The following is a 111,919-nucleotide window of genomic DNA, read 5'->3' as shown; positions in this document are numbered from 1 at the left end:
GGCGGGTGCGGCGTTGGCGCGGCTGATCCGGCTGGATGCGGCTTCGCGCCTGCGCTTGTTGCTGGTGGCGCTGTTGCTTGCCGCATTGTCGCCCTCGCTGGTGGAGATGAGCCGCGAAGTCCGGCCCTATCCATATCTGATCTTCGTCTATGCCTGTAGCATTGCCTGTATGTTCCATATCGCGGATGGGCGCGAACGGGGCAGGCGGATCGGCTGGCGCGTGCTGCTGCCCTATCTCGCCAGCCTGTTGGCATTATTGTGGCTCCATAATCTCGGTGTGATTTATGCGGTTACGCTGACATTGAGCGGGATTGTTTTGTTGTCGCCTTGGCGTTGGTCGCGTGCCGAATGGACCAAAGTGTTTCTGGGCCATGCGCTGGTGGCGATATTTTGGTTGCCGGGCCTGTTGATCCTTGCGCAGCAAAGCCATGGCTGGATCGCCAAGACATGGCTGACCTTCGACCCGACCCGCATCGGCAATACGATCCTTTCGCTCTGGTCGATGCAAGGCATGGCGGCGCTGGCGATCATGCTGTTGTTGATGGTCGCGGGCTTTGTGCAGAACTGGTTGCGGCGCAGATCGATCCGCGCCGCATCCGCCTTGTTGCTGTGCGCCTTGTTGCCGCCGTTGATCGCCGCCTTGATCTCCTATCTCGTCGCGCCGATCTTTCTGCCGCGCACATTGACGCCGGTGGTGGTCCCGGCGATCCTGTTGATGGCGTTGGGCGCAGTCGGGCCATGGCGGCGGGACGGGGCGATGATGCGCCGGTTGTTATTGCTCGCGGCTTTGGTGCTGGCGGTCAATATGGCGCAGGTAAATTACAAGAACCGCCACAGCCCTTATTGGGAAAATTGGTATGAGGTCGCCGATCTGCTGCGCGCCCGTATCCGGCCCGGCGATGAAATCTGGACCTATCCGAACGAGGCGGCGCTGCCGCTGGGCCGCGCCTTGCGTGATCGCGGGCTGGACTATGTCGTGCGGCCCTTGCCGGTCCCGGTCCCGGCCTTGGGCGTGGCGGGGCAGCATCCGACCGGCAGCGCGGCCACGGTCCTGATCACCCGGGCGGAATTGCGCGCCATTGCATCGACACCCACGGCTCGTCAGATCCCGACGATCTGGACGATCCGTGCCGGGTCCAATGCCTATGACCCGGAAGATGACCTGCCTGCCGTGATGAAGGAGCAGCGCGATGAGATCTGGCATTGGTATCGCAGGCCGATCGAGATCACGGGCTATCGCCGCAAGGGCTAGTTTGTGTCGCATGATGCGCTGAGCCGGTCAGCAGTCGCTAAAGGGTTTCTCGGCACAGGGCTTGGCCACGGAATCGCTGTCCAGCTCGGCCAGAAATTCCTGATGGCTCATGCCGATCAATTTGAGCATGTGGCGCAGGCGGGGCGCGATATAATCCGAGGCGAAGGCGCGTTCTTCCCGGCGCAATTTCTCGATGGCGCCCTTGGCGATGAACATGCCGACGCCGCGTCGCGCCACGATATGGCCGAGATCCTGAAAATGTTGATAGGCCTTGGCGACCGTCAGCGGGTTGATATTATGGGAGGCGGCAAAGGCGCGGACCGACGGCAATTGATCGCCTTCTTGCAACGAGCCGTCCAGCAGCATCGTCACAATAAGGCCGCGCAAGCGCAGGTGCATCGGGCCGGGATCTTGGTCAACCACTGACATGGTGACTTAATACACCAATACGCCTGTCAGGTCACGACACATCTGATGCGGCCTGATCGGCTGTGTATCAGTTCAGCGCGGCGATGGCCTGTTCCGCTGCCGCCGCCGCCAGCCGCGCCGCGCGCAACAAATTGGTCTGGAAATCGCCCGCGCTTGCGCCATTGGCATCATCGGTCGTCGCCTTGATCGCTGCCCAGGGCAGGCCAAGCCTGATTGCCACCTGAGCCAGCGCGCCCGTTTCCATATCGACCAGATCGCCGCCCAGCCCTTCGCGCAACCTCAGGCTATGGTCCGGGCATTCGACAAAGCTATCCCCCGTCACGATCCGCACCTTGGGCAGGTCAAGTCCCGGCAAGGGCATGGCGTGAAAGGCTTCAATGCTGGCGGGGCCGATGGGCCAGCTGCCGGCAGTATAATGGGTAAAGCCATCGGGCCGTTGCGCGCCGAAATCGCCCTGCACGGCCTGATGGATGACGAAGCAATCGCCCGCGATCTGACTGAGCTTGCCCGCCGTGCCGATGATCATCAGCAGATCTGCCTGATAGCGCATCGCCAGCATCGTCGCGACCAGCGCGGCATTGACCTTGCCAATCCCGGCGCAGCAGATCGAGATGTCATGGCCGCCATGCGTCAGGCGGCGGATATTGAACGCGCCATGCTGGTCGATGCTGTCATGCTGGCCGGTAAGAAAGGCATCCGCCTCTTCCTGCACGCCGGTAATAATGCCGATTCTGCGCCCCATGTCAGTCTCCGGCAAAGCTGGTGAGGGCGTGGGCCTTGACGCCGCTGGCCAACAGTCGCTCGGTCCCGCCAAGGTCCGGCAGGTCCACAAGGAAGCGTGCCTGATCGATGACCGCGCCTTCGCCGCGCAATAGTCGCACGGCGGCGAGCGCGGTGCCACCGGTGGCGATCAGATCGTCGACCAGCAATACCCGTTGCCCGGGCTGGACCGCGCCGATGTGGAGTTCGATCCGGTCCATGCCATATTCCAGCGCATAATCCATGCCGACCCGTTCGCCCGGCAGCTTGCCCGGCTTGCGCAGGATCAGCTTGCCCTTGGACAGGGCATAGGACAGGGCGGCGGCCACGATAAAGCCGCGTGCCTCGATCCCGGCGATGAGGTCGATCTGATCGGGGTCGAACGTCGCGGCCAGCCTGTCGATAGCCGTGCGAAAGGCGGGGCCGTCGAGCAGCAACGTCGATACATCGCGAAATTGAATGCCCGGTTTGGGATAGTCTGGAATGGTGCGGATCAGCGCCGCCAGATCATGATTGTTACTCGACATACTATTACCCCGGTTCCGCGTTGCTCAGCCCTCCAGCTGGCGAATCAGCAAGCGGACTTCCTGATCGATATCAGCATCGGCTGCGCGGAGCTTCTCAATCTGACGCACGGCATGAATAACCGTGGTGTGATCGCGCCCGCCAAAGCGACGACCAATTTCCGGCAGCGAACGCGGGGTCAATTGCTTGGCGAGATACATCGCGATCTGGCGCGGGCGGGCGACATCGCGCGACCGGCGGGCAGAGGTCATTTCCGCCTGACGAATCCGGAAATGCTCCGATACGCGGCGCTGGATCTCATCGATTGAAATGCGGCGTTGATTGGCGCGCAGCACATCGGCCAGGGTGTCCTGTGCAAACTCAAGGTCGATCTCGCGGCTTTGCAGCATGGCATAGGCCGCGACGCGATTCACCGCGCCTTCCAGTTCGCGAATATTGCTGGTGATGCGGCGTGCCAGAAACTCGACCACCGGCAACGGCATCTGCGTTTGCGGCATGGTTTCAAGCTTGCGAATGATGATGTTGAGCCGCAGCTCGAAATCCGCCGGATTGACGTCCGCGACCAGACCGCCCGACAGGCGCGACAGGATGCGGCTTTCGATCCGCTCCAGATCCTGTGGTGAACGGTCGGCGGTAATCACCAGCCGTTTCCCGGCGGCGATGATCTCATTCATCGTGTGGAAGAATTCTTCCTGTGTCGAATCCTTGCCCGCGATGAACTGGACATCATCGATCATCAGTACATCGGCAGATCGAAGCCGTTCCTTGAAGCTGAACGTATCGCGCGCCCGCATCGAAGCGACGAATTCGTACATGAATTTTTCCGCCGACATGTAGATCACGCGGGCATCCGGGCGATGGGTCCGCCACGCATGGCCGATAGCGTGCATCAGATGCGTTTTGCCAAGGCCGGTGCCGCCATGCAGGAACAACGGGTTGAAACCGGGCGCGCCCGGCGCAGCGAACATGCGCGCAGCGTTGAAGGCGAGTTCATTCGCCTTGCCGCACACGAAATTGTCGAAGGTGAAGCGCGGGTCGAGCGGAGAGCCTGCAATAGGCCCTGCGTTGGGGATGGCTCCGCCTGCAGCCGCATCGTCGGTTGCTACGTCCGCTACCACATCGCGTGCAGTGGCGCTGTCGGCGGCAAGGCCATCGGACATGACAGTTTCATTGGACATTTCGCCCGCAATGAAGCGCACATCGCGGACTTCGGGCATGATTGACCGCCAGGCCAGCTTTAACCGGTCGCCGAAATTATTGGCGACCCAATCCGCCATGAAGCGTGAGGTCAGCCCCAGCACCACGGCTTGGTCGTCCGGGTCATAATCGACAAGCTGCACCGGCTTTAGCCAATGATCATAGGTACGCGCACCGACATCTCGGCGCAGGCCCAGACGAATAGCCTCCCACGCATCCACCAATGGGTCGACCGCCGGTATAAACGGCGCGTTGCCCAAAGCGGACATAGATGGTTGGCTATCGGTCAAAAAATTCCCCCGTCACTCGTTGCACAGATAAATAACTCAACCCCGATAGCGCAGCATCGCCCCCTTGATGCCGATAACCAAAAGCCATCGGCAACGCGCCACGCCAGAGCTTGCAGCTATAATGATTCATGTCGTTCCATCTCTTGGTACAGAGGACAGGAACGGATCATTCGGGTTGAGAGACAGGGTTCACCAACGGGGTCCACAACTGAAAACAGTTGGTTATCCATTGGTTTGGCTAATCTTTTGGTCGATTAACCGGCTGAATTATGTCCCCGCAACCACAGAATCGTCTTGCTTGCATCTGTGTTGATAAAGACCCTTGAGGACTGGGATCAAGACCCCAAATTGTCTCTGAATTGAAATATATAGACTTGACAACGGTGCGTCGCGGAAGTGCGCCTATATGTTTCAACTTATTGATTATATTGATAAAAACCAAAATGGATTGATTCCCGATTCGGGTTGATTCTCCCATCCTATCCGTCACTTGCCCCCGGTTAGTCATGGGTTTCATAGGGTTTGCGAGGGACATAATTTTCCTTATATTTCTCGTATCTTCTCAATATGGTAGGATCGATCGGCCAGACATTGTCCGACCAAGGCATCGCAGCGATGAGCAGCGGTTGAATCAGCCCCGCCGATCGGCTAGGGGCGTTGGATCGCGCATCAGCAGAAACAGCCTAATGGCCCGTGTTGATGACGTGATGGACCTGAATGCCGTGATGGAGACGTGTTTAATATGATGACTTTCCTGCTCGTCGTGCATGCGATCATTGCCACGGCACTGGTCATTGTCATCTTGATGCAGCGCTCCGAAGGCGGCGGGCTTGGCGTTGGGGGTTCGTCCTCTGGCCTGATGACCGCGCGTGGCGCAGCCGACTTCCTCACCCGCTCCACTTCGATTCTCGCGACGATGTTCGTTACCATGTCGATCATTATCGCCGCTGTGGCCTCGCTCAGCCGTGAAAGCGGCAAGGTCGATGTCGAGGCGGTTAAGGCCGCGAGTTCGGCTGTGCCGACAGCTCCTGCCGCGCCTCAGGGTGCAGCTAAGGGAATGGAAGGCCTGACGGTCGCACCGACAGCGGAAAAGGCACCGGCAGCCCCGGCCAAGGATAATGGCGGCGTACCGCTCGCCCGCTGACCGGCGTTAGGGGGCGTTGAACGCCCCCATTAATGGAATAGCAGATGTTAAGCGGCTGGCTTTCCGGATTGGGGGTCAGCTTTTGGCGTTGTTGATGTGCCGCACGCGTCGTCAGCGACGATAGGCCTTCACCGACCGCATTGGCCCCGATGCAGCATCATCTGATCGGCCAGTACCAGCGCCATCATCGCTTCGACCACCGGCACGCCGCGAATCCCCACACAGGGGTCGTGGCGGCCCTTGGTCAGAATATCGGCGGCCTCACCCGCGCGGTTGATCGTTTCGACCGGAATGAGGATTGAACTGGTCGGCTTGAACGCGATCCGAATCACCACAGGCTGACCGGTTGAAATGCCGCCCGCGATGCCGCCTGCGTGATTCGCCAGAAAATCCGGCTTGCCATCTGCGCCGGGGCGCATCGGATCGGCATTGGCCTCGCCGCGCAATCGCGCCGCCGCAAAGCCGTCGCCGATTTCCACGCCCTTGACCGCGTTGATGCTCATCATCGCCGCTGCCAACTCGCTATCGAGCTTGGCATAAAGCGGTGCGCCCCAACCGGCGGGGATGCCGGTTGCGACACATTCGACGATAGCGCCGACCGAAGATCCGGATTTACGTGCCTCATCGACAATCTCTTCCCAGCGGCCTGCTGCAGCAGCATCGGGACAGAAAAACGGGTTAGCGTCGATCTGCGCATCGTCAAACTGTGCGCGATCAATCGCGTCGCCGCCGATTTCGGTGACATAGGCGCGAATCTGGACACCGGACAAAATCTGCCGCGCCACCGCGCCTGCCGCCACCCGCGCCGCCGTTTCGCGCGCCGAGGAACGTCCACCGCCGCGATAATCGCGAAAGCCGTATTTGGCATCATAGGCATAATCGGCATGGCCGGGGCGATAGGCCTTGGCGACGTCCGAATAATCCTTGGAACGCTGGTCGACATTCTCGATCATCAAACTGATCGGGGTGCCGGTGGTCTTGCCTTCAAACACGCCGGACAGGATTTTCACCTGATCCGGCTCTTGCCGCTGGGTCGTGAAGCGGGAGGTGCCGGGCCGCCGTTTGTCCAGCCAGGGCTGAATATCGCTTTCCGACAAGGCCAGCCCCGGCGGGCAGCCATCCAGCACCGCGCCAAGGGCTGGCCCGTGGCTTTCACCCCAAGTGGTAAAGCGCAGCAAGCGCCCGAAGGTGTTGAAGCTCATCCCTGTCCGTTCAGCTGAGGCCGATATCCGGCGCGTCTTCCGCCTTCATGCCGACGACATTGTAACCGGCATCGACATGGTGAATTTCGCCGGTGACGCCCGACGCGAGATCCGACAACAGATACAGCCCCGCGCCGCCGACATCTTCGATCGTGACATTGCGGCGTAGCGGGCTGTTGAGTTCGTTCCACTTGAGAATATAGCGGAAATCGCCGATGCCGGAGGCCGCTAGCGTCTTGATCGGGCCAGCCGAGATCGCATTGACGCGGATATTGTCCGGTCCCAGATCCATCGCGAGATATTTCACGCTGGTTTCCAATGCCGCCTTGGCCACGCCCATCACATTATAATGGGGAATGACCTTTTCCGCGCCATAATAGCTCAGCGTCAAGATCGATCCGCCGTTCGGCATCATCGCGGCGGCGCGCTTGGTGACGGCGACCATCGAATAGGCCGAGATGTTCATCGTCATCAGGAAGTTATCGAGGCTGGTATCGACATATTTGCCGCGCAGCTCGTTCTTGTCGGAAAAGCCGATGGCATGGACGATGAAGTCGATCGTCGGCCAGCGCGCAGCGAGCGTATCAAATGCCGTGTCGAGCGCGGCCATGTCCGATACGTCGCATTCGACGAGGAAATCGCTGCCCAATTGATCCGCCAGCGGACGGACACGCTTTTCCAGCGCTTCACCTTGATAGGAGAACGCCAGCTCTGCCCCTTGCGCGTGCAATTGCTGAGCAATACCCCAAGCCAGCGACTTCTCGTTGGCGAGGCCCATGATCAGCCCGCGCTTCCCTGCCATCAATCCGGACACGATTCCTCCTTGGTGATGTTACCCCGTATCGCCGCGTCCTTTAGCCCGGAACGTATAGAGATTGCCAGTGCTGCGTTCAATTCCGCGCCAATAACAAGTCCGAAACCGGCAAGATAAAAGAAGATGAGCGCGATCATCACCCCGGCAAGGCTGCCATAAGTCTTGTCATAGCCGCCGGTCAGGCCCAGCATCCATGGCAATAAGGCAGTTGCGCCCACCCACCAGATCGTGGTCGCCAATGCGCCCGGCCATTGGGGGTAATGCGTCCCGCGATAGACTCGGGGCGCAAGCGTATAAAACAATATCCAGATCGTTCCATAGAGGACGACCGCCGGCACGATCTTGGTCGTCGCGAGCCATTCGCTGATGTGCTGCATCGCGACCGGCCAGAACCGGCTGACCGCTTCCTCCACACCAACCGCCAAGAATTGCAGCGAAAAAGCCATCATCATCAGCAATACCGATGCAATCGTCATGCCGATGGAGCGCAGACGATAGCTCCAGAACGGCGTCTCGCCACGGGTGTGATAGGCGCGATGCATGATGTCGCGGATGGTTTCGATAAAGCTGCCGGTCGTCCACAGCCCGACCACCGCACCGAGCCAGAGCAAATTGCCCGAACGCGCGGCCAGCACATCATAGATAGGTTCCCGCAAGACGCTGCCCACGCCCGGCGGCATGGTGCGAATCACCGTTTCCACCGCATGGCGGCCTTCTTCTGTTTGCCCCAGCACGCTCGCGATCGCGGCGGCGAAGATGAAAAAGGGGAACAATGTCACCAAGGCGAGATAGGCAAGATTGCCCGCATGGATGAAGCCATCGCTATAGACCCCGATCATGACTTTGCGCGTGATGCGAAACGCACGCACTGCCGTATCCCGCATGTGATGCGGGATACGGTGCAGGATCAGGTCTGGCAGATCAGACATAAATGGTGCGGGCGATCTTAATAATCTGCGCGGGGGTTATGGGCCTCTGCGGTCGCCCAGGTTTCGACAAAGCCTTGCAACGCCTTATCATCGGTGGGCAAATCGACCATCAACCGCACGAGTTGATCGCCCCGTTCGCCCGATTTGCGATGAAATCCCTTGCCTTTCAGCCGGAGCGTGCGCCCGGAAGTTGACCCCGCCGGGATCGACATCATCACCGCGCCGCCTGCCGTCGGCACCTTGATCTTGGCGCCTAGCACCGCCTCTTTCAGCGTCACCGGCAGATCGAGCAGCACATCATCGCCCTCGCGTCGGAAACGACGGTCGGGGCGGATGGTGACGGTGATGATCGCATCGCCCGCGCCACCCGGCCCGTGTTCGCCCTGACCGGCAAGGCGGATCTTGGTGCCTTCTTCCAGCCCATTGGGCAATTTCACATCCATGGTCTTGCCATTGCGGAGCGTCAGCCGTTGATGATGGAGCAGCACCGCGTCCACAAAAGCGACGGCCAGCCGATAGGCCATGTCATCGCCCTTGGGCATGCGGCGTTGCTGTTGCTGGCCAAAGCCGCCGCCCGCCCGGCCACCGAACAGCCCTTCGAAAATATCGCCAAAGCCGCCGCCATCGCCCTGAAAGCCGCCACCCTGAAAACCGCCGCCAAAGCCGCCACCATGGCGTCCACCGCCAAAGCCTTGCGGCGCGCGCGGATTGCCCTGATCATCGATTTCGCCACGATCATATTGGCCACGCTTGTCTGCATCGCCCAAGACATCATAGGCCGCCGTCACCTCGGAAAAACGAGCCGCAGCCTTCGGATTGTCTTGATTGCGGTCGGGGTGCAATTCTTTCGCCAGCTTGCGATAGGCCTTTTTAATTTCGGCCTCGCTTGCGCCCTTTGTCAGTCCCAGTCTTGCGTACAAATCTGCCATGGTTCAATGCGTCATCACATAAAAGTTGATCCCGATCAGGGAATTCGGGTGAAGAATGGGCCTAATGGGCTCGACTTTCAATGATGGGCAAAGGTAAATTATCATCATGGCTGCAGATCCCTTCCTTTGGTTCGATACATGGTACGCCGATGCACGGGCAGCAGAAGTAAATGATTCCAATGCGATGGCCCTTGCTACCGTGGGCGCGGATGGCCGTCCATCGCTGCGCATGGTGCTGTTAAAAGGTCATGGGCCGGACGGATTTATCTTTTACACCAATCAAGAAGGCCGAAAAGCCCGGCAAATTGCGGAGAATCCGGTCGTCGCCTTGCTGTTTCACTGGAAATCGCTGCGTCGCCAGATCAGGGTCGAAGGGCCGGTCGCCACGGTCGATGAGGCGACCGCCGATGCCTATTTCGCCAGCCGCAGTCGTGATTCGCAATTGGGCGCATGGGCATCGGACCAGTCGCGCCCGCTCGATAGCCGCGAGACGTTCGAAGCGCGGTTCGAGGCGATGCGCCTGAAATTCGAGGGGCAAGACGTGCCGCGCCCGCCGCATTGGTCGGGCTATCGCGTCACCCCGGAACGCATTGAATTCTGGCAGGATCGCGAACATCGGCTACATGAGCGCCATCTGTTCGTCCGCAATGGCGAGGGCTGGACCGAAGGACTGTTATACCCATGAGCAATAATCATGCGCATTTTGCGGAACGCGAACGGCTGACGACGCTGGCGGCAAGCGCCAGCATTGCCATGGCGATCTTGCTGGCCATCTTGAAGTCATGGGCCGCATGGCAGACCGGATCGGTGGCGATGCTGGGGTCGTTGGCCGATTCGACGCTCGATATTCTCGCGTCCGGCGTCACCTTATATGCGGTGCGCCTGTCGGCAGCGCCTGCCGATCTTAAGCACGGCTTTGGCCATGGCAAGGCCGAGGCGCTGGCCGCCTTATTTCAGGCGGGGATTGTCACGGCCTCTGCCTTTGCCATTGGCGTGCGCGCCATCATGAATTTCAGCAGCGCGGCCCAGCCCACCCATCCGGAACTGGGGATCGGCGTGTCGGTCATCGCCCTGGCGGGGACGATCATGCTCGTGTTGTACCAGCGCTATATCGTCAAGCGGACTGGATCGATTGCCATTCAGGCTGATCATATCCATTATTCCAGCGATATTCTGTTGAATGCATCGGTGATTATCGCCTTGGTGCTTGATAGCTGGCTTGGCCTGCGCGGGGCAGATCCCATTTTTGGCGTCGGCATTGCATTTTGGCTGATCTGGCATGCGCGCGATGTCGCGGGCCATGCCATCGGGCAGTTGATGGATCAGGAATGGCCGCTGGAAAAGCGCGAACGTTTCGTGGCCATTGCCAGCACGCATCCGGAATTGAAGGGCATTCACGACATGCGGACCCGCACCAGCGGTTCGCGCGATTTCGTGCAATTTCACGTATGGGTGAATCCGAACCTGACCGTATATCAGGCGCATCGCGTCATGGATGAAATTGAAGCGGCGCTAATGGCCGAATTTCCGGGGACGGAAGTGTTGATCCATCCCGATCCCGAAGGCCATACCGATCAGGAAATGGGCTATGTCCCCTCTTTGGACATCGAACACCGGGCGTGAAGTGGGATCAACGCCCCGTTGCGCATGAAGGCAACGGGGCGAATTTGTATCAGTCGCTACCGATCCGCTCGATATCCGCGCCGACCGCCTGAAGCTTTTCTTCCAGCCGTTCATAGCCGCGATCAAGGTGATAAATCCGGCTGACCTGCGTTTCGCCATCGGCGACGAGGCCTGCCAGAATCAGGCTCATCGAGGCGCGCAGATCGGTGGCCATCACCGGCGCGCCGACAAGCTTGTCCACGCCGCGCACGACCGCCGAACGGCCCGTCACCTGAATGTCCGCACCCATGCGGGCCAGTTCCGGCACGTGCATATAGCGGTTTTCAAAGATCGTTTCGGTCAGCACGCTGACGCCATCGGCCAGTGCCAGCATCGCCATGAATTGCGCCTGCATATCGGTCGGGAAGCCGGGATAGGGCGCGGTCGAAATGTTGACGGGCTTCAACCGGCCCGTGGCCGATACATGGATCACATCCTTGCGGACTTCGACCGTGGCGCCTGCCTGCATCAGCACATCGAGAATGGCGGTCATGTCATCTGCATTTGCGCCAACGAGATCGACCGACCCACCGGTAATGGCGGCGGCGCAGGCATAGCTGCCCGCTTCGATCCGATCCGGCATCACGCGATAGGTCGCGCCATGCAGCCGGTCGCGGCCATGGACGATCAGCTTTTCACTGCCAATGCCTTCGATATGCGCGCCCATCGCGACGAGGCAGCGACACAGATCGACGATTTCCGGCTCGCGCGCGGCATTGTCGATCACGGTTTCGCCCTTGGCGAGGACCGATGCCATCAAGGCGTTTTCGGTCGCGCCGACAGACACGACCGGGAAATGGATATGACCGCCACGCAGGCCACCTTGCGGTGCAATCGCGCGGACATATCCTGCGGTCAGTTCGATTTCCGCACCCAAGGCTTCCAATGCCTTCAAATGCAGATCGATGGGGCGGTTGCCAATGGCGCAGCCGCCAGGCAGCGACACCGTGGCCTCACCCGCACGCGCGAGCAGCGGGCCGAGCACGAGGATCGAGGCCCGCATCTTGCGTACCATGTCATAAGGCGCGACATTCGAGGTCAGGCGGCTGGCCCGCAAGGTCATCACCCGGCCAAAATCTTCGGGTCGTGCGCCCTCGATCATCGTCGAAACGCCTAGCTGGTTGAGCAAATGCCCAAAGCCGTCGACATCCGCGAGGCGCGGCAGATTGCGCAGCGTCAGCGGCTCATCCGTCAGCAGCGCGCACGGCAGCAATGTGAGTGCGGAATTCTTGGCACCGGAGATGGGAATGCGACCCTCTAACCGACGGCCACCCTTGATGATGATCTTGTCCATTGCGATGCTTTAAGGCCGAAATATCGACAGGACAAGCAGCAGCATCATTACGGGTCAAACATGGCATGGCAATTTTGTGATGAGGCTGCTAATCGGCCATATTATGGATGCGAGCCAACTCCGTATCGCCCTGTTCACGGGCAATTACAATTATGTGCGCGACGGTGCCAATCAGGCGTTGAACCGTCTTGTCGGCCATTGTCTGCGACAGGGGGCCGCTGTGCGGATTTACTCCCCGGTCGTGGATATGCCTGCATTTCCGCCGACCGGCGATCTGGTGGGCATTCCCAGCCTGCCCGTGCCGGGCCGTGGCGAATATCGCGCGCCGATGATGATTCCGCCCTCGGTGAAGAAGGATATCGCGGCATTCCGCCCCAATATCTTCCATATCGGCAGCCCGGAAATTCTCGGCCATCGCGCGGTGACGCTGGCGCGCAAATGGGATGTGCCGGTGGTGGCATCAGTCCACACGCGGTTTGAAACCTATTTCCGTTATTATCGCCTCGGCTTTATCGAACCATTGATCGAAGCCACGTTGCGCCGCCTGTATCAGCGCTGCGATGCGATTTTCGCGCCCTCCGAATCAATGGCGGAACTGTTGCGCGCACAGCAGATGAACCCGGATGTCGGCATCTGGACGCGCGGCGTGGAGCGCGGGATTTTCAACCCGGATCGGCGGTCTGTCGAGTTGCGGCGCGGCTATGGGATTGCGGATGACGAGCCGGTGATCGGTTTTGTCGGTCGATTGGTCGTGGAAAAGGGCCTCGACGTCTTTTGCGATGCGATTGATGCGCTCAATGCGCGGCAGGTGCGGCATAAGGTGTTGATTGTCGGTGATGGGCCTGCGCGGACATGGTTCCAGCAACGCCTGCCTGATGCGATCTTTGCCGGGTTCCAACAGGGTGAAGCGCTTGGCCATGCGGTCGCATCGATGGATATGTTGTTCAACCCGTCGATCACCGAAACCTTTGGCAATGTCACGCTGGAGGCAATGGCAGCCGCGTTGCCGGTAGTGGCGGCCATCGCGACCGGTAGCCAAAGTCTGGTGCGGCACGAGGTGAACGGCCATCTCGTCACGCCGGGCGATATTAAGGGCTTTGCCGATGCGCTGGAGCATTATTGCGTCAATCTGGAGGCGCGCCAGCGGGCGGGCGCGGCAGGACTGGAAGCGAGCACGCGTTTCGGCTGGGATGAGGTCAATCAGGCGTTGGTCGATTCCTATATCCGGGTGATTGAGCAGCGCCAAAGATAAGCAGAGGCCAGCCTCAAAGTACCTTCTTGCCGTCGTGCTTCAGCTTTTCCAGCGTGTGCCATAATTTTTCCACCGCCCGCGCGGTCGGGCTGCGCGGGGCATAGGCCCCCAAGGGCAATTGGCGAATGCCCATTTGCTCTACCGTCGCGGCCATCGGAATGGCGGGGCAGCCGGGGTCGGCATCCGTCGTTTCGCGATGTTCCTTGCGGCGGCGATCGACCATGTTGAACACCGGATAGACCGGCGGACCGCCCTTGTGATGACGATCGAGAAATTCCCGCAGCGCATGGAAAGACCGACGCGCCAAGGTTGAAGGGATGATCGGGGCCAAAATCAGATCGGCGGCGCGCGCGACCTGATCGGCGGTGGAGCCAAGGCCGGGCGGGCAATCGAGGATGATCAGATCATATTGTTGCGCGAATCCGGCGATCAGTTTTTTCAGCCGGTTTTCCTTGTCGATCTCGGAAAAAATCGCATCCAACGACCGGATCGAGGCATCGGCAGGGAGAAGATCGATCCGTGGCACATTGGTATGCTGGATCAGGACTTCCGGTTCGACATCACGATAGATGACTGCGCCTGCGGCATCATGCCTTTTGCCCTTGCCGCCAAGGATAAAGGTCGATGCGCCCTGCGCGTCGAGATCCCATAACAATACGCGGCGTTTGGACAAAGTGGCGGCGGCCCATGCAAGGTTGACCGATAGCATCGTCTTGCCCACCCCGCCCTTGGGGTTGAAGATGGCAATGGTCGACATCGGTGGCGGGTCTCCCTGACCTAAGGCTTGGCCATGAAAACTGGCAGAATTCCTTGTGAATGACAAATGCTATGTTGCAGCGCACATAATCGGGGCGTGTCGCGATCTTGCCAATCGGCCATAGCGGGCGCAAAGCGCGACACGATGATTCGCGCGTTGATCCATAATCGGCAGAAGATGGCGCTGGCCCTGATGGGACCTGTGCTGCTGCTTGTGCTGGCGATGCGCGTGCTGGTCCCGGCGGGCTATATGCCGATGGCATCGGCGCACGGCCTGACCATCACGCTTTGCACCCCCAAGGGCGCGGTGGATGTCACGGTGAATGTCGATAAAAAGGCCCCGGCCTCATCGCATCAGGCGGCAGGCGATCATTGCATCTTTGCCTCTGCCTTGGGCAGTGCCGCCCTGTTGGCGGTGCAGCCCTTGCTCGCGCTGGCCATGCCGCCATTGGCCGGATTGGCCGGGGGCATGGCGATTGCCGATCTCACCCCGCATCGTCTGGCCGCGCCGCCGCCGCCTGCCATCGGACCGCCTGCCTTCATTCAAGCCTGATTTTTAAGCGCGCCAGCCTGTTTGGCCAGCTCTGTTGAGCTGTGCGCGCCTATCTGCTTGAATGAGAGAGATTTATGCAAATTGAACAATGCGCGCGGCTGGCGATGGGCCTGCTTGTCGCCTCTGTGACGCCCGCTTTTGCCGAGGCGGAAAACGCCGCCGCCGACATCATCGTGATCGGCCAGAATGAAGCCCCGATCACGGTCGTCCCGCGCGGTCTGTCCGTGTCGTTGGGCGATAAAGAGTTTGAAGCGATCAACGCCGTCAATGTCGAAGACTTGATGAAATACGCCCCCAATTTCTTCGTCCGCAAACGCTTTGCCGGGGATGATAATGCGGTCGTCGCCCTGCGCGGGGCGAATACGATCCAGAGCGCGCGGACGATCGTGCTGGTCGATGGGTTCGTCGTGTCCAATTTCCTCGGCAATCGTTGGGATTATCCACCGAAATGGAATGTCGTCGGGCCATCGGAAGTGCGCCAGTTCGATCTTGTCTATGGCCCTTATGCCGCGCGTTATGGCGGGAATTCGATGGGTGGCGTGATTTCGGTGACGACGAAATCACCGGAAGGCACCTCGGCCTATGCCACCACCCAGACCATGATCATGCCGTTCAAGGAATATGGCTATGATGAGGTGTTTCAGGGATATAGCGTAGAGGCTGGTGCATCGTATAAACAGGCCGATGGGCCGTGGCGGGTGCGCGGCGGCTATCGTCATTTCCACAATATCGGCCAGTCGATGACCTATCATCTGCTGACCCCCAGCAGCGGGACCGGCGTGGCCGTGAGCGGGGCTTTTGTCGATCCCCGCTTGGCGGCCCCGGTATTTGGCGGTGCATCGCCGGTGGATGTGACGCAGGATCAGGGCCGGTTGCGGATCGGTTATGCGGCGGAAAATGGCTGGGATATCGAGGCGCTCGGCTTTGTCTGGAAAACCCGGCAGATATTGGAGGACAGCCGCAGTTTCTTGCGCGATGGCGCGGGCAGTCCGGTCTATCAGGGCAAGGTCAGCCTTGCGGGCCGGACATGGAATGCGACCGGGCTGAATATGTCGACGACCGAGCGTCTGGAATATCTGGCGGGGCTGAAACTCAACGGGCCGCTACTTGGTTGGGATGTTGCGACCAATCTGTCGCATTATTGGATCCCGACACAGGATGCGCGCACCTCCAATGATTATCTGACCGGGGCATCGCAGGGCAAAGGCACGCAGACGGTGCAGAAGAATACAGGATGGTGGACCGGCGATGTGACGTTGGACCGCCAATCGGGTCGTCATAAATGGGGGGTCGGGCTGAACGCCAATGTGTATGAAATGGCGCAGGACAATTTCAATACGAGCAATTGGCGGCGAGCCACCGCGCCGGTCTTTACCAGCGCGACCTATGGCAAGACCAGCCTATGGGGCCTGTGGGTCGAGGACGCTTATGATCTTGGCGGGCATTTCACCCTGACGGGCGGCGTGCGTTATGATCGCTGGCGCGCCTTTGGCGGGGGGATCGACAAGGCCGTCAGCGGCGCGCGCCTGTCCAGCCGATATGCCCATCGCCATGATGAGGCGATCAGCCCCAAGCTCAGCCTGCAAGGCCGGATTTTGGGCGATGTTGATGTGCAGATCAGCCTTGGTAGCGCGGTGCGCTTTCCCACGGTCGGGGAATTGTTCCAAGGCCGGTTCGATGATGTGTCTCGGCAGATCGACCCGCAAAGCCATGATCCGAACCTGCGCCCTGAAAAGTCCAAGGATGCAAATCTGATCGTCCGGCGGCGTTTCGGCCAGATGCAGGTGACGGCGAGCCTGTTTTATCAGGGCATCAACGACGCGATCTTCAGCTTTAGCGGGCTGAATCAGTTCGGTACGGTCATCACCTCCTACAAGAATATCGACAAGGTCCGGCAATATGGGGTCGAGTTAATCGGTGAGGCGCGCAATGTCCTGATCACGGGGCTTGATGCGGATGCCAATATTGCTTGGATCGATGCCAGAACCGTCCGCAATCTCGTCAATCGGTCGGCAGAGGGCGTCAAATTCCCGCGCATCCCGACATGGCGGGCCAATGGCAATATTCGCTATCAAATTGCCGAACCGGTGAAATTATCGCTCGGCTGGCGTTATGCCTCAACGCCCAATTCCGATCTGTTCGGGCTGGTCCGGGGCGATGGCTATGGCTTTCAGTCGGCATATTTCACCGTGGATGCACGGGCATCGATCGACCTCAATCGCAACCTCCAGTTGAATATCGGCGTCGATAATATCTTCAATGACAAGGCCTATGTGGCGCATCCATTGCCGCAGCGCAGCTTCGTCGTCGATCTGAAAGCGAAAATCTGACATGACCACGACATCTCACCGCAAGGCTGCATTTTATCGCATGATTTGGCGCTGGCATTTTTATGCCGGGCTGTTCGTGATCCCGTTCATCCTCATGCTCTCGCTTTCGGGTGCGCTGTATCTGTTCAAGCCGCAGGTCGAACGATGGGAAGAACGCGCTTATCAGCAATTGCCGACGACCCATGAAGTATCGCCCAATGTCCAGCTTGATGCCGCGCTTGCGGCCTTTCCGCACAGCCAGTTTCATAGCTACCGCCTGCCGGAACGGGTGGGCGATGCGGCGATGATCCATCTGGCCTTGGCGGATGGCATTGCGATGCGCGATGTCTTTGTCTCGCCACAGGGCCGGGTGTTGGGCAGCATCGATCCCGAAAGCCGGATCATGGCCTTTGATCATCGGCTGCATGGGCAATTGCTGATCGGCCAGCGGGGGAGTTGGCTGGTCGAACTGGCGGCGAGTTGGGCCATCGTGATGGTGGTGACGGGCCTCTATCTCTGGTGGCCGCGTGGGCGCGGCTTGGCGGGGGTATTGTGGCCGCGCCTGTCCAAAGGATCGGGCATTATCTGGCGCGATTTGCATGCCGTCACCGGTTTCTGGGTCGCGGGGCTGGCTTTGGTGTTGCTGCTGACGGGTCTGCCTTGGGCCGATGTCTGGGGCAGCGCTTTCAAAAGCGTGCGCGCCGAAATGGGCTGGGTCAAAGGGCGCCAAGACTGGACGATTGGCGGCAAGCCGCCCGCTGATGACAATGGCGGCGGCGCACATGCCGAACATGATCATCAGGCGATGATGCGGATGGCGGCGGCGGGCATGAAGATGGCGGGGCTGGCCGATATTGTTGCTAAAGCCAAGGCGGCACATCTCGCCTTTCCGGTGCTGATCAGCCCGCCCGGCGCAGCCGCCAACATGGCATGGACGGTCAAATCGGATAGCCAGAACCGGCCACAGCGCATCAGCATCACTTACGACATGGCGACCGGCAATTTATTGTCGCGCGAAGGCTTTGCCGATAAGCATGTGATCGACCGGGTGATCGGCTATGGCGTCGCATGGCATGAGGGGCAGTTGTTTGGTCCCATCAACCAGTTGATCGGCGTGTTGACGGCGGCCGGGTTGGTCTTGCTGTCGATCAGCGGTTTCGTCATGTGGCGGCGGCGTAAGCCCGCGCAGCAATTGGGCGCGCCCCCCTTGCCGCATATGCCCCCGCGCATGGGCGGGGTGATGGCGATCATCTTCGGCCTTGCGGCATTGCTGCCGTTGCTGGCCGCATCTTTGCTGTTGATGCTGTTGTTCGATCTGTTGATCTTGCCGCGCCTGCCCGGTGTGGCCCGCTGGCTGGGGATGAAGCGGGCTTAGGCGCGGATCGCCGTCACCAGATAATTGAGGTCCAGCCGGTCGGAGAGGTGAAAGCCCTTGGCCGGGGACCATGCGATACCGTGGCGGTCGATCACCTGCATCTGATGCGTGGCGAGCAATTGTCCGAGTTCATCCGGGGCAATAAACTGGTCCCAATGATGGGTGCCTTTGGGGATTTGGCCAAGGCCCTCGCCAATGTCGATCATCATCAGCCGGGATAATGCCGTCCGGTTCGGGGTGGAGAGGATCATCAGGCCATGGGGGGCCAAGCGGGCGGCAAGCGCCGTGATGAACGCGTCCGGATCGGTGACATGCTCGATCACCTCCATCGAGGTGACAAGATCGAACTGGCCGTCCAGCGCCGCCACTTCGCCGCAGCGATAATCGATGGCGAGGCTTTGCGGCGCGGCATGGGCTTTGGCCACCGCGATATTTTCGGGCGCGGCATCAAGGCCGGTGACATTGCCGCCCAATCGCGCCAGTGGTTCGCACAACAGGCCCGCCCCGCACCCTGCATCCAATACCGTCTTGCCGGATAAGGGCGTGCGGTTGGCAAGGCTGGTGCCGAAATGCCGGTCGATCTGCTGGCGGATATAGGCAAGGCGCACCGGGTTCAATTGGTGCAACGGCTTGGAACTACCGTGCGGATTCCACCAATCCGCCGCCATGGCGCCAAAATGAGCCGCCTCGTCCGGGGCAATGGTCGTCGTCATTGGTGGTTGTTCCGTCCTGAAAGATTTAGTCGCGCTTTTTCAGCTCGCCGAGAATTTCGCGCAACAATAGCACATCCGCCGGATCACCGGCAGGGGCGACTTCGGCAGGCTTGATGAGCTTGCTGGCGGTGCGTACGATCATGAACACGACAAAGGCGAGGATCATGAAGTTGATCGCCTCACCGATAAAGCTGCCATAGGCCAGCACTGGTACGCCCGCAGCCTTGAGCGCGGCCAGATCATTGGCCCCGTCCGGTGCATGGCCCAAGACGATATAGAGATTGGAAAAGTCGATCCCGCCGATAATGGCGGAGATGACCGGCATGATCAGATTATCAGTGAGCGAAGACACGATCTTGCCAAAGGCCGCGCCGATGATGACACCGACCGCCAGATCAAGCACATTGCCACGATTGATAAATGCTTTGAATTCGCTGAATAATGCCATGATTTTCCGACCTCCCGGGTGGTTATCTATTTGCGGACTTGTCAGGCTGAATAGCGGGATAGTCAAGCTACGGGATTTGCCGATAGACGGGGGCTGATCAGGCCGCCGCGCGGTTTTCCGCGAGGGCGTCCAACAGGCTGGTGCCGTCGAGGATGCGGGCGGTATCGTCGCGCACGACCATCATCGCGCGGCGAATGGCGCAGCTCGCCTCATCCTTGCAGTCCTTGCAGCGCTTATAGGCAGTGTGGCTGACGCATGGCACGAGCGCGAGTGGCCCCTCCATCTTGCGAATAATGTCGCCAAGGCTGATGAGATGTGGCGGCTTGGCAAGGGTAAAGCCGCCGAGCTTGCCACGATGGCTGGCGACCATGCCCGCCTCGCGCAATTCGGTCAGGATGATTTCGAGAAATTTGCGCGGGACTTGCGCCTCTTTGGCGATCACGCTCATCGGTAGCGGGCCGGATTCCGCCGATTGCTTCGCCAGCAACAACATGGCGCGCATCGCGTATCTGGATCGCTGGGTAAGCATTCATTGAACATAGCTGTTTTATGTGGATTTTCAAGGGTGAGAGCCCCAAATCTGCGGAATATCGACGGTTATGCAGATGGGGACAGTTAAACTCCCCTAAATCAGGGGTGATTGGCCGCGCCCGTTTGGGGGGCGCGTGGTTGAATTTGTCGGTTGTCTGCCGCATAGGCTAGGGTGAAAAGCACCGAAATAGGGGCCGTTTGATCAATCCGGCCCTGTTAATATCAGGATCATTGCCTTGACCGATCTGCCTTTGGTGGCCGCACCCCTCACGACCCATTTTTTTACCGCAGAAGATGGGGCGCGATTGGCGTGGCATGAAATGGGTGTTGGTAGGCCCTTGGTCCTGATCCACGGCCTTTTTTCCTCGGCGCATATCAATTGGATCAAATATGGCCATGCGCGTGTGTTGGCGGAGGCCGGTTTCCGGGTGATCATGCCGGATTTGCGCGCGCATGGCGAAAGTGCCGCGCCGCATGATCCGGCGGCCTATCCGCTTGATGTGCTGGCCGATGACGCGGTGGCACTGATCCGCCATCTGGGGCTGACCGATTATGATCTGGGCGGCTATTCCTTGGGCGGGCGGACGGTGTTGCGGATGATGATCCGGGGGACGGTATCGCCGCGCCGCGCGATGGTGCTGGGCATGGGGCTGGCGGGGATGCTCGATACCGGCCATCGCGCCGCGTTTTTCCGGGAGGTTCTCTCGCACCTCGGGACGCATCCGCAAGGGTCTGAGGCATGGCGGGCCGAAGCATTTTTCAAAACAACGGGCGGTGATGCGACGGCGTTGATCGGGCTGTTGGGCAGTTTTGTCGATAGCCATGAAGCGGAACTCAAGGCCATTCCCTATCCGACGGCAGTCATCTGCGGGACGGAGGATCAGGATAATGGCTCTGCCGAGGCCTTGGCGCGATTGCTGCCGCAAGGGCGATATATGTCGATGCCGGGCAATCATATGAATGCGGTGGCCAAGCCGGAAATGGGGCGGGCGATGCGGGATTTTCTGCTCGCTTGACCTCGGGCGATAAACCCGCGACCATGATGGGGTTGGAGAGAATCCAGCCATGGTCTGTGGAGTAAGCCTATATGAAGACTGTTTTTTCTCATGGCGGCATAAAGCTGGCGCTGATGTGCGCCGCCTTGGCCTATTCGCCGGTGCTGGCACGCAGCAATGCCGTTGCCAACGGCCCCAGCATCGCTGAGGCAGACAGTTTTGTCGCGCAGGCCGAGAAGGAACAGGCCGATTTCATGGTCATTGCGTCTCAGGCGCAATGGGTGAACAGCACCTATATTACCGACGATAGTGATGCGCTCGCCGCCTATTTCGGGACGATCGGCACCGATATGGGGGTGCGGCTTGCCAAGGGTGCGGCCCGGTTTGATAAGGTGGCGGGCCTGTCGTTCGATACAAGGCGCAAGCTTGATATGATGAAGCAGGGGCTGGTCCTGCCCGCGCCATCGACCGAGGGCGCGGCGCTGGAGCTGAACACCATCGCGACGCGGCTCCAGTCCACTTATGGCAAGGGCAAGGGTACGCTGGATGGCCAGCCGATCAACGGCTCCGACATCGAACAGAAAATGGCCGAAGTGCGTGATCCGGCTAAATTGCGCGAAATGTGGACAAGCTGGCATGATAATGTCGGCACACCGATGAAGGGCGATTATGCCCGGATGGTCGAGATCGCCAATCAGGGCGCGCGCGAACTGGGCTATCGGGATGTTGGCGCGATGTGGCGGTCCGGCTATGATATGCCCGCCGATGATTTCGCGAGACTGATGGACAAGCTCTGGCTGCAAGTGAAGCCATTATATGATGAATTGCATTGCTATACCCGGGGCAAGCTCAACGCCAAATATGGCAATGCGGTGCAGGCCAAAACCGGGCCGATCCGCGCCGATTTGCTGGGCAATATGTGGGCGCAGGAATGGGGCGACATTTATGACATCGTCGCGCCAGCCGGGGCGGGCGACATTGGCTATGACCTGACGGCCTTGTTGAACGACAAGGGCTATGACCCGCAAAAAATGTTCAAGGCGGGCGAGGGGTTTTTCTCCTCATTGGGGTTTGAACCCTTGCCGCAAAGTTTCTGGGTGCGCAGCCAATTGGTCAAGCCGCAGGATCGCGAAGTGGTGTGCCACGCATCGGCATGGGATGTGGACGGCAAGGATGATCTGCGGGTCAAGATGTGCACCAAGGTCAATGGCAATGACTTTGTCACCATCCATCATGAACTCGGTCATAATTATTACCAAAGGGCGTATAATAAACAGCCCTTCACCTATTTGAACGGCGCGAATGACGGCTTTCACGAGGCGATTGGCGATACGGTCGCGTTGTCGATGACGCCCGCCTATCTGGTGCAGATTGGCCTGCTCGATCCTGCCAAAGTGCCGTCCGAAGATAAGGATATTGGCCTGTTGCTGCGTCAGGCGATGGACAAGGTGGCGTTTCTGCCCTTCGGCCTGATGGTCGATAAATGGCGCTGGGGCGTGTTTGGCGGCAATATTCCCCCTGCTTATTATACCAAGGCTTGGAATGATCTGCGCCTGCAATATCAAGGCGTGGTCCCGCCCTCCGATCGGCCCGATAGCGCGTTTGATCCCGGCGCGAAATTCCATATTCCGGGCAACACGCCTTATGCGCGCTATTTCCTCGCCCGCATCTTGCAGTTCCAATTTTACAAGGCGGCCTGCGACATTGCCGGGTGGCAGGGGCCGCTGCATCGCTGCTCCTTTTACGGCAATAAAGAGGTCGGCAAAAAGTTGAACGCGATGCTGGCCATGGGCGCGAGCAAGCCATGGCCGGACGCGCTACAGGCTTTTACCGGCAGCCGCGAGATGGATGGCACGGCGATGATCGCCTATTTCGCGCCGTTGATGACGTGGTTGAAAGACCAGAATAAGGGCCAGATATGCGGCTGGTGATCGGCTTCATCTGAACCTGTTTTTGTAGGGGTAGCGTACATCATGGCGGCACAGGCCGAAACTCTCGCCTTTCTTGGGCTGGAGGCCCGCGCCATCGAGGTGCAGGTCCAGTTGCTCTCTGGCGTCCCCGCCTTCATCATTGTCGGCCTGCCCGATAAGGCGGTGGGGGAAAGCCGCGAACGGGTGCGGGCGGCGCTGGCATCCATTGGCCTGTCGCTCCCGCCACGCCGGATCACCGTCAATCTGTCGCCCGCCGATTTGCCCAAGGAAGGCTCGCATTACGATTTGCCGATTGCGCTCGCGTTGCTGGCGGCGATGGGGGTGATTGATGCGGAGATGCTGTCCGGCTTTGTCGCCTTGGGGGAATTGAGCCTTGATGGCCGCATTTCTGGCGCGCCGGGTGTATTGCTGGCGGCGCTGTTTGCGGCGGAGCGGGACAAGGGCCTGATCTGCCCGGCATCGCAGGGGTCGGAGGCGGTGTGGGCGGGATCGATTGAGGTGCTGGCCGCGCCGGATTTGCTGACGCTCATCAATCATTTCAAGGGGGTTGCCTTATTGGCCGCGCCTGTGCCTGGCGAGATAGATCCGCCTGTGCGGGGACCGGATCTGCGTCAGGTCAAAGGGCAGGAAACCGCCAAGCGCGCGCTGGAAATCGCGGCGGCGGGCGGGCATAATCTCGTGATGATCGGGCCGCCGGGCGCGGGCAAATCGCTGATGGCGGCATGCCTGCCCGGCATTTTGCCCGATCTGACCCCGGCAGAGGCGCTTGAGGTGTCGATGGTCGCCTCGGTGGCCGGGGAATTGGCGGGCGGGCGATTGATCCGTCAGCGCCCCTATCGCGCCCCGCATCATAGCGCATCGATGCCCGCATTGGTCGGCGGTGGACTGCGGGTGAAGCCGGGGGAGATCAGCCTTGCCCATTTGGGGGTGCTGTTCCTCGATGAATTGCCGGAGTTCCAGCGGACAGTGCTCGATTCCCTGCGCCAGCCGCTCGAAACCGGGAAAATCATGGTCGCGCGGGCCAATGCCCATGTCACTTTCCCTGCGCGGGTGCAGTTGATTGCGGCGATGAATCCCTGTCGCTGCGGCCATTTGGCGGATGCGGCCTTGGCCTGTGCGCGCGCGCCGAAATGCGCGGCGGATTATCAGGCGCGGGTGTCGGGACCATTGCTGGATCGGATCGATCTCCATGTTGAGGTGCAGGGTGTGAGCGCCGCCGATCTTGTCCTGCCCCCGCCTGCGGAAGGGTCGGCAGAAGTCGCGGCTCGGGTTGCGGCGGCGCGGGCGATACAAACGGCGCGTTATGCGGATTATCCGGTCCGCACCAATGCCGAGGCGCTGAGTTATCGCCGACACGCACCGCGCAACTAATTCTCAGCACTATATCCCATGAATATCCTTGCCATTCTGCAATGGACACTCTCCAATCCAATGGCTATTCAAAGCGGGCATAAATAGGGCATCGGGGAAAAACATCGTGAAATCAGAGGCGAAGATGGAGCCTGATGCAGAAAATGGCGAAGAAAATCGCGCGCGCACCCGTGTGTTCGTATTCATTTTTCTTGGCCTGCTTGTGTTGGGCGGGGTTTACGGCCTGTTTCATTATCTGACCTATGGTCGTTATGTTGAATCCACCAATGATGCCTATTTGCGCGCCGATATTATCGAGGTCGCGCCGAAATTGCCCGGCTATGTCGAACAGGTGCTGGTCGCCGATAATCAGGCGGTGAAGGCGGGCGATCCGCTGGTTCGTATTTCCGGCATTGATACCGCGTCACAGGCCGCACAATTGACGGCGGAGCTGGCGGCGGCGCAGGCCATGGTCGCGCAGTCGATCAGCCGGGTCTATAGTCAGGATGCCGCCATTCTCGCGGCGCGCGCCGATGAAATGGACGCGCGGTCGCGGGTGGATTATCTTCAGGGTGAAGTGAAACGCTACGAACCGCTCACCCGGTCTGGCGCGGAAAGCGGGGAAAAGCTCGCGCAATTGCGTCAGCAACGCGATGGCGCACAGGCGGGGCTGGCCCGTGCCGGGGCGCAGGCGGTGCTGGCGGCCCAGCAACGCGACGCGGCTGCGGCGGAGGTCGATGGCGCACATGCGCGGGTGGCGGCGATCCGCGCCCAGCAACAACGCGCCAATAGCGATGTGGCCCTGTCCGTCTTGCGGAGCAGCATCAATGGCCGCATCGGCGATAGCGGCGTGCGCGTTGGCCAATATGTGCGCCCCGGCCAAAGGCTGATGTCGGTCGTGCCGGTCGAACACATCTATGTCGTTGCCAATTTCAAGGAAACGCAGGTACGGCGGATGCGGATTGGCCAGAAGGTGGATATTGTGCTCGATGCACTGGCGGACGAACCGTTAAAAGGCCGGGTGGAGAGCTTTTCACCGGGGACAGGATCGGTGTTTGCCTTGTTGCCGCCGCAAAATGCGACCGGCAATTTCACCAAGATCGTGCAGCGCGTGCCGGTGCGGATCAAGCTCGATGGGGCAATGCCCGCAGGCCGGGTGATCGTTCCCGGCATGTCGGTGGTGGCGAGCGTCGATACCAGGGACAATAAGAACTGAGCGCGGCCCTGCTGCCTGTTGCCGACCCCTCATATGTTCATCTTGTTTCGTCAGCCAGAAGGGCCGATCATCGCATGACCCGGATTGCCAATTTCCGCCTGATGGCGCTGCTGACGCCCCTGCTGGCCACCGCTTGTGCCGCAGGGCCGGATTATCAAGGCCCTGCCGTAGTCGACCCTATATCAGTGGCGCGTGGCCATTTCGCACAGGCGCAAGCGCTGGATATGGCCGCCCATGATCCGGTCCAACGCTGGTGGGATCAAGTCGGCGATGCGACATTGGCAGCATTGGTGGATGAGGCGCTGGCCAATAGCCCGTCCATCGCCATCGCCGAGGCCCGGATCGCCAAGGCGCGGGCGATGCTGGCCGAGCGTCGTGCCGACCGCATGCCCAATATCGGCGTGATTGCGGGCGCGGCGATGGGCCGGATCGAGAGCGCGGACGGCGCGATCAACCAGAATATCGCGTTTGCGGCTGGCGGCATGGATGCGAGTTGGGAGCTTGACCTCGCCGGACGGCTGGCACGAGGGGTCGAGGCCGGACGCGCGCGCGCGGACATGGCCGAGGCCGGGCGAGATGACGCGCGGGTGCAGCTCGCGGCGGAAGTGGGGCAGGCTTATACATCCCTGCGCGCGGCCCAGCAGCGCCATGCGCTGGGAGTGCGCGGCGTGCAGTTGCAACAGGATGGGCTGGCATTGGTCCAGCAACGGCATCAGGCAGGCGCAGCCAATCAGGCTGCGGTCGATGAACGCGAGGGGGCGTTGTTGACGGCGGAGGGCGAGGCCGATGGCGGACGCGTGGCGGCGGCGCTGGCGCGTGATCGGTTGGCCTATCTCCTTGGGTTGGAACCGGGCGGTCTTGATGCGCGTTTGGCGGATGTCGGCAATGTGCCGCTGCCGCCCGCCGACATTGCGGTGGCCGATCCGGCATCGCTGTTGCGCCGTCGGCCCGATATTCGGATGGCGGAACGCCGCCTTGCGGCCAGCAATGCCGTGGTGGGGCAGGCGATGGCCGCACGATTCCCGCAGGTCAGCCTGACCGGGCTATTGGGTTTTTCATTGCTGGATCTGAGCGGCACGGCGGTACGCAATGGTCTTTCTGGGGCGGCATTGCCGTTGTTGCGGTGGAGCCTGATGGATTTCGGGCGCACCCGCGCGCGGATCAATGGGGCCAAGGCGGATATGAACGAAGCCGAAGCCGCCTATCGCGACACCGTGTTGGCGGCGTTGAACGATGCGGCGGGTGCGCTTACCCGTTACGGACTTGCGCGTCAGCAATTGATCCGCGCAAGTCATCAGCATCAATTGCTACGTTCAACCGCCGCGCTGGCCCATGAACGGGCGCAGGTGGGCGCGATCAGCCGGATCGAGGCTATCGCCGCCGAGACGAATGTGCTGGCATCTGAACAACGGGTACATGTGATGGAGGCGGGGTTGATGACCGCCTATGTCGGATTGCAGAAATCGCTTGGCCTTGGTTGGGCTGTGCCAAAATAGATTACGGGCTTATGATGTCGTGGCCGTCCCTCATCCCTCGTCATTCCCGCGAAGGCGGGAATCCATAAAGCACGAACAGATCGAAGGGCGCGCATCCCTGTCGCTCCACCCTGTCTGGATTCCCGCCTTCGCGGGAATGACGATAGGGGGCCGGGAGTAACGAGGGACGATATGGGGTGACATCCCGCTTATGCGTAAATGGCGGCCCTGATTATTGGAATCTGCGCTATGATAACAAGCTGCAAATCCACGGGGTCGCGCCAATTGGCCCGACCCCGTAAGCAGATATAAAAAAGCTTAGTGCTTTTTCAAAAATTCGGTCCGCAGCACCAGACCCTTGATGCCATCGGTGCGGCAATCGACTTCTTCCGGGTTGGCGGTCAGGCGGATGTTCTTGACGACAAGGCCGCGCTTCAGCGTCTGGCCTGCGCCCTTGACCTTCAAATCCTTGATCAGCGTCACGCTGTCACCATCTTGCAGTGGCGTGCCATTGCTATCGACGACATTGGTCGCGGTATCGGCTGTCGCGGCGCGGTCGCGGGCTTCCGAAGCGGACATCCATTCGCCGCTGGCTTCGTCATAGACATAGTCTTCTTCTTGGTCGCTCATGCTGCGTTCCTTGTCAGCGTGTGAATATGAAACAGGCGGCGCCGCGCGTTATAGCACAGCCCCGCCCGTTTTTCAGATCGGCAATATGCGCTTATTTACCGCGCAGCATATTGATGATGTTGGAAAAGTCCTTGCCACCTTCACCTGCCGAGGTGAGGATCTGGTAGAAGGATTCAGCCGCAGCCCCCATCGGCACGGCGGCATTCGCGCCTTGCGCTGCTTCCATCGCCAGCTTGAGGTCCTTCAGCATCAACGCCGAGGCGAAGCCGCCTTCATAGCCGCGATCAGCGGGCGAAGACGGGCCAACGCCCGGCACCGGGCAATAGCTGGTCATCGACCAATTCTGACCCGACGACACGCTGGAGATGTCATAGAAGGTCTGGAGATCAAGGCCGAGCTTTTCCGCCAGCGCAAAGGCTTCGCAGGTTGCGACCATCGAGGCACCCAACAGCATGTTGTTGCAGATCTTGACGGCTTGTCCTGCCCCTGCGGCACCGGCATGGATCACGGCCTTGCCCATTTTGGCGAGGATCGGTTCGGCGGCCTTGAACGCATCGTCCGGGCCACCGACCATGAAGGTCAGCGTGCCACCATTGGCAGCGGCGATCCCGCCCGAAACCGGCGCATCGACCATCGGATAGCCCTTGGCGGTTGCGGCGGCTGCCACAGCGCGCGCTGTCGCGACGTCGATGGTCGAACAATCGAGCAGCAATGCGCCCGCCGGGGCATGGCCGATCACGTCATTTTCATACACGGCCTGCACGATCTTGCCATTGGGCAGCATCGACACCACCGCATCGACGCCCGCAACCGCTTCCTTCACCGTGGTGAACGGCTTGCAGCCTGCTTCAGCCGCCTTGGCGAGCGCGGCTTCCGCGAGATCGAATGCGTGGACAATGTGGCCGCCCTTGACGAGGTTGGCCGCCATGCCGCCGCCCATATTGCCAAGACCGATAAATGCGATGGTGCTCATATGTGATCCTTTAAATGATGCAGAACGGCGCGGCTTATTTGCCGGTCCAGTTGCCGGGGCGCTTTTCGACAAAAGCGGTCATGCCTTCGGCCTTGTCGTCGGTGGCGCACAGCCCGTTGAACAAACGGCGTTCGAACAACATGCCCATGTTGAGATTGGTTTCAAACGCGGCGTTGACCATTTCCTTGTTGGCGATGGCGGCAAGCGGGGGCATGGCGGCGATGGAAGCGGCGGTTTTCAACGCCTCCGTCAACAGGTCCGCCACCGGCACGATGCGCGAAACGAGGCTGGCGCGTTCAGCTTCGGCAGCGTCCATCATACGGCCGGTCAGGCACATATCCATGGCCTTGGACTTGCCGACGGCGCGGGTCAGGCGTTGCGAGCCGCCCATGCCGGGGGCCACGCCGAGCTTGATTTCTGGCTGGCCGAACTTGGCATTGTCGCCCGCGATGATGAGATCGGCCATCATTGCCAATTCGCAACCGCCGCCAAGCGCAAAGCCCGCCACGGCGGCGATCCACGGCTTGCGCGTGCCGGTCACGCGTTCAAAACCCGCGAAGAAGTTTTCGCTATACATGGCCGAGAAGGCCTTGGGCTGCATTTCCTTGATGTCGGCACCAGCGGCAAAGGCCTTTTCCGAACCGGTCAGCACGAGGCAGCGCTGGCTTGGGTCGGCGTCATAAGCGGCAAAGGCGACGATCAAATCGGCCAGCACCTGACTGTTCAACGCGTTCAGCGCCTGCGGGCGGTTGAGCGTGACAAGGGTAACGGCGTCGCGTTGTTCGACGAGGATGGTTTCATAGCTCATAGCGGTTTCCATTCTTCATTGGCGGGAAGGGGCGCGAAAATCGCGTCCAGAAAGTCTTCGGAAACATCGGCAGGCGTCGCCGGATTCCATTTCGGGGCATTGTCTTTTTCAACGATGACGGCACGCACGCCTTCCGAAAAGTCGGGGCACATCAGCATGCGTGAGGCAATGCGATATTCAATCGCCATATTATCGGCAAAGGTCGCGCATTGCCCGCCCAGCGCCAATTGGCGCAGCGTGACCTTGCAGGTCTGGGGCGATTTGGTGTTGAGCGTGGCCAGTTCCTTCAACGCCCAATCCGAGCCATCGGCTTCCAAGGCGGCGATGATGTCTTCGAACCGATCGGATGCAAAGGCGCGGTTGATCTGGGCGATATGGGCGGTGATCTTCGCTTCTGGCGGGGTGATGGACAATTGGCCGAGAATGCCTTCGGCCCGTTCGGGATCATCGGCGATCCGCGCCTTGGCTTCTGCCAATGCGTCAGCAGGCAGATAATGGGTGGCAAGGCCCAGAGCGAGGCATTCCGCCCCGTCGATGCGCGCGCCAGTCAGGCCGAGATACTGGCCGACCCGGCCTTCAAGATGCGACAGATACCAGCCGCCACCGACATCGGGGAACAGGCCGATGCCCGTTTCCGGCATGGCAAAACGGGTATTTTCCGTCACGACGCGGAAACGCGCAGGCTGGGAAATGCCGACGCCACCACCCATTGTGATGCCATCCATAAAGGCGATGATCGGCTTGCCATAAGTGAACATCAGATTGTTGAGCTGATATTCATCATAGAAAAAGCGACGGCCATCGACCCCATCCTTGGCGGCGGATTCGGACAGGATGCGAATATCACCCCCGGCGCAAAAGCCACGGCCTTCCGCATGATCAAGGATGATCGCGCCGATGGCAGGGTCATTGGCCCAGTTGGTCAGCACTTCAACCATGCCATGCACCATCGGCAGGGTCAGCGCGTGGATCGCCTTGGGGCGGTTGAGGCTGATCTGCCCCGCCTTGCCCTCAACGCGGATGATGAGTTCGTCGGTCATTATTTTACCAGCTCCCGGCCAATAATCATCCGCATCACTTCGTTCGTGCCTTCAAGGATGCGATGGACGCGCAGGTCGCGATAGAAGCGCTCGATCGGATAATCCTGCAAATAGCCATAGCCGCCATGCAGCTGGAGCGCGCGATCGACGATGGTCATGCCATTGTCGGTCGCAAGGCGCTTGGCCATGGCGGCAAAGCGGGTCTTGTCCGGCGCGCCGTTGGTGACCTTCACCGCCGCCGCATAGAGCATCAACCGTGCGGACTGGAGATCGGTTTCCATATCGGCCAGCGTGAACTGGGTGTTCTGGAAATCGGCGATCGCCTTGCCGAACTGGCGACGGTCCTTGGTATATTTGATCGCCTCGTCAAGGCAGCGCTGCGCACCGCCGAGCGAGCACGCGCCGATGTTGAGGCGACCGCCATCAAGACCGGCCATCGCAATCTTGAAGCCTTCGCCCAATGCGCCGACCATGTTCATTGCCGGGACACGGACATTGTCGAAATTGACCTGTGCGGTCGGCTGCGAATGCCAGCCGAGTTTCTTTTCCTGCGCGCCAAAGCTGACGCCCGGCATATCCTTGTCGATAACGAAGCAGCTGATGCCCTTGGCACCATCTTCGCTGGTACGGCACATCGTCACATAGACTTCGTTTTCGCCGCCGCCGGAGATGAACTGTTTCGACCCGGTGATGAGATAATCATCGCCATCCTTGACCGCCTTGGTCTTGAGCGAGGCCGCGTCCGACCCTGCGCCTGCCTCGGTCAGGCAATAGGATGCAATCTGATCCATCGCGATGAGACCGGGGAGATATTGGTCCTTGAGCGCCTGATTGCCATAGCAATCGATCATCCAAGTGGCCATGTTGTGGATCGAGATGAACGCCGAGGTCGATGGGCAGCCATAGGCCATGGCTTCCATGATGATCGCCGATTCGAGACGGCCAAGGCCGATCCCGCCCGAATTTTCCGATACGTAAATCCCGCCAAAACCGAGATCGGCGGCGGATTTGATCACATCGCGCGGGAAATGATGTTCTTCGTCCCATTTCGCGGCAAAGGGCGTGATCGCGTCTGCCGTGAATTTTTGTGCCATATCCTGAATGGCAAGCTGATCTTCGGTCAGATCATACTGGCTGGTCATCATTCCCCCCTTGGACGCATATCGTCCTCAATTTGAGCTTCATGCATTGGTATTGCATGTGTCGCGCACAAAAACGCCCGCAACGGACGAGCCGTCACGGGCGTTTGTGCGCTTTACCTATGGATCGTCAAGTTCAAGGCGCTCACTTGGCCAGCTTGGCGATCACGTCCCCGAACAGCTCTTCGTCGCTCGGGATCGTCTTGGCGACGGCCAGCGGCTTGGAGACCCAGGTTTCGTTGATCAGGTCGCGCCATGTGATGTTGTTGTTGGTGCCATTGCCGCCCCAGCTACCGCAACCGAGCGAGAAGGTCTGGCGCATGCCATTCCACAAATTGCCCGAATTGGACGGTGCCTGCGGCTGGTTGACCATGACGCGCGAGGTCTTGGTTGCCTTGGCCAGCTTCAGGATATTGTCATCCGAGTTGGAATAGATACCGCAGCTATGGCCCTGGCCCTGATAGGACTGGATGTTGTTGGTGAGCGCAATCGCTTCATCGATGTCCTTGACGCGATAGAGCGCCATGACGACCGACAGCTTTTCACCCGAGAACGGATATTCCGGGCCAAAGCCGGTTTCCGGTACGATGAAGAAGCGCTTGCCTTCCGGCAGGCCGATGCCGGCCATGCCAGCGATCTTTTCCGGCGGCTGGGCAACAATCGCGGTATTGAGATGGCCATCTACCCAGATGGTGTTCTGCAACAGAACCTTTTCTTCCGGGGTGACGACATAGCCGCCTTGATGTTCCAGCTTGGCCAGCATGTCATCATAGATCGCATCAAACAGGACGACGCTGTTGTCCGAAGAGCAGCTGGCCGCGAGATCGAGGGTCTTGGAGATGCGGATCTTTTCAGCGGCATCGTCAAGGTCGGCGGTATCGTCAACGGTGATGACGGCATTACCGACGCCAACGCCAAGCGCCGGGGTGCCCGACGAATAGGCGGCGGTCACCATCGCGCTGCCGCCAGTGGCGAGCACGCGGTCGCACTGGCGCATCAGTTCGTTGGTCTTTTCAACCGATGGGCTGTCGATGCTGATCACGAGATCGGCAGGCGCGCCGAGCTTGACCAGCGCTTCGCGCATCAGGTCGCAGATCAGCTTGTTGGTCAGCTTGCAACGCGGGTGCGGCGCGATGATGATCGAGTTGCGACCCTTCACCGCCGAAATACCCTTGATCACCGGGGTTGCTTCCGGGTTGGTCGATGGCGACAAGGCGCCGATCACGCCGACCGGCTTGGCGATCTTGATGATGTTGCGTTCGGCATCTTCTTCGATCACGCCAACCGACTTGTCGTTGATGATGTCGAGCAGGGCCGCACGGGTCTTGCGGAAAATCTTGAGATATTTGCCGTCGTAATTGCCGAGCTGGCTTTCATCGACCGTGTGCTGGGCGATCATTTCGGCGACATCTTCCTTGGCCACGGCCCAGACCATGCCACGGATCAGTTCATCGACCTGTGCTTGCGTATAATTGGCGATCTTTTCCTGTGCAGCGCGTGAGCGCGCAACCAAGGCGGCGATTTCAGCGTAATCGGGACGTTCGTCTGCTGATGGGATGGAAGCTGGCTGTGCCATGATGAAATCCGCTCCTGATGCTGCGTCCTGCCGATTGCTGCGGCCTGACGACTCGTTTCACATGCTTTCTAGCCGCTTCCAGAAGGGATCGCCACGGCAATGCGGCGAAGTTCGGCGCTCGGCACTTGGGCATGCAACAAATGAGACGCCAGAATCGACGTCTCGGTGACGGCGCCCTATGGCCTATTGTGAAAATGCCCGCAAGAGTGCATCTCCGCATCGATAGACTGCAAAATTGCAGCATGAGGGGGTGGGATGTTCGATTGGGACGATATGCGTATTTTCCTTGGCGTGGCGCGGTCGCGAACCTTGGCCGATGCTGCCCGTCAATTGGAACTGGATGCGACCACTGTTGGTCGGCGGCTGACCCGATTGGGCGAGGCGTTGGGCGCGAATCTGTTCGAACAGGCAGGCGGTGCGCGGCGGCTTACGGAATCCGGCCATGCGCTGTTTCGCCATGCAGAAGCGGTCGAAAGCGCGGCCCTGTCCGCCGTGGCGCAGGTGACGGGCGAATCCCAAAGCCTTGCCGGGCAGGTCCGCCTGTCGGTGGCGGAGGGCTTCGGGACATGGGTGCTGGCCCCGGCGATGCGCGAATTTCACCAATCCAATCCGCGCATCCGGCTCGACCTCATCACGGCATCCGGCTTTCTCAACCCGTCCAAGCGCGAGGCGGATATGGCGGTGATGCTGGCCCGGCCCCAGCGCGGGCGGCTGGTGGTGCAATTGCTCGGCGATTATCGCCTGCATCTGTATGCGGCGCGGTCCTATCTCGCCGCGCAAGGCACGCCGCGCCGTCCTGCCGATCTGCGTCGCCATGTGCTGGTCGGCTATATTCCCGAACTGATCTATGCGCCGGAACTGGATTATCTGGGCGAGGTGCTGACCGGGCTGGAGGCCGTGCTGCGCAGTACGAGCATCAACGTCCAGCACCAGATGATCAGCCATGGCGCGGGGATTGGCGTGTTGCCTGATTTCATCGGTGACCGCGATCCGGGGTTGGTCCGCATCCTGCCCGACCATGTCGAACTGACGCGCGATTTTTGGCTTGTGACGCATAGCGACCTTGCCAATCTGTCGCGTGTCCGCGCGGTTGCCCAATGGTTGCGCCACCGGGTGCAGGCGTTGCAGGACCAGATCAGAACAGGCTGAGTTGGGGACTGTCCGGACGGGGCGCAGTGAACTGGCTGCAATCAAGCTTGATGTCGTGAAGGTCCAGCCCGTGCTGGCGACTGGCGATGCGGAATCGGGTGCGGATCAGATCGGCCCAGACGCCGCTGCCCTGCATCCGCCCGAAAAAGCGCGAATCATTGTCCTGCCCGTCGCGCAATGACCGGATGATCGCCATCACCTTGCTGGCGCGATCGGGGTAATGCACATCGAGCCAGTCCTGAAAAATGCCGCTCACTTCCAGCGGCAGGCGGATCGGGATGTAAAAACTGCCCTTGGCCCCGGCCTTGGCGACGGCGGCAAGGATGGCCTCGATCTCATGATCGGTGATCCCCGGAATGATTGGGGAAATCGAGGCGAATACCGGTACGCCCGCATCGCTCAACGCCCGGATCGCGGCCAGTCTCTTATCTGGGCGCGGGGCGCGGGGTTCCAGCGTCTGGGCGATCTTGGGGTCGAGCGTGGTGACGGAAATCGCCACTGCCGCAAGATTGGCCGCCGCCATGTCACCGAGCAGATCAAGGTCGCGGAGGATGCGGTCGGATTTGGTGGTGATGGTGACCGGGTGGCGACAAGCGGCCAGCACCTCCAGACAGTCGCGGGTGATGCGCCAGTCGCGTTCGATCGGCTGATAGGGATCGGTATTGGTGCCAAAGGCGATGGGGCGGACCTGATAGCCCGGTTTCGCCAGTTCTTTCCGCAGCAATATCGCAGCGTCGGGCTTGGCGAACAGGCGGGTCTCGAAATCGAGGCCGGGCGATAGATCGAGATAGGTATGGCTGGGCCGGGCATAGCAATAGACGCAGCCATGTTCGCAGCCACGATAAGGATTGATCGAGCGATCAAACGGGATGTCGGGCGATTGGTTGCGGGCGATGATCGTGCGCGGATGTTCGACCGTGACCTCGGTGCGCGGCGCTGCCGCTTCGCCATCGATCAGATCGCGGGCATCGAGCCAATCGCCCTCATCATGGCGTGCCGGCAGGTCGAACCGGCCCGATACGGCGTTCCCCGTCGCGCCCCGTCCGGTCTTGCGATGATCCCTGCCTGCCATTGCCGATATGTACATCATGCGACACCGGGGACCAATGCTTACCTATTGTTGATCACGCCCACTTGCGGGAAGGGCTTTGGTTCTTCCGGCACATCGGCGGCGGAGGCGAGCGTTTTTTGCCACAGGCCGACATCATGCCATTCGCCGAATTTGAACCCGACCTGTCGATAGACGCCCGCCCGCTGAAAACCGACGGATTCATGGAGGTCGATCCCGATTTCATTGGGCAGGGGAATGGCGGCGATGGCGTTGACGAACCCTTGTTCATGCAGCGTTTCGAGCAGGCATTCATACAGGATATGCCCCAATCCCTGACGATGCGATTGACCGGCGATATAGACCGCTGTCGACACGGTGAAGCGATAGGCCGGGCGGGGCCGAAACGCGGTGGCATAGGCAAAGCCAAGCACGACATCCGGCACTTCATCGTCGCAAATGACGATCCATGGATATAATTCCAGCCCATCGGCGATCCGTTTGCGCATCTCTTTGGTGGTCGGCGGGGTAGTTTCGAACGTGACGGCGGAGGTGACGACATAAGGGGCATAAATGCCTGCAATGTCTTCGGCATCATCGGGGGTCGCGGCGCGCAACTGGAGCATCAGAGAGTCCGAAACAAGAGGGCGGCGAGACCGTCGGCGCTTCTATCCCGTGTCCATGGCGATGCGGGCGTTACGGCCATGTCGCACTCAAGGCAGCGGACCTGCATGGCGGGACCGTTGATAATGAACCGGGCATCATAAGCGGCGCGCGCCAGCAACAAGGACGGTCGCCCCGCGATCCGGGTCCAGATATCGGCTGATCCGGCGCGTGGCCCCGCCTGCACCTGTCGCACATCGGCAAAACCGGCACTGGCCAGTTCATCGAGCCATGACCGCTGCGGTTCAAGGAAATTGAGCTTCGCCGATGCCGGGTCGAGCTTGGCCGCCTTTGCCGCAGCCAAAATGGCATCGTCCAGCGTGCCGAAATGATCGACCAGTCCCAATTGTCGCGCATTACTGCCGGACCAGACCCGGCCCTGCGCTATTTGGTCGACACGGGCGGGCGTCATGTGGCGTGACTTGGCCACCAGTCCGATAAAGCGGCGATAAATGTCTTCGACCCCCGATTGGATGATCGTGCTCATATCATTGGACGGGCCATGATAGAGATCGGGTTCACCGCTGAACGGTGTGGTTTTCACCCCATCTGCATGGAGGCCGAGCTTGTTCATCGCCCCTTCAAAGGTGGGGAAGATGCCGAATACGCCGATGGAGCCGGTGATCGTCCCCGGATCGGCGATGATCTGATCGGCGGCGGTCGCGACCCAATAGCCGCCCGATGCCGCCACGCCGCCCATCGACGCGATGACCGGGATGTTGCGGGCCTTGGCTTCGGCCAAAGCGCGGCGAATTTGTTCGGAGGCGAGGACCGAGCCGCCGGGGCTGTCGATACGGACGACCAGCGCCTTGATTCTGCCTTTGGCGATGGCCTCGCGGATCAAGGCGGCGATGGTGTCGCCCGCCGCGCTGCCGGGACCGGCCTCGCCATCGATGATCGGCCCGGAAACCGTGACTACGCCGATGTCGCCATGGTCGTGGCTTTCCTTGTGCGCGGCGACCCAATTATCAAGGGGAATGGCCTTGAACGGGGGCTGGGACTGATCTGCATGCCCGCTATTTGTCGCGCCGACTAACGCGATCATGCGCTGGTTCCATGCGGTGCGGTCGCCAATATGATCGACCAGCGCATAACGCTGCGCGAGGCTGGCAAGGTCGCCACCACGCGCGCGCAGCGCTGCGGCCATCTCAGCGACATAGGTGGTGGCGCGCGCCTTTGGACGTCCTTCGCGCACATCATTCTGCCAGTCTTGCCACAGGCCATTCGCTAATGCCTGTGCGGCTGCGCGCGCCTCTGGCGATGGATCGTTGCGGGTATAAGGCTCGACCGCGGCCTTATAGGTGCCGACCCGATAGACGCGGGCTTCGATCCCCAATTTGTCCATCAGGCCGCGATAATAAAGTTGCTGCCCGCCCGGCCCGGTGATGACCACCGCGCCTAATGGATCAAGCCATGCCTCGGTCGCATGGGCCGCGAGGCGGTAGCTGTCGTCGGAATAGGCGGTGGCAAAGGCGATGACCGGCTTGCCTTGTTGCCTGACGCGATCAAGCGCGGTCGTGATTTCCGACAGGGCCGCGGGCTGTGCACCGAGAAAGCCATCAAGGTCGAGGGCAACCGCCTTGACCCGTTTATCGGTCGCGGCGGTCGTCAATGCATGGACGACGTCGCGCAAGCGGATTTCATGGGACAGACGACCCGCATCACCATTTAGCAAGGCGGCGGGGCTGGTGCCGCTCGGCTGTTCGACGATGGTGCCGTCAAGATCGAGAACCAGCGCACCCTCGGATGGGATGGCGGGGGTCGGGGTTGAACTCAGCACCGCGTACAACAGGCCAAAGAACAATAAGAGGAACAGCAATACGAGCAGATTCTTGATACCCATCAAGATACGCCAAATCCATCGCACGATGGTCACTATTACTCCTCCTCGAACTGGTTCACTCCGGTGCTAACCCGGTCATGCGCCGAGGTAAACACCCGCTGGGCTTGTATCGTCGATTATGTTCAGCCTGTTGGCGAATAGGGGCCAAAGATTGGCCAAATGCGTCAGGCAATAGCGGGCAATAAAAAACCCGCCGCTGGCGAGGACCAGTAACGGGGTATCAGGCGTGTTGATCCGAGATGTTGATCAGACGGGGAGATGAATTAACGCTTCGGACCGCCAAGGGCTACGCCGGGTACCGAATCGGCTGCATGTGCCTGAATATTCATCAAATAATCAGTAGATTGAAGAAACGGTAACGGGTTCACGGCGCGGCCGTCGATGCGCACTTCATAATGGAGATGGCTACCGGTGGAACGGCCGGTCGAACCCATCAGCGCAATCAGATCGCCGCGCTTGACGCGGGTCATTGGCTGCACCAGAATTTTCGACAAATGGCCGAAACGGGTCTGGATGCCCTTGCCGTGTTCAAGCTCGACAAGATTGCCATAGCCATTGGCCCATTGGGCGCGGCCAACAATGCCATCGGCGGTGGCATAGATCGGGGTGCCGATCGGGCCGGAAATATCAAGGCCGGCATGCATGGCGCGGCCACCCTTGAACGGGTCGGCCCGCACGCCAAAGCTGGAGGTCAGGACCATCGACTTGACCGGCTTGGACGAGGGAATGGCGATGACGCCGGTTTCGATCTGGTCCAGCTTCTTCCATGATTGGAACAAGGCCTTGAACGCCGGATCGGCGCGACCGGTGATCGCTTCGAACGGACCGCCGACGGCTAAACCATTCGCGGCGGGCGCGCTGGCGGCGTTGGCGGTTGAGAGGTTGATCGACGTGACGCACAAAGTGGCAAGGGCGGCAAAACCGATATGGGCAGCGACGTTCATCTGCTTGCGGTCCCAAAGGCGCAGGCGAGACGACACAGCCTTGATCCCGTTGCAGTTCATCATATGGCGACCCTATTTTGCGACACCAACGAATGTTCGATTGCAGGCATGGACTGAAATCCTTGTGCCGGGTCGAAACATTCTAAAGCGCCCGTCTATTTCGACACCGAATCGGATCGAATTAAACGATGTGTCGTCATGTCTGTATCCCGGACGATGGGCAAGCCTTGGTGCATATTCGCGGGACAGAACGGGTCGTCGATGCGTTGAGTCGTTGAATCGAGGCTGAATGGAGACGGTTGCGCAGCCCGGTTTGACCTTCGGACGCATTGTTCAAACAGGATTTTTGGATATGTGACGGGTGTCAGTTTCTCGTCTGCGCCGCATCCGTGCGGGGCAAACCGGCACGGATTTGGCGGCAGTTGAGACGGATCAGCCAAGCGCCTTGGCAGCCTCCAGCACGATCTCGGCATGGCCCTTGACCTTCACCTTGCGCCAGATCTGATTGATCCGGCCATCGCGGTCGATCAGGAAGGTGGCGCGGTCGATGCCCATATATTGCCGACCATAAAGCGACTTTTCGATCCATGTGCCCCATGCTTCGCAGACCGATCCATCCAGATCGGAGACGAGCTGGATTTTCAGTTCATGCTTGGCCGCGAATTTCGCATGTTTGGCGGGTGGGTCTTTGGAGACGCCGACGACCAACACATCCGCCGCCGCATACGCATCCGCCAATGCGGAAAAGTCCTTGGCCTCGGTCGTGCAGCCGGGGGTGTCGTCCTTGGGGTAGAAATAGACGACCAATTTGCGGCCCTTGGCATCCGATGGCCGCCAATTGCCGCCATCAATAGTGGTCATCGCTACATCGGGGGCAGTTTCGCCAATATTCGCCATTATGCCGTTTCCTGTTCCGGGGGTAATTGATCTGCAAAGCCGTGCCAGATGGTCGCGATGCTGTGCCGTGCCGCGGTGTAATCGGCAAGCAGGCTTTCCCAATTTGCGCGGCCACAGCCATGGGCAACGACCGGCTTGGCGGCCTCTGGCACATTCTGGCTATCGGGCGCGATCAGCCGTAGCGCGACCAGCATCCTGCCCAACAGGCGATGTGCCTCGATCATCTGCGCGGGCAGCAGCCCGGCCTCGACCAGTGCCGCCACGGCCTGACCCAGCACCGGCGACAGGCCGGTGCGATGGGTGAGTTGCAGCAAGTGCAGCGTGAATTCGAGATCGACCAGCCCGCCGTCCGCCAGCTTGACATCAAGATCGCCCTTGGGCGGCTTGTGCTTGGCCATGTCGCGCCGCATCTTGACGATATCGGCGAGCAATTTGGCGGGGTCGCGGGGCAGATGGAGCGCCTTGTCCACGATTGTTTGCAAAGATGCACGGGCATCAAGGGAGCCGAACACGATGCGGGCGCGGGTCAGGGCCATATGCTCCCATGTCCAGGCCTGATGGAGCTGATATGTCTCGAAGCTCTCGAAATTGACCGCCAACAGACCTTGCGCGCCATTGGGTCGCAGTCTGGTATCGACCTCATAAAGCGGGCCAGCCGCCGTCGAAACGCTCATCGCGGCGATGATACGTTGCGACAGGCGGTTGAAATATTGCGTCGCGCCCAAGGGCTTGCGGCCATCGGATTCGGTCGCGTGATCGCCGGTGAAGAGGAATACCAGATCAAGGTCCGAGGCATGGGTCAGCGCCCCACCGCCCAGCCGCCCGAGCGCGAGAATGACCAGTTCGCCGCCCGCCACCTTGCCATGGGTCAATTCAAATTCGGCGATGGTGGCATCGGTCAGCACCTGCAATGCGGCCTCGGCAATCCGGCTATATCCTTGCGCTACGTCCATCGGGTCGGACGTGCCTTCGACCAATTGCACGCCCAAGGCAAAGCGTTCATCGCCGACCTGTTGGCGGACGCGGTCGAGCAATTGCTGATAATCCTCGTCCTTTTCGCCGCTGTCGCGAAATTTGGCGATGAGATCGGCAAGGGGGGCGGTCGGCTCAAATGCGCGGGCGTCGATCAGCCCTTCCAACAGCGCCGGGCGCCGCGCCAGATCTTCGGCCAGTGCGGGAGCAAGGCCGAGAATATTCGCCAAAAGGGTGGCGAGCGCCGGACGCGCCTCCAACAGCCGGAACAGGTTGATCCCGGTCGGGATGCGGGTCAGCAGATTATCAAAGCGATTGACCGCGCTGGTCGGATCGGGGGCCTTGCCAAGGGCCGCCAAGAGGTTCGGCAGCATCGCCTCAAACGCATCGCGCGCCGCCGGGGTGCGGAGGCAACGCACCCGGTCGGTGCGCCAACTGGTGATGCGTGCGCTCGTTGCCGCAGGATCGGGGAAGCCCAAGGCCGTGCAGCGTTCCAGCATTAGTTCGGGGTCCTGCGTAAAGCCGGTGTTCCCGTCATCGCTTAAGCTGTCATAGATATGGCCAACCTTGTCGATATGGGGACGGAGCGAGGCGAGCAGCGCGTCCGCATCCGCCAATCCATGAAGGCGAGCGACATTGTTGATGGCATCCGCATTGTCGGGCAGGCTGTGGGTCTGACGGTCGTCGACCATTTGCAGGCGATGTTCGATCTGGCGATAATAGATATAGGCATTGGCGAGCGCCTCCGCCTCATCCGCGCCGATCCGACCATGTGCCGCCAGCGCATGCAGCGCATCGAGCGTGGCCGGGGTGCGGAGCACGGGATCGCGCCCGCCATGGATCATCTGGTGGATCTGGGCGAAAAATTCGCATTCGCGAATCCCGCCGCGCCCGCGTTTCAGATCATAGCCGGGGCCAAAGGCCTGACCCTGTGCATAATGATCGCGGATGCGCCGGGAAATGCCGCGAATTTCGTTGATCGCCCCGAAATCAAGCGAGCGCCGCCAGACGAACGGGCGCAATTGATCGAGGAAATATTGGCCGAGCTGTGTATCTCCCGCCGCCGGGCGGGAGCGGATGAACGCCGCGCGCTCCCATGGCAGGGCCATTGATTCATAATAATTGATTGCGGATTCGACCGGCAGGGCAATCGGCGTTGCCTCTGGCGAGGGGCGCAGGCGCAAATCGACGCGAAACGCATAGCCATCGGCGGTGCGGGTCTGGAGCAGGTCGATCACCCTTTTGCCGAGGCGCACGGCGGCCTCGACCGGCTCGTCGCGTTCGCGGCGCGGCAGGGTGTTCGGATCAAACAGGAAAATCGGATCGATGTCGGATGAATAATTGAGTTCGCGACTGCCATGCTTGCCAAGGCCGATGATGGCAAAACCGCGCGGCGCTTCTCCCGGCATGCGTTCGTGAAAGGCTTGATTCAGCGCCTTGTCGAGCGCCCGGTCGGCAAAATCGGACAAGGCATGGGTGATCTCTTCAAAGCTTAACACCCCCGCCAGATCGCCAATCGCGGTGCATAAGGCGACGGCATCGCGTTCGCGGCGGAGCGAGATGCCTACATCATCAATCGCCAGCGCCTGTGCGCGGCCAAGGGCAAGGGCCCCCCACACATCACCGCCCGCCAATCGGTCCACGACCTCTGGCTGTTTTTCGATCAGGCGGCGCAGGAAGGGCGAATGAGCGTTTGCACGCTGAAGCGCGTTGGCAATATCGGCGGTCATGGCTATGGCTTAGCGCAATTCATTTCCAATAAGAACAGGCTTTCATTGCTTATGCGCCCTGAACAAGACGCCGATCTTGCCCGTCAACTTGCCGATGCCGCTGGCAATGCGATTCGCCCATTTTTTCGTGCCCCATTTACGCAGGAAAATAAGGACGACGCCTCGCCCGTGACCGAGGCCGACCGCGCCGCCGAACTGGCGATGCGCGCGATTATCGAGCGCGAGCGCCCGAATGACGGGATTATTGGCGAGGAATTCGGCGAAAAGCCGGGGACTTCGGGTCGGGTCTGGGTGCTTGATCCGATTGACGGCACCCGCAGCTTTATCGCGGGTCGCCCGATTTTCGGCACGTTGGTGGCGTTGATGCAGGAAGGCTGGCCGGTGCTGGGCGTGATTGATCAGCCGATTTCGGGGGAGCGCTGGGTCGGCCAGATGGGCAAACCGACGCTGCTGAACGGCCAGCCGGTGAACAGCCGCCGCTGCCGCGCATTGGAAGATGCGATTCTCGCCAGCACCGGCCCGCAATATTTCAGCCCGCACAAGGCCGAGCATTTCTCTCAAATGGCGCGGGGCTGCCGCGATACGGTCTGGGGCGGGGATTGCTATAATTATGCGCTGCTGGCGACCGGCCATGTCGATCTGGTCGTCGAATCGGGCCTCAAGCTCTATGACATTGCGGCATTGGTGCCGGTGGTCGAAGGCGCGGGCGGGATGATGTGCGATTGGAACGGCCACCCGCTGACCGCCGATAGCGAGGGCGATGTCATCGCCTTGGGCGACCCGGCGCGGCTGGAAGATGTGTTGGAGGCGCTTGCCTGCGGGCATTGAGGAGAGGGAGGCACACTTCCCCAAAACTTGCGCTCTACGCCGCACCGGTATAGCGGGCGCGATATGAGCAAACAGGCGGTTATTCTCTTGTCTGGCGGACTTGATTCGCTGGTGGTCGGCGGGCTGGCGCGGGAGGCAGGTTATAGCCTGCTGGCGCTGTCGATCGCTTATGGCCAGCGCCATGCCTGCGAATTGGAGGCAGCCAACCGGGTTGCGGCCCATTTGGGGGTGGAGCGCCATATCGTCTTGCCGATGGATTTGCGCGGTTTTGGCGGGTCTGCGCTGACGGCGGATATCGATGTGCCGAAAGCGGGCGTGGATGAGGGCGCGATCCCCGTTACTTATGTCCCGGCGCGCAACACGATCTTTTTGTCCCTGTGCCTTGGCTGGGCCGAGGCGGCGGGCGCGCGGGATTTGTTTATCGGGGTTAATGCGCTCGATTATTCCGGCTATCCCGATTGTCGCCCGGCCTTTGTCGAGGCGTTCGAAAATCTGGCGAATATCGCGACCAAGGCAGGGGTCGAGGGGGATCGTTTCACGGTCCATGCGCCGTTGCTGCATCTGGGCAAGGCCGAGATTGTGCGCGAAGGCACAAGGTTGGGCCTTGATATGGGGTTGAGCTGGTCCTGCTATGATCCGACGCCGGAAGGCATGCATTGCGGCCATTGCGATAGTTGCCGATTGCGCCATCAGGGTTTCGTCGATGCGGGCGTGGCTGATCCGACCATTTACAAGGCCCTGCCATGACCTATGCGGTGAAGGAAATCTTCCTCACCCTACAGGGTGAAGGGCGGCAGGCCGGGCGGCGCGCGGTGTTTTTGCGTTTTGCCGGGTGCAATTTATGGACCGGGCGGGAAGAGGATCGCGAAAAGGCGATCTGCCAATTCTGCGATACCGATTTTGTCGGCACCGATGGCGAGGGCGGCGGCAAGTTCACCTCTGCTGAGGCCTTGGCCGACCGCGTGGCCGAGTTTTGGGGGGCGGGCGAGGATCATCGCCTGATCGTCATTACCGGCGGGGAACCGTTGTTGCAGCTTGATCCCCCATTGTTGGACGCGTTGCATGTCCGTGGCTTTCAGGTCGCGGTCGAAAGCAATGGCACGATCATCGCGCCGCCGGGGATCGACTGGCTGTGCATCAGCCCCAAGGCCGGGGCCGAGATCGTGCAGAAATCCGGCGATGAATTGAAACTGGTCTGGCCACAGCCGGGGATCGACCCGGCGGAATTGGAGCAATGGGGTTTCGTCCATTTTCTGGTCCAGCCGATGGATTGCGCCGACCGCAAATCATCGGAACAAGCGGCGATCGAGCTGGTGATGGCTCGCCCGCGTTGGCGCTTGAGCGTCCAGTCGCACAAGATGCTGGGGTTGCAATAAGCGACTGTTTTGAGACGACTGGACCAATATGGGGACGTCTATAGTCGTGCCTGATATGGGAAGTGCCTAGCTGGATGCATGACGCATTCATTCCCGCCGCTTTTTCGCGCCTTTTTCATATGTTTGCTGTTCATGGGGCTGTGCGGGCCAGCAGAGGCGCAAATGCGCGATCTTGGCCCGATTGACGGGGTGCAGTTGAAGCTCTGTCGTCACCATGCCGACCGTCATTGCGTGATTGATGGCGACACTTTTCGTCTTGGCAGTACCAGCATCCGCATCGCCGATATCGATACGCCGGAAACTCATCCGCCGCGCTGTCCGCTTGAGGCGCGGCTGGGGCGGCAGGCGACATTGCGGTTGCAGGCGTTGCTGAATGCCGAGCCGTTCGAGTTGCGCGGCATATCGCGCGATCAGGATCGTTATGGGCGCAAATTGCGGTTGATCATGCGGGATGGGCGGTCGCTGGGCATGGTCCTTGTCGCTGAAGGGCTGGCGCGGCGTTATCATGGGCAAAGGCGGAAGGGTTGGTGCGGGGCCTAATTCGCCTTTGGCATCGGCGGGACCAGCATTTGCGGGTCGATCCGTTGATCCTGCCATTTCATCCCCCAATGGAGATGCGGCCCGGTGGAGCGCCCGCTGGTGCCAATCGCGCCCAAGGTCTGACCTTGGGTGATATGGTCGCCGACGGCCACATCGATGCGGGACAAATGGAGAAAGGCCGAGGTCAGCCCCATGCCATGGTCGATCATCAGCAAATGGCCCTCCAGCGTGAAGGGCGTTTCCTTGGCGGCGAGAATAACCACGCCATCGGCGGGCGCGACAATCGGCGTGCCGCTGGGCTGCGCGATATCGACCCCGCCATGATAGCTGCCCGCCACGCCCTGATAGATGCGCTGCGATCCGAAAAAGCCGCTTAATCGGCCCGTTGCCGGCCAGATGAAATGTTGTCGCCAGCCATTGCTATCCACCTTGATTGTGCGGGCTGCGGTCATTTGCGCGAGTTCGCCCGCGCGGATGCGCTCGAAATCGGCGGAGGGAATAGCGGCGGGGCGCATCGGGGTATCAACCCGTTCGATCTGCCATTGATGGGTGGCAATCGCGATGGATTGGGCGATCTGTTGGCCATTGCCAAGGGTCGCGATGAGCGCGGCGGCGGAGGCCGCATCCCGGCCAAAGCCGATCAGGAAGCGACCATCCGCTGCAAATGGCACAATTGCGCCATCAAGCTTGAGCGATGTGGTGCCTTTGGGGACATAGCCGGTGGCGGTGCCGCCCTGTTCGATCCGACCGGATAATTGAATCGGTGCATCCGCCTGGACCATCGGCGCACAGCATATCAAGGTACTTGCCAGCAGTCCTGCGACTTGCCGACAATAAAGCGGCTTCACTTGCCGAGCGCCGCCTTGGTGGCGATGTCGGCAGAGGCATAAGGCTCCTGCTTTTCGACGCTCCAATAACATAATTCGTCGAGCGTGATCGGCGCGCCCGATACCGCGCATACGACATGATCGCCATGGCTGAGCAGGCGGAACGTGCCGGCCATATAATGTAATTTGGCGGGACGGGACGCGGTGGATTTCAACATGACGGGCAATACCTGTTCAACAAATATGGTTTGGATATTAGAATAGCGATGGTTGCGCCGGTTTTCCAGTGCCGCCAGTTTTCGGGCCGGATTTGGGGCCGGACGCCCCGCCAGATCCGGCACCCGGTTGATCGATTCGAATATCGACTGCGCCGTCTGCGAAATGGAGCCTCATCTGTCCGGCCTTGCGCGCTTGCGCGGTATCGGTGATCGCATGGCCATTGGCCTCGACCCGCGCATAGCCGCGTTTCAGCACCAGATCGGGGTTGAGCGATGCCGCCAGCCGCCACAGCGCATCCAGTCTTTGGTGTTCGCGGTCGATCCGCTGGACCAAGATTTGGGGCCGGGGCGTGGCGGCGGTGAGCCGGGTCCGCGCCTGATCGAGCCGTGCCTGTAACAGGGCAGGGCGCAACGAACCCGCCAGCCGGTCCAACTCGCCACGCGCGCGGACATTGCGATGGGCAAGGGCGCGGGGCAGGCGGTCGGCCAGATCGTCCAGCCGTTGCTGGCGCTGTTCGATCAACCGTTGCGGCGGCGGCAACAGGCGCGACAAGGCGGCCAATCGTTCGCGCGCGCGTTCCTGATCGCGCCAGATCGCGCGGCTGGCGCGCAAGCCGAATTCGCGGATCATCGCGGTGAGTTCTGCGACGACCGGCACGGCGATTTCTGCGGCGGCTGTTGGGGTCGGGGCGCGGACATCGGCGGCGAAATCGCACAAGGTCGTATCGGTTTCATGGCCGACGGCGGAGATGATCGGAATGTCGCTGCCCGCCACGGCGCGGACGACGATTTCCTCGTTGAACGCCCATAAATCCTCAATTGAACCGCCGCCCCGCGCAACGATCAGCAGATCCGGGCGCGGCACTGGGCCATTAGGCGCGATCTGGTTGAAGCCATTGACGGCGGCCGCAACCTGCGCCGCCGCGCCTTCGCCTTGCACCAGTACCGGCCAGACGATCACATGGGTCGGGCAACGATCGGCAAGGCGGTGGAGAATATCGCGGATGACGGCACCGGTCGGCGAGGTGACGACGCCGATGACGCGCGGGAGATAGGGCAGGAGTACTTTGCGCTCGGGCGCGAACAGGCCTTCCGCCGCCAATTGGCGCTTGCGTTGTTCGAGCAGGGCCATCAGCGCGCCCGCGCCCGCGATTTCCATCCGGTCGGCGACGATCTGATATTTCGACCGGCCCGGGTAGGTGGTGAGCTTGCCGGTCGCGACGACCTCCAGCCCATCCTCCGGGCGGAACGGCAGTCGGGATACGGAGCCTTTCCACATCACGCCATCGAGCAGCGCATTTTCATCCTTGAGCGCGAAATAGAAATGGCCGGATGCCGCCCGTTTCACCCCCGATAATTCGCCGCGCACCCGGACAAGGCCGAAACGATCCTCGACGCTGCGCTTCAATGCCGCAGACAATTCCGATACGCTAAGGGCTGGTGCGTTGTCCCCGGGCGTGGCTTCGGCTAACAGCCGGGCGTTATCCTCATTGTCGGAAAGATCGTTCATGAATGTCCTGTTGATCGGATCGGGTGGCCGCGAACATGCGCTGGCATGGAAGCTGGCGCAATCCCCAACGCTCGATACGCTGTATGCCGCGCCGGGCAACCCCGGAATTGCGGCTTTTGCCGAATTGACCGATCTGGATGTGACGGACCATGTGGCGGTCATCGCCTTTTGTCAGGATAAGGCCATCGGCCTTGTCATGGTCGGGCCGGAAGCGCCGTTGGTCGATGGCCTAGGTGATTCGCTGCGGGCGGCGGGCGTGCCGATCTTCGGCCCCGGCAGGCTGGCCGCGCAGTTGGAAGGCTCCAAGGGCTTTACCAAGGATATGTGCGCCCGCGCCGATATTCCCACGGCCGCCTATGCGCGCCATGACAACAAGGCGGCGGCATTGGCCGATCTGGAACGCTTTGGCCTGCCGGTGGTGATCAAGGCCGATGGCCTTGCCGCGGGCAAGGGCGTGATTATCGCCGAAACCCGCGCACAGGCGGTGGATGCGATCGAAGAGATGTTCGGCGGCGGCTTTGGCACGGCGGGCGCTTCGGTGGTGATCGAAGAATTCATGACCGGCGAAGAGGCGAGCTTCTTTGCCCTGACCGATGGCGTGAACGTCCTCGCCTTTGGGTCCGCGCAGGATCACAAGCGCGTTGGCGATGGCGACACCGGCCCTAATACCGGCGGGATGGGCGCGTATAGCCCGGCTTTTGTGCTGACGCCCGAACTGGAAGAGGCCGTGATGGCGCGGATTATTCGCCCGACGGTCAAGACCATGGCGGATGAGGGCATGCCCTATATCGGCGTGTTGTTTGCCGGGCTGATGCTGACGGACCAAGGGCCGAAGCTGATCGAATATAATGCGCGGTTCGGCGATCCGGAAACGCAGGTGCTGATGATGCGCCTGACGGATGATCTGTTGCCGATCTTGCTCGCAGCCGCGAACGGCACGCTGGATCGCATTGCGCCGTTGACCTTTGATGCGCGGGTGGCGTTGACGGTGGTGATGGCGGCCAAGGGCTATCCCGGCACACCGGAAAAGGGCGGCGCGATCAACGGCATTGATCATGTGAGCGGGGACGATCTCGTCGTTTTCCATGCCGGGACGGCGTTGAAGGATGGGCAGCTCGTGGCCAATGGCGGACGGGTGTTGAACGTGACGGCGCGTGCCGCGACAGTCGGCGCGGCACAAGCGGCGGCCTATCGCGCGGTCGATGGCATCGATTTTGCCACCGGTTTTTGCCGTCGAGATATTGGCTGGCGTGAAGTCGCGCGGGAGCAGGCGGAGGGCTGAGGCGTAACGCCTTAGCTCAAAGGAATCGCTGCGATCTCGGCAAAGGCCGGGCGGGCCAAGAGTCGGTCATACCAGTCGCGCACATGTGGCCGGTCTGGCCGGTCGATGTCGAGCGTGAACCATGTATGGGCATAGACCCCCATCGGCACATCGAACACGCCGAATTGATCGCCCGATAGCCACGGCTGTTGGGCGAGGGCGGCATCCAGCACGGCCATCATGTCGCCGGATTTCTTGGCGGATAGCGCAATGGCTTCATGATTGCGGTCGGGCGCTGGCACGCGGATGAGATTGCCAAAGGCGCGGCGCTGGGCATCGGCATAGGCAAATTGCCAGTCCATCCATTTATCGCCCTGTGCGCGGATCGCCGGGTTTGAGGGCCAGAAACGATCCGCGCCATATTGCGCGGCGAGATAGCGCAGGATGGCGTTCGATTCCCATAAGATCATCCCTGCATCCTCGATGGTCGGGATCAGGGCGTTGGGATTTTTCGCGAGATAGGCCGCATCCATACCGAATTGCCCGCCGACATCATGGCGGACAAATGGCAGGCCCAGTTCTTGCGCGAACCAGACGATCTTTTTCACATTATGGGAATTGATGCGGCCCCAGATCGTCAACATGGCTTTTAGCTCCGATAATCGGCGTTGATGCTGATATAGCCATGGGTCAGGTCGCAGGTCCACACGGTCGCGCGGCCATGGCCGAGGTGAAGATCAACGGCGATGTCGATGTCATGGCCCTTGAGATGCGCGGCGACCGGGGCTTCGTCATAGCCCTCAACCGCCAGACCGCCCTCGGCCACGATGGTGGTGCCAAAGCGGATCGAAAGCTGGTCGCGTTCGGCGGGTTCGCCCGCCTTGCCGACAGCCATGACGATGCGGCCCCAATTGGCGTCCTCGCCCGCGATGGCGGTTTTGACCAATGGGCTATTGGCGATGGACAGGGCGATGCGATGGGCGCTCATGTCATCGACCGCGCCTGACACGTCGATCCGGATGAACTTGCTCGCCCCTTCGCCGTCTTTCACGACGAGATGCGCGAGTTGCAGGCAGAGATCGGTCAACGCCGCCTGAAAGGCTTCGGCCCCCACATCGTCCATGTTGTTGAGCGGCGCATTGCCCGCCGCCCCCGTCGCAAAGGCGAGGACGGTGTCGGAGGTGGAGGTGTCGCTATCGACCGTGATGCAGGAAAAGCTGGTCTTGTTCGCTGCCGACAACATGTGCTGGAGCAGCGCCGGGGACACGGCGGCATCGGTGAAGACATAGCCGAGCATCGTCGCCATGTCGGGCGCGATCATGCCGGAGCCTTTGATGATGCCGACAAGATTCACAGTCTTGTCGCCGATCACGGCCTTGGTCACGGCGGCCTTGGCAAAGGTGTCGGTCGTCATGATCGTCTCTGCCGCTGCTTCCCAGCCGCAAGGTTCGGCATGGAGCGCATTGTCGATCCCCGCCATCGCCTTGTCGATCGGTAGCGGCACGCCGATCACGCCGGTCGATGATACGAACACCTGCGCGGCATCGCAGCCCAGCTCCTGTGCGATGCGACCGGTGATGGCCTCTACCGCCGCGCGGCCACGATGGCCGGTAAAGGCGTTGGAATTGCCCGCATTGACGATCAGCGCGCGGGCCTGGCCCTTGCCCTCATTGAGCGCCGACCGGCACCATTCGACCTCGGGTGAGGGGCATTTGCTGGTGGTGGTGACGCCTGCGGCGCTGGTGCCTGATGCAAGGGTGACAAAAGTCAGGTCGCAGCGGTCCCATTGCTTGTAGCGGGCGCGGGCGACACGCAAGGTCACGCCTTCAATCGCGGGCAGATCAGGGAATGCGGCAGGGGCCAGCGGCGAACGTTCGGACATGATCGGTCTTTCGATGCGTAATAGACGGTAGGGTTTATTGAGCGGTCCAGCCGCCGTCGACGGAGTAATTCGCCCCCGTAATCGACTTGGCCTCATCGCGGCAGAGGAAAAGCGCCAGCGCCGCGATTTCTTCCGGCATGGCCATGGAACGCTGCGGGCTGGACGCGAGCAAGACCTCGTTCAACACCTGTTCGCGGGTCATGTTGCGCGTTTTCATCGTGTCGGGGATCTGCTTTTCTACCAAGGGCGTCCAGACATAGCCCGGCGAAATGCAATTGGCGGTGATGCCGTCGCGAGCGGTTTCCAGTGCCACCGTCTTGGTGAGGCCCGTCAGCCCGTGCTTGACCGAGACATAAGCGGATTTGTTGGGACTGGCGGTCAGGCTATGGGCGGAGGCGGTGGAGATAATTCGGCCCCAGCCCTTGGCCTTCATCTGCGGCACCACGCCCCGAATCAGGAGAAACGGCGCGGTGAGCATGATCGCGACGATTTGATCCCATTTTTCCAGCGGGAAATCTTCGACCGGGCAGACATGCTGAATGCCGGCATTGTTGATGAGAATATCCACCCCGCCCAGTTCCGCTGCGGCCTGATCGAGCATCTGCTGCACGCCTTGCGGATTGGCGAGATCGGCACCGCAGAAAGTGGCGGTGGTGCCGCTCAGGCTGCGCAGCTCGGCAAGCTGGGCCTCGATTTCGGCCGCATCGCCAAAGCCGTTGATCACGATCGCCGCACCCTCGCGGGCGAGTGCTGTCGCATAGGCCGCCCCGATGCCGGAGGTGGAGCCGGTGATCAGCGCCGTCTTGCCCTTGAGAAACATGAAGCCATCCCTTTCACGTCGCGCGGACATCCAACAGCGGAATCGCGCACATTGTCCAATGTGTTAATCTTGTGCCCTGATATGGCCGGTCCAGTCATGATTGGGCAAGCGTTTTGCCAATGATGAAGGGTCATTATAGTGCCAGACAGCGCGCACAGGGGCGGCTTTGAGCAGCTTTGGAGAGTATTCATACTCTGGAATTAAGACGAACGAGAATCTTCTATCCGAGTTTGCAAAATTGGGATAGGATGATTCGCTGCCTAAATGTTTTTCACTGAGGGCATCTGGAAGAATGCGGTCGGCCCGACGCAGTTTTCTTGCGATACGCGATACGGGCGACCTGGAAAGATTTGAAGAGCATGGGTTTTGATAGAGGGCGGCGCGGTCAGCGCGGTGGACGTGACAAGCGCGATGATTTCGGTGGTGAAGGCGGTTTTGATCCCTTCGCCAATCGTGGCGGCTTCGGCGGCGATCGTGGTGGCTTCGGTGGCGGTTTTGGCGACCGCGGCGGTTTCGGCGGTGGTGATCGTGGCGGCTTCGGCGGCGGTGATCGCGCAGGTGGCGGCGGCTTCGGCGGCGGTCGCAGCGGCGGCGGTTTCGGCGGCGGTCGTGGCGGTGGCGGCGGTGGCGGTATGCCCCCGCAGGTTATCGGCGAAGGTTCCGGCGTCGTTAAGTTCTTCAATGGCCAAAAGGGTTTTGGCTTCATCGTGCGTGATGATGGCGGCGAAGATGTGTTCGTGCACATTTCGGCTGTTGAACAGGCCGGCCTGACTGGTCTGGCTGATGGCCAGCCGCTGCGTTTCACGCTGGTTGATCGTGGTGGCCGTATTTCGGCAACCGATCTTCAGATTGATGGCGAACCGATGCCGGTCGAAGAACGTGCTCCGCGCGAACCGCGTGAACCGCGCCCTGCCGGTGCTGGTGGTTTCGAGCGCAATGCTGGACCGCAGCGTCAGCTCACTGGTGAACGTGCTTCTGGTACGGTGAAGTTCTTTAACGCGATGAAGGGTTTCGGTTTCATCCAGCGCGATGATGGCCAGCCTGATGCATTCGTGCACATCTCGGCAGTTGAACGTGCCGGCATGCCTTCGTTGAACGAAGGTGATCGTCTCGAATTCGATATTGAGATTGATCGTCGCGGCAAATATGCGGCTGTGAATTTGCAGCAGTCCGCCTGATCTGCCTCAGATCGGAATAGAGATTGGGCGCGTGGGCAATAGCCTGCGCGCCCTTTTTCTTGTCAATTTTCTGCGTTTCAATCATCCACCATGTCCCGACAGATGATCCGGCGATAGAAATTGGGTTATAATTGCCCGGCTAACTTCATGCTATAATCGCCGGTGCGCGATAAAATCACATGGTCGACCAGTTGCAATGCCAGCGCATGGCAACCTCTGACCAATTGCCGTGTGAGTTCGATGTCGGCGATGCTGGGACGAGGGTCGCCACTCGGATGATTATGCGCCAGCGCCAATTGTCTGGCGCCGATTAACAGCCCGTGCCGAAGTATCAAAGGGGTGTTGAAGCTGACGGCATTTGCCAATCCATCAGAAAGACGCCAACCGCCGATGAGACGTTCGCCACTGCCTAGAAAATAGATATGTGCATATTCTTCGCTTGCGCGCGCGAGTCCTGCTGCCGATGCCAGCCAATTGTGCTGGCCGTCGTGCAATGCATGGGCTGTGGGTAACTCGAACGCTACTTTACTCATAGGATGTAGGTTGTGATTGCTATTCGATCGAGCGCAAGCGGCAGCGAATCCAAATCGGATTGAAATTTGTCAAGTTGATTTGGTTGGATGAGCTTAAGCTGTGGCAACTTATAATAAACGGTATGAGATTATATATGTTTATATTTTAGTTATATCCACTATATAAAATACATATTTATAATATATTTAATATAATTTTTAAATATCAAAATAAAATTACAATATTTAAATAAAATTAAACTTATAATTATTTAGATTAGTTCTAACACGCCTATTGTTTTGTAAATAATTTATAAAATTTCATGCAAATATAAGGCGTTTTTGTCCAATATGGTCCAATATTGGGCTAACCCATCCCCGCCAAATTGATTGCGATTATATCTGTAGCCTTTTGATCTGGCGCAGAACTCCGGCGGGACGAAATTGCGATGCGCAGGTGATCACGCAAGGATCATTGCTTGTGCTCATATAGTCGTTGGCTGCCGCGCCAATTTTTATCAACGCCTGTGAAATAAGTGCGCGGCGATATGGCTATAATGCCATGCTGGTTGGGAGGCAGGGGTTGGCCTCTCGACTAATGTATTTTCCACAAATGAGGAAAATGGTGGGCGTGGCAAGGATTGAACTTGCGACCCCTGCGATGTCAACACAGTGCTCTACCACTGAGCTACACGCCCACTCTGCGAGCGTCCTTAGCGATGAGTCGGCGGGCTGGCAAGAGACCCTTTGCGCAAAATTGTCAGTTGAGGCCGATTGCAGTGCCGCGTTCGAACATGCGATCGACTTCCAACACCAAATCCCGGAGGTGAAAAGGCTTGGAAAGGACTTTCGCTTGTGGCGGTTGTGCAGCTACGCGCAGTGCCACGGCGGAAAAGCCGGTGATGAACATGACTCGCATATTAGGTGCGATGGCACTGGCCTTTTGCGCGAGTTCAATACCATCCATGCCCGGCATCACGATGTCGGTTAGCAACAGGTCATAGCGCGCCGCCTCTAGCAGTGGCATGGCATCTAGGCCCGACTCCACGGCATCGAGTTCATAACCCGCCCTGACCAGCGCGCGCGTCAGATGCTCCCGCATGACGTCGTCATCTTCTGCGAGCAAAATGCGGATCATGCGACCGTCCAAAAAATCTCTAGTCAATATTCCATCCCGATGGCCCCGGCCCTGTCCGCGTTGACGATGCCAGAGCACCATAGCATTGAGCCTTTAACATTTTACGTGCGACTGGCTTTCTCGCCAAGGCATAAATGACCAGCACTCGTCCGAAAAATGCTTCACCATCATGATGACCAGCGCTACGGTCTGGGATGATGGATAATATCCCTATGGATCCCACGGCATCGGCCCGTTCAATATCGGATGCGCCAATGGGCCATGCGCCGGTTGGGCGTGGAATGAATACGCGTCCTGAAGATGGGTTACAGCATAATCATTTTGTGCCGCTCAATTGGCTGGATGGCATTGTCGTCATCGTCATCAACCTGATGTGGGGGTTGAATATGGTGGCGATCAAGATGGCGACCAATCTCGTCGGCCCCATTACTGCCGCGTTTTTGCGACAAGCGATAGTGATGATCGTGTGTGCATCGGCGTTGCGCATCGTGCCGGGGCGAATGCGGTCGTTGCTGTTGCTCGGTGTGCTGACGGGTGGGCTGTTTTATGTGATCGTTGGCTATTCGCTGGCGCTGGCGGAAAATCTCGCGGCGCTTGCGATTGCGAGCCAGCTTGGCGCGCCGCTGTCGATCCTGCTTGGCGTGATAGTCCTGAAGGAACAGATCGGATGGTGGCGCATTATTGGCATCGCCTTGGCCTTTCTTGGGGTCGCGGTGCTGGTGTTCGAACCCGGTGGGTCGGGTGATCTGGATGCGATTGCGCTGACGGCGGTGGGGAGCTGTGTATGGGCGGTAGGGTCTTTGCTCCAGCGCAACCTTGCGGGCGTGCCTGTGTTGACCATTTATGCGTGGATGGGGTTGGTAGGGGCGTTGGTGTTGTTGCCGATCAATATATGGCAAGAGGCAGATGGGCTTGTCCGTCTGGCGGATATGCCGTTGCGCCATCTGGGCTGGGTCGCGTTTTCGGCGATTGGTTCGACATTGATCGGCCAAGGCGGGATGTCATGGCTGTTGCAACGCCATCCGATCAGCACTGTCGCGCCATTGACCCTGTTATCGCCGATCGTCGCGGTGGCATCGAGCAGCTATTATTTCCATACGTCGTTGAGTGCGCATATGATCATTGGCGGGATCATCGCCCTTGCTGGCGTGGCTGTCGTGACGATTCGCAGCGCATGGCGGCATGATAACAGCGGGCAACAGAATAGCGGGCAAATGACAACATGACAGAACCGTGCAACCTGCCTGACCTGATCGATGTGCCATCGCCCAATTTTGATGAGCGTAAGTCACCGGTGACGATGTTGGTGCTGCATTATACGGGTATGGTCGATGCAGATTCGGCAATTGCACGGCTGGCGGACCCGGAAGCGAAGGTCTCGGCCCATTATGTCGTCGATGAAGACGGGCGGATTTTCCGCATGGTGGATGAGGATAAACGCGCATGGCATGCCGGACGTTCATGGTGGCGCGGGATTGAGGATGTGAATTCTGCCAGCATTGGGATCGAGATCGTCAATCCGGGGCATGAATTTGGCTATCGCCCCTTTGCCGAGGCGCAGATCGACGCGCTGATCCCCTTGGTGGCGGACATTAGCCAGCGCCACGGCCTGACACGTGGCAATATCGTGGGCCATTCCGATGTCGCGCCGGTACGCAAACAGGACCCGGGTGAGTTTTTTCCTTGGCATCGGCTTGCACGATTGCGGCTGGCGCTGCCGCGTCCCACCAAGAATTTGCTCGATCCTTATTGGTCGGACGGTAGTTTTTTGTTGGCGCTGGAGCGTTTCGGCTATGATGTGAGCGATCGTGAGGCCGCTGTCAGGGCGTTTCAGCGCCGTTTCCGGCCCGAGATGATCGATGGCATCATCGATGGGGAATGCCGCGCGATCTTGCTGGCGCTGCTGTTGCCAAGGCCCCAGGGCGATTAATCGGCGATATGGCCGCGCGGGGTGTGCGTTCCGACTCGCTTTTATCCATGCATCAAGTTAGAGCGTCCGCCTGCCAGAGGGTCGGGCGACCGCTGCTGTTGGTCTTGTGCCAGCGGGGGAGGAAAGTCCGGGCTTCACGGAAACACGGTGCCGGGTAACGCCCGGCGGGCTGGCGAGCGATCGCTGGTTCAGGGAAAGTGCCACAGAAAATATACCGCCGTCGCTTCGGCGCGGTAAGGTCGAAATGGTGCGGTAAGAGCGCACCGCGCGGCTGGCAACAGGCGCGGCACGGTAAACCCCACCGGAAGCAAAACCGAATAGGGGCGGCACATGGGCCTGTTTCCGGTCCGTCGCCCGGGTTGGTTGCTGGAGAACGCGAGCAATCGCGTTCCTAGATGAATGGTCGCACAGGGCGGTTCGCCGCCTGGACAGAACCCGGCTTACAGACCCTCTGGCAGATTTCATGTGATAAACGGGCGAGTGGCCGCAAAGTTCAGGACTCTTGGCTTACTCGCAAAAGGCGCTGTCGATCACCAGCTGATCCGACGCGATGGTGACAACCTGTATCGGCACCATGAAACGCTTTTTATCCGGACGTTCGATTTCAATGACATCGCTTGCGCCGAAATTCTCAGCGGCGATGCAGGTGCCGACGGCTGTGCCTTCCGAGTCGAAACAGGGCAGGCCGACTAAATCGGCAAAATAATATTCGCCTTCCCCAAGCGGGGGGAGGGCAGAGCGTGGCACAGTCAATTCGGTGCCGCGCATCGCTTCGGCTGCGTTCCGATCATTGACGCTCGCAAAGCGGGCGATCGCGCCATTTGAGCCATGGCGCAGCGATTTGAGCACCAATTGGCCATCGTTGAATGTGCCGTAGCGCTTGAGGCTCTCGACATCTTCCGCGAACAGCTTGAGACGAACTTCGCCCGCCACGCCATGCGCGCCAATGACGACGGCAAGGGTGACGGGCTTGTTCTGCAAGATCAGGCTTCCGAAGCTTCTTCAGCAGCAGCTTCTTCAGCCGGGGCTTCAGCAGCGGCTTCTTCAACCGCAGGTGCTTCGGCGGCAGCCTTGGCTGCTGCTTCTGCTTCAGCCAGCTTTTCAGCCTTTTCTTCAGCGCGTTCCTTGGCCTTTTCGCCTGGTTCGGCCTTTTTCGGGTTGTTGCGGGCCGGACGTTCCTTGATGCCAGCGACATCGAGGAAGCGGGCAACGCGATCGGTCGGCTGTGCGCCAACGCTCAGCCAATGCTTGATGCGTTCGCCGTTCAGCACGACGCGATTGGCATCATCCTTGGCGAGCATCGGATTATAGGTGCCGACCTTTTCGATGAAGTTACCATCACGCGGGGCGCGCGAATCGGCAACTACAACACGGTAATAAGGGCGCTTCTTGGAGCCGCCGCGCGACAGACGAATGGAAACAGCCATGTCTAATTCTTCCTTTCTGGGTGATCAGATGATCTTTTGGTTCAGGTTACTTCTTTAAAAACTTGTCGAAACCGGGGGGCAGGTTGAACGGCGAACCGCCAGCACCCGGCATGCCGCCCGCTGGGCCACCGGGCATACCGCCACCAAGGCCGCCGAGCATGCCGCCGAGACCGCCGCCACCCGCGCCACCAAGCATGCTGGCCAGACCTTTCAGCCCGCCCATTTTCTTGATTTTTTTCATCGCGGTCGACATTTCCTGATGCATTTTCAGGAGCTTGTTGACCTCTTGCACCGTGGTGCCAGAACCCTTGGCGATGCGAATCTTGCGCTTGGCATTGATGATTTCGGGCTTGCTCCGTTCCTTCGGGGTCATGGAATCGACCATGGCCTCCATCCGGATCAGGGTTTTGTCGCCCATGCCGCTTTGCGCCATGGCCGATTGTGCCTTTTTCAAGCCGGGCAACATCCCCGCCAGCGCGCCAAGGCCGCCCATGCGGCGCATCTGGGCAAGCTGATTGCGGAGGTCGTTCATATCGAACTGACCCTTGGCCATTTTGGCGGCCATGGCTTCGGCTTCGTCAGCCTTGATCGTTTCGGCAGCGCGTTCGACCAGCGAAACGACATCGCCCATGCCAAGGATGCGGCCTGCGACTCGCTGCGGGTGGAAGGCGTCGAGGCCATCGAGCTTTTCGCCGGTGCCCACGAACTTGATCGGTTGGCCGGTGACCGAACGCATCGACAATGCGGCACCGCCACGGGCATCGCCATCCATGCGGGTGAGGATGACACCGGTCAAACGCACCTGTTCGCTGAACGATTTGGCGACGTTGACGGCATCTTGGCCGGTCAGGCTATCGACGACGAGCAATGTTTCCGCGGGGTCCGCCACCTTGGCGACGGCCTGCATTTCGGCCATCAGCGCCTGATCGACATGGAGACGACCGGCGGTGTCGAGCATCAGGACGTCAAAGCCCTGAAGCTTTGCCGCCTGCAGGGCGCGCTTGGCGATATCGACCGGCTGTTGACCCGCGATGATCGGCAATGTGGCGACGCTGATCTGTTCGCCCAGCACCGCAAGCTGTTCCTGTGCCGCCGGACGATTGACGTCGAGCGAGGCCATCAGAACCTTTTTGCGGTCCTTTTCGGTCAGGCGCTTGGCAATTTTGGCGGTGGTGGTGGTTTTACCCGAGCCTTGCAAACCGACCATCATGATGATGGCGGGCGGGGCGACGTTGAGGTTCAGCTCTGCCGTTTCCGAACCGAGCATCTCCACCAGCGCGTCATGCACGATCTTGACGACCTGCTGGCCGGGCGTGACCGATTTGAGCACCGACTGGCCAACGGCCTTTTCGGTGGCCTTATCGACGAATTCACGGGCGACCGGCAGGGCGACATCGGCTTCCAGCAGCGCGACGCGCACTTCGCGCATGGCGGCGCGGACATCATCTTCGGACAGCGCGCCACGACCACGCAGTCGGTCAAAGACCCCGCTAAGCCGATCGGACAGACTGTCAAACATGTGCGCCTCGTGGTTGCTAAAGGATCAGTGAGCAACGCGATTCGCTCCAAACACAAAAGCGCCGACGGGCGAAAACTCGCCGGTCAGCGGGTGCGCGTGGCACATATCGGGTCATTCCCTGACGGAAAATCGAATTCCCTCTAGCGGAAAGAGGGGGGCGCGGCAAGTTGCGATTGCAGGTGATGGGGAGGGTCGGGGACCCACCCGATCAGATGTTATTTGCGCCGTCCGAAATCAACGCTGACGACGTTGGAGCCATCCTTGCTGGCTTCGCTCAACGCTGCCGGGGCTTCCGGTGCATCATTTTCGGCGTGTTCGCTGATCTGTTCGTCTTCCTCGTCAAGATCGACATGGAATTGCAGGGCGAAATTGACCGCAGGATCGACGAACGAGGTGAGCGCCGCAAATGGGATGACGAGTCGGCATGCCTGTTGGTTAAAGCTCAAGCCCACTTCAAAGCCCTCTTCATGGACTTTGAGATCCCAGAAGCGATTTTGAATGACGATTGTCATTTCATCCGGGAAGCGTTCGGTCAGGTGGCGGGGAATATCGACGCCCGCGGCCTGTGTTTTGAACGTGATATAGAAATGATGTTCGCCGACCAGTCCATGCTGTTCGACCTCGCCAAGCACCCGGCCCACTACGGCGCGCAGCGCGTCCTGGACGATTTCATCATAGGGAATCAGGCTGTCTGGAAGTTCTTCGCTCATGTGCGTCTAGGTGGACGCGGTTTGAGATAGGGTCAAGCTGGTTTGAACCCGTAGAGCGATTTCAAGTGAAATGGCACATTTCACGACTCGGAAATCGCGGGATAGGGAGCGCATGATTTCGAGTGAAATGGCGTATGCTACCTGTCCGGAAAACAACAAGGCCGCCGTACCTTGCGGTGCGGCGGCCCTGATTGCCCGTTGAGACGGAGATTGAGATCAGTGCTTCTTATCAGCCCAGATGCTCTTGTATGACATGAACGCCAGACCGGTTGCGAGCAGCAAGAAGATCAGCACACCCAAACCGGTGCGGTGACGATTTTCAAGCTTCGGCTCGGCAGCCCAGTACAGGAACGCGGAGACGTCCTTCGACATCTGGTCGAGAGTCGGCTTCGGATTGCCATCGGCATAGGTCACCTGACCATCAGACGTCAGCGGTGCCGGCATCGCGAGGTTGAGATTCGCGAAATACGGGTTGTAGTGCAGGCTCTCAGGCGTCTTGGCATCTGGGAACTGCTTCAACAGTGCAGCAGGCTGGGCCTGATAGCCGGTGAGCAGCGAATAGATGTAAGCCGGACCATTGTGACGCGACTTGGCGATCAGCGAAAGATCAGGCGGCAGCGCGTTGTTGTTGGCAGCGCGTGCAGCGATTTCGTTCGGATACGGACCCTGGATCTTGTCGGTCGGCAACGCCTTGCGGGTTGCTGCTTCACCAGTGGCTGGATCAACTGAAGGGACTTCGTTGACCCAGTCGGCGGCGATTTTCTTTACCGCAGCTTCTGAATAGCCGAGATCTTGAAGGTCGCGGAAAGCCACCTGACCAAGGCCATGACAGGCCGAGCAGACTTCCTTGTAGACCTGGAAGCCGCGCTGCAACTGCGCACGATCATATTTGCCAAACGGGCCATCGAATGAAAACGAGACATGCTTGGGATGTTCATGAAAGGCTGCTTCGACCGTTTTGGCCGGTGGTTCCGCGATATAAGCGGCACCACCAAGCGCGGCGGAAACGATCAGCCAGCCCGAGAAGAACAGACCAATGACAAGGGCGATTAGACGAACCATTTTTCCAATCTCCTCAATTGGCCTGCTTGCTCAGGACCGCATCGGTGATCGAGGCCGGCAGCGGAGCAGGCTTTTCGATCTTTGACACGATCGGCAGAATGATCAGGAAGTGTGCGAAATAATAAGCGGCAGCCAGCTGGCTGATCATCACATAAGGTTCCGCAGCCGGTGCGCCACCGCAATAGCCGAGGATCAGCACGTCGACGATCAACACCCAGAAGAACTGACGGAACAGCGGACGATAATGGCCCGAACGCACCGGCGATGTATCCAGCCAAGGCAGGAGGAACAGCAGGAGGATCGAGGCGAACATCGCCATCACGCCGAGCAGCTTTGCCGGGATGAACAGGAAGTCGACGGTGAAGGCGCGCAGGATCGCGTAGAACGGCCAGAAATACCATTCAGGGACGATATGGGCCGGAGTCGACATCGGGTTTGCCGGAATATAATTGTCCGGATGGCCGAGGAAGTTCGGGGCAAAGAACAGCAGGATCGCAAAGACGATCAGGAATACGCCCAGCCCGAAGCCGTCCTTGGCGGTGTAATAAGGGTGGAACGGAACGGTGTCTTGTTCCGTCTTCACTTCAACGCCGGTCGGGTTCGACGAACCCGGGATATGCAGCGCCCAGATGTGCAGGATGATGACACCCGCAATCACGAACGGCAGCAGATAATGGAGCGAGAAGAAGCGGTTCAGCGCAGCATTGTCCGGGGCGAAGCCACCGAGCAACCACGTCTGGATCGGCTCACCGACGAGCGGGATTGCGCCGAACAGGCCGGTGATGACCTTTGCGCCCCAGAAGCTCATCTGGCCCCATGGCAGCACATAGCCCATGAAGGCGGTCGCCATCATCAGCAGGAAGATCACAAGACCAAGCAACCAGACCATTTCACGCGGTGCCTTGTAGGAACCATAGAACAGGCCGCGGAAGATATGGAGATAGACCACGATGAAGAACATCGAGGCCCCGTTGGCGTGACCGTAGCGGATCAGCCAGCCGGAATTCACATCGCGCATGATATGTTCGACCGAGTCGAACGCCACGCCGCCATTGGCAGCATAATGCATGGCGAGAATGATGCCGGTGATGATCTGGATGGCCAGCGCCGCGCCGGAAAGCACGCCGAAGTTCCAGAAATAGTTGAGATTGCGCGGGACCGGATAGCCAGCACCAACAGCGTTAAAAACGAAACGCGGGAGGGGGAGGCGGCTGTCCAGCCACTGCATCAGCGGATTTTGCGGCTTATATTGCTCAGCCCAGGGGAAGCTCATGATCGTTTACCTCAACCAATCTGGACGACAGTGTCGGATGTGAAGGAATATTCCGGCACCTCGAGATTTTTCGGAGCCGGACCTTTGCGGATACGCGCGGCGGTATCATAATATGAACCATGGCATGGGCAGAAATAGCCGCCAAATTCACCCTTGACCTCGCCCTCGCCAGCGCCAAGCGGCACGCAACCCAAATGGGTGCAAACGCCCTTGGTGATGAGCCAGTTCCGCTTGCCTTCCTTGGTGCGCTCTTCAAGCGTCTGCGGATCGCGCAGCGTGGCGACGTCGACCTTTTCGGCGGCGGCGATTTCTGCTGCCGTCAGGTTGCGGATGAACATGGGCTGTTTGCGCCACATGGTCTTGATCGCCTGGCCAGGCTGGATCGCGGAAATATCGACCTCGATCGATGCCATCGCGAGCACATCGGCGCTTGGATTCATCTGGTTGACCAGCGGAATCAGCGCGGTGCCGGCACCTACACCGGCGAAGCTCACTGCGGCGATATTAATGAAGTCACGGCGACGGACGCCTGCTTCATTGATGCCAGCATTTTCTGCACTTTGTTCTAGCGTTGCCATCAAAACGGCCCTCGGTTCGTCAAGAATATCGAACGGCTGAACGAAGCGAATGTGGCAAATAACATAGTGCCGCAAACCCCCCGATCATGCTCCTACACCCCGTATAACCCCGGTGCAGTTGGTCGGCCTGATAGCCCCACATGCAAGGATTGCCAATAGTTTTTAACCCCCTTGAGTGTCGAGACAAAACCCGCCAAAGCACGCGACCATGCGACTAGCGGTTTATCAACCAGAGATTCCGGGGAATCTTGGGGCATTATTGCGCCTTTCGGCGTGCCTGAACGTGGGCGTCGATATTATCGAGCCGTGCGGATTTCCCTTTTCCGACAAGGCGCTGCGCCGGTCCGCAATGGATTATATCGATGCGGTCGATTATCAACGCCATGCGGATTGGGCGAGCTTTCGTGCCAATCAGCCCGGGCGCTTGGTATTGATGACGACCAAGGGGTCCGAGTCACTTTTTGATGTGACGTTCGCGCCAGACGATATTTTATTGATGGGTTCAGAGAGCGCGGGCGTGCCGGATGAAGTGCATGCATCAGCCGATCTGCGTATCCGGATTCCGATCCGGGCGGATTGCCGTTCGCTTAATATTTCGGTTGCCGCGGGCATCGCCCTGTCGGAAGCCTTGCGCCAGACAAGAGGATTTCCACATGTTGACACTTGATCACGAGCAACAGGCGGCCCGGACCTGGTTCGAATCCCTGCGCGACCGGATCTGTGCGTCATTCGAGGCGATCGAGCGCGATATGGGATCGGATGCCCGTTTCGAATATACCCCGTGGAATCGCGACAATGACCCGCTGGGCCATGGCGGCGGGGGCGTGCAGGGCGTGATGAAGGGCAAGGTCTTTGAAAAGGTCGGGGTCAATGTATCGACCGTCGGCGGCGCGTTTGCCCCTGAATTTGCCAAGACCATCCATGGCGCGGGCGACAGTCCTGAATTTTTTGCGACCGGGATCAGCCTTGTGGCGCATATGGCCAATCCGCATGTGCCTGCGGTGCATATGAACACCCGTTTCCTGTGCACGACCAAGCGCTGGTTCGGTGGTGGGGCCGATCTCAATCCGCCGATTCCTTACGGCGAGGATACGGATGATTTTCATGCGCGGTTGAAACAGGCATGCAATGCGCACGATTCGGATTATTATCCGCGCTTCGCGAAATGGGCGGATGAATATTTCTACATTCCCCATCGCCAATGCCATCGCGGCGTGGGCGGGATATTTTACGATCATCTCGAAGGCGATTTCGCCACGAATCTTGCCTTTACACGTGATGTGGGCGAGGCATTTCTCGATATTTTCCCGCAGCTCGTGCGGCGGCGGATGGAGATGCCCTTCACGGCGGAAGAAAAGCATCGCCAATTGGTCTGGCGCGGGCGTTATGCCGAATTCAACCTTGTCTATGACCGTGGCACATTGTTCGGCCTGAAGACCGGGGGCAATATCGATGCCATTTTGATGAGCCTGCCGCCTGAGGTGGTCTGGGAATAAGGCGATGGCGCTGACGCCGGTGCAGCCGGGGGAATTGGCGGCGGTGGTCACCTATCTGGAGATGCACAGCCGTCCAAGGCCGCAGCCCTTGCAGCCGATGCCATTTCGGTTGCAGCGTTGGGATGCACCGGATCGCGACCGCTATCGTGCTTTGTTTCGAAGGATTGGCGCGCCTTGGCTCTGGTTTTCGCGGCTCGCGATGCCGGATGCGGCACTGGAGGCGATCATCGCCAATCCACTGGTCGAGATTTATGCGCTGAGTGACCGGCATGGCATTGAAATTGGCTTGGTCGAACTCGATTTTCGCACGGCGGATTGCTGTGAAATCGCCTATTTTGGCCTGATCCCCGAACTTGCGGGCAAGGGGTTGGGGCGCTGGTTGATGCAGCATGCGCTGAGCCTCGCTTGGCGCAAAGGGGTGACGATGGTGCATGTGCATAGCTGCACGCTAGACCATCCGTCCGCGCTCAATTTCTATCGCAAAGCCGGATTTGTCGCGGTCCGCCAAGCGGTTGAGATATTTGCGGACCCCCGGTTGATCGGGCTGTTGCCTGAAGAATGCGCGCCTCAGATCCCGTTGCTGCGGGCAGACAGCCGCTGATAAATGCTGGCCAGCAGGATCGTGAAGCTGGCGAAGAATACCGAGACGTAAAAGGTGATCAGCAGCCTTGTCAGGGTTTCGCCAAAGGCCGGGTCGCCGATCAACTTGCCGAGCAGCAGGAACAGCGAGCCAAAGACGGCGGTCAGGGTGAAGAGCATGAACAGATAGACGAAAAAGCCGGCCATCATGATGAGGGCGATCCGCCAGCTATGCCCCTTGGTCATGGCGATGCCTCGTTTGATGGCTTTGATCGGCGTTTCATGGGGGTGGCGGGCAATGAGCGCGCATGAAGCCAGCGACATCCGCGCACCAAGATAGAGGGTGAGCGGCATACCGAAGATCATTGCCTCGATCACGGCGGCTTCCGGTGCGCTGCCGAGCAACATCATCAAGACGACCCCCAATACCGACAGGGCGAAGAGCAGCAAGACAAGTGTTGCAAATAGCACGAGCAGCAAGGGGATGACGTTCCGCAGGCCGTGACGCAGCGCCTCACCCACGCTCAACCCCGGAAACAGGCGCAGGGCGGAAAGGCCGAGTGTGCCGACCCCGGTCATGAATCCAACGGGGATGAGCCACCAGAGCCACGGCCCCGGCGGAAATTGTCCATCGGCGCTGATTGGCGGGATTACCAGCCCCAGCAGCAATATCGCCAAACCCATCGTGCTGACGGCAACGGGCAAAATGAGGCGATATTCGCGGCGGATAAAGGCCATGGAGTCATCAAACGCGGGGTTGAGATCCATCCCACCTCTTTCCTTCTTTGGTTACGAATACTTGGTTTATCGACGCCGGTTCCTTATAGACCCAGCATGATCCAAGGCCATCCCGAAATTGAATGGCGTGTTACGTCTGGGCAAATGCCATATCAAGAGGCGCTTGCCGAGATGGAAGCGCGTGCCGCCGCTATTCGTGAGGGTAGCGCGCGCGAACTGATTTGGTTGCTGGAGCATCCGCCGTTGTATACCGCCGGTACCAGCGCCAATCCGTCGGAGTTGCTGGAGCCCGAGCGCTTTCCGGTGTTCGTGGCGGGGCGCGGCGGAAAATATACCTATCACGGGCCGGGCCAGCGTATCGTGTATATTTTGCTCGATCTCGAGAAGCGCGGCAAGGATGTGCGCCGGTTTGTGCATTCGGTTGAAGCCTGGGTGATCGATGTGCTGGATCGGTTCGGCATTGCGGCCTTTCGCGCGCCGGGCCGGGTGGGCATCTGGACGATGGATGCAGGGCAAGAGGCGAAAATCGGCGCGATTGGCGTGCGCGTGCGGCGCTGGGTCAGCTTTCATGGCCTATCGCTAAACATCCATCCCGATTTGTCGCATTTTGGCGGCATCGTGCCTTGTGGATTGCCGGAATTTGCCGTCACCAGCATGGAGCGTTTGGGCCGGGATGCTGGGGTTGAGGCCGTCGATCAGGCATTTGCAGAAACAGCAGCGACATTTCTCGACCGGCTTGAGCGCCCATGCGGCAGCGTGTAAAAAGATAACAGGACCAAGGGAGTTTCGGCATCATGACATCAGTCCCTCCGATGGCCCGATACGCGGCTTTGGCGCTTTTGCTTGTGCTGGCTGGCTGTGGGGGAAGCGAACCCGTATCCGACATTCCGAATAGCCAGATGATCGATGTCAATGCCGTGGATGTCGATTCTGGTACGATGGGCGATGCGTCTGCAGTGGAGGCGATGGGGCGGGCTGATGCGGATATGACGGGCTTGCCGCCCGTGGTCGCCAAGCCTGCCACTTTATCACCTGACAATGCTGTTAATAGAGCGCAAGCTGATGAGGCGGACGGTCAGACAGCTTCGGTTCAGGCGTCGGGCGATAAGGGCGTGAGCGAAACCGGGAATGCTGCTGGTCCGCAATGACGTGAACATTGGCATGTCGCCGAGAAAGAGGGTGGAGATGATACGCCGCATACTTGATCGACGGATGGGAATGGCTTTGGCGTTGGTGCTGGGTTTGCCGCTGTTATATGCAGCACCGGCAGCCGCACAGGTCTTTTGGTATCCGCCGCAATTTGCCACAGGTCCTATTTCAGGCGGCGATAGCGTAGCGGGATTGCCGTTGCCGCAAGCGACACAGGCCGAGTTGGACGCTGCCCTTGTCTGGAATCTGAGGTCTGGGCTCAATGTAGCGGCGCTGAAATGCCAACAATGGTCGGGCCTGCGGTTGATCGATAATTATAATGACGTGTTGGTCCAGCATAAGGTGGAACTGGCCAAGGCATATTCGACTCTGGGTAATTATTTTGTCCGGGTGAACAAGGTCGGCGGGCAGCGGAAATTCGACGATTATTCGACTCGGACCTATAATGGTTTTTCGACTGCCAATGGCCAGCGCAGCTTTTGCCATGTCGCGGGTAAGGTCGGCCGGGCGGTTGTGGGGGCGCCCAAAGGGATGTTCCTTGCGGTAGCGAGAGAGCAATTGCGCGAGCTACGGATCAGCCTGCAGGGCTATTCCGATCCGTTCATCATGGGCACCGATCCACGTCGTCTTTTGGTTGCGCTGCCGAGGCTGGAGCAACGATGCTGGAAGGGTGTGAAGTACAATGAGAGAAAGTGCGGCTGAATAGCCACGGTATGAGGCTAAACTTTGCCAGACTGATTTGAAAATTGGGCTGGTCGTCGCTATATGTGAAGTCAGGGTTCCTGATGGAACCGGATGGAGGTTGAGTGACGGAAATTATCATCTTCGCCATGGTGGCTTTGTTTGTCGGCCTGCGCCTATACAGCGTGCTGGGTCAACGCACTGGTCATGAGCAGCAGCCAATGGCTGATATGGCGGATGCTGCACCACTGCCGAAAGTCGGTTTGCCGCCAGAGACGCGTGATGCCTCGGGCAATGCGGATCAGGGATTTCTTGGGCATATCGGGCCATCGGCGATTGACGGACTGCGGGCGATTGTGTCTGCAGACTCGCGCTTTGATAGCGGGCATTTCCTTGAAGGTGCGCGGGCGGCCTATGGCATGATCCTTGATGCCTTTTGGCGCGGCGACGAACGGGCGCTGGCGGAATTGGCGAATGCCGATGTGTGCCATTCTTTCTCCGAGGCGATTCGCGCGCGTGAGGCCGATGGCCTGACGCTGGATAATCGGTTGGTGCGGATCGATCGCGCCGTGATTGAGGGGGCGACGATTGAAAACCGTATCGCCCGGATCACGGTGCATTTCGAGGCAGATATTGCCGGTGTTACCCGTGACCGCGATGGCAATATCGTTGCCGGGTCGCTCAGCGATGCCGTGCCGACTCATGATCTTTGGACGTTTAGTCGCAATGTCCGCGATAGCGATCCCAATTGGATGCTTGTTGAAACCGACGAAGCGGCCTGATCCGTGCGGCACGTGGTTTTGGGGTGGCGCGTTGCTTTTGGCGTGATGGCGGCGATGCTGTTGTCAGCATGCGCGGGGACGATTGTCCCTGCGTCATCTGGCAAAAAGGCACCGGGGGTCACAGCCGTATCCCGGCCCAAAGCGGCCACGCCAAAGTTGCAAGCTGTGCCGTTGCCCGCGCCCGCTATTATGCCGAAGGACAACGCCCGTTCTACCGGGGTGCGGCCCGGACAGCCCGTGACATCGCTGGCGATCACGGATCGGGATGCGCGGGCTGCATTGTCGGCTTTTCGTCTGAGTTGCCCATCCCTGACCCGGCGCACCGATACATCCGGCCTGACCCAGCCTGCGGATTGGCGGCCTGCGTGTATCGCGGCCTCAGGCTGGTCCGATGACGATGCCCGCGCCTTTTTTACCCGCTATTTCGAATCGGCGATCATTGGCGACGGTAATGCATTTGCGACCGGCTATTACGAGCCGGAAATCGCAGGCTCGCGTGTGCGCGCGCCCGGTTATGGCGTGCCGATTTATCGCCGCCCGCCGGATCTTGTCGATCTCGATCTAGGGCAGTTTTCGGACAGTCTGAAAGGGAAGAAGATTCGCGGTCGCGTGGCGGGCGCGACATTCGTGCCTTATGCGGATCGGGCTGAGATCGTTGGCGGTGCGCTTGCGGGTCGCAATCTGGAGATCGCCTGGGCCGCGGATGAGGTCGAGTTCTTCTTCTTGCAGGTGCAGGGCTCGGGGCGTTTGCGCCTGCCGGATGGGTCGGTGATGCGGATCGGTTATGAAAGCCAGAATGGCCGAGATTATTCCGGTATCGGCAAGCTGATGAAGGATCGGGGCCTGTTGGGGCCGGGTCAGTCCAGCATGCAGGGCATTGTTGCATGGTTGCGCGCGCACCCGGAAGAGGGGCGCGCGATCATGAATGAAAACCGCAGCTTTGTTTTTTTCCGTGAAGTGACGGGGGCGGGGCCATTGGGTGCGCTGGGCGTGCAGGTCGTTGGTCGTGCATCGGTGGCCGCTGACCCGGCGTTTATCCCGCTGGGCGCGCCTTTGTGGCTATGGCTGGATCGGCAGGAGGCATCGGGGCTTTGGGTCGCGCAGGATACCGGCGGCGCGATCAAGGGGCCGAATCGCGTTGATACATTTTGGGGTGCCGGCATCGAGGCCGAGCAAATTGCGGGCGGCATGTCGGGCCGTGGTCAGGCGCAATTGTTGCTGCCTATTGGTACGCTGGCGCGGTTGACCGCCGGAATGGCGACAAAAGATGCGTCGGCTCAGCGCTGAAGAGCTCGAAGACTGGGCGCGTCTGGCCCAATCTGTGCGACCGATCCATCCACGTGCGGTGCCGCGACTTTTGCCTTTGGTTGTTTCCCATAAGCCTGCGCCGTTAATGGTCATGGCGCCAAAGTCTGCGCCAGCAAAGGTAAAGGGACGGGTGCCGCTGGATCGTGTACCAGTGTCCGCGCCCAAGCCACCTGCGCCGGTCATCGCCAATACACTGGACGGCAGTTGGGACCGTCGTCTCGGCACGGGGCGCGCGGTCCCCGATCAGGTGATCGATCTGCATGGTCATACGCTCGATTCGGCGTGGAGCTATCTCGACCATGGGCTTGAACGCGCGATCCGGCATCATGCGCGGACCGTGTTGTTGATTACTGGCAAGTCTCGCAATGCCGAGCGTGTGGGCAATGAACGACGCGGGATTATCCGGGCGAAGATTTGTGACTGGTTGGCCGGCTCGCGCTTTGCCGATCGGATCGCCGCTGTGCGCAATGCCCATCCGCGCCATGGTGGCGATGGCGCATTATATGTGATCTTGCGGCGAGGTCGGGACGGCTGATTGGCGGATTTAGCGCTTGGAACGCGATGGCTTGATCGTATCGAGTGGATGGACTGCCCGCATATTGGGCGTGAAGCCGCCAAGCGATGGGTTGACCAGCGACCAGCGAATCGGCTTGAACAGCGGGATGAACGGCAAGTTCTCGATATAAGAAGCTGCCGCCGCTTGCAGGGCATCGGTGCGCGCCTGTGTGGTCGGAGCAGCGCGGGCTTCGATCATTTTATTGTCGGCAAAGTGGTCGCAAATTTTCATCGGCCTGCAGGCGAATTGGCGGAGATACCATCCGGCGGTATCGGTGGGGGTCACGATATCAATGAGCCAGAGATCGGCATCCGTTATGTTGCTGCGTTGGATACTGACCCCGATTTGTGCCCATTGTTGGCGTAGCAGTTTGAACAACATGTCGCTGCCATGGCCATTGGGCAGGGCGATGTGCAATGTCGGGACCATATTGCCCGCTTTTACCCATTCGGCAATTTGCGCTTTTGCGAAAGCTTGCCGTTCGTTTTGTGACAAATTGCTCCATGGATGGGTCGGCACCAATGTCAGGTCGTGTAAATGTTGCGGCAGGAGTGAATCCTGCGCGAGGTCGGTGGGCAGGTCCATCGCACGCAGTAATCCATTTCGGTCAAGTGCCATGGCTAAGGCGCGTCGAATGGATGGCTCTTGCAGCAGCGCTTCTTTATTGCCGATTGCCAGGCCATAAAGTCCATTGGCGGGGTCAATTTGTACCTGACGGGCGTTGATCCGCGCTGCCGCGATCAATGGCCAATCCGTAAGCCGCCCGCCCAGCACCAATTGCGTCCAGCCACGCGCGAAGCGCGTAACGGCGCGCGGCGCTGATTCTGCGCGGATCGTCATGGCGGGCTGATAGCGATCCGTGTCCTCTGGCACGACCACACCATCCAGCCTGATGGGAGACAATTGCCAGCCGGTGAACGCCCTTCGCGTGATCTTCAAGGGGCCGGTCCCGACTATGCTGCGCTTGAACAATAATGCGGCTTCCGGCTGCGCGAGCATGTTCAGCACATCGGGTCTGGCGGATTTCAATCGGATTTCGATGACCTGTGGCGTGACGGCCCTGATCGATTCGACGGCATCAAATTGCGGCGAAAGGCGATTGCGGGGATTATTCAGCAAGGCCTTGCGTAGTCGGTCGGCAATGGCTTCTGCGGTGAGCCATGCCGGGCGTGCGCTGTCTTCATCGCCATCGGTGAGGCGGAAGATCAGGCTGCGGCCTTCATCGACCACGGCCCAGCGGCTGGCTAGCCCGGCCTGAATCTGGCCGGTGGCATCGAAACGGATCAGCCCCTGGGCTGTGGCGGAGAGCAGGGCGGATTGCGTATCGTTGAGGGGCGTGGTGACGGGGTCTACGATCGCCAATTTGTCGCCGATCAGCGTGACATCAAGCCGATCATGCTTTTTGTCGCTGCAGGTGGCCAATAAAGCTAGCAGGGGAAGGGAGAATGCGAGGGCGGTCGGCTTCATCATCTGCTGGTGGTTCCGACGGTCAGGCTGAGGGTGCGGCTGGGATGGACATTGATCGGGTTATCCTGCCATCCGTTGACGCGTGGGGCAACAAGTGCACGGGCCGCATTGTGATAAATCGGGATAATCGGCGCATCGAAGATGAGCTGCTGTTCGGCGCGGCGCATCATTTTGGCGCGCATGGCCGGGTCGGCGGTGTTCAGCGCTCGATCCAGCGCGGTATCGAAGACGGGGCTGTTATAGCCGGCATAATTCAGTGCCGTGGCGGTGGAGTGATGGACCATCAGCATGTTTTCCGGAGTCGGCATATCGGCGACCCAACCGGCCCGCGCGATCTGAAAGTCGCCGCGACGCATGGCGGCGAAGTGCAGACTCGCTTCGCTGTTGAATAGGGAGATTTCGACCCCAAGCGGCGCCCACATGGTGGCCAACGCCGTTGCTACCCGGCGATGATCGCGGTCGCTGTTGAAGCGCAAGGTCGCCCGTAGCGGGTGATCGGGACCATAGCCCGCCTGCGCCAACAGGTCGCTGGCCGCAGCCTGTCGTCTGGCCATCGACCAATTTTTCCAATCGGGCTTTAGCGGCGGCAGGCCAAGGCCCGATGGCAGCAGTCCCCATGCGGGCTTTACCCCGGCGCGGATCAGCTGGTGGGCGATCCAGTCACGATCAACGGTCATGGCAAGTGCGCGGCGCACCCGGACATCATCAAATGGCGGTTGGCGGGTATTGAGCGTGAGATAATAGGTCGCGATCATCGGTGCGGCATGGACCGATGTGCCAAGGTTTTTCACTAGATCCTCAAAGCGCGACGGCGGGAAGTCGGCGGTTGTATCGGCTTGCCCAGTCTGGAATCGCCGCAATGCCGTCAATTTATCGGCCACGGGTAGCCAGCGGACATAGGGGGTGCGTGGTTTGCCATCATACCAAAAGGGATTGGGTTCAAGCTGCATATGGTCGTTCAATTGCCAATCGCGCAGGCGATAGGCGCCGGAGGTGACCAAAGGCCGTTCGCTTGTCCAATGATCGGCCAGAGTGGTGATGCGGTGCATGGGCAGGGCGGCCATCGCCGGTTGCGCCATCAGGTCAGGCAAGGCCGGGTCCGGGCGGCGGAGATGGATGCTGACCAGATCGGGCTGTGTCGCGACCACATTGGCGATGCCTTCGAACAACTCCCGTGTGGGCGCGGCGGTTGCGGGTGCGCGCAGGCGTTGAAAAATCTGTGCGAAGAGGGGCGCGGTGATCGGGCTGCCATCGGAAAAGCGCGCATCGGGGCGCAATTTGAACGACCAGGTCAAGCCGTCGGGCGATAATGTCCATGCGCTGGCGATGGCGGGTTCGACCTCACCCTTGCCATTGAAGCGGGTGAGGCCCTCGAACAGATCCATCGCGACCCGGCTGGATGCGACATCGGATATTTTCTGTGGGTCGAGGCTTTTGGCGTCATCTTCCGATAAGCGGACCAATGTATCGGCGGGCAAAGTTGCGCTGTGCTGGGGGGCGGTTGACCTCTCCGGCTGGCATGCCGCCAGCCCAAGCGCCAAGGACAGGGCAAGCGCAACCGCCCGTAATCTCATGCCGTGCGGAAGCCATTGGTGATGGGATAACGGCGGTCGCGACCGAAATTGCGTCGGCCAAGTTTGACTCCGGGAGGAGCCTGACGTCTTTTATATTCGGCGAGGCAGAGCAGCCGCTCCATCCGGGCGACCATCTCGCGGTCGAAGCCGCGTGCGGCGACCTCGTCGACCGACAGCTCTTCCTCCACCAGTGCATGCAAGACCGGGTCCAGCACCTCATAGGGCGGCAGGCTGTCTGCGTCCTTCTGATCCGGGCGCAATTCGGCGCTGGGTGGCTTGGTGATGACGCTATCGGGCATGACCGGACCGTCCGGCCCCAGGCCGAGCCGGGGCTTATGGACATTGCGCCAGCGGCAGACATCGAACACCGTCAGCTTATAGGCGTCTTTGAGCACATTATATCCACCAGCCATATCGCCATAGATGGTGGCATAGCCGACCGACATCTCACTTTTATTGCCGGTTGTCAGCAGCATATGGCCGAACTTGTTGGACATCGCCATCAAGGTGACGCCCCGGATGCGGGATTGGATATTTTCTTCGGTCAGGTCCGGATTTTTACCGGCAAAAATATCGCCGAGCATCTGGCCAAAGGCTTGTACGGCCGGTTCGATCGGGACGTTGTCGAGGCGACAGCCGAGCAAGCGGGCACATTCAGCCGCATCATCTAGCGATTCCTGCGAGGTGAAGCGGGAGGGAAGCATGACGCACCACACTCGGTCCGCCCCCAGCGCATCGACGGCGACTGCCGCGGAAAGAGCCGAATCAATCCCGCCAGACAGGCCTAGGACAACGCCGGGGAAACGATTGACGTTCACATAGTCCCGCAAGCCGATCATCATCGCATGATAAATATCGGCGGGTGCCGGATCGAGCTTGGCGACTGGCCCGGGGTTGCACACCCAGCCATCGGTCGTGCGCTGCCAATTGGTGGCGACGACGGCTTCTTCCCAATCGGGCAATTGCACGGCGATGCTGCCATCCTTGTTGGTAATGAAGGAGGAGCCGTCGAACACGACCTCATCCTGTCCGCCAACGCGGTTGAGATAGGCTAGTGGCAGGCCGCTTTCGCGCACCCGATCTGCGACGAGTTCGCGACGCAGATCGTCCTTGTCGATTTCATAGGGGCTGCCGTTCGGGACGAGCAGCAATTCCGCGCCTTGTTGGCGCAGATGATCGATCACGCTGGGCGTCCAGATGTCTTCGCAGATCGGCAGGCCGAGCTTTACGCCCCGGAATTCGACCGGTTCCGGCAGGGGGCCGGGTTCGAACAGGCGTTTTTCATCAAAAGTGCCGTAATTAGGCAATTGATGCTTGATCCGGATGGCTGCGATTTTGCTGCCATCGAGCAGGCACAATATATTGTGCAGCCGACCTTCATCCATCATCACCGAACCAACCAGCATGGCCGGGCCGCCATCTGCGGTATCCTGTGCCAGTTCGTCCATCATCCTTTCGGCGCGGGCGATCAGTGCGGGCTTCATCACCAGATCCTCTGGCGGATAGCCAATAAGCTGCATTTCCGGATAGAGGATGAGGTCCGCCCCTGCATGGGCGCGACGGACGTTGCGAATCGCTTCCACATTGGCCGCGAGGTCGCCAACGCGCTGTGAAAGCTGTGCAAGCACGATATTAAGCTGCTGTGTCATTACAAAAGCTTTAGCATTTACGCGCAAGCGGGCAACCACCCCCTTTCCCCCGGCGGCCATGATGGCTAAGGAGACCCCCAATAATCCGCGCGGGGACATTGAATATGAAACTTCTCACCGGCAATTCCAATCAGCCGTTGGCCAAGGCAATCAGCGAGTATCTTGAAATTCCGCTGACCGATGCATCGGTTCGTCGCTTCGCCGATGAAGAGGTGTTCGTCGAAATTCACGAAAATGTGCGTGGCGAGGATGTGTTCGTCCTCCAGTCGACGGCCTATCCGGCCAATGACAATTTGATGGAATTGTTGATCTGCATCGACGCCCTCAAGCGGGCATCGGCGCGGCGCATCACGGCGGTATTGCCGTATTTCGGCTATGCCCGCCAAGACCGAAAACCGGGGCCGCGCGCGCCGATTTCCGCCAAGTTGGTCGCCAATCTGATCACGGTGGCGGGGGCCGATCGCGTGCTTTCGGTCGATCTTCATGCCGGGCAGATTCAGGGCTTTTTCGATATCCCGACCGACAATCTTTATGCCGCGCCAGTGATGGCAGCGGATATTGAGGCGCGTTTCGGTAGCCGCAACATCATGGTCGTTTCGCCTGACGTTGGCGGCGTGGTCCGCGCCCGTGCGCTGGCCAAGCGGCTCAACAATGCGCCGCTGGCGATTGTCGATAAGCGGCGCGAACGGGCTGGCGAATCGGAAGTGATGAACATTATCGGCGATGTCACAGGCCGATTCTGCATCCTCATCGATGACATTGTCGATTCGGCGGGCACATTGTGCAACGCCGCTGCGGCATTGAAGGCGGCGGGCGCAGCGGAAGTGGTGGCTTATTGCACCCATGGCGTGCTTTCCGGTGCTGCTGTCGCCCGTGTGACGGCCTCGGAATTGAGCGAATTGGTGATTACCGACACCATTGGCGCCAATGCCAAGGTCGCCGATGCGTCGAATATCCGCCATTTGACTATTGCCCCGCTGTTGGGTGAAGCGATCAAGCGCATAGCCGATGAAACATCGGTGTCGAGCCTGTTCGACTGATCGCCATATGATGCAGCCAGCCCAATTCGACGCCTATCTTGTCCGGCTTGGGCTGGGGCATTTGCCCAAGGCGAACGAAGAGGGGCTGGCCCTGTTCCAGCGCGCCCATCGTCTTTCGATTCCTTTCGAGAATTTTGACATCCATTTAGGGCGCGGTATCAGCATCGCCCTTGATCGGGTGGTCGATAAGCTCGTGCGCAGCAAGCGCGGCGGCTATTGCTTTGAGCATAATGCCCTGTTTTCGGCAGGTTTGGCGGTGTTGGGCTTCAATGTGCGGCCTATACTGGCGCGGGTTTGGCTGGTGAGCGCGCCCGGTGTTGTGCCGCCCCGGACCCATGTCCTGTCGCTTGTCACGATCGGGGACCGGCAGTGGATTGCGGACGCGGGCTTTGGCGGTGGATATGCCCCGCCGATGCTGCTTGAAGCCGACCGCGTGGCTGAAGGGCCTGATGGAGGGCGCCACCGGTTGGTGATGGATGCTGATCATGGCTGGATGCTGGAGCGTGAGGGCAGCGATGGCTGGCGACCGCAGTTCAGTTTTTCCCTGGATGCTGTTTATGACAGCGACCTTGTGATGAGCAATCACTGGACATCTACATCGCCCGATTCGCGTTTTGTGCGCCATCGAATCGCCAGCATGGTGCTGCCGCATGGCATGGCGGCGTTGCAGGATTGCCGGTACACCCGGTCGAGCCTCACCGATAAGGTCGATAGTGAGATTACTAGCGCCCGCATGCTGCAAATGCGGCTGAGCCTCGTGTTTGGTATTGATCTTGAACGGGATCAGATTGCGGCGCTAAACCTGTTGTAGGTCACGCAGTTTTTTTCGCGGAGGCTCTCAAGGGTCCGGTGGGGAGGAATCACGCCTCCCCGCCCGATATGTTCCCCTGATTTATGCCTTGGGCTTGGCAGCCCGTTTTGCTGGCGTTGCGGTTTTGGCCATTGGCTTCGCACTGGCTGATGTGGAGGTGACTGTTGCCGCAGCGACTGGTGCTGCGCATACAGGTGCCGCAGTCGCAGTCTTGGCTGTGTGGCTGGCGATCCATTCCTCGACAACCGGCGCGATTTCCTCCCGCCAGCGGCGACCGTTGAAGATGCCGTAATGACCGACATGTTCGGCGATCATGTATTTTTTCAGCTCTGCCGGCAGGTTGGTTGAAATATTCAGCGCGGCCTTGGTCTGGCCGAGGCCAGAAATATCATCATTTTCACCCTCAATAGCGAGCAATGCCGTGCGCGTGATCGCCCTGGCATCGACCAGCGTCTCGCGGTGCATCAACTCACCCTTGGGCAGCTTGTGATTTTGGAAAACAACATCGACTGTCTGCAGATAAAATGCTGCATCCATGTCGCAAACCGCGCGGTATTCATCGTAAAATGCCTTGGTGGCATCGGCGCTCTCATCATCGCCAGCGACCAGATGCTTGAACATTTCCCAATGGCTCATCAGATGGTTGCCAAGATTCATGGTCATGAAGCCGGCGAGTTGCATAAACCCCGGATAGACGCGACGACCGGCACCGGCATAATTCTGCGGCACGGTCGCGACGACATTATGTTCGAACCAGCTCAGCGGGCGTTCGGTTGCAAGCTGATTAACCGCTGTCGGCGATTCGCGCGTGTCGATCGGGCCGCCCATCATGGTCATTGTGGCTGGGGCGCAAGGATCATTGGTTGCGTTCATCAGTGCGGTCGCGGCAAAGGCGGGCACGGTTGGCTGGCAAACGGCCAGCAAATGCGCGCCCGGACCGATCTCGCGCACGAAGTCGATGACATAGTCGATATAATCGTCGAGGTCGAAATTGCCGTCATTCAGGGATACATCACGGGCATCGTGCCAGTCGGTGATGTAGACATCCTGCGTGTGAAGTAGTCGTTCGACCGTGCCGCGCAACAACGTCGCATAATGGCCCGACATCGGGGCGACGATCAACAGTCGTGGCTGGCCGGTGACACCTTCTTTGCGGAAATGCTTGAGCTGGCCGAACGGTTTGCGCAGCACGATTTCTTCGGTAATCGCTACCGTCTTCCCATCCACCACTGTTTCAGTTAGCCCGAATGCGGGTTTGCCACGCGGCGCAGCAGCATGGGCGAACACATCAAGGCCGGAGGCGACAAGCGGACCCATGGTGGAGTAGCCAAATGGATTTACCGGGTTTTGGAGCCATTGGGCACTGATGTTGGCGAGGGCGCTAGCGCCCGCTAATAGGTTCTTCTGGGCTTCGTAGGCAGTATAAAGCATGTTGAAACGGCCCCAAATACGCTGGAGGCATATGCCCCCGAGCTGTTACATTGTTGGCTGTATCATCTTACATTACCATCTTCGTTGCAATGCAGCATTGTCATTGCCAGCCTTTTTGTCAGGTGTTGCTGCGCGCTGAATAGATTGAGCAATCTTGGATTTTTTTAATTTTCATGCCAGAACGGTACATATGACACGCCGCTTGTTGATCTTTGGCTTGGGCTTTTGCACCGGGTATTTGCGGCATCACCTACGTGATTCGGACTGGTCGATTGTTGCAACGCGGCGAAAGGCCGATGCCGATGCCGTGGCATTTGATGACCGTGCCGCTGTCGAGCATGCATTGGCGCGGGCGACCCATATTATTAGTTCGGTGCCGCCAGCTGGCGGGGAAGATCCAGTCTTGGCGATTTACGGTGAACGGATTGCGCGTGCGCCAGCCCGGTGGATTGGGTATCTTTCATCCACCGGCGTCTATGGCGATTGCGATGGGGCGTGGGTCGATGAAACCGCGTCGATGGGCGCGGGCCGCCGGAAAGATCGTGCGAAGGCCGATGCGGACTGGCTTGCGCTCGATCCGCAGCGCGTGCGGTGTTTCCGCTTGCCTGGTATCTATGGCCCAGGCCGTTCTCCGATCGCGCGTGCGCGCGCCGGCCAGATACAGTGCGTAGATGTGCCGGGTCAGGTGTTCAGCCGGGTACATGTCGATGATATTGTTGGTGCGATTGTCGCAAGCTTCGATCATGGTGCGCCGGGCGTTTATAATCTGACGGATGACCTGCCCGCGCCGCAGGCCGAGGTGAATGCCTATGCCTGCAAACTCATCGGCCATGCGCCACCGGCGATGATTGGACTGGATGATGCAAGCCTTTCACCCGCTGCCCGTGCCTTTTATGATGAAAATCGGCGGGTTGCGAATGGCAAGGCAAAGCGACTATTGGGCTGGTCGCCGCAATATCCGGATTATCGGGTAGGTTTGCAGGCGTTGTTGCGGGGAGGAGAATAGCTGATGGCATCGGGGTTGATTGCATTGCTCGATGATGTGGCGGCTATTGCCAAGCTAGCGGCGTCGACCCTTGACGATGTGTCTGCGGCCTCTGCCAAGGCGGGGGCTAAGGCGGCTGGCGTGGTCATCGACGATGCGGCTGTAACGCCGAGCTATGTAGTGGGCCTGACCCCTGATCGTGAATTGCCGATCATTGGCAAGATTGTGATGGGGTCACTGCGGAACAAGCTCATCATATTGTTGCCTGCGGCCTTGTTGTTGAGCGCCTTCGCGCCCTGGATGTTGACCCCTTTGCTGATGATCGGCGGCAGTTACCTCTGTTTTGAGGCGGCAGAAAAGATTTGGGAGGCGTTGTCGGGCCATCATGAAGACGCGGAATCGCATGTGGCGCACACAGATGTAGTGACACTTGAAAAGGAGCAAGTGAGTGGCGCGATCAGGACTGATTTCATCCTTTCGGGTGAAATCATGGCAATCGCCCTGGCCAGCGTCGCGGATCAAAGCCTTATCAATCAGGCGTTGATTCTTGCTGTGGTGGCGGTCGGCATCACCATTGGCGTCTATGGCGTGGTCGCGTTGATCGTGAAGATGGATGATATCGGCCTGCATCTTGTTCGACGGGAAGGTGCCGCCATCCAATCAATTGGTCGCACATTGATATCCGGTATGACGATGCTTTTGCGTATATTGTCAGTGGTTGGCACGGTAGCAATGGCATGGGTTGGCGGCGGGATTGTGCTGCATGGCATGCAGCAAGTTGGTTTGCCGATGCTCCCGGACGCCGCTCATCATGCTGCGGAATGGGTCGGGCATCTTGTGCCGATGTTTGCAGGCGCGATTTCATGGCTAATTTCGGCGGTGTTGTCGGGTCTCTTCGCGATTTTGCTGGGTGGTATTATCGTGATTGTGCATCCTCTCATTTTGCGGATGTTGGGTAAGACAGGGCACTGACCGTATCTTTCCCGTAATTAGAAGAACAATGCGAATATCGCGATCATAAGACCCAATAATAGCGATACGAACCCGATCACCCGGCTTGCCATTCGTAATGGCATTATTGTCGGCCATTCCGGTCCAAGCAAGATTGGCCAGATATGCGCAGCGACGATGCCAATAGTCGCGCCGATACCAGCGAGCAGGGGCTGTTCCATGCGGGCGGTCAGGGCGAAGGTCAGGAACGCGATCTTGTCGCCAAAGCCAAGCATGAAGAATTGTGACGTGATGTTGATGAAGCCCAATGGCTGATGCCGCGTTGTGTGCGGCGCGGGTTGTTTGCGGGTGAACAGTCCGCTGCCGCCCGCAAATATAATGGCGAGGCCCGTGAGCAGATTGGCCGACCGGATGTCCAACATATCCGCCATCATCATGCCGCCGAATGCGGCGATAGATATGTTGAGCGATGCCGCTATTGCCATACCAGCTATAATAAGTCGCGCTGAGTCGGCGCGTTCACCTAATTCTAGCGCAAAGAAATGTGAGCGGTCGCCGATTGCGGTCAGGCTTGCGGCCAGAAACGCAACCAATAATGTGTCCATGAAGGGGTGACGGCTCTCAACTGTTTAAACGTAGGGCCGTCGCCGCAATGAAGGTTTCCGCTGCCTGTTCGTCGATACGATGGCAGCTTGCTGCTTCACGCATCATGTGCAGCCATGGCTCAAAAACGTGCTTTTGGTGACCTTCGGCCAATTGTTTTTCTAGGCCGCGGGCAAGACGCCGCAGCGGTTCCAGCCCATATCGCGCAGAAATCACGCGAATTTCTTCAATTTCGTTGAAAAGATGAGCGGGCTGTAATTGCCCGGTGGCGCGCAACAAAAGATCAATCTGATGACAAAGACCGGCACGCACCATATTTATGGCTGTTTGTTCCTGCTGCATGGAACCCACCTCAATATTACCATTTAACTATCTAAGACTTGGATAAGATGGGCAGGTTAAGATTTGATGACAGGCCTGTCGATTGTATGTGGGTATGAATCGTTAAAGTGTCGCAGGTTTATTTGCTGAACTCTTGAATTCGGCAGGATAGAGTCCTATGTTCGTTCTAGCACGGTTGCATGTCCCCCCTTTCATGCAGCGTGTAGCGCGCCTTCGGGTGCGCTTCCTCCCTGAACCTTGGCCACCTCGTGCTCATATGACACGAGGTGGTTTTTTATTCAGCTGCCTGCATTTGGGATATCATCCTGCCGGTTTCGGCCAATTCGGCACATAAGCGTGCAAGTATGCCGGAAAGCACCTCCACTCTTGCGGCGATCGGGTTGCCCATATCATTGAGATAAAGGCTTCGGTCGAATTCCACTTGTAATGCATGGAGGTTCCGCTCCGGCTGTCCATGGCGCATGAGCGTATAAGCGCCAGCATAAGGCCGGTTGAGATCTGTCCGCAGGCCCTCTCGTCGCAACATTGAGGCGGCGCGTCCTGCCAATGCGATGTCACAGCTTTGCCCATGACGATCACCGATGACCGCGCGCAGCCCATGTCCGGTCTGTCCGCGCGGGATGGTGGGCATTGAATGGAGGTCTAGTAGCACGGCAAAACCATGCACTCGCCATGCCGCCGCCATCGCGTGTTCAATCGCTTCATGCCATGGAGTGTGAATTGATAAGATCCGTTGCTTAATGTCATCCAGCCCAAGTTTGTGACGATAAATGGCGCCAATGCGCGGCACTCGGCTTGGTACCAGTCCCAAGCCTGCGTTGATTTTTGCCTGATCACATCTCACGGCGGAGGTGCGCATGTCGTCAAAGCCAGGGTCGGTCCGTGCAATCATGTCTGATTCGATTTCATGTGGTGCGCGATTCAGGTCGATCCATGCCCGTGCCGTCGTTGCCACAAGGACTTGGTGCTCCATGCTTATGAGTGATCCTGTCAGCGCATCCACGTGTCGATCTTCGAGCAGGCAGAGTTGTTCAACAGTCAACCGAGACTGCGCCTGCAAGAGGCTTGGATAATGACGACCAGCATGTGGTACCGAGACCACGATCGGTGAGATAGATGCGGTGACCGACTGCTTGATATTGTTGTCGCCGGTCCAATCCTGCAAAATTCTGTCTCCGCCCAGTTAAGTGCTGACATTGTGGCTGGTTCAAGCGAAGATGCAAGCCATGACAACAGCGGAAACAGCATTAGTCGTCACCAATAGCGGATTGCGGGAAGCGCTGGTCGTGCTTGGCGCTGCCGGGTTGGTGATACCCACCTTTGCTCGGTTACGGATCACGCCTGTCATCGGTTTCATCCTTGTAGGGATATTGGTTGGCCCGGCCGGGCTTGGTGGATGGGTGGGTGACTATTCATGGCTCCGTCATGTAACGATCGCAGATCAGCATGTGATTGCGCCCTTTGCGGAGTTCGGCATTATTCTGCTGCTGTTTTCCATCGGATTGGAGTTGAGCTTCAGGCGTTTGTGGCAAATGCGGCGCATGGTTTTCGGTCTAGGTGCGGCGGAGATGTTGATCGGTGCGCTGGCCATTGGTTTGGGCTTGCTTGCTTTTGGCCATGATTGGCAGGGTGCAAGCGGTCTTGGCATGGCCTTGGCCCTATCTTCGACCGCACTCGTTCTGCCTCTTGTTGGCATGACCGGGCCTGTCGGCCAGCGCGCTTTTGCTATGTTGTTGTTTGAAGATATCGCCCTTGTGCCCATTATTTTCATTCTTGGCGCGATCGGCCCACATAGCGGTGAATCGGGTTGGGAAGGGCTGATGACGACGGCAGTGCTGACATTGATGGTCGTGCCGTTGATGCTGGTATCTGGTCGCTTTGCATTGCCGCTGCTGTTCAGCCAGGCGGCGCGGACAAAGAGCCCGGAACTCTTTATGTCGGCCAGTCTGCTGGTGGTGATTGTGGCCAGCCTGATTACGACGAGTATCGGTCTATCACCTATCGTCGGGGCGCTATTGGCGGGCGTGTTGATCGCAGAGACTGATTATAATCATGAAGTCGAGGTCATGATGGCGCCATTCAAAGGGTTGGCACTCGGCGTATTTCTGATCTCTGTCGGCATGTCGGTCGATCTGGGGCTGTTGGTGCGTGAATGGGTTGGCATTTTTTGCGCGGTCGTGGCGGTGCTATCGATCAAGACGTTGATCACAGGCCTGTTGTTGCGGATTGGCGGGGCCAAGCGGGCTGTGGCGGCGGAGACGGCATTATTGATGGCCAGTCCATCGGAAACCACGTTGATCGTGCTCGCGACTGCGGCGTCCGCCAATTTGATTGATCAACAGACGGCGAGTTTCTGGCAAATGGTCACGGCGATTGGCCTGACTGTAACGCCTTTGCTGGCCAAATTTGGTCATGTCGTAGCCCTTCGACTTGCCCTTCGGGAAGTCGCAGACTCGGTTGATTCTGCCCCAAAACCGCATGCAGCTATCATTCTCGGCTTTGGGCGTGTGGGGCAGTTAGTGGCGGATATGATGAATGTGCATGGCCGCCCTTATCGCGCGGTTGATGCCGATGCGGATCGGGTCGCGCTGGTGCGTCAGCGAGGCTATGATGTGATCTTTGGTGATGTCGCGCGTCCCCAGATGCTGGAGCGACTCGGTCTGGACTGTGCCCCTGCCGTGATTCTGACGATGGATGATCCCGTCCAGAATGTTCGCCTGACGCGGAAATTACGTGCGCGCTATCCTGACCTCACTATTGTGTCCCGGGCTCGTGATGCCAGCCATGCGGCTGAACTCTATCGTGCGGGGGCGACAGATGCCGTGCCGGAGACGCTGGAGAGCTCACTTCAATTGTCTGAAGCAGTCCTCGTCGACCTTGGCGTGCCTATGGGGCCTGTCATTGCTTCCATTCACGAGAAAAGAGCAGAACTGCGCGCGGACATTATGAACCATGGTGCAATATCACGCGAACCCCCGCTTCATCGGCGGCGATTGCGTGATATCGATATCGGGCAAGCCGGGATTAAATTTCCTTAACCGGCGATCAGCGCCTTGGCCGCTTCCATCGCGGCAGGTGCGCTGTCCGCATCCGGACCGCCACCCTGCGCCATGTCTGGGCGGCCGCCGCCGCCCTGACCACCCAGCGCAGCCACGGCCGCCTTGACCAGATCGACAGCACTGACGCGGGCGAGAAGATCGTCGGTGACGCCGGCGGCGACGCTGGCTTTGCCATCGTTGAGCGCGATAATCATAGAGATGATGGAGCCGTGCGCCTTTTTCGCGTCATCAATTGTCCCGCGCAACTGCTTGGGATCGAGACCTTCCACGATCTGGCCGAGGAATGGCACATTATTGATGAGTTCAGGACCAGCCGAAGCTAAACCGCCACTACCGCCCATGGCCAAGGTCTTTTTGACATCGGCGAGTTCACGTTCAAGTTTGCGGACCTGATCGGCTAAGGCGGCTACGCGCGTCGGTACATCGTCGGGTGTAGTCTTGAGCGTTGCCGCAACGTTGCGGAGTTGCTCTTCGCGCCCGGTCAGCCAAAGACGAGCGGCCTCGCCTGTCAGGGCCTCGATGCGACGGACGCCGGAAGATACGGCGCTTTCTGCAACAATGCGGACCAAGCCGATGTCGCCCAGCGCGCGCACATGGGTGCCGCCGCAAAGTTCGACTGAATAGCTATGGGTGTCGCCCTTGCCCATCGACAGCACGCGTACTTCGTCGCCATATTTCTCGCCGAACAGCGCCATAGCACCTGCAGCGATGGCATCGTCTGGGGTCATCAATCGGGTAGTGACCTCATCATTTTGACGAATCTGGGCATTCACTTCGGTTTCGATCGCAGCCAGATCTTCGGCGGAGAGCGCTTTGGGATGCGAGAAGTCGAACCGTAGCCGGTCCTCGCTCACCATGCTGCCCTTTTGGCTGACATGTCCGCCAAGCCGGTGGCGCAGCGCCGCATGCAACAGATGGGTTGCAGAGTGGTTGGCCCGAATCCGGCCTCGCCGCACACTATCGACGGCAAGATGTACGGCTTCGCCAACGGTGATCGTGCCGCTTTCCACTATGCCCTGATGGGCATGGAGTCGGCCAAGCGGCTTCAGCGTGTCGCTGATGGGGATGTTCAGGCCCTTGTCATTGCTGATGACGCCCGCATCACCCTTTTGTCCGCCGCTTTCGCCGTAAAATGGCGTTTGGTTGGTGAGGATAGTGACCTCATCGCCTGCGGCTGCGCTCGTCACCTGCGCACCGTCCTTGATTAGCGCGATGACCTGACCTTCACCGCTTTCAGAGACATAGCCGGTGAATTCTGTCGCGCCATGTTCTTCCGCAAGGTCGAACCAGATGTCTTCGGAGGCTTTGTCGCCAGACCCTTTCCAGGCGGCGCGCGCCGCTGCCTTTTGCGCGGCCATCGCAGAATCGAAACCAGCGCGATCAACGCTCAGCCCCTGTGCGCGCAATGCGTCTTCGGTGAGATCATAAGGGAAGCCGAAGGTGTCATAGAGCTTGAAGGCCGTTTCCCCGGGCAGCGTCCCGCCTTTGTCCATGCTGGCGGTGGCATCATCCAGCAGCTTCAGCCCCTTGTCGAGGGTTTGACGGAAGCGCACTTCTTCATGGCGCAGCGTTTCCTCGATCAGCGGCTGTGCGCGGATCAGTTCTGGATAGGCCTGTCCCATTTCGCTGACCAATGCCGGGACGAGACGATGCATCAGCGGATCTTTCGCGCCCAGCAGATGGGCGTGGCGCATCGCACGACGCATGATGCGGCGCAGCACATAGCCGCGCCCTTCATTGCTGGGCAGCACACCATCCGCGACAAGGAAGCCCGCCGAGCGCAGATGGTCGGCGATCACCCGATGCGATGCCTGCATCGAGCCGCTCGGATCGTTGCGGGTCAATTCGCCTGATGCCTCGATCAGCGATTTGAAGGTGTCGGTGTCGTAATTATTGTGAACGCCCTGCAAGACGGCGGCAATGCGTTCCAGACCCATGCCGGTGTCGATCGACGGCTTTGGCAAGTTGAGTCGGGTGGCAGCGTCCACTTGCTCATATTGCATGAACACAAGGTTCCAGATCTCGACGAAGCGGTCGCCATCTTCTTCCGGGCTACCCGGCGGGCCACCATAGATATGGTCGCCATGGTCCCAGAAAATCTCAGAACATGGGCCGCATGGGCCGGTATCCCCCATCGACCAGAAATTGTCTGATGTCGAAATGCGAATGATCTTGTGATCGGGCAGGCCTGCGATTTTCTTCCACAGGTCAAATGCTTCGTCATCCGTATGATAAACGGTGACGCACAGGCGTTCCTTGTCCAGCCCCCATTCGCGGGTCAGCAGGTCCCACGCCAATGTGATCGCGCGTTCTTTGAAATAATCGCCGAACGAGAAATTCCCCAGCATTTCAAAGAAAGTATGATGACGCGCCGTATAGCCGACATTATCGAGGTCGTTATGCTTGCCCCCGGCGCGGACGCATTTTTGTGACGAAGTGGCCGTCACATAGGGTCGCTTTTCAAGGCCGGTAAACACGTTCTTGAACGGCACCATCCCGGCATTGGTGAACATCAGGGTCGGATCATTATGCGGGACCAGCGGCGCAGAGGGGATAACCTCGTGACCTGCGGCAGCGAAATGATCCAGAAAGGACCGGCGGATATCATTGGTCGAGCTCATAACTCTCTCGCTTAGGCGAGGTTGTGGCTACGCTCAAGCATCACTTCGACTCGATCGACGTTTTCATCAGGGAAGGGAAGAGCGAACGAAGGGCGGCAACCTTCGGCGCATCCCAGCGCATGATATAGGGATGGGTCGGATTACGGCGCATGAAGTCCTGATGTTCGGGTTCGGCCGGGAAGAAGCGGCCTTGTTCGATACGCGTCACGATGGGCGCGGCAAACCGCCCGGATTTCGCCAATTGGGCGATGTAGCTTTGGGCGATGCGTTCTTGTTCGGGCGTTTGCGGGAAAATGGCCGAGCGATAGCTTGGCCCACGATCTGGTCCCTGACGATTCAACTGCGTCGGATCATGCGCCACGGAAAAGAAAATGCGCAAAAGTGTGCCGTAACTGATTCGGGTGGGTATGTAGGTGATGCGCACCACCTCTGCATGGCGCGTGTTTTCAGTGGATACATCGCCATAGTTCGCCGTGGCAGCCGTGCCGCCAGCATAGCCGGGGATGACGGACTGAACGCCTGCGACCTGTTCAAATACGCCTTCGACCCCCCAAAAGCAGCCGCCCGCAAATATTGCCACCGCACTGCCCGTATGGGGTCGCTCGTCGTTGATTGCTTGGGGCAAGGGTACGGGCCGTTCCGCCCGGCTATTGGTCGATTGGAGTGCCGCAAAGCCAAGGAGGAGCAAGACTGGGCCGCCAAGTAAAAAACGCTTCATCACCCTATCTCCGGCACGAAATGAAGGGCGACGCCGTTCATGCAATAACGTTTGCCCGTGGGCGGCGGCCCATCATCAAAAACATGGCCCAGATGCCCGCCACAGCGCCGACAATGCACCTCGGTTCTTGGGTAGCCAATTTGATAATCGGTGCGGGTTTCAACGGCGCCTTTTATCGGGGCCCAAAAGCTCGGCCAACCGGTATGGCTGTCATATTTTGTCGCTGAAGAGAATAAAGGGAGTTCGCAGCCAGCGCAGCGAAAGCTGCCTTTGCGCTTTTCCCGATTGAGTGGGCTGGTGAATGGCCTCTCCGTCGCCTCATGACGGAGGGTGGCATAAGCGGCGGGAGACAGTCGCCGTCGCCACTCGGCATCGCTCAACGTGACTTCGAAAGTGCGAGTAGCGGCCTTGATTGCCGAAGGTGCTAAGGCCAAGGCGGAAATGGCGCCGATCAGACATTGGCGACGTGACACGGCCATTGGATACACGGCGACAGCCGGATGAGGCCCCATGTCCGTCATGCGGTTCGCGATATTGTGTGACCACTTATTGCGGTAGGTGACTCGCGAGGGATGGTTGATCATAACTCATTGGTTTAAAACCAAGTATGCCGGAAAACAAGACCCCTGGAAAGGCGTCGCAGGCACATTCATATTCCGCATATGCCCGTCGCCGTGAGCGACGCGCAGTTGTCAGTCTGGCATCTGTGATCAGAAGTTCGCGGCGGCTGGCCGCATAGTCGTGATCATTCTGAACGGCGGGGAGCTTGGCGGCACGTCCGACAAGCACTTCAATGGCATTGGCGAGATGGCCTTCTTCAAAGGAAAAACGATCGGGTGAGGCCGCAAGTACTGCTTGTTCACTCGCAGCGAGGACTTCTGATCGCGCCGCGTCGAGAGCGGTGTCACCTGTTGGTAGAGTTCCCAACAGGGAGTCAATCGCAGCTGCACGCAATTGCAATTGGGTCCGATAGGCATTCTCAGCCCGGCCACATTCGCGTTGGCGTGCAACCAGACCGACATACACCATGGCAATCGCCAAAAAGAAGAACCCCAACGGCCCAATGACCATGAACAGCGCCATGCGCCCTCTCCCGATTATAATATTTCGGCGAAAGCTATCATGGATCGTTCGGGATGCAATACTAAACGCATCAACGTCTCATGATACCGCCAATCTCTAGGGAGGCTGGAGGTGTCATGAACCGTGATTTTATTATGTCGACTGACGTCGAAAATGCGTCCGGAGCGCTATTTTATTTGAGGGCCGCGCAAGCCTTTTGAATGCGCGTGCAAGCCTCGGTCAGCAGGGCTTCCGATGTGGCATAGGAAATGCGGAAACCCGGTGACAGACCGAATGCGCCACCATGCACAGCCGCAACCTGTACTGTATCGAGGAAATAATCGATCAGCTCTTCATCCGTGTTGATGACCTTGCCGTCGGGTGTGGTCTTGCCCATCAAACCCGAAACATCAGGATAGACATAGAACGCGCCTTCCGGCGTCGGGCAGACGACGCCTTCAATCTCGTTCAGCATCCGCACCACCAGATCGCGGCGGCCACGGAACGCTTCGTTGCGTTCGCGCAAGAAGCTTTGATCGCCATTCAGCGCTGCTGTTGCCGCAGCCTGTGCAATCGAGCAGGGGTTTGACGTCGATTGTGACTGGAGCTTTGCCATCGCCTTGATCAACCATGCCGGACCGCCTGCATAGCCGATGCGCCAGCCGGTCATCGAATAGGATTTCGAGCAGCCGTTGACGGTCAACGTGCGGTCATAAAGTTCTGGGCAGACCTCGACGATCGTGGCGAAGGGTTCATCGGCATACCAGATATGTTCATACATATCGTCGGTCATCACCAAGATCTGGGGGTGACGCAGCAGCACCTCGCCAATCGCCTTGAGTTCGGCGGCTGTATAAGCGGCACCCGATGGATTGGAGGGCGAATTGAGGATCACCCAGCGCGTCTTGGGGGTGATGGCGGCTTCCAATTGGGCCGGGGTGATCTTGTACCCCTGACTTGCCGGGCCTTCGATATAGACCGGGGTGCCGCCCGCAAAGGCGACAATATCTGGATAGCTGACCCAATAAGGTGCAGGGATGATTACTTCATCGCCGACATCGACGGTGGCGACGAGCGCGTTAAATAATGTGTGCTTGCCGCCGACATTCACGCAGATCTGGTTCGAGGCATATTCGAGGCCATTGTCTCGCTTGAACTTGGCGGCGATCGCTGCCTTCAGTTCGGCAGTGCCATCGACGTTGGTGTATTTTGTCTTGCCAGCGCGAATCGCCTCGATGGCCGCTTCCTTGACGAAGTCCGGGGTGTCGAAGTCCGGTTCACCGGCGGAAAGGCCGATCACGTCCACGCCTTTTGCCTTCAGCTCCAGCACCCGGCTGGTCATGGCGAGCGTCGCCGACGGCTGGATGCGGTCGAGAGCGGCAGAGGTCTTACGCATGGATGTGCCTTCCTTGTCCTTGATGGGGTCGTCATGAACGCATGCCGATATGGCATGGCCCGTTACGGCACCGGCCCTATATCGCCGCGTTCCGGTGCAGGCAATGGGGAGGTTGAAGTGCGGCGGGCAGGTTGTTCTTCCTGCCCGCCGGGATATGATCATGCTTCTGGCAAAAAGTCCGGGACCGAGAGATAGCGTTCGCCGGTATCATAGTTGAAGCCGAGCACGCGGCTGCCTGCGGGCAGTTCTTTCAGCTTTTGGGCGATCGCGGCGAGGGTAGCGCCTGATGAGATGCCGATCAGCATGCCCTCCTCACGCGCGGCGCGGCGCGCCATGTCCTTGGCGTCATTGGGATCGACCTGAATCACCCCATCCAATATGCGGGTATGCAGATTTGCCGGCAGGAAGCCTGCGCCGATACCCTGAATCGGATGCGGCCCCGGCGCACCACCGCTGATGACGGGAGAAAGGGTCGGTTCGACCGCAAACACCTTGATGCCCGGCCAGACTTTTTTCAGTTCTTCGGCGGTGCCGGTGATATGTCCGCCGGTGCCGACGCCTGTAATCAGCACATCTATCGGACTGTCCGCGAAGTCGGCAAGAATCTCTTGTGCCGTTGTCCGTTGATGGATGCTGATGTTGGCGGGGTTTTCGAACTGCTGTGGCATCCATGCGTCGGGGGTCTGGCTCACCAGTTCAATTGCGCGTTCAATCGCGCCCTTCATCCCTTTCTCACGCGGGGTGAGGTCGAAGCTTGCGCCATAGGCCAGCATCAGGCGGCGGCGTTCGATCGACATGCTCTCCGGCATGACGAGAACAAGTTTATAGCCTTTGACCGCGGCCACCATCGCAAGGCCGATGCCGGTATTCCCTGAGGTCGGTTCAATGATAGTGCCACCAGGTTTTAAGGCGCCTGATGCCTCTGCGGCTTCAATCATCGCGAGCGCGATGCGGTCCTTGATGGAGCCGCCCGGGTTGCTGCGTTCTGATTTGATCCAGACTTCTGCCGCGCCAAAGAGCCGCTGCATTCGGATATGTGGCGTGCCGCCGATGGTGTCGAGAATCGAATTGGCCTTCATGCAACAGTCTCCTTTGCAGTTTTGACGTTTTCTTCGGGCGGATCAAATGTCCGCGCGCGTCGTAATTCGGGGAAAATCCACGCCCACAAACCAGTGGCAATAATGGCGCCGACACCGCCGACCACGACTGCGGCGACAGGGCCGATCAATGCCGCAAGCAGCCCGCTTTCCGCCTCGCCCAATTCATTGGACCCTGAAATAAACAGGATGGATACTGCCCCGACCCGACCGCGCATTTCGTCTGGGGTGTGAATCTGGATCAACGTCTGACGGACATAGACCGATACCATGTCCAATGCGCCCAGTACGGCCAAGGCACCTAGCGCAACCACCATGGGCTGAGAGGGTATGATCAGGTGTGACAGCCCGAAGATGATCGTGACGACACCAAAGAAGGCGACCGCGGCCAACATCTTGATCCCGACATTGCGGGACAATGGCCTGAGCCCGAACCATAAGGCGACAAAGGCCGCACCAAGGGCGGGGGCGGCCCGAAGATGGCCCAGACCTTCGCTGCCGACATGCAAAATATCGCGGGCATAGACCGGCAGCATCGCTGTTGCCCCGGCGAGCAGCACCGCGATGAAATCAAGAGATATCGTACCGAGAACCAGCCGGTTGCGGCGGACATAGTGCAGGCCTTCGATCATCTGTTGCCAAGGGCTGAGCTTGTTCGATAGCTCTTTGCGCGCAAATGGCCGAATTAAGTGTAGCGCCACCAATGTGGCGGAGAGCAATATCGCCGCAACAATATAGGGTGCGGCCGGGTCTGCCGCATAAAGATACCCACCCATGGCCGGGCCGACAATCGCCCCCATCTGCCAAGCAATTGAACTGAATGCTATAGCCTGTGGCATCAGCGGCGCTGGCACGATGTTGGGCGTAATGCCTTGCAGGGCAGGGCCAGCAAATGCCCGCGCCACACCCAATAGCGCCGCCGCGCCAAAAAGGATTGGCAAGGTAACTGTGCCTTGCCAGGTTGTCAGGCCAAGCATGGCCGCGCACAGGATTTCAAGCAAAACCGCGAATTGTGCTACTCGCCGACGGTCGAAACGATCAGCGACCCAGCCAGTATACAAGGTGAGCAGCAGCAATGGTGCGAACTGGGCAAGGCCGACCAAGCCTAATTGAAATGCCGCCGCTTTCAGGCCCATTGTCTGACGGGCAATGTCATAGACCTGCCAGCCTATCACCACCACCAGTGCCATCTGCGCCAGAATGATGGTGATTCGCGCCAACCAATAATAGCGATAGTCGCGTATGGCGAACGGGTGTTGGGGCGCTGGGGCGATAGTCATATGACTCCACTCTAGTGTGGCGTGGTGACGCTTGCAATTCGTCCTATTCTTTTGTGGTCCATAGTTATGATTATCGCCAACGCCTTATATCTACCCGTTCTCTTTTAGGGAGAGGTCACCTGTAAGATTGCCAAGATTTTAGTGGATGACAGCGCAGGCGATGCGGGCGCCGCTATTGCCGGCTGGATCGCTTTGGTAATCATCCTGACCGGCATGAATGACAATGGCCGCGCCATCGGTATCAATCAGGCCATGTTCGCCGGAGAGTGTGACGCCTTTCAGGGTGAGCTTGGTTTCAACTCGGTTTTGGGCATTGGCCCATATCATTGGGAGATCGCCACGATGGGCAGTTTCAGCGCCGGGCTGTCCATGATGTTGACCAAATGGGTTCCAATGGCCGCCTGCATCCTTGAAGTCGGGGGCCGTGCAACTGCCGATGGTATGAAGGTGTACGCCGTGCCAGCCTGAGGCGATGGATTTGGCCTTGAACTTCAGCACAAGGTTTTGCCCTGCTTGTTTCAGGGCGATGGTGCCAATTTTTTTGCCGTTTATATCGGTGAGGGTGGCTTTGGCGGATGTCCGGGCAGCCTGCAATTCTGCGGCGTTGCCATCTGACGACGAGATGAGAGGGAGGCCGGTTGCGGCTGTGAGCGCCAATAACGCGATGGTCAGCCTTGTCTTGATACGGTCGAATATAGCGATGGCCATGTCGGGTCCTTTCATCTCGTCATCTCTTAATGATGGGCTAAGATGCGACGACTTCCCCATGGGCGCAACACCCGCTATCGGGAAATATGCCTGAATTACCAGAAGTAGAAACGACGATCCGAGGATTGCGCCCTTGTCTTGAGGGGGAAGTGCTGACGCTGGTTGAGCCGCGCCGCGCCGATTTGCGCCGTCCTATCCCCGTGGATCTGCGTCAGCGGATGACCGGCGCCCGGGTGATCGGCCTTTCCCGGCGGGCAAAATATGGTCTGATTCATACAGATCGCGGTGATAGTTTGATCTTTCACCTTGGTATGTCGGGACGTTGGCGGATCGCCCCGGAAGAGCCAGACAAGCATGACCATCTGATTATTGAGACGGTGAGCGGCCAGCGACTCGTGCTGAATGATCCACGGCGTTTCGGATCTCTGGATCTTGTCCCCACCGAAGCTATTGCTGAATTCGGGCCGTTTACCCGTATGGGGCCGGAGCCATTGAGTGACGATTTCACGCCATCTGTGCTGGCCCGTGCCTTGAAAGACCGGGCTGCGCCGATCAAGCTGATGCTGCTCGACCAGAAAATTGTGGCAGGCTTGGGCAATATTTATGTGTGTGAGGCGCTGAACATGGCGGGCATTAGCCCGACCCGGCCTGGCGGCAAGGTCTCCGTGGCGGCGCTGGCCAGATTGGTGCCGATGATCAAGCAGGTGTTGGCGGCGGCGATTGAGGCCGGTGGCTCGACCTTGCGCGATTATGCCCGGCCCGATGGAGAGCTCGGCTATTTCTTTAAGCAATGGCGGGTCTATGGGCAGGAAGGGGAGCGATGCCCTTGTGGTGGCGAGGTGTTGCGCCGCGTTGATGGCGGCAGATCGACCTTCTATTGCCCTACCTGCCAGAAATAGTGGCTTTGACGGCGGTTTCCCTCTAACAGGCGGGCATGAATGCCCTGATCCTTGTTATGTCGGGTGGCGCTGTTGGTGCCGCTGGACGCCATCTTGTCTCTCAAGCGGTGCGTACGCTTTGGGGGGTGAATTGGCCTTGGGCCACGCTTGCCGTCAATTTGCTTGGTGGCTTTGCGATGGGTGTTGTGGCGGCGTTGGTGGCGGGACGGGTGATCGGTGACCCGGCGCGACTGTTGCTGGCTACAGGCGTGCTTGGCGGCTTCACTACTTTTTCAGCCTTTAGCCTAGAGATGTTGACGATGATCGAAACCGGACGCACTGGTCCTGCGCTTGTCTATGCGCTGGCATCGGTGGCCGGGTCGGTTGTTGCTCTCTGGTGTGGCCTTACTCTGACACGAGCAGCATTATGAGCGAAAAAATCGGCGATGCCGCCCAGCGGCTATTCACTATTCATCCCGATGATGACGGTATCCGCGTTGATCGCTGGATTAAGCGCCACATGGCGGATGTGCCCTTCAATCTTGTGTCGCGCTGGGCGCGGACTGGGCAATTGCGGATCGATGGCAAGCGCGCAGAACCGGGCGATCGCGTTGCTGCGGGCCAGCAACTTCGCTTGCCGCCCAAGGATGTCCAGCAGGTGGCCGTCAAGGCTGCCAGGCCTGCTGCTGCGCCAAAGCGTCTGGGGCCGCCATTGACCGAAGACGAGATAGAATTCGCGCAGAGCCTAGTCATCTACAAGGATGAGCATGCCATTGTGATCAACAAGCCGCCCGGTTTGGCGACACAGGGCGGTACCAAGACGACAGACCATGTCGATCGTCTGCTTGATGCGTTGTGCTTCGATCTGCCGCATCGCCCAAAACTGGTGCACCGACTTGATAAGGATACGTCCGGCGTTTTGCTGGTGGCGCGTACGCCGCGGGCTGCGGGCTTTTTCGCCAAGAGCTTTTCCAGCCGCACGGCGCGTAAGGTATATTGGGCGATCATCGCCGAAGTGCCGAGCATCGAGGATGGCATTATTGAACTGCCGCTCTCCAAGCAGCCGGGTACTGGCGGCGAAAAGATGCATGTGGATAACAAGGAAGGCGCGCCCGCCAAGACGCGTTATCGCGTGATCGATATCGCTGGTAACCGCGCCGCATGGGTGGAGTTGCAGCCCTATACCGGTCGGACCCATCAGTTGCGCGTCCATATGGCGGCGATTGGCCATCCGATTATCGGCGACGGCAAATATGGTGGGCCGGAAGCCTTTTTGACCGGCACGATCAGCCGCAAGATGCATCTGCATGCGCGCCGTTTGCAGATCGATTCGCCTGGCGGGGGGCAGATTGATGTGATCGCTGAACCGCCTACGCATTTCACCGACAGCATCAAGCAACTAGGTTTTGATTTGGCCGATGGCGACAAGCTGGTGTTCGATGAAATCAAGTTCATGGATACGCCGGAAGGCAAGCGCAAGGCGGTTACCCAGCAGGCCAAGGCCGCCCGTAAGGAACGCAAGGGTGAGCGTCGCGGCCGGGGCGGGCCTGAAAAACGGGGCAGTGATCGCGGTGGACCGGCGAAGAAAAATAGTGATCGGAGCGGGGGGCGCGGCAAAAGATGAATCGCCTCGCGTTATTCGATTGCGACGGCACGCTGGTCGATAGCCAACATGTCATTTGCGACGCGATGGAGTCGGCGTTTGCCAAGCATCGGCTCACGCCGCCATCACGCAGCGATACGCGTCGCGTCGTTGGGCTGTCGCTGATCGAGGCGATGGCGGCCTTGCTGCCGGAGGCGGACCGGGGCACGCATGTGCGGTTGGCCGATGACTATAAGCTGGCATTTCAGGATTTGCGGCGACAGGGCGCGATATTGGAACCGCTGTTTGAAGGCATTGTCGATTTGGTCGATCAGCTTGATGCAGCGGGTTGGATGCTGGGTGTGGCAACGGGAAAATCCGATAAGGGCTTGGCCCATTGTTTGGATCAACATGGCCTCAAAGGTCGTTTTGTGACGTTGCAGACGGCAGATCGTCATCCTTCCAAGCCACATCCATCGATGGTGTATGAGGCGATGGCGGATGCCGGTGCCGGGCCAGCGACGACCGTGATGATTGGAGATACCAGTTTCGATATGCTGATGGGCAAGTCGGCAGGGGTCTATTGTGTCGGGGTGGATTGGGGGTATCATCACCCGGATGAGCTATGGGCTGCCGGTGCTGATGAGGTGGTGGGGCAAACCCAATCCATTACCCGCATTATGGAGAAATGGTCATGAACCCAAATGTTGATGAACAACGTGAGCGGGGCCGTTTTGCGGTACTGACATTGTTGCGCGCGGGCGGCGTCATCATGATGGTGATTGGCATTGCCCTGATCATGCGCCCTTTGCCGAGCTTGCCCGCCTTTCTGGGGCAATTGCTTTTTCTGTTGGGCGTCATCGAGTCGCTTGTTTTGCCGCCATTTCTCGCTCGACGGTGGCGAGATGGACGGAAATAATCGGAAGTAGACGGTGAAACGATTTTACACTGAAGTTTCGGTTGGCGATGACCGTTCGATCCTGCTTGACGGTCGGCCAGTCAAGACGCCTGCGCGGCATTTTCTGGTGTTGCCGACTGTCGCCATGGCCAAGGCTGTGGCGGGCGAATGGGCCGCGCAAGGCGAGGATATTGACCCAAGATCAATGCCGATAACGGGCTATGCCAATGCGGCGATTGATAGGGTCGCCCCTAATATATCGGATTTTGCGGCACCGCTTGCGGAATATGCCGAGACCGATTTGCTGTGTTATCGGGCCGATAGCCAGCCAGAGCTGGCGGAACGGCAGGCGGCATTATGGGATCCGGTGTTGGGATGGGCGGCGCAGCGCTATGATGTGACGTTCAATATCGTCCACGGCCTGATGCATCGTCCCCAGCCGGATTTGACGATTGAGACGCTGGCTGCGGCAGTGCGTATGCTTGATCCCTATCGGCTCGCTGCGCTTAATCCATTGGTGACGATTTCAGGTTCGCTGGTCATTGCGCTGGCGGTGATCGAACATGCGATGACGCCATCGGCTGCATTCGATACCGCTCATCTTGATGAATTGTGGCAGGCGGAACTATGGGGTGAGGATGATTTCGCCCTTGAGGCGCGTGCAATTCGACAGAGAGATTTTCTCGCTGCTGCCCAGTTTATTGACCTTCTGGATTAATAGATGATCGAAAAGTAGGAAGCCAAACCTCTTATGATCAGGGGTGCGGTATCTTTGATTGCTTACAGATGTAATAGAATTAATCTCCAAATAATAATATACACGATTTAAATCGTTATCCTGAGTATTTGATGCTGACGAGCATTATTATTCAGGATAATTCGCGCGATGTGGTGGCGTGAGTGATCAATATATATACTATGTTTTTATCCATAACTGTGGATGTCATTCGTATATTAAAGTGATCTGCTTTCCTTAAATGCAAATACTGCGCAATGATTGCTTGTTGTGAGCAGCTGAGACCTGCCCAGGGTGGAGGTTAGCAAGAGACGCGAATCCTCGCATCCCCCCTTAGGGGGGGAGTTACAATACCGAAATTCTATGATCTGAATGATTCCATAAATGTATAGTTTATGGGGTATAAAATGAAAAATGTGCGTATAGGGTCATCAGATGAAATTAATTCATTAACTATTAAGTCGATGTTTTTGGAAAGGAAGCGGGTATTTATTGATATGATGGGGTGGGGATTGACCCATTTCGATGGTCTTGAAGTTGATGAATTTGATAATATTTCGGCTACTTATGTAATTATAGTTGATGAGGGTAGCGGGTTGCATTTGGCATCTGCTCGTCTTCTGCCAACAGAGCAGCCGCACCTACTCGACATGCTGTTTGCCGATCTGTGCGATGTCGATATTCCGCGCGGGCCAGATATTCGGGAGTTGACCCGGTTTTGTGTGTCGCCTCAGGGCAATGCGCGACAACGGTTGGAATTGCGGAATCAATTGTTCACGGCCCTTGTCGAATACGCATTAATGCAGGGCATTCGAGGATATACGGGCGTCACGCATGCCAGTTTCCTTTCTCAAGTGCTCAGCATCGGCTGGCGTTGTGACATGCTTGGCCTTCCCCGCGAAACGTCCGGCGGTACGCTTGCGGCAGTGCATGCGCATGTTGGATCTGAAACAATTGGCTTGATGCGTCGTGCCGATACCTTCGCGGCGCTTCCGATGTTGCCGTACCACGGCGTATCGATCGCTGCCTGATTTCAATATTGTTGGAGTGTTCGACATGCAAATCGCACTGTCTCAACCTTTCTCCTCAGCTGAACAGCGTAAGTCTATGGCGCCATTTGCGGCCCAATTATTGGCGCAGGGATATGTCGTGCTCCGACAGGTCGTGCCGCCGATGCTGATCCATCATTGCGTCGAAGAATTGGAGGGTCGCTTTCAGCAAACTCCCTTTTGCGAGGGGGTCTTTTATGGCGGACTGACGAAGCGTTTCGGCTGCGTACTGCGTCATAGCCACACAGCAGCACAGCTCGTACAGCATCCTTTGGTGCTGGCCATTACCGAGACCGTGCTTGGCCCCTATTGCGATACCATCCAGCTCAACCTGTCTCAGGGTATAGAAATTCATCCTGACGCACCGGCGCAATTTCCTCATCGCGATCAGGATATGTGGAGCGGGCCAAAAGGAGAGATCGAATATCTGGTGAATGTGATGTGGCCATTCACCGACTATACGCCCGAAAATGGTAGTACGGTGATTTGGCCAAGCAGCCACCGCTGGTCGCCGGACGCCATGCCAGATCAATACGATCCCGGCATGTCATTGTCACTTGATCCTGGCGATGTGCTGCTATTTCTCGGTTCGACACTTCACAATGGTGGGGCGAATACATCCCGCGAAGTGCGTCGGGGGATGATCGTGAGCTATTCTTTGGGGTGGCTCAAATCCTTCGAAAACCAGTTTCTGGCGTATCCGCCGGATGTTGCCCGCAACTTCGATCCGGGCTTGGCGGCACTGATAGGTTATCGTCAACATCGTCCGAATTTGGGCAATTATGAGGGGCAATCGCCCGCCATATTGTTGGGTGACGATGTGCCTTCTCATCTCGCGGCCACTGACGCGCTGAGACCTGACCACCAAGCGATGGTCGATGCCTATATATCGAATGTAGCAAAGGCAGCCTGAACGGTGGCTAATGTGGTGCGTAGCGTAAGGTAATATTGATGGTGCAGGCTACAGCATGGTTTTTCACCTTTTATCATGAACTGTTGCTGGCGTGCGCGAGTGGGATCATTCTTCTCGGTCTGGATGACCTGATCGTGTTTTTTGTCTGGTTGGTGCGGGTTACACCGAAAGCGGCTGTGCTGATGCGCATGCCGGTTGAACGACCGCCGATCGCGATCTTTGTGCCTGCTTGGGATGAAAGCAGTGTGATCGGTCGAATGCTCGCAACTCTGCTAGATCGTATGGATTATACAAAATATATTGTCTTTGTAGGTTGTTATCAGAATGATAGCGGAACGTTGTCTGCCGTGCAGGAGATTGCCGAAAACGATGCGCGCGTACAATTGGTGTCCGGCAATTTGGACGGGCCAACGACCAAGGCGGAATGCCTCAACCGATGCTGGCATGCGCTGTGCGAATGGGAAGTGCAGCATGAAGTACAATTTGCTGCGGTAGTCCTGCATGATGCCGAAGATGTGGTGCATCGTGATGAACTCAACCTCTTCTCAGCACATTTGCCATATGCGGATATGATCCAACTGCCGGTTGTGCCCTTTATTGATATATCAATGCCGTGGGTTTCAGGTCATTATGCCGATGAGTTCGCCCTGACCCATGGCATTGATATGCCCACGCGTCAGATTCTGGGCAGCGCCCTGCCTTCTGCGGGCGTAGGCTGCGCAATCAGTCGTCCTGCACTGGCGAGGATTGCTTCAGGGCGTGGCGGCCTACCATTTGACGCGGATAGCTTGACCGAGGATTATGAACTTGGCCTGCGTCTTGGCGAACTCGGTTGCCGCACCAGCTTTGTGCGGGAAATATCGGCGGTGACACACGATCTCATTGCCGTGCGCGCGTATTTCCCGTCTGATCTGGCGTCGGCAGTGCGCCAGAAATCTCGCTGGATACTTGGTATCGCACTGTTCGGTTGGGACAGATTGGGCTGGCATGGGTCAATGGTTGATCGCTGGATGCGGTTGCGTGATCGACGGGCCTTGTTGTCGGCTTTCTTGCTCCTGCTCAGTTATATTTCACTATTTATGAGTGCAGGGGTGATCATGTTTGCGGGCGCTGCGTCCGGGACGGTGCCGCCTTTATCGCCGACGTTGCAAATGGCCCTTGGTGCATCTGGCGCGATGCTGGCCTGGCGATTGCTCGAGCGTGCGGTCGTTGTTTTTTGTGGCTATGGATTAAAACAGGCGCTGTTTTCGATCCCGCGCGCATTGGTTGCAAATATGATCGCGATGGTGGCCGCGCGCCGGGCCTTCATGGCCTATCTCCGTTATGAAGTGCGACATCCCGTCATCTGGGACAAGACCAGTCATGTTTTCCCGGATGATCCAGCGATATGACTGCCAAAAGATACCACGCACATCGGGCCTTGGCATCGGTTATTCTCGGATGGGTGACGTTTCGGGTGATCGCCTTTCAAGGGACTGTTCTCACCAACCCGCCGGCGTCCGTTCGGTTTGCTGTCCCCGCATCCCATATAGGTGCTATCGTGCAGGCATCGGCATTGATTCCGAAAATTCAGGTGCGGACCAGCGGGTTATTAGACGTAACCAATGTGCCGAAATCTATACCAACCCATGCCTCGAAAATCATATTCGAGGCGTTGTCGAATCGCTCTGTGGAGCCAATTTCTGTCGTTCAAGTAAATAATGAAATCGTTGATGATCATGGCGTGAACAGATTGACCACTAAGCCCTCTTCGCCATTGAGGCTCAGTCTTTATAGTTGGGCCTTTGTGCGGCAACATAGCCCCTCTACCAATTTTGTGCCTGAGGGGCAGTTGGGCGGTAGTCAGGCCGGTCTGCGGGCACTTTACCGCCTCGGCGATGCCCCGGCTGAATCACAGGCCGCACTTTCGGTGCGTGTGACGCGTCCATTGGCGATCAATGACGGTGCCGAGGCAGGGCTGGGGCTGGAATTACATCCAATCGCCAGCCTGCCGATCAATGTGATTTTAGAACGGCGTGTGCGATTGGAACATGGTGGGCGGAATGCTTGGTCCGGTTTTGTCGCGGGCGGATTTTCCCGCCAATTGCCAGGCACAAATTGGGTCGCAGAAGGATATTTACAGGCGGGTCTGGTTGGTGCGCGGCAACACGATGGGTTTATCGATGGGGCGATTGGGCTGGCGCATCCATTTGGGCCTGACGCTGATCTGCAAGCGGGCGTAGGTGCATGGGGCGGTATCCAGCCCGATGTAAAGCGATTGGATATCGGGCCGAGGCTGAAAGGGGTAGTGCATACAGGTGTGATGCCTATTCAATGGGAGATTGCAGCGCGGATGCAGGTGGTCGGTCAGGTGCGTCCAGCCAGCGGCCTGACACTGACTATTTCTAGCGGTTTCTGAGGCGTTCATCTGCATTTAGGCCGATTGCGATTGATCGAGTTGCGAGGGTTGCGATAGGGTTGTCCTTATATGGATATTTACCTCCCCATTGCCGGACTTTCGGTCAACATCCTGATCATCATCGGTCTGGGTGGCGTGGTCGGTATTCTGTCCGGTATGTTTGGTGTTGGTGGCGGTTTTCTGGTGACGCCACTGCTTATCTTTTACGGCATTCCGCCATCTGTGGCGGTGGCATCCTCCGCGACGCAGATTACAGGCACCAGCGTGTCAGGCGTATTGGCTTATATGCAGCGTGGCGCGGTAGATGTCCGCATGGGATTGGTGCTGGTAGCGGGCGGCATTTTGGGCAGCATTGGTGGCGGCTTTGTATTTCGCTGGCTGCAGAAAGGTGGCCAGATCGATACGGTGGTTGCGCTTCTCTATGTGCTGCTGCTCGGCACCATTGGTGGTTATATGGCCAAAGAAGCGTTGCAGACGATTTTGGCGTCCCGGCGTGGGCATCAAATGCCGTTTCAACGGCGGCGACACCACCCTGCGGTTGCCGCCTTGCCGATGCGTTGGCGTTTTTATGGTTCGGGACTTTATATTTCGCCAATTGCGCCATTTGCCCTTGGCCTTGTGTCGGGCGTTTTGACGGTATTGCTCGGTGTAGGTGGGGGATTTTTCGTTGTCCCGGCGATGATCTATGTTCTGGGCATGGCGACAGGGATGGTGGTTGGCACCTCCTTGTTCCAGATTTTGTTTGTCACTGCTGCGACGACCTTGGTGCATGCGGTGACGACCAAGTCGGTTGATATTGTCCTCGCGATCCTATTGCTGATAGGCAGCGTGACTGGCGCGCAACTGGGCGCGCGCATCGCGGCACGTATTTCGCCTGAATGGCTGAGATTGATGTTGGCGACGATCGTTCTGTTGGTTGCATTGCGGATGGCGCTTGGGCTGGGGTGGCGGCCCGATGAAATTTATTCGGTGCAGGCCGGGTGATGTTGACAGTAATCCGTGCCCTCATCTGCCTGTTGCTGGGCGTGACATTGACCGCTGCGGGGGAACCGCAGCTTGTGCCGGATGTGTCGCAGCGCAACGTCGAGATTCGCTACAGCTTTACCGGCGCAGAACTGCTGCTGTTTGGGGCGATTATCTATCCCGATGCGCTGAGTCGAAAGAGGGATGCAGATATTGTGGTTGTGCTACGTGGCCCCACCAATTCGATTATCGTGCGGGAAAAGCAGAAAATCGGCGGAATTTGGGTCAATGCCGCGACGATGCGATACCGTTCGGCGCCATCCTTTTATGCTATGGCAAGTTCTCGACCATTGCACGATATTGTGGGTGAACGTACGGCGGCCATTTATGAGTTGGGCGTCGGTAATCTGCAATTATCCCCGGCAAGCAACGAGGCAACGGGTGAGGAAACAGATAGATTTGAACGCGGCTTTATCGATCTGTTGAAACGGGCATCATTGTTTCAGGAAAGCGAAAATGGCGTTGAGATCACGGATGGTGCGCTGTATCGCGCGCACATCCGGTTGCCGGCACGAGTGCCGGTAGGTCATTATTCGGCCGAAACATTCCTAATCCGCGATGGACATATTATTGCGGCGGCTGTTCGGGACATTGAGATCAGCAAGACTGGTTTCGAAAGGTTTGTAGCCGTGGCCGCAGATAAATGGCCATGGACTTATGGTATTGCCGCAATGCTGATTTCGCTTTTGTCAGGCTTAGGCGCTGCTGCGCTGTTCCGGCGGTTATAGAGTGTAATATTTTTTATTTCCGAGCCGTGAAATATATCACTTTACTCGAAATCACTCCAAATCGTGGAACAGCGCTTCAGACTGCAGGGCTCAGGCGACCTGAGCGCTTTCTACTTCTTCATCGTCACGCAGCACATAGCCGCGGCCCCAGACGGTTTCGATATAATTTTCGCCCGCGCAGGCCAAAGACAATTTCTTGCGTAGCTTGCAGATGAAGACATCGATGATCTTGAGTTCTGGTTCGTCCATGCCGCCATAGAGGTGATTGAGGAACATTTCCTTGGTCAGCGTGGTACCCTTGCGGAGGCTGAGTAGTTCCAGCATGGCATATTCTTTGCCTGTCAGATGTACGCGCGTGCCGTCCACTTCGACAGTCTTCGCGTCCAGATTGACGGCCAGCTTGCCGGTACGGATGACCGACTGCGAATGTCCCTTGGAACGACGCACGATGGCATGGATGCGGGCGACCAGTTCTTCGCGGTGGAAGGGCTTAGTCACATAATCATCGGCACCGAAGCCGAGCGCGCGCACCTTGCTGTCCATCTCGCTGATGCCAGAGAGGATCAGAACGGGCGTCTGGACGCGGGCAACCCGAAGTTTCTTCAACACGTCATAGCCGTGCATGTCAGGCAAGTTCAGGTCCAAGCAGATGATATCGTAATCATATAGCTTGCCCAAATCGAGGCCTTCTTCGCCAAGATCTGTCGTATAGACGTTGAAACCCTCGGTATTGAGCATCAGCTCAATTGCCTTGGCGGTCGTTGGTTCGTCTTCAATCAACAGCACGCGCATGGCGAGCCCCCCGTTCTTTTAATGCCTACTCACCTTGACGCATGATCCGAAATTTGTGGATCAGCTCAAGGCTTAATTAACCATAGAACAGATGAACGCAAAAGGTTAATTTCTGATTAAAGCAGGAAATCCGGCGAGTCGGGGGTAATTGACGGGCCAGAAGCGGGTCGCGAATCACGAATTATCTGTCAGATCGTCCTTCAGTGCACCCACTATTCGGGCAAAATCTTGCGCCGCCGTGAAGTCCTTATAAACGCTGGCAAAGCGAATATAGGCGACGCTATCAAGGCCCTGCAACGCATCCATCACCAGTTCGCCGATCCGTTGCGATGGAATTTCGCTCTCGCCCAGCGTTTCCAGTTGTCGCTGAATACCTGTTACGACACGGTCAATGCTATTCGGCTCGATCGGGCGTTTGCGGCAGGCAATGGTGACGGAACGCTCAAGTTTTTCGCGGTCAAAAGTTTCGCGTCGGCCTTCTGATTTGAGGACCGTCAATTCGCGCAACTGGATGCGCTCAAAAGTAGTGAAGCGCGCACCGCATGCTTCACATTGCCGCCTTCTGCGGATTGCCGAATTGTCATCGGTGGGCCGCGAGTCTTTTACCTGGCTCGCTTCATGTCCGCAGAAGGGGCAGCGCAAGTCTTAGAACCCCTGATAGATCGGGAAGCGGTCGCAAAGCGCGCGCACGCGGGCTTTGACATTCGCTTCTACTTCCGGATCACCATGTTCGCCCTTGGTCCGCAGACCTTCAAGCACATCGGCAATCATGTGACCGATTTCACGGAATTCGGCAGGGCCGAAACCGCGCGTTGTGCCGGCGGGCGAACCGACGCGGATGCCGCTGGTCTTCATCGGCGGCAGCGGATCGTTCGGAATGCCATTTTTATTGCACGTGATGGCGGCGCGTTCCAGCGCCTCATCTGCATCCCTGCCTGTGATGCCCAATGGGGTCAAATCGATCAGCGCGAGGTGCGTATCGGTGCCGCCCGACACGAGGTTGGCACCACGCTCGTTCAGCGTTGCGGCGAGAATCTTCGCATTTTCAACGATGGCGGCTGCATAGGATTTGAATTCAGGACGCAGTGCTTCGCCAAATGCAACTGCCTTTGCGGCGATCACATGCATCAGCGGCCCGCCTTGCAGGCCGGGGAAAACGGCTGAATTGATCTTCTTGGCGATGTCTTCATGGTTCGTCATGATCATGCCGCCACGCGGACCGCGCAAGGTCTTGTGCGTCGTTGTGGTGACGACATGTGCATGTTCGAATGGCGAAGGATGCACGCCACCTGCGACCAGACCCGCGAAATGCGCCATATCGACCATGAACTTGGCGCCGACTTCATCGGCAATGGCGCGGAAGCGGGCGAAATCGATCTGGCGCGGATAGGCGGAGCCGCCGGTGATGATCAACGTCGGGCGATGTTCCTTGGCCAGCCGCTCGACTTCATCATAGTCGATCAGGTGATCGTCAGGACGAACGCCATATTGCACCGCGTTATACCATTTGCCGGACATCGCTGCCTTGGCGCCATGGGTAAGGTGTCCACCGGCATCAAGGCTGAGCCCCATGATGGTATCGCCGGGCTTGGTCAGCGCGAGCATGACCGCGCCATTGGCCTGCGCACCTGAGTGCGGCTGGACGTTAGCGAAGCCGCAGTTGAAGAGCTGCTTGGCGCGTTCGATGGCGAGGGTTTCCACCTCATCCGATGGTGCGCAACCTTGATAATAGCGCTTGCCCGGATAGCCTTCGGCATATTTGTTGGTGAAGACCGAACCCTGTGCTTCCAGCACGGCGCGCGATACGATGTTTTCAGAGGCGATCAGTTCGATCTGATGCTGTTCGCGTTCCAATTCATGGCGTACGCCGCCAAATACGGCGGGGTCGGCTTCGGCCAGTCCCCGAGTGAAAAAGCCATCGGGCTGGACACTGGAGAGGGCGGTGCTGGTATTGCTGCTCATGATAGCTCCTCAGGCAATATCGGGATTGGTGAGTTTGTTAACGCGACGCTGATGGCGATCGCCACCAAAAGGCGTAGCTAAAAATATGTCCACACAGGTCTTGGCCATTTCAGCGCCGATCAGGCGTGCGCCGAGAGCGATCACATTCGCATCATTGTGCTCGCGCGAAAGCTGAGCCGACAAAGGTTCGGACACCAGGGCACAGCGGCATGCCGGGTTGCGGTTGACGGCAATCGAAATGCCGATCCCTGACCCGCAGATCGCGATGCCGCGTTCCGCTGCTCCCGTAGCGACAGCACGGGCCAATTTATATCCGAAATCAGGGTAATCCACCGATTCCAGATTATGGGGGCCAAGGTCGCTGACCTCATGCCCGACCTGTTGGAGATGGGCAACAAGCGCGCTCTTCATATCGAGAGCAGCGTGATCAGAAGCAATGGCAATACGCACGCGCGTTCGTCTTTCTATTGGCGATTTGACTCAGTCAGCGCCATTTAGGCGATTGCGATGGATAATGCCAGTTCGCTTTCGGGCGCATGCGTGTCTTGGCTTAAAGGCTGAGGACGACTTTGAAAATCCGCCGGTAAATCAAGGTGAGGTTGATAAGGTCGTCGATGGCGACGGCTTCGTCCAACTTGTGCATGGTTGCATTCGATAGACCGAATTCCACCACCGGGCACCATTTGGAGAGGAACCGCGCATCGGACGTGCCGCCAGATGTCGATAATTCGGGATCGATACCCACTTCTGTCAATATGGCTGTCGCAACGAGATCAGACCAATCGCCCGGGTCTGTCAGAAAAGCCTCACCGGAAATTTCCGCGCGCAGCTCCCCTCGGCCACCAACTTCATCTGTGATGATCGACTGGACCCAATCGATCAGTTGCTGGCCTCGATGTTCGTTATTAAAGCGAATGTTGATCCGTGCGCGGGCTTGCGCTGGAATGACGTTAGTGGCTTCATTGCCGATAGAGAAATCGGTGATTTCCAAATTGCTGGGTTGGAACCAGTCATTGCCGTCATCCAGTATCCGGCTCTTGAGGCGTCCAAGAATGCTGATCATCGGCGTGGCAGGATTATAGGCAAGATGTGGATATGCAACATGACCTTGCTGCCCGTTGACAGTGATCCACATATTGACGGACCCACGCCGCCCAATCTTGATCATGTCACCCAGCCGGTGTTGGGACGTTGGTTCGCCGACAAGTATCATGTCTGGGTGCAGGCCAAGGCTCTCCATGCGTGTCATCAAGGCCAGCGTACCAAATTGCGCGGGACCTTCCTCATCACCGGTGATGATAAAGCTGACAGTACCGGGGTGTTCAACCGGCAAAGTAGCGATCGCACTTATCGCGGCGCCGATGGCGCCCTTCATATCGACGGCACCTCGGCCGTAAAGAAGTTCGCCGCGCACTTCAGGCGTAAATGGGTCGCTTTGCCAGCCCGCACCGGGCGGGACCACATCGCTGTGCCCTGCAAAGGCCAGATGTGGTGCGCTCCCGCTTCCGCGTACAGCCAAGAGGTTCGGTACCGGCCCATTGGGGGCGGTGCCATCAATTGAGCGGTATATAGTAAAGCCGAGCGCGCTCAGCCAATTAGCAAGCAGTTCCTGCGCGCCGCCATCATTGGGGGTGATGCTGTGGCAGGCGAGCAATTGCTTCGTGAGTTCAATGGGGTCCGTCAAATTCGTCATGCTGCATATCCCGTTTCGGCAAGCCCATGCCAGCCGGGTACGATGTCGCCAATGGCGGGTAAACTCGCGCCTTGTGGTGCGCGGGCAAGTAGTCGGTGGCGTTCGACAGGGCCATCGATACCCCATAATTGGGTGGGCGCAGCATCATAGCCGAAGAAGCGACCATAATATTCTGGATCGCCGATCATCATGGTGCAGCGATATTCTGCTGACCGGTCACCAATATCCAGCACATGCTGCATCATGGCCTTGCCGAGGCCTGCGCCTTGGTAATCAGGGGCGACTGCCACAGGCCCGACAAGCACAAGCGGTGTCATGCTCCCATCGGGTGAACGAAGAGACACGGGCCAACTCTGAATGACGCCGACCAGATTTCCAGTCATATCCCGCATCCCTGCGGACATGGCAGGGATCCACGATTGCCCCTGACGGAGCCGATAGGCGGTTCGGCCATGTCGGTCTGTCCCAAAGGCGAGATCGAGAAGTCTTTCGATGTCGACGCTTTCGAAGTCGGTCAAGGGCAGAATGGCGGTCAATCGTGGCTCACTTGCATTTGAGAAAACGAATCGCGAAGTGGCATAGCGTGTCATCGGGGAAAAAGCAGCAGCAGCTTGCCGTCACTGCCGGGGACGTTTAGGGGGCAGACATGGAAGATAGCCTTATTCTAGAAGTCGACGATGTCGAGGTGGATGTGCTTACCGGGATTTACTCGGAAGAGACGCATCTCCCGCAGCCGCTACGTATCTCTGTTGCGGCAGACCTCGGTGTCCCACCTGCATTTACGCCTGAAACACCGTTGACTGCGTCCAAAAATTACATGGACCTGAAGCATGCGATCACCCACGCAATCCCTAAGGACTTGCACTTCACATTGATTGAGGCGCTTGCGGATCATATCGTCGAGACGATTTTTACAGGTGATGCGCGAGTCCGCAAGGTGACGGTGAAGATCATCAAGCTGGCCATTGCGGAAGCAGGTGAATCCATTGGTATTACATTAACGAGGCATCGTCGGTGAAATTGGCGCTGATCACGGGCGGTTGTCGACGGATCGGCGCTGCGATTGCTGCGAGACTGGCAAAGAGCGGTTACCAATTGGCGCTGCATGGGCATGAAGATGCGATACCATCGTCTGATTTGAGGGCGGTGATGGAGCAATGCGATGCGAAATGGGCTGGCTTCACATGTGAGTTGGCGGATTCTGCAGCTGTCGAGGCGTTGATGCCCAAGGTCGCCGATCACTTCGGGTGCTGGCCAAATCTGCTCGTTAATAATGCCTCGTTATTCGAGGATGATCGTGTCGAGAACCTTACGGCAGAGGGGTTGCAGCGCCATTATGCCATTAATCTGGTGGCACCGGCACTTCTTTCTAAGGCCATGGCGAATGCGCCGAGAATGAAGGTGGCGCGCGTCATCGTCAACATCCTTGACCAGCGCATCTTGCATCCGCCAACGGACCAGCTGAGTTATACGCTATCAAAACTGGGGCTGACTGCGCTGACGATGATTGAGGCGAGGGCACTCGCACCTTATGTCCGGGTCTGTGGGGTGGCGCCGGGTCTTACGCTACCCACTGCAGATTATGTCCCCGGACAGATGGAGCGGCTGGCTGCCGAGATGCCGCTGGAGCGCTTGCCACAACCTGATGACATTGCGCGTGCGGTTGAATATCTCGCTGAAAACGAATCTGTGACCGGGCAGGTGGTATACGTCGACGGTGGTGCGCACCTGCGTTCGTTCGAACGAGACTTCCTGTTTATGCAGCAGGGCGACCTTAATTGATACTGCGCTTTCGCTTTTAGCGCAGGGGAATGGAGAGAGTGGGCAGCGTTCTTGGGCATGTTCCCAATTGTTGCATAACAAAGCGATAATCTTCCGCAGCCATCTGCCTCGCTGACGCATCAAGTCCTTCGATGATCTGCGGAGGAAGAGCCATTGGTAGCGTGCAGGCGAGGCGATACCATGTCAGGCTGTCGCGGGCAGGAAATGCTGCCGCTTCATCGACAATCTCATCTAGCGATACGATCCAGCGGGGAGTTTCTCCTGGGCGACGCAATATGGAAAGCGATACCGGGCGACCATTATCGCTTTCGAGAAATATTTGCGTTTCATTCTCACCCGCAATGCTGCCTGCAACACTGAATATCTGACCAATGCGATTGATTCGTGGTGCGGCCCCCGGCGCATTTACGGCGATCAATATGTCCCTTGTCCGGCTTTCGAGATCGTTCGACCATGACAAGAGCGAATGGCGATCGAGGAGTTGCAACTGATTGGTTGCGCCGCTCACCCGATCTCCGAAGATGACAAAGGGTCGGTTCTTGAGTTTCGGCAAGCGACCACCGTTCCCCAAGGGTACATCCGCGACAAACTCGACATCTTGGGGCTGGCTCTCTGGGCCTCGAATCAGTGTGGTGATTCGACCGATGAGAAGGACCCTTTCAGCGCCAGAAGGTACATTACTGAATCGCTTTTGGTCGAGACGTGTTGCCTTGGTGATCGTCGATACCGCCACCACGTCACTTGCTAGGGCTCTGTCGGCAATATCGGCATAGGCTAAAATAACAGCGGGAGCCTGACCTGCGGGTGCCTTTGCATGCGATGAAATCGTTGTAATTGAAAGAATTAAGACGAATGTGGCGATGAGCTTGTTGTTCATTGAGGGGGGGGGCTCTCATGTGCAGGATGAATGAACGCGGACTATGGCAACAACCAGTTTTAGCGACAAAGCGTTTGATTCGCGCTTTCCATCGCGATAGGAGGCAAGTCTGCCGACGTTACCTAAGAACATAAAAGAGGCAGTCTTCGTCATATGTCCACTGATGGTTAAAAACTCATTTATGTGTTTTGCTGTTGGTAGAGGGCATAAAACGGATAACCTTTCCCGATTTTTCTGATGCAGCCTTTGGAGGGAGTGTCGATACTGAATGGCGTATGTTGATAAACAACCCATGAGCCGTAGCAAGCTAGTCGCCATTGGCGGCGTGGCGTTGCTGCACCTCGTGCTTCTATGGGGGCTGAAAAACGGCTTGGACTACAACGCCGCGATCGAGGTTTTCGAGGACTTGAAAACCTTTGACATCAAGGAAGAGCAGAAAGTCGAGGAAGAGCCCCCGCCTCCGCCCGAGCAGAAGGATTTGCCGCCGCCGCCGAAAATCGACGTGGCGCCACCTCCTCCGACGAACATCGCGCCGCCGCCTATGTTGCCGACGGCGCCGCCTGCGCCTGTAATGGCGCCGCCCCCGCCGCCGCCGCCGCCCATCGAGCCGCCTAAGCCTACGCAGGCGCAAGCAGCTCGTGCGAAGGGTAATCCTGGCACTTGGGTCACGACGGAAGATTATCCGTCGAGCGCCTTGCGTGAAGAGCGTGAGGGTGTGACGGCGATCGCTTGGGATGTGACGACGGATGGCAAGGTCGCCAATTGTCGGGTGACGCAGTCGAGCGGCCATGCCGATCTCGATGATGCAGCCTGCAAATTTGTCACGCGTCGCGGTCGGTACAATCCGGCGCTCGACCAGAATGGCAACCCGATCCAGTCTTCGGACAAACGGCGCGTGCGCTGGCAGATCCCGAAGGATTGATTGTCGTCAATCGCGAAATTTTCCGGGCGAACGCCCGTTACTTGATTTGATTTTTTGAGAGGAAGTTATTGCAATGCAGAATGTCGCTGATACCGCCAACGCTGCGGCGGAAGTTGCTGCCAACGCTTCGGATGCCATCGCTAACGCCGCTGCGCCTGCCGCAGAGGCACTGGCCAACACCGCCGCAGTTGAAGGCGCGGAAGCAGCCGCCACCAAGTTCGGCCTGATCGAAGCGCTGAACGACGGCGGCGCGCTGTCGTGGACTTTGTTCC

Annotated in this window: 114 protein-coding genes, 1 tRNA gene, 1 other RNA gene and 1 pseudogene (1 of these 117 cut by a window edge); 53 read left to right on the top strand and 64 right to left on the bottom strand. The window is 58.8% G+C overall.

The window, feature by feature from the left end:
- Positions 1-1,252, top strand: partial view of a hypothetical protein gene (locus K6117_RS10940; RefSeq protein ID WP_221794919.1) — the 3' portion only. Its footprint begins 299 nt before the window's first position; 1,252 of the gene's 1,551 nt are visible here — the last part of the coding sequence; its start codon lies beyond the left edge, outside the window; its stop codon occupies positions 1,250-1,252.
- 27 nt (positions 1,253-1,279) lie between these two features.
- Here K6117_RS10940 and K6117_RS10935 read toward each other — a convergent pair whose 3' ends face one another.
- The 4 genes from K6117_RS10935 to dnaA all read right to left on the bottom strand — a co-directional run bounded on the left by K6117_RS10935 (position 1,280) and on the right by dnaA (position 4,431).
- A complete protein-coding gene (locus K6117_RS10935) occupies positions 1,280-1,681 on the bottom strand; it encodes a GntR family transcriptional regulator (RefSeq protein ID WP_221794917.1) in 402 nt (133 codons plus the stop codon).
- A gap of 67 nt (positions 1,682-1,748) precedes the next feature.
- Positions 1,749-2,423, bottom strand: coding sequence for a 5'-methylthioadenosine/S-adenosylhomocysteine nucleosidase family protein (locus tag K6117_RS10930; RefSeq protein WP_221794915.1), 675 nt, complete (start codon positions 2,421-2,423; stop codon positions 1,749-1,751).
- 1 nt (position 2,424) lies between these two features.
- A complete protein-coding gene (locus K6117_RS10925; RefSeq protein WP_221794913.1) occupies positions 2,425-2,967 on the bottom strand; it encodes an adenine phosphoribosyltransferase in 543 nt (180 codons plus the stop codon).
- A 24-nt stretch (positions 2,968-2,991) separates the two neighbouring features.
- The gene (gene dnaA / locus K6117_RS10920) at positions 2,992-4,431 is read right to left on the bottom strand and encodes a chromosomal replication initiator protein DnaA (RefSeq protein ID WP_221794911.1); all 1,440 of its coding nucleotides are present in this window, start codon (positions 4,429-4,431) and stop codon (positions 2,992-2,994) included.
- A 763-nt stretch (positions 4,432-5,194) separates the two neighbouring features.
- Here dnaA and secG point away from each other — a divergent pair.
- On the top strand, positions 5,195-5,596 hold the full coding sequence (gene secG / locus K6117_RS10915) for a preprotein translocase subunit SecG (protein WP_221794909.1): 402 nt from the start codon (positions 5,195-5,197) through the stop codon (positions 5,594-5,596).
- Positions 5,597-5,724: 128 nt separating this feature from the next.
- On the opposite strand, the gene aroC is transcribed toward secG, so the two are convergent.
- From aroC to K6117_RS10895, 4 genes are read right to left on the bottom strand one after another with little or no spacing between them, the layout of a single operon-like run.
- Positions 5,725-6,798 carry a chorismate synthase gene (gene aroC / locus K6117_RS10910; protein WP_221794907.1) on the bottom strand — a complete coding sequence of 358 codons (1,074 nt, stop codon included), beginning with the start codon at positions 6,796-6,798 and terminating at the stop codon, positions 5,725-5,727.
- A 10-nt stretch (positions 6,799-6,808) separates the two neighbouring features.
- Positions 6,809-7,612 (bottom strand): enoyl-ACP reductase FabI, encoded by an 804-nt coding sequence (gene fabI / locus K6117_RS10905; protein ID WP_343211776.1) that lies wholly within the window; start codon positions 7,610-7,612, stop codon positions 6,809-6,811.
- Positions 7,600-8,541, bottom strand: a complete 942-nt coding sequence (locus K6117_RS10900; protein ID WP_246605041.1) for a YihY/virulence factor BrkB family protein — start codon at positions 8,539-8,541, stop codon at positions 7,600-7,602. Before K6117_RS10900 ends, fabI begins: the two co-directional genes overlap by 13 nt.
- Before the next feature lie 17 nt (positions 8,542-8,558).
- Positions 8,559-9,470 carry a DnaJ C-terminal domain-containing protein gene (locus K6117_RS10895; RefSeq protein WP_221794906.1) on the bottom strand — a complete coding sequence of 304 codons (912 nt, stop codon included), beginning with the start codon at positions 9,468-9,470 and terminating at the stop codon, positions 8,559-8,561.
- Between the two features lie 106 nt (positions 9,471-9,576).
- Between K6117_RS10895 and pdxH the strand changes: the two genes are divergently transcribed.
- Both pdxH and K6117_RS10885 read left to right on the top strand, forming a co-directional pair.
- Positions 9,577-10,155 carry a pyridoxamine 5'-phosphate oxidase gene (gene pdxH / locus K6117_RS10890; protein WP_221794904.1) on the top strand — a complete coding sequence of 193 codons (579 nt, stop codon included), beginning with the start codon at positions 9,577-9,579 and terminating at the stop codon, positions 10,153-10,155.
- Positions 10,152-11,093 (top strand): cation diffusion facilitator family transporter, encoded by a 942-nt coding sequence (locus K6117_RS10885; protein WP_221794902.1) that lies wholly within the window; start codon positions 10,152-10,154, stop codon positions 11,091-11,093. Before pdxH ends, K6117_RS10885 begins: the two co-directional genes overlap by 4 nt.
- Positions 11,094-11,142: 49 nt before the next feature.
- On the opposite strand, the gene murA is transcribed toward K6117_RS10885, so the two are convergent.
- On the bottom strand, positions 11,143-12,426 hold the full coding sequence (gene murA / locus K6117_RS10880; RefSeq protein ID WP_221794900.1) for a UDP-N-acetylglucosamine 1-carboxyvinyltransferase: 1,284 nt from the start codon (positions 12,424-12,426) through the stop codon (positions 11,143-11,145).
- 103 nt (positions 12,427-12,529) lie between these two features.
- On the opposite strand from murA, the gene K6117_RS10875 reads away from it, so the two are divergent.
- Positions 12,530-13,678 carry a glycosyltransferase family 4 protein gene (locus K6117_RS10875; RefSeq protein ID WP_221795113.1) on the top strand — a complete coding sequence of 383 codons (1,149 nt, stop codon included), beginning with the start codon at positions 12,530-12,532 and terminating at the stop codon, positions 13,676-13,678.
- 13 nt (positions 13,679-13,691) lie between these two features.
- Here the strand turns inward: K6117_RS10875 and K6117_RS10870 are convergent, their stop codons facing one another.
- Positions 13,692-14,435, bottom strand: a complete 744-nt coding sequence (locus tag K6117_RS10870) for a ParA family protein (RefSeq protein ID WP_221794898.1) — start codon at positions 14,433-14,435, stop codon at positions 13,692-13,694.
- A gap of 96 nt (positions 14,436-14,531) precedes the next feature.
- Here K6117_RS10870 and K6117_RS10865 point away from each other — a divergent pair, with 96 nt between their 5' ends.
- From K6117_RS10865 to K6117_RS10855, 3 genes are all read left to right on the top strand, one after another.
- Positions 14,532-14,987, top strand: a complete 456-nt coding sequence (locus K6117_RS10865) for a hypothetical protein (RefSeq protein WP_221794896.1) — start codon at positions 14,532-14,534, stop codon at positions 14,985-14,987.
- A 74-nt stretch (positions 14,988-15,061) separates the two neighbouring features.
- A complete protein-coding gene (locus K6117_RS10860) occupies positions 15,062-17,317 on the top strand; it encodes a TonB-dependent receptor (protein ID WP_221794895.1) in 2,256 nt (751 codons plus the stop codon).
- 1 nt (position 17,318) lies between these two features.
- Positions 17,319-18,671, top strand: a complete 1,353-nt coding sequence (locus tag K6117_RS10855; protein WP_221794893.1) for a PepSY-associated TM helix domain-containing protein — start codon at positions 17,319-17,321, stop codon at positions 18,669-18,671.
- On the opposite strand, the gene ubiG is transcribed toward K6117_RS10855, so the two are convergent.
- From ubiG to K6117_RS10840, 3 genes are all read right to left on the bottom strand, one after another.
- The gene (gene ubiG, locus K6117_RS10850) at positions 18,668-19,384 is read right to left on the bottom strand and encodes a bifunctional 2-polyprenyl-6-hydroxyphenol methylase/3-demethylubiquinol 3-O-methyltransferase UbiG (protein ID WP_221794891.1); all 717 of its coding nucleotides are present in this window, start codon (positions 19,382-19,384) and stop codon (positions 18,668-18,670) included. The two genes, K6117_RS10855 and ubiG, sit on opposite strands and share 4 nt — an antisense overlap.
- Before the next feature lie 25 nt (positions 19,385-19,409).
- Positions 19,410-19,832: a large conductance mechanosensitive channel protein MscL gene (gene mscL / locus K6117_RS10845; protein WP_221794888.1), complete on the bottom strand. Its 423-nt coding sequence runs from the start codon at positions 19,830-19,832 to the stop codon at positions 19,410-19,412.
- Between the two features lie 97 nt (positions 19,833-19,929).
- Entirely contained in the window at positions 19,930-20,361 is a 432-nt protein-coding gene (locus tag K6117_RS10840; RefSeq protein WP_221794886.1) for an RrF2 family transcriptional regulator, read from the bottom strand.
- 253 nt (positions 20,362-20,614) lie between these two features.
- Here K6117_RS10840 and K6117_RS10835 point away from each other — a divergent pair, with 253 nt between their 5' ends.
- From K6117_RS10835 to K6117_RS10815, 5 genes and pseudogenes are all read left to right on the top strand, one after another.
- Complete coding sequence (locus tag K6117_RS10835) at positions 20,615-21,379, top strand: alpha/beta fold hydrolase (protein ID WP_425514712.1); 765 nt, start codon at positions 20,615-20,617, stop codon at positions 21,377-21,379.
- A gap of 71 nt (positions 21,380-21,450) precedes the next feature.
- On the top strand, positions 21,451-23,289 hold the full coding sequence (locus K6117_RS10830) for a M2 family metallopeptidase (protein WP_221794884.1): 1,839 nt from the start codon (positions 21,451-21,453) through the stop codon (positions 23,287-23,289).
- A 42-nt stretch (positions 23,290-23,331) separates the two neighbouring features.
- A pseudogene (locus tag K6117_RS10825) lies at positions 23,332-24,624 on the top strand (YifB family Mg chelatase-like AAA ATPase); the annotation flags it as partial.
- A 142-nt stretch (positions 24,625-24,766) separates the two neighbouring features.
- Positions 24,767-25,855 (top strand): HlyD family secretion protein, encoded by a 1,089-nt coding sequence (locus K6117_RS10820; protein ID WP_221794880.1) that lies wholly within the window; start codon positions 24,767-24,769, stop codon positions 25,853-25,855.
- A 74-nt stretch (positions 25,856-25,929) separates the two neighbouring features.
- The gene (locus tag K6117_RS10815) at positions 25,930-27,351 is read left to right on the top strand and encodes an efflux transporter outer membrane subunit (RefSeq protein WP_221794878.1); all 1,422 of its coding nucleotides are present in this window, start codon (positions 25,930-25,932) and stop codon (positions 27,349-27,351) included.
- Positions 27,352-27,648: 297 nt separating this feature from the next.
- Here the strand turns inward: K6117_RS10815 and K6117_RS10810 are convergent, their stop codons facing one another.
- The 6 genes from K6117_RS10810 to K6117_RS10785 all read right to left on the bottom strand — a co-directional run bounded on the left by K6117_RS10810 (position 27,649) and on the right by K6117_RS10785 (position 33,496).
- Positions 27,649-27,960: an alkylphosphonate utilization protein gene (locus K6117_RS10810; RefSeq protein WP_221794876.1), complete on the bottom strand. Its 312-nt coding sequence runs from the start codon at positions 27,958-27,960 to the stop codon at positions 27,649-27,651.
- 91 nt (positions 27,961-28,051) lie between these two features.
- A complete protein-coding gene (gene mmsB / locus K6117_RS10805; RefSeq protein WP_221794874.1) occupies positions 28,052-28,933 on the bottom strand; it encodes a 3-hydroxyisobutyrate dehydrogenase in 882 nt (293 codons plus the stop codon).
- Positions 28,934-28,967: 34 nt separating this feature from the next.
- Positions 28,968-29,741, bottom strand: a complete 774-nt coding sequence (locus tag K6117_RS10800) for an enoyl-CoA hydratase-related protein (protein WP_221794873.1) — start codon at positions 29,739-29,741, stop codon at positions 28,968-28,970.
- Positions 29,738-30,781 carry an enoyl-CoA hydratase/isomerase family protein gene (locus K6117_RS10795; protein ID WP_221794870.1) on the bottom strand — a complete coding sequence of 348 codons (1,044 nt, stop codon included), beginning with the start codon at positions 30,779-30,781 and terminating at the stop codon, positions 29,738-29,740. The genes K6117_RS10800 and K6117_RS10795 overlap by 4 nt, the downstream gene beginning before the upstream one ends.
- A complete protein-coding gene (locus K6117_RS10790) occupies positions 30,781-31,923 on the bottom strand; it encodes an acyl-CoA dehydrogenase family protein (RefSeq protein WP_221794868.1) in 1,143 nt (380 codons plus the stop codon). The genes K6117_RS10795 and K6117_RS10790 overlap by 1 nt, the downstream gene beginning before the upstream one ends.
- 142 nt (positions 31,924-32,065) lie before the next feature.
- Positions 32,066-33,496: an aldehyde dehydrogenase family protein gene (locus tag K6117_RS10785; protein ID WP_221794866.1), complete on the bottom strand. Its 1,431-nt coding sequence runs from the start codon at positions 33,494-33,496 to the stop codon at positions 32,066-32,068.
- Positions 33,497-33,751: 255 nt separating this feature from the next.
- Here K6117_RS10785 and K6117_RS10780 point away from each other — a divergent pair, with 255 nt between their 5' ends.
- Entirely contained in the window at positions 33,752-34,645 is an 894-nt protein-coding gene (locus K6117_RS10780) for a LysR family transcriptional regulator (RefSeq protein ID WP_221794864.1), read from the top strand.
- Here K6117_RS10780 and K6117_RS10775 read toward each other — a convergent pair.
- The 6 genes from K6117_RS10775 to K6117_RS10750 all read right to left on the bottom strand — a co-directional run bounded on the left by K6117_RS10775 (position 34,632) and on the right by K6117_RS10750 (position 42,742).
- On the bottom strand, positions 34,632-35,717 hold the full coding sequence (locus K6117_RS10775) for a PA0069 family radical SAM protein (RefSeq protein ID WP_221794862.1): 1,086 nt from the start codon (positions 35,715-35,717) through the stop codon (positions 34,632-34,634). The two genes, K6117_RS10780 and K6117_RS10775, sit on opposite strands and share 14 nt — an antisense overlap.
- A gap of 38 nt (positions 35,718-35,755) precedes the next feature.
- On the bottom strand, positions 35,756-36,319 hold the full coding sequence (locus K6117_RS10770; RefSeq protein ID WP_221794860.1) for a GNAT family N-acetyltransferase: 564 nt from the start codon (positions 36,317-36,319) through the stop codon (positions 35,756-35,758).
- Positions 36,319-38,199, bottom strand: coding sequence for a signal peptide peptidase SppA (gene sppA / locus K6117_RS10765; RefSeq protein ID WP_246605040.1), 1,881 nt, complete (start codon positions 38,197-38,199; stop codon positions 36,319-36,321). The genes K6117_RS10770 and sppA overlap by 1 nt, the downstream gene beginning before the upstream one ends.
- A 263-nt stretch (positions 38,200-38,462) precedes the next feature.
- On the bottom strand, positions 38,463-39,206 hold the full coding sequence (locus K6117_RS10760; RefSeq protein WP_221794855.1) for a M23 family metallopeptidase: 744 nt from the start codon (positions 39,204-39,206) through the stop codon (positions 38,463-38,465).
- Positions 39,207-39,575: 369 nt separating this feature from the next.
- Positions 39,576-40,040 carry a peroxiredoxin gene (locus K6117_RS10755; protein WP_221794852.1) on the bottom strand — a complete coding sequence of 155 codons (465 nt, stop codon included), beginning with the start codon at positions 40,038-40,040 and terminating at the stop codon, positions 39,576-39,578.
- Positions 40,040-42,742, bottom strand: a complete 2,703-nt coding sequence (locus K6117_RS10750) for a bifunctional [glutamine synthetase] adenylyltransferase/[glutamine synthetase]-adenylyl-L-tyrosine phosphorylase (RefSeq protein ID WP_221794850.1) — start codon at positions 42,740-42,742, stop codon at positions 40,040-40,042. Before K6117_RS10750 ends, K6117_RS10755 begins: the two co-directional genes overlap by 1 nt.
- Positions 42,743-42,793: 51 nt before the next feature.
- Here K6117_RS10750 and hisN point away from each other — a divergent pair, with 51 nt between their 5' ends.
- The 4 genes from hisN to K6117_RS10730 all read left to right on the top strand — a co-directional run bounded on the left by hisN (position 42,794) and on the right by K6117_RS10730 (position 45,486).
- A complete protein-coding gene (hisN, locus tag K6117_RS10745) occupies positions 42,794-43,570 on the top strand; it encodes a histidinol-phosphatase (protein ID WP_221794848.1) in 777 nt (258 codons plus the stop codon).
- 63 nt (positions 43,571-43,633) lie between these two features.
- A complete protein-coding gene (queC, locus tag K6117_RS10740; protein WP_221794846.1) occupies positions 43,634-44,317 on the top strand; it encodes a 7-cyano-7-deazaguanine synthase QueC in 684 nt (227 codons plus the stop codon).
- A complete protein-coding gene (gene queE, locus K6117_RS10735; protein ID WP_221794844.1) occupies positions 44,314-44,946 on the top strand; it encodes a 7-carboxy-7-deazaguanine synthase in 633 nt (210 codons plus the stop codon). The genes queC and queE overlap by 4 nt, the downstream gene beginning before the upstream one ends.
- A 78-nt stretch (positions 44,947-45,024) precedes the next feature.
- Positions 45,025-45,486, top strand: a complete 462-nt coding sequence (locus tag K6117_RS10730; RefSeq protein WP_246605039.1) for a thermonuclease family protein — start codon at positions 45,025-45,027, stop codon at positions 45,484-45,486.
- Here the strand turns inward: K6117_RS10730 and K6117_RS10725 are convergent.
- The 3 genes from K6117_RS10725 to xseA form a co-directional block, all read right to left on the bottom strand.
- Entirely contained in the window at positions 45,483-46,268 is a 786-nt protein-coding gene (locus K6117_RS10725; protein ID WP_221794842.1) for a M23 family metallopeptidase, read from the bottom strand. The genes K6117_RS10730 and K6117_RS10725 overlap by 4 nt on opposite strands.
- A 62-nt stretch (positions 46,269-46,330) precedes the next feature.
- Positions 46,331-46,531: a DUF2093 domain-containing protein gene (locus tag K6117_RS10720; protein WP_221794840.1), complete on the bottom strand. Its 201-nt coding sequence runs from the start codon at positions 46,529-46,531 to the stop codon at positions 46,331-46,333.
- A 37-nt stretch (positions 46,532-46,568) separates the two neighbouring features.
- The gene (xseA, locus tag K6117_RS10715; RefSeq protein ID WP_221794838.1) at positions 46,569-48,041 is read right to left on the bottom strand and encodes an exodeoxyribonuclease VII large subunit; all 1,473 of its coding nucleotides are present in this window, start codon (positions 48,039-48,041) and stop codon (positions 46,569-46,571) included.
- On the opposite strand from xseA, the gene purD reads away from it, so the two are divergent.
- Entirely contained in the window at positions 48,040-49,323 is a 1,284-nt protein-coding gene (gene purD, locus K6117_RS10710; RefSeq protein ID WP_221794836.1) for a phosphoribosylamine--glycine ligase, read from the top strand. The two genes, xseA and purD, sit on opposite strands and share 2 nt — an antisense overlap.
- 11 nt (positions 49,324-49,334) lie before the next feature.
- On the opposite strand, the gene K6117_RS10705 is transcribed toward purD, so the two are convergent.
- Genes K6117_RS10705 through K6117_RS10695 form a run of 3 tightly spaced genes read right to left on the bottom strand, consistent with a single transcriptional unit; the run spans position 49,335 to position 52,004 of the window.
- Positions 49,335-49,946: a glutathione S-transferase family protein gene (locus K6117_RS10705; protein WP_221794834.1), complete on the bottom strand. Its 612-nt coding sequence runs from the start codon at positions 49,944-49,946 to the stop codon at positions 49,335-49,337.
- A gap of 5 nt (positions 49,947-49,951) precedes the next feature.
- Positions 49,952-51,184, bottom strand: coding sequence for a bifunctional glutamate N-acetyltransferase/amino-acid acetyltransferase ArgJ (gene argJ, locus K6117_RS10700; RefSeq protein ID WP_221794832.1), 1,233 nt, complete (start codon positions 51,182-51,184; stop codon positions 49,952-49,954).
- 34 nt (positions 51,185-51,218) lie between these two features.
- Positions 51,219-52,004, bottom strand: coding sequence for a 3-hydroxybutyrate dehydrogenase (locus K6117_RS10695; protein WP_221795106.1), 786 nt, complete (start codon positions 52,002-52,004; stop codon positions 51,219-51,221).
- Between the two features lie 359 nt (positions 52,005-52,363).
- Between K6117_RS10695 and K6117_RS14555 the strand changes: the two genes are divergently transcribed.
- Entirely contained in the window at positions 52,364-53,182 is an 819-nt protein-coding gene (locus K6117_RS14555; RefSeq protein WP_221794830.1) for a cold-shock protein, read from the top strand.
- 125 nt (positions 53,183-53,307) lie between these two features.
- Here the strand turns inward: K6117_RS14555 and K6117_RS10685 are convergent, their stop codons facing one another.
- The 3 genes from K6117_RS10685 to cpdR form a co-directional block, all read right to left on the bottom strand.
- Complete coding sequence (locus K6117_RS10685; RefSeq protein ID WP_221794828.1) at positions 53,308-53,715, bottom strand: JAB domain-containing protein; 408 nt, start codon at positions 53,713-53,715, stop codon at positions 53,308-53,310.
- Between the two features lie 602 nt (positions 53,716-54,317).
- Positions 54,318-54,392: transfer RNA gene (locus tag K6117_RS10680), tRNA-Val, on the bottom strand.
- 62 nt (positions 54,393-54,454) lie between these two features.
- On the bottom strand, positions 54,455-54,832 hold the full coding sequence (gene cpdR / locus K6117_RS10675; RefSeq protein ID WP_221794826.1) for a cell cycle two-component system response regulator CpdR: 378 nt from the start codon (positions 54,830-54,832) through the stop codon (positions 54,455-54,457).
- Between the two features lie 281 nt (positions 54,833-55,113).
- Between cpdR and K6117_RS10670 the strand changes: the two genes are divergently transcribed.
- The 3 genes from K6117_RS10670 (at position 55,114) to rnpB (ending at position 57,221) form a co-directional block, all read left to right on the top strand.
- Positions 55,114-56,058 (top strand): DMT family transporter, encoded by a 945-nt coding sequence (locus K6117_RS10670; RefSeq protein ID WP_221794824.1) that lies wholly within the window; start codon positions 55,114-55,116, stop codon positions 56,056-56,058.
- On the top strand, positions 56,055-56,762 hold the full coding sequence (locus K6117_RS10665) for an N-acetylmuramoyl-L-alanine amidase (RefSeq protein WP_221794822.1): 708 nt from the start codon (positions 56,055-56,057) through the stop codon (positions 56,760-56,762). The genes K6117_RS10670 and K6117_RS10665 overlap by 4 nt, the downstream gene beginning before the upstream one ends.
- Positions 56,763-56,835: 73 nt before the next feature.
- Positions 56,836-57,221, top strand: an RNA gene (gene rnpB, locus K6117_RS10660) — RNase P RNA component class A.
- A gap of 48 nt (positions 57,222-57,269) precedes the next feature.
- Here rnpB and rimM read toward each other — a convergent pair.
- The 7 genes from rimM to petA all read right to left on the bottom strand — a co-directional run bounded on the left by rimM (position 57,270) and on the right by petA (position 63,331).
- Entirely contained in the window at positions 57,270-57,743 is a 474-nt protein-coding gene (gene rimM / locus K6117_RS10655) for a ribosome maturation factor RimM (RefSeq protein ID WP_221794820.1), read from the bottom strand.
- A gap of 2 nt (positions 57,744-57,745) precedes the next feature.
- Complete coding sequence (rpsP, locus tag K6117_RS10650) at positions 57,746-58,189, bottom strand: 30S ribosomal protein S16 (RefSeq protein ID WP_221794818.1); 444 nt, start codon at positions 58,187-58,189, stop codon at positions 57,746-57,748.
- A gap of 46 nt (positions 58,190-58,235) precedes the next feature.
- The gene (ffh, locus tag K6117_RS10645) at positions 58,236-59,708 is read right to left on the bottom strand and encodes a signal recognition particle protein (protein ID WP_221794816.1); all 1,473 of its coding nucleotides are present in this window, start codon (positions 59,706-59,708) and stop codon (positions 58,236-58,238) included.
- Positions 59,709-59,923: 215 nt separating this feature from the next.
- Positions 59,924-60,418, bottom strand: a complete 495-nt coding sequence (locus tag K6117_RS10640) for an SspB family protein (RefSeq protein WP_221794814.1) — start codon at positions 60,416-60,418, stop codon at positions 59,924-59,926.
- 216 nt (positions 60,419-60,634) lie between these two features.
- The gene (locus K6117_RS10635; protein WP_221794812.1) at positions 60,635-61,480 is read right to left on the bottom strand and encodes a cytochrome c1; all 846 of its coding nucleotides are present in this window, start codon (positions 61,478-61,480) and stop codon (positions 60,635-60,637) included.
- A gap of 13 nt (positions 61,481-61,493) precedes the next feature.
- A complete protein-coding gene (locus tag K6117_RS10630; RefSeq protein ID WP_221794810.1) occupies positions 61,494-62,753 on the bottom strand; it encodes a cytochrome b in 1,260 nt (419 codons plus the stop codon).
- An 11-nt stretch (positions 62,754-62,764) separates the two neighbouring features.
- Complete coding sequence (petA, locus tag K6117_RS10625; protein ID WP_221794808.1) at positions 62,765-63,331, bottom strand: ubiquinol-cytochrome c reductase iron-sulfur subunit; 567 nt, start codon at positions 63,329-63,331, stop codon at positions 62,765-62,767.
- Between the two features lie 208 nt (positions 63,332-63,539).
- On the opposite strand from petA, the gene K6117_RS10620 reads away from it, so the two are divergent.
- The 3 genes from K6117_RS10620 to K6117_RS10610 are packed head-to-tail and all read left to right on the top strand — an operon-like array spanning position 63,540 to position 65,428.
- Positions 63,540-63,998 carry a tRNA (cytidine(34)-2'-O)-methyltransferase gene (locus K6117_RS10620; protein ID WP_221794806.1) on the top strand — a complete coding sequence of 153 codons (459 nt, stop codon included), beginning with the start codon at positions 63,540-63,542 and terminating at the stop codon, positions 63,996-63,998.
- Positions 63,985-64,827 carry an oxygen-dependent coproporphyrinogen oxidase gene (gene hemF / locus K6117_RS10615; protein ID WP_221794804.1) on the top strand — a complete coding sequence of 281 codons (843 nt, stop codon included), beginning with the start codon at positions 63,985-63,987 and terminating at the stop codon, positions 64,825-64,827. Before K6117_RS10620 ends, hemF begins: the two co-directional genes overlap by 14 nt.
- Before the next feature lie 4 nt (positions 64,828-64,831).
- Entirely contained in the window at positions 64,832-65,428 is a 597-nt protein-coding gene (locus K6117_RS10610) for a GNAT family N-acetyltransferase (protein WP_221794802.1), read from the top strand.
- On the opposite strand, the gene K6117_RS10605 is transcribed toward K6117_RS10610, so the two are convergent.
- Positions 65,395-66,174 carry a hypothetical protein gene (locus K6117_RS10605; protein WP_221794800.1) on the bottom strand — a complete coding sequence of 260 codons (780 nt, stop codon included), beginning with the start codon at positions 66,172-66,174 and terminating at the stop codon, positions 65,395-65,397. The two genes, K6117_RS10610 and K6117_RS10605, sit on opposite strands and share 34 nt — an antisense overlap.
- A 66-nt stretch (positions 66,175-66,240) precedes the next feature.
- On the opposite strand from K6117_RS10605, the gene lipB reads away from it, so the two are divergent.
- The 6 genes from lipB (at position 66,241) to K6117_RS10575 (ending at position 70,599) form a co-directional block, all read left to right on the top strand.
- Positions 66,241-66,906 carry a lipoyl(octanoyl) transferase LipB gene (lipB, locus tag K6117_RS10600; protein ID WP_221794798.1) on the top strand — a complete coding sequence of 222 codons (666 nt, stop codon included), beginning with the start codon at positions 66,241-66,243 and terminating at the stop codon, positions 66,904-66,906.
- A 32-nt stretch (positions 66,907-66,938) separates the two neighbouring features.
- Positions 66,939-67,292, top strand: a complete 354-nt coding sequence (locus tag K6117_RS10595) for a hypothetical protein (RefSeq protein ID WP_221794795.1) — start codon at positions 66,939-66,941, stop codon at positions 67,290-67,292.
- A 37-nt stretch (positions 67,293-67,329) separates the two neighbouring features.
- Positions 67,330-67,995, top strand: coding sequence for a hypothetical protein (locus tag K6117_RS10590; RefSeq protein WP_221794792.1), 666 nt, complete (start codon positions 67,330-67,332; stop codon positions 67,993-67,995).
- 104 nt (positions 67,996-68,099) lie between these two features.
- Positions 68,100-68,756, top strand: a complete 657-nt coding sequence (locus K6117_RS10585; RefSeq protein ID WP_221794790.1) for a Tim44/TimA family putative adaptor protein — start codon at positions 68,100-68,102, stop codon at positions 68,754-68,756.
- Positions 68,757-68,801: 45 nt separating this feature from the next.
- Positions 68,802-70,043, top strand: coding sequence for a murein transglycosylase A (mltA, locus tag K6117_RS10580; RefSeq protein ID WP_425514711.1), 1,242 nt, complete (start codon positions 68,802-68,804; stop codon positions 70,041-70,043).
- The gene (locus K6117_RS10575) at positions 70,024-70,599 is read left to right on the top strand and encodes a Smr/MutS family protein (protein ID WP_221794788.1); all 576 of its coding nucleotides are present in this window, start codon (positions 70,024-70,026) and stop codon (positions 70,597-70,599) included. Before mltA ends, K6117_RS10575 begins: the two co-directional genes overlap by 20 nt.
- A gap of 9 nt (positions 70,600-70,608) precedes the next feature.
- Here K6117_RS10575 and K6117_RS10570 read toward each other — a convergent pair whose 3' ends face one another.
- The 3 genes from K6117_RS10570 to K6117_RS10560 are packed head-to-tail and all read right to left on the bottom strand — an operon-like array spanning position 70,609 to position 75,310.
- Positions 70,609-72,090 carry an ABC transporter substrate-binding protein gene (locus tag K6117_RS10570; RefSeq protein WP_221794786.1) on the bottom strand — a complete coding sequence of 494 codons (1,482 nt, stop codon included), beginning with the start codon at positions 72,088-72,090 and terminating at the stop codon, positions 70,609-70,611.
- On the bottom strand, positions 72,087-73,661 hold the full coding sequence (locus tag K6117_RS10565; RefSeq protein WP_221794783.1) for a peptide ABC transporter substrate-binding protein: 1,575 nt from the start codon (positions 73,659-73,661) through the stop codon (positions 72,087-72,089). Before K6117_RS10565 ends, K6117_RS10570 begins: the two co-directional genes overlap by 4 nt.
- Positions 73,658-75,310, bottom strand: a complete 1,653-nt coding sequence (locus K6117_RS10560) for an NAD+ synthase (RefSeq protein ID WP_221794781.1) — start codon at positions 75,308-75,310, stop codon at positions 73,658-73,660. The genes K6117_RS10565 and K6117_RS10560 overlap by 4 nt, the downstream gene beginning before the upstream one ends.
- A 104-nt stretch (positions 75,311-75,414) precedes the next feature.
- Between K6117_RS10560 and K6117_RS10555 the strand changes: the two genes are divergently transcribed.
- Positions 75,415-76,350 (top strand): ribose-phosphate pyrophosphokinase, encoded by a 936-nt coding sequence (locus tag K6117_RS10555; protein WP_221794779.1) that lies wholly within the window; start codon positions 75,415-75,417, stop codon positions 76,348-76,350.
- A gap of 7 nt (positions 76,351-76,357) precedes the next feature.
- Positions 76,358-77,161: an arylamine N-acetyltransferase family protein gene (locus K6117_RS10550; protein WP_246605037.1), complete on the top strand. Its 804-nt coding sequence runs from the start codon at positions 76,358-76,360 to the stop codon at positions 77,159-77,161.
- Between the two features lie 81 nt (positions 77,162-77,242).
- Here K6117_RS10550 and K6117_RS10545 read toward each other — a convergent pair whose 3' ends face one another.
- The gene (locus K6117_RS10545) at positions 77,243-78,592 is read right to left on the bottom strand and encodes a polyhydroxyalkanoate depolymerase (protein WP_221794777.1); all 1,350 of its coding nucleotides are present in this window, start codon (positions 78,590-78,592) and stop codon (positions 77,243-77,245) included.
- Positions 78,593-78,782: 190 nt separating this feature from the next.
- Here K6117_RS10545 and K6117_RS10540 point away from each other — a divergent pair, with 190 nt between their 5' ends.
- A complete protein-coding gene (locus tag K6117_RS10540) occupies positions 78,783-79,598 on the top strand; it encodes a Rossmann-fold NAD(P)-binding domain-containing protein (RefSeq protein WP_246605036.1) in 816 nt (271 codons plus the stop codon).
- A 3-nt stretch (positions 79,599-79,601) separates the two neighbouring features.
- Entirely contained in the window at positions 79,602-80,549 is a 948-nt protein-coding gene (locus K6117_RS10535; protein WP_221794775.1) for a DUF808 domain-containing protein, read from the top strand.
- Positions 80,550-80,566: 17 nt separating this feature from the next.
- On the opposite strand, the gene K6117_RS10530 is transcribed toward K6117_RS10535, so the two are convergent.
- The 3 genes from K6117_RS10530 to K6117_RS10520 form a co-directional block, all read right to left on the bottom strand.
- Positions 80,567-80,965, bottom strand: coding sequence for a TMEM165/GDT1 family protein (locus K6117_RS10530; protein ID WP_343211774.1), 399 nt, complete (start codon positions 80,963-80,965; stop codon positions 80,567-80,569).
- Between the two features lie 184 nt (positions 80,966-81,149).
- A complete protein-coding gene (locus K6117_RS10525; RefSeq protein ID WP_221794770.1) occupies positions 81,150-81,473 on the bottom strand; it encodes a hypothetical protein in 324 nt (107 codons plus the stop codon).
- A 274-nt stretch (positions 81,474-81,747) separates the two neighbouring features.
- Positions 81,748-82,638 carry an N-formylglutamate amidohydrolase gene (locus K6117_RS10520; protein WP_221794768.1) on the bottom strand — a complete coding sequence of 297 codons (891 nt, stop codon included), beginning with the start codon at positions 82,636-82,638 and terminating at the stop codon, positions 81,748-81,750.
- Positions 82,639-82,699: 61 nt separating this feature from the next.
- Here K6117_RS10520 and K6117_RS10515 point away from each other — a divergent pair, with 61 nt between their 5' ends.
- Positions 82,700-84,511, top strand: a complete 1,812-nt coding sequence (locus K6117_RS10515; protein ID WP_221794766.1) for a cation:proton antiporter domain-containing protein — start codon at positions 82,700-82,702, stop codon at positions 84,509-84,511.
- Here the strand turns inward: K6117_RS10515 and alaS are convergent.
- The 8 genes from alaS to K6117_RS10475 form a co-directional block, all read right to left on the bottom strand.
- A complete protein-coding gene (gene alaS / locus K6117_RS10510; protein WP_221794764.1) occupies positions 84,508-87,153 on the bottom strand; it encodes an alanine--tRNA ligase in 2,646 nt (881 codons plus the stop codon). The two genes, K6117_RS10515 and alaS, sit on opposite strands and share 4 nt — an antisense overlap.
- A 40-nt stretch (positions 87,154-87,193) precedes the next feature.
- Entirely contained in the window at positions 87,194-87,871 is a 678-nt protein-coding gene (gene msrA / locus K6117_RS10505; RefSeq protein ID WP_221794762.1) for a peptide-methionine (S)-S-oxide reductase MsrA, read from the bottom strand.
- The gene (gene msrB, locus K6117_RS10500) at positions 87,871-88,350 is read right to left on the bottom strand and encodes a peptide-methionine (R)-S-oxide reductase MsrB (RefSeq protein WP_221795099.1); all 480 of its coding nucleotides are present in this window, start codon (positions 88,348-88,350) and stop codon (positions 87,871-87,873) included. The genes msrA and msrB overlap by 1 nt, the downstream gene beginning before the upstream one ends.
- 67 nt (positions 88,351-88,417) lie before the next feature.
- Positions 88,418-88,954, bottom strand: coding sequence for a LemA family protein (locus K6117_RS10495; RefSeq protein WP_221794760.1), 537 nt, complete (start codon positions 88,952-88,954; stop codon positions 88,418-88,420).
- A gap of 172 nt (positions 88,955-89,126) precedes the next feature.
- Positions 89,127-90,329, bottom strand: a complete 1,203-nt coding sequence (locus tag K6117_RS10490) for a pyridoxal phosphate-dependent aminotransferase (RefSeq protein ID WP_221794758.1) — start codon at positions 90,327-90,329, stop codon at positions 89,127-89,129.
- Between the two features lie 158 nt (positions 90,330-90,487).
- A complete protein-coding gene (gene cysK / locus K6117_RS10485; protein WP_221794757.1) occupies positions 90,488-91,408 on the bottom strand; it encodes a cysteine synthase A in 921 nt (306 codons plus the stop codon).
- Complete coding sequence (locus K6117_RS10480; RefSeq protein WP_221794755.1) at positions 91,405-92,706, bottom strand: MFS transporter; 1,302 nt, start codon at positions 92,704-92,706, stop codon at positions 91,405-91,407. Before K6117_RS10480 ends, cysK begins: the two co-directional genes overlap by 4 nt.
- 138 nt (positions 92,707-92,844) lie before the next feature.
- Positions 92,845-93,414 (bottom strand): superoxide dismutase family protein, encoded by a 570-nt coding sequence (locus K6117_RS10475; protein ID WP_221794753.1) that lies wholly within the window; start codon positions 93,412-93,414, stop codon positions 92,845-92,847.
- A gap of 86 nt (positions 93,415-93,500) precedes the next feature.
- Here K6117_RS10475 and mutM point away from each other — a divergent pair, with 86 nt between their 5' ends.
- The 12 genes from mutM (at position 93,501) to K6117_RS10415 (ending at position 103,619) form a co-directional block, all read left to right on the top strand.
- The gene (gene mutM / locus K6117_RS10470) at positions 93,501-94,313 is read left to right on the top strand and encodes a bifunctional DNA-formamidopyrimidine glycosylase/DNA-(apurinic or apyrimidinic site) lyase (RefSeq protein WP_221794751.1); all 813 of its coding nucleotides are present in this window, start codon (positions 93,501-93,503) and stop codon (positions 94,311-94,313) included.
- A gap of 35 nt (positions 94,314-94,348) precedes the next feature.
- Complete coding sequence (gene crcB / locus K6117_RS10465) at positions 94,349-94,723, top strand: fluoride efflux transporter CrcB (protein WP_221794749.1); 375 nt, start codon at positions 94,349-94,351, stop codon at positions 94,721-94,723.
- Positions 94,720-95,916 (top strand): RluA family pseudouridine synthase, encoded by a 1,197-nt coding sequence (locus K6117_RS10460; protein WP_221794746.1) that lies wholly within the window; start codon positions 94,720-94,722, stop codon positions 95,914-95,916. Before crcB ends, K6117_RS10460 begins: the two co-directional genes overlap by 4 nt.
- Complete coding sequence (locus K6117_RS10455; protein WP_221794744.1) at positions 95,913-96,572, top strand: HAD-IA family hydrolase; 660 nt, start codon at positions 95,913-95,915, stop codon at positions 96,570-96,572. The genes K6117_RS10460 and K6117_RS10455 overlap by 4 nt, the downstream gene beginning before the upstream one ends.
- Complete coding sequence (locus K6117_RS10450; RefSeq protein WP_221794742.1) at positions 96,569-96,793, top strand: TMEM43 family protein; 225 nt, start codon at positions 96,569-96,571, stop codon at positions 96,791-96,793. Before K6117_RS10455 ends, K6117_RS10450 begins: the two co-directional genes overlap by 4 nt.
- Before the next feature lie 13 nt (positions 96,794-96,806).
- Positions 96,807-97,490: an ATP12 family chaperone protein gene (locus tag K6117_RS10445; protein ID WP_221794740.1), complete on the top strand. Its 684-nt coding sequence runs from the start codon at positions 96,807-96,809 to the stop codon at positions 97,488-97,490.
- A 425-nt stretch (positions 97,491-97,915) separates the two neighbouring features.
- The gene (locus K6117_RS10440; protein ID WP_221794738.1) at positions 97,916-98,539 is read left to right on the top strand and encodes an acyl-homoserine-lactone synthase; all 624 of its coding nucleotides are present in this window, start codon (positions 97,916-97,918) and stop codon (positions 98,537-98,539) included.
- Positions 98,478-99,470: a phytanoyl-CoA dioxygenase family protein gene (locus K6117_RS10435; protein ID WP_343211773.1), complete on the top strand. Its 993-nt coding sequence runs from the start codon at positions 98,478-98,480 to the stop codon at positions 99,468-99,470. Before K6117_RS10440 ends, K6117_RS10435 begins: the two co-directional genes overlap by 62 nt.
- Before the next feature lie 38 nt (positions 99,471-99,508).
- Positions 99,509-100,861: a glycosyl transferase family protein gene (locus tag K6117_RS10430; RefSeq protein ID WP_221794736.1), complete on the top strand. Its 1,353-nt coding sequence runs from the start codon at positions 99,509-99,511 to the stop codon at positions 100,859-100,861.
- Positions 100,862-100,890: 29 nt separating this feature from the next.
- A complete protein-coding gene (locus tag K6117_RS10425) occupies positions 100,891-101,868 on the top strand; it encodes a hypothetical protein (RefSeq protein ID WP_221794734.1) in 978 nt (325 codons plus the stop codon).
- Between the two features lie 69 nt (positions 101,869-101,937).
- Positions 101,938-102,852 (top strand): sulfite exporter TauE/SafE family protein, encoded by a 915-nt coding sequence (locus tag K6117_RS10420; protein ID WP_221794732.1) that lies wholly within the window; start codon positions 101,938-101,940, stop codon positions 102,850-102,852.
- A complete protein-coding gene (locus K6117_RS10415) occupies positions 102,852-103,619 on the top strand; it encodes a TIGR02186 family protein (protein ID WP_221794730.1) in 768 nt (255 codons plus the stop codon). Before K6117_RS10420 ends, K6117_RS10415 begins: the two co-directional genes overlap by 1 nt.
- Before the next feature lie 90 nt (positions 103,620-103,709).
- Here the strand turns inward: K6117_RS10415 and ctrA are convergent, their stop codons facing one another.
- From ctrA to K6117_RS10385, 6 genes are all read right to left on the bottom strand, one after another.
- On the bottom strand, positions 103,710-104,411 hold the full coding sequence (gene ctrA, locus K6117_RS10410; RefSeq protein WP_221794729.1) for a response regulator transcription factor CtrA: 702 nt from the start codon (positions 104,409-104,411) through the stop codon (positions 103,710-103,712).
- A gap of 174 nt (positions 104,412-104,585) precedes the next feature.
- Complete coding sequence (gene nrdR / locus K6117_RS10405) at positions 104,586-105,053, bottom strand: transcriptional regulator NrdR (protein WP_221794726.1); 468 nt, start codon at positions 105,051-105,053, stop codon at positions 104,586-104,588.
- Positions 105,054-105,056: 3 nt separating this feature from the next.
- Positions 105,057-106,373 carry a serine hydroxymethyltransferase gene (gene glyA / locus K6117_RS10400; RefSeq protein WP_221794724.1) on the bottom strand — a complete coding sequence of 439 codons (1,317 nt, stop codon included), beginning with the start codon at positions 106,371-106,373 and terminating at the stop codon, positions 105,057-105,059.
- A gap of 9 nt (positions 106,374-106,382) precedes the next feature.
- Positions 106,383-106,823 (bottom strand): ribose 5-phosphate isomerase B, encoded by a 441-nt coding sequence (rpiB, locus tag K6117_RS10395; RefSeq protein WP_221794722.1) that lies wholly within the window; start codon positions 106,821-106,823, stop codon positions 106,383-106,385.
- Between the two features lie 100 nt (positions 106,824-106,923).
- Entirely contained in the window at positions 106,924-108,066 is a 1,143-nt protein-coding gene (gene dapE / locus K6117_RS10390) for a succinyl-diaminopimelate desuccinylase (RefSeq protein WP_221794720.1), read from the bottom strand.
- Entirely contained in the window at positions 108,063-108,656 is a 594-nt protein-coding gene (locus tag K6117_RS10385) for a GNAT family N-acetyltransferase (RefSeq protein ID WP_246605034.1), read from the bottom strand. The genes dapE and K6117_RS10385 overlap by 4 nt, the downstream gene beginning before the upstream one ends.
- 56 nt (positions 108,657-108,712) lie before the next feature.
- On the opposite strand from K6117_RS10385, the gene K6117_RS10380 reads away from it, so the two are divergent.
- Positions 108,713-109,084 (top strand): dihydroneopterin aldolase, encoded by a 372-nt coding sequence (locus K6117_RS10380; RefSeq protein ID WP_221794715.1) that lies wholly within the window; start codon positions 108,713-108,715, stop codon positions 109,082-109,084.
- Positions 109,081-109,848 carry an SDR family oxidoreductase gene (locus tag K6117_RS10375; protein WP_343211772.1) on the top strand — a complete coding sequence of 256 codons (768 nt, stop codon included), beginning with the start codon at positions 109,081-109,083 and terminating at the stop codon, positions 109,846-109,848. The genes K6117_RS10380 and K6117_RS10375 overlap by 4 nt, the downstream gene beginning before the upstream one ends.
- Before the next feature lie 16 nt (positions 109,849-109,864).
- On the opposite strand, the gene K6117_RS10370 is transcribed toward K6117_RS10375, so the two are convergent.
- Positions 109,865-110,725 (bottom strand): hypothetical protein, encoded by an 861-nt coding sequence (locus tag K6117_RS10370; protein WP_221794713.1) that lies wholly within the window; start codon positions 110,723-110,725, stop codon positions 109,865-109,867.
- Positions 110,726-111,017: 292 nt separating this feature from the next.
- Between K6117_RS10370 and K6117_RS10365 the strand changes: the two genes are divergently transcribed.
- Both K6117_RS10365 and K6117_RS10360 read left to right on the top strand, forming a co-directional pair.
- Positions 111,018-111,647: an energy transducer TonB gene (locus tag K6117_RS10365; protein WP_246605033.1), complete on the top strand. Its 630-nt coding sequence runs from the start codon at positions 111,018-111,020 to the stop codon at positions 111,645-111,647.
- 73 nt (positions 111,648-111,720) lie between these two features.
- Positions 111,721-111,919 (top strand): hypothetical protein (locus K6117_RS10360; RefSeq protein ID WP_221794709.1); only part of this gene is annotated, 199 nt, incomplete at its 3' end.

Origin of the sequence: Alteraquisediminimonas sediminicola, from assembly GCF_019740335.1 — a bacterium.
GTDB classification, from domain to species: Bacteria; Pseudomonadota; Alphaproteobacteria; order Sphingomonadales; family Sphingomonadaceae; genus Alteraquisediminimonas; species Alteraquisediminimonas sediminicola.
The sequence above is the reverse complement of the archived record's forward strand: the minus strand, read 5'-3'. Positions and strand labels throughout refer to the sequence as shown.

Excerpts from the sequence above, each read along its gene's own strand:
- pdxH (WP_221794904.1), top strand. The coding sequence starts at position 9,577 with ATGGCTGCAGATCCCTTCCTTTGGTTCGATACATGGTACGCCGATGCA.
- queC (WP_221794846.1), top strand. The coding sequence starts at position 43,634 with ATGAGCAAACAGGCGGTTATTCTCTTGTCTGGCGGACTTGATTCGCTG.
- K6117_RS10570 (WP_221794786.1), bottom strand. The coding sequence starts at position 72,090 with ATGATGAAGCCGACCGCCCTCGCATTCTCCCTTCCCCTGCTAGCTTTA.
- K6117_RS10885 (WP_221794902.1), top strand. The coding sequence starts at position 10,152 with ATGAGCAATAATCATGCGCATTTTGCGGAACGCGAACGGCTGACGACG.
- K6117_RS10575 (WP_221794788.1), top strand. The coding sequence starts at position 70,024 with ATGCGTCGGCTCAGCGCTGAAGAGCTCGAAGACTGGGCGCGTCTGGCC.
- K6117_RS10620 (WP_221794806.1), top strand. The coding sequence starts at position 63,540 with ATGCGACTAGCGGTTTATCAACCAGAGATTCCGGGGAATCTTGGGGCA.
- K6117_RS10840 (WP_221794886.1), bottom strand. The coding sequence starts at position 20,361 with ATGCTTACCCAGCGATCCAGATACGCGATGCGCGCCATGTTGTTGCTG.
- aroC (WP_221794907.1), bottom strand. The coding sequence starts at position 6,798 with ATGAGCTTCAACACCTTCGGGCGCTTGCTGCGCTTTACCACTTGGGGT.
- mutM (WP_221794751.1), top strand. The coding sequence starts at position 93,501 with ATGCCTGAATTACCAGAAGTAGAAACGACGATCCGAGGATTGCGCCCT.
- sppA (WP_246605040.1), bottom strand. The coding sequence starts at position 38,199 with ATGGGTATCAAGAATCTGCTCGTATTGCTGTTCCTCTTATTGTTCTTT.
- K6117_RS10760 (WP_221794855.1), bottom strand. The coding sequence starts at position 39,206 with ATGATGAACTGCAACGGGATCAAGGCTGTGTCGTCTCGCCTGCGCCTT.
- K6117_RS10875 (WP_221795113.1), top strand. The coding sequence starts at position 12,530 with ATGGATGCGAGCCAACTCCGTATCGCCCTGTTCACGGGCAATTACAAT.
- K6117_RS10720 (WP_221794840.1), bottom strand. The coding sequence starts at position 46,531 with ATGTTGAAATCCACCGCGTCCCGTCCCGCCAAATTACATTATATGGCC.
- K6117_RS10495 (WP_221794760.1), bottom strand. The coding sequence starts at position 88,954 with ATGGCGCTGTTCATGGTCATTGGGCCGTTGGGGTTCTTCTTTTTGGCG.
- crcB (WP_221794749.1), top strand. The coding sequence starts at position 94,349 with ATGAATGCCCTGATCCTTGTTATGTCGGGTGGCGCTGTTGGTGCCGCT.
- K6117_RS10860 (WP_221794895.1), top strand. The coding sequence starts at position 15,062 with ATGCAAATTGAACAATGCGCGCGGCTGGCGATGGGCCTGCTTGTCGCC.
- K6117_RS10450 (WP_221794742.1), top strand. The coding sequence starts at position 96,569 with ATGAACCCAAATGTTGATGAACAACGTGAGCGGGGCCGTTTTGCGGTA.
- K6117_RS10930 (WP_221794915.1), bottom strand. The coding sequence starts at position 2,423 with ATGGGGCGCAGAATCGGCATTATTACCGGCGTGCAGGAAGAGGCGGAT.
- hemF (WP_221794804.1), top strand. The coding sequence starts at position 63,985 with ATGTTGACACTTGATCACGAGCAACAGGCGGCCCGGACCTGGTTCGAA.
- K6117_RS10380 (WP_221794715.1), top strand. The coding sequence starts at position 108,713 with ATGGAAGATAGCCTTATTCTAGAAGTCGACGATGTCGAGGTGGATGTG.
- murA (WP_221794900.1), bottom strand. The coding sequence starts at position 12,426 with ATGGACAAGATCATCATCAAGGGTGGCCGTCGGTTAGAGGGTCGCATT.
- argJ (WP_221794832.1), bottom strand. The coding sequence starts at position 51,184 with ATGTCCGAACGTTCGCCGCTGGCCCCTGCCGCATTCCCTGATCTGCCC.
- rpsP (WP_221794818.1), bottom strand. The coding sequence starts at position 58,189 with ATGGCTGTTTCCATTCGTCTGTCGCGCGGCGGCTCCAAGAAGCGCCCT.
- ffh (WP_221794816.1), bottom strand. The coding sequence starts at position 59,708 with ATGTTTGACAGTCTGTCCGATCGGCTTAGCGGGGTCTTTGACCGACTG.
- K6117_RS10755 (WP_221794852.1), bottom strand. The coding sequence starts at position 40,040 with ATGGCGAATATTGGCGAAACTGCCCCCGATGTAGCGATGACCACTATT.
- dnaA (WP_221794911.1), bottom strand. The coding sequence starts at position 4,431 with ATGTCCGCTTTGGGCAACGCGCCGTTTATACCGGCGGTCGACCCATTG.
- xseA (WP_221794838.1), bottom strand. The coding sequence starts at position 48,041 with ATGAACGATCTTTCCGACAATGAGGATAACGCCCGGCTGTTAGCCGAA.
- K6117_RS10810 (WP_221794876.1), bottom strand. The coding sequence starts at position 27,960 with ATGAGCGACCAAGAAGAAGACTATGTCTATGACGAAGCCAGCGGCGAA.
- K6117_RS10725 (WP_221794842.1), bottom strand. The coding sequence starts at position 46,268 with ATGGTCCAGGCGGATGCACCGATTCAATTATCCGGTCGGATCGAACAG.
- K6117_RS10870 (WP_221794898.1), bottom strand. The coding sequence starts at position 14,435 with ATGTCGACCATTGCCATCTTCAACCCCAAGGGCGGGGTGGGCAAGACG.
- mltA (WP_425514711.1), top strand. The coding sequence starts at position 68,802 with ATGGCGGCGATGCTGTTGTCAGCATGCGCGGGGACGATTGTCCCTGCG.
- K6117_RS10800 (WP_221794873.1), bottom strand. The coding sequence starts at position 29,741 with ATGAGCTATGAAACCATCCTCGTCGAACAACGCGACGCCGTTACCCTT.
- K6117_RS10670 (WP_221794824.1), top strand. The coding sequence starts at position 55,114 with ATGAATACGCGTCCTGAAGATGGGTTACAGCATAATCATTTTGTGCCG.
- K6117_RS10365 (WP_246605033.1), top strand. The coding sequence starts at position 111,018 with ATGAGCCGTAGCAAGCTAGTCGCCATTGGCGGCGTGGCGTTGCTGCAC.
- K6117_RS10540 (WP_246605036.1), top strand. The coding sequence starts at position 78,783 with ATGACACGCCGCTTGTTGATCTTTGGCTTGGGCTTTTGCACCGGGTAT.
- purD (WP_221794836.1), top strand. The coding sequence starts at position 48,040 with ATGAATGTCCTGTTGATCGGATCGGGTGGCCGCGAACATGCGCTGGCA.
- K6117_RS10775 (WP_221794862.1), bottom strand. The coding sequence starts at position 35,717 with ATGGCAGGCAGGGATCATCGCAAGACCGGACGGGGCGCGACGGGGAAC.
- K6117_RS10750 (WP_221794850.1), bottom strand. The coding sequence starts at position 42,742 with ATGACCGCCGATATTGCCAACGCGCTTCAGCGTGCAAACGCTCATTCG.
- K6117_RS10665 (WP_221794822.1), top strand. The coding sequence starts at position 56,055 with ATGACAGAACCGTGCAACCTGCCTGACCTGATCGATGTGCCATCGCCC.
- dapE (WP_221794720.1), bottom strand. The coding sequence starts at position 108,066 with ATGACGAATTTGACGGACCCCATTGAACTCACGAAGCAATTGCTCGCC.
- K6117_RS10595 (WP_221794795.1), top strand. The coding sequence starts at position 66,939 with ATGACATCAGTCCCTCCGATGGCCCGATACGCGGCTTTGGCGCTTTTG.
- K6117_RS10900 (WP_246605041.1), bottom strand. The coding sequence starts at position 8,541 with ATGTCTGATCTGCCAGACCTGATCCTGCACCGTATCCCGCATCACATG.
- alaS (WP_221794764.1), bottom strand. The coding sequence starts at position 87,153 with ATGAGCTCGACCAATGATATCCGCCGGTCCTTTCTGGATCATTTCGCT.
- K6117_RS10480 (WP_221794755.1), bottom strand. The coding sequence starts at position 92,706 with ATGACTATCGCCCCAGCGCCCCAACACCCGTTCGCCATACGCGACTAT.
- K6117_RS10565 (WP_221794783.1), bottom strand. The coding sequence starts at position 73,661 with ATGAGATTACGGGCGGTTGCGCTTGCCCTGTCCTTGGCGCTTGGGCTG.
- K6117_RS10935 (WP_221794917.1), bottom strand. The coding sequence starts at position 1,681 with ATGTCAGTGGTTGACCAAGATCCCGGCCCGATGCACCTGCGCTTGCGC.
- K6117_RS10590 (WP_221794792.1), top strand. The coding sequence starts at position 67,330 with ATGATACGCCGCATACTTGATCGACGGATGGGAATGGCTTTGGCGTTG.
- K6117_RS10780 (WP_221794864.1), top strand. The coding sequence starts at position 33,752 with ATGTTCGATTGGGACGATATGCGTATTTTCCTTGGCGTGGCGCGGTCG.
- K6117_RS10460 (WP_221794746.1), top strand. The coding sequence starts at position 94,720 with ATGAGCGAAAAAATCGGCGATGCCGCCCAGCGGCTATTCACTATTCAT.
- K6117_RS10610 (WP_221794802.1), top strand. The coding sequence starts at position 64,832 with ATGGCGCTGACGCCGGTGCAGCCGGGGGAATTGGCGGCGGTGGTCACC.
- K6117_RS10830 (WP_221794884.1), top strand. The coding sequence starts at position 21,451 with ATGAAGACTGTTTTTTCTCATGGCGGCATAAAGCTGGCGCTGATGTGC.
- K6117_RS10440 (WP_221794738.1), top strand. The coding sequence starts at position 97,916 with ATGAAAAATGTGCGTATAGGGTCATCAGATGAAATTAATTCATTAACT.
- queE (WP_221794844.1), top strand. The coding sequence starts at position 44,314 with ATGACCTATGCGGTGAAGGAAATCTTCCTCACCCTACAGGGTGAAGGG.
- K6117_RS10635 (WP_221794812.1), bottom strand. The coding sequence starts at position 61,480 with ATGGTTCGTCTAATCGCCCTTGTCATTGGTCTGTTCTTCTCGGGCTGG.
- ctrA (WP_221794729.1), bottom strand. The coding sequence starts at position 104,411 with ATGCGCGTGCTGTTGATTGAAGACGAACCAACGACCGCCAAGGCAATT.
- K6117_RS10695 (WP_221795106.1), bottom strand. The coding sequence starts at position 52,004 with ATGTTTCTCAAGGGCAAGACGGCGCTGATCACCGGCTCCACCTCCGGC.
- K6117_RS10605 (WP_221794800.1), bottom strand. The coding sequence starts at position 66,174 with ATGGATCTCAACCCCGCGTTTGATGACTCCATGGCCTTTATCCGCCGC.
- K6117_RS10530 (WP_343211774.1), bottom strand. The coding sequence starts at position 80,965 with ATGATGATGGCGGATATGTTGGACATCCGGTCGGCCAATCTGCTCACG.
- lipB (WP_221794798.1), top strand. The coding sequence starts at position 66,241 with ATGATCCAAGGCCATCCCGAAATTGAATGGCGTGTTACGTCTGGGCAA.
- K6117_RS10685 (WP_221794828.1), bottom strand. The coding sequence starts at position 53,715 with ATGAGTAAAGTAGCGTTCGAGTTACCCACAGCCCATGCATTGCACGAC.
- K6117_RS10455 (WP_221794744.1), top strand. The coding sequence starts at position 95,913 with ATGAATCGCCTCGCGTTATTCGATTGCGACGGCACGCTGGTCGATAGC.
- msrB (WP_221795099.1), bottom strand. The coding sequence starts at position 88,350 with ATGGCCGTGTCACGTCGCCAATGTCTGATCGGCGCCATTTCCGCCTTG.
- K6117_RS10770 (WP_221794860.1), bottom strand. The coding sequence starts at position 36,319 with ATGCTCCAGTTGCGCGCCGCGACCCCCGATGATGCCGAAGACATTGCA.
- mmsB (WP_221794874.1), bottom strand. The coding sequence starts at position 28,933 with ATGAGCACCATCGCATTTATCGGTCTTGGCAATATGGGCGGCGGCATG.
- K6117_RS10895 (WP_221794906.1), bottom strand. The coding sequence starts at position 9,470 with ATGGCAGATTTGTACGCAAGACTGGGACTGACAAAGGGCGCAAGCGAG.
- K6117_RS10370 (WP_221794713.1), bottom strand. The coding sequence starts at position 110,725 with ATGAACAACAAGCTCATCGCCACATTCGTCTTAATTCTTTCAATTACA.
- K6117_RS10535 (WP_221794775.1), top strand. The coding sequence starts at position 79,602 with ATGGCATCGGGGTTGATTGCATTGCTCGATGATGTGGCGGCTATTGCC.
- K6117_RS10925 (WP_221794913.1), bottom strand. The coding sequence starts at position 2,967 with ATGTCGAGTAACAATCATGATCTGGCGGCGCTGATCCGCACCATTCCA.
- K6117_RS10730 (WP_246605039.1), top strand. The coding sequence starts at position 45,025 with ATGACGCATTCATTCCCGCCGCTTTTTCGCGCCTTTTTCATATGTTTG.
- hisN (WP_221794848.1), top strand. The coding sequence starts at position 42,794 with ATGCGCCCTGAACAAGACGCCGATCTTGCCCGTCAACTTGCCGATGCC.
- K6117_RS10705 (WP_221794834.1), bottom strand. The coding sequence starts at position 49,946 with ATGTTGACGATCTGGGGCCGCATCAATTCCCATAATGTGAAAAAGATC.
- K6117_RS10550 (WP_246605037.1), top strand. The coding sequence starts at position 76,358 with ATGATGCAGCCAGCCCAATTCGACGCCTATCTTGTCCGGCTTGGGCTG.
- K6117_RS10630 (WP_221794810.1), bottom strand. The coding sequence starts at position 62,753 with ATGAGCTTCCCCTGGGCTGAGCAATATAAGCCGCAAAATCCGCTGATG.
- K6117_RS10475 (WP_221794753.1), bottom strand. The coding sequence starts at position 93,414 with ATGGCCATCGCTATATTCGACCGTATCAAGACAAGGCTGACCATCGCG.
- K6117_RS10490 (WP_221794758.1), bottom strand. The coding sequence starts at position 90,329 with ATGCGTAAGACCTCTGCCGCTCTCGACCGCATCCAGCCGTCGGCGACG.
- K6117_RS10555 (WP_221794779.1), top strand. The coding sequence starts at position 75,415 with ATGAAACTTCTCACCGGCAATTCCAATCAGCCGTTGGCCAAGGCAATC.
- K6117_RS10415 (WP_221794730.1), top strand. The coding sequence starts at position 102,852 with ATGTTGACAGTAATCCGTGCCCTCATCTGCCTGTTGCTGGGCGTGACA.
- msrA (WP_221794762.1), bottom strand. The coding sequence starts at position 87,871 with ATGAAGCGTTTTTTACTTGGCGGCCCAGTCTTGCTCCTCCTTGGCTTT.
- K6117_RS10790 (WP_221794868.1), bottom strand. The coding sequence starts at position 31,923 with ATGACCAGCCAGTATGATCTGACCGAAGATCAGCTTGCCATTCAGGAT.
- K6117_RS10420 (WP_221794732.1), top strand. The coding sequence starts at position 101,938 with ATGGATATTTACCTCCCCATTGCCGGACTTTCGGTCAACATCCTGATC.
- K6117_RS10815 (WP_221794878.1), top strand. The coding sequence starts at position 25,930 with ATGACCCGGATTGCCAATTTCCGCCTGATGGCGCTGCTGACGCCCCTG.
- K6117_RS10795 (WP_221794870.1), bottom strand. The coding sequence starts at position 30,781 with ATGACCGACGAACTCATCATCCGCGTTGAGGGCAAGGCGGGGCAGATC.
- cpdR (WP_221794826.1), bottom strand. The coding sequence starts at position 54,832 with ATGATCCGCATTTTGCTCGCAGAAGATGACGACGTCATGCGGGAGCAT.
- mscL (WP_221794888.1), bottom strand. The coding sequence starts at position 19,832 with ATGGCATTATTCAGCGAATTCAAAGCATTTATCAATCGTGGCAATGTG.
- K6117_RS10525 (WP_221794770.1), bottom strand. The coding sequence starts at position 81,473 with ATGCAGCAGGAACAAACAGCCATAAATATGGTGCGTGCCGGTCTTTGT.
- K6117_RS10430 (WP_221794736.1), top strand. The coding sequence starts at position 99,509 with ATGGTGCAGGCTACAGCATGGTTTTTCACCTTTTATCATGAACTGTTG.
- ubiG (WP_221794891.1), bottom strand. The coding sequence starts at position 19,384 with ATGACGACGACCATTGCCCCGGACGAGGCGGCTCATTTTGGCGCCATG.
- petA (WP_221794808.1), bottom strand. The coding sequence starts at position 63,331 with ATGGCAACGCTAGAACAAAGTGCAGAAAATGCTGGCATCAATGAAGCA.
- cysK (WP_221794757.1), bottom strand. The coding sequence starts at position 91,408 with ATGAAGGCCAATTCGATTCTCGACACCATCGGCGGCACGCCACATATC.
- K6117_RS14555 (WP_221794830.1), top strand. The coding sequence starts at position 52,364 with ATGGGTTTTGATAGAGGGCGGCGCGGTCAGCGCGGTGGACGTGACAAG.
- K6117_RS10855 (WP_221794893.1), top strand. The coding sequence starts at position 17,319 with ATGACCACGACATCTCACCGCAAGGCTGCATTTTATCGCATGATTTGG.
- glyA (WP_221794724.1), bottom strand. The coding sequence starts at position 106,373 with ATGAGCAGCAATACCAGCACCGCCCTCTCCAGTGTCCAGCCCGATGGC.
- K6117_RS10785 (WP_221794866.1), bottom strand. The coding sequence starts at position 33,496 with ATGGCACAGCCAGCTTCCATCCCATCAGCAGACGAACGTCCCGATTAC.
- secG (WP_221794909.1), top strand. The coding sequence starts at position 5,195 with ATGATGACTTTCCTGCTCGTCGTGCATGCGATCATTGCCACGGCACTG.
- K6117_RS10385 (WP_246605034.1), bottom strand. The coding sequence starts at position 108,656 with ATGACACGCTATGCCACTTCGCGATTCGTTTTCTCAAATGCAAGTGAG.
- K6117_RS10545 (WP_221794777.1), bottom strand. The coding sequence starts at position 78,592 with ATGCTTTATACTGCCTACGAAGCCCAGAAGAACCTATTAGCGGGCGCT.
- K6117_RS10640 (WP_221794814.1), bottom strand. The coding sequence starts at position 60,418 with ATGAGCGAAGAACTTCCAGACAGCCTGATTCCCTATGATGAAATCGTC.
- K6117_RS10515 (WP_221794766.1), top strand. The coding sequence starts at position 82,700 with ATGACAACAGCGGAAACAGCATTAGTCGTCACCAATAGCGGATTGCGG.
- K6117_RS10560 (WP_221794781.1), bottom strand. The coding sequence starts at position 75,310 with ATGACACAGCAGCTTAATATCGTGCTTGCACAGCTTTCACAGCGCGTT.